111 protein-coding genes, 1 tRNA gene, 1 pseudogene and 1 riboswitch (1 of these 114 cut by a window edge) are annotated in these 109,399 nt (G+C 70.7%); of the genes and pseudogenes, 55 read left to right on the top strand and 58 right to left on the bottom strand.

Features of this window, described 5'->3' with window-relative positions; all coding sequences use genetic code 11:
- Window positions 1–479 precede the first annotated feature (479 nt).
- Window positions 480–1,070 carry a dihydrofolate reductase family protein gene (locus ACZ4UU_RS07260; protein WP_468037290.1) on the bottom strand — a complete coding sequence of 197 codons (591 nt, stop codon included), beginning with the start codon at window positions 1,068–1,070 and terminating at the stop codon, window positions 480–482.
- 91 nt (window positions 1,071–1,161) lie between these two features.
- Window positions 1,162–1,551, bottom strand: coding sequence for a VOC family protein (locus ACZ4UU_RS07255; RefSeq protein ID WP_468037288.1), 390 nt, complete (start codon window positions 1,549–1,551; stop codon window positions 1,162–1,164).
- A gap of 167 nt (window positions 1,552–1,718) precedes the next feature.
- On the opposite strand from ACZ4UU_RS07255, the gene ACZ4UU_RS07250 reads away from it, so the two are divergent.
- The gene (locus tag ACZ4UU_RS07250) at window positions 1,719–2,366 is read left to right on the top strand and encodes a TetR/AcrR family transcriptional regulator (RefSeq protein WP_468037286.1); all 648 of its coding nucleotides are present in this window, start codon (window positions 1,719–1,721) and stop codon (window positions 2,364–2,366) included.
- 620 nt (window positions 2,367–2,986) lie between these two features.
- Here ACZ4UU_RS07250 and phoU read toward each other — a convergent pair.
- Window positions 2,987–3,688, bottom strand: coding sequence for a phosphate signaling complex protein PhoU (phoU, locus tag ACZ4UU_RS07245; RefSeq protein ID WP_468037284.1), 702 nt, complete (start codon window positions 3,686–3,688; stop codon window positions 2,987–2,989).
- Window positions 3,689–4,023: 335 nt separating this feature from the next.
- On the opposite strand from phoU, the gene phoR reads away from it, so the two are divergent.
- Window positions 4,024–5,316, top strand: coding sequence for a two-component system sensor histidine kinase PhoR (phoR, locus tag ACZ4UU_RS07240; RefSeq protein ID WP_468037282.1), 1,293 nt, complete (start codon window positions 4,024–4,026; stop codon window positions 5,314–5,316).
- 5 nt (window positions 5,317–5,321) lie between these two features.
- Window positions 5,322–5,993, top strand: a complete 672-nt coding sequence (phoP, locus tag ACZ4UU_RS07235) for a two-component system response regulator PhoP (RefSeq protein WP_004000192.1) — start codon at window positions 5,322–5,324, stop codon at window positions 5,991–5,993.
- A gap of 119 nt (window positions 5,994–6,112) precedes the next feature.
- Here phoP and ACZ4UU_RS07230 read toward each other — a convergent pair whose 3' ends face one another.
- Window positions 6,113–6,820 (bottom strand): copper chaperone PCu(A)C domain-containing protein, encoded by a 708-nt coding sequence (locus tag ACZ4UU_RS07230; protein ID WP_468037280.1) that lies wholly within the window; start codon window positions 6,818–6,820, stop codon window positions 6,113–6,115.
- Window positions 6,821–7,436: 616 nt separating this feature from the next.
- On the opposite strand from ACZ4UU_RS07230, the gene ACZ4UU_RS07225 reads away from it, so the two are divergent.
- The 6 genes from ACZ4UU_RS07225 (at window position 7,437) to ACZ4UU_RS07200 (ending at window position 13,723) form a co-directional block, all read left to right on the top strand.
- On the top strand, window positions 7,437–7,919 hold the full coding sequence (locus ACZ4UU_RS07225; protein WP_003953493.1) for a CarD family transcriptional regulator: 483 nt from the start codon (window positions 7,437–7,439) through the stop codon (window positions 7,917–7,919).
- Window positions 7,920–8,188: 269 nt separating this feature from the next.
- Window positions 8,189–8,965: a 2-C-methyl-D-erythritol 4-phosphate cytidylyltransferase gene (ispD, locus tag ACZ4UU_RS07220; protein ID WP_217211147.1), complete on the top strand. Its 777-nt coding sequence runs from the start codon at window positions 8,189–8,191 to the stop codon at window positions 8,963–8,965.
- A complete protein-coding gene (ispF, locus tag ACZ4UU_RS07215; RefSeq protein ID WP_468037278.1) occupies window positions 8,955–9,455 on the top strand; it encodes a 2-C-methyl-D-erythritol 2,4-cyclodiphosphate synthase in 501 nt (166 codons plus the stop codon). Before ispD ends, ispF begins: the two co-directional genes overlap by 11 nt.
- Window positions 9,456–9,507: 52 nt before the next feature.
- Complete coding sequence (gene cysS / locus ACZ4UU_RS07210) at window positions 9,508–10,905, top strand: cysteine--tRNA ligase (protein ID WP_468037276.1); 1,398 nt, start codon at window positions 9,508–9,510, stop codon at window positions 10,903–10,905.
- A 98-nt stretch (window positions 10,906–11,003) separates the two neighbouring features.
- Window positions 11,004–11,945 carry a 23S rRNA (guanosine(2251)-2'-O)-methyltransferase RlmB gene (rlmB, locus tag ACZ4UU_RS07205; RefSeq protein WP_468037274.1) on the top strand — a complete coding sequence of 314 codons (942 nt, stop codon included), beginning with the start codon at window positions 11,004–11,006 and terminating at the stop codon, window positions 11,943–11,945.
- 146 nt (window positions 11,946–12,091) lie between these two features.
- Window positions 12,092–13,723, top strand: coding sequence for a DoxX family protein (locus tag ACZ4UU_RS07200; RefSeq protein ID WP_468037272.1), 1,632 nt, complete (start codon window positions 12,092–12,094; stop codon window positions 13,721–13,723).
- 323 nt (window positions 13,724–14,046) lie between these two features.
- Here ACZ4UU_RS07200 and ACZ4UU_RS07195 read toward each other — a convergent pair whose 3' ends face one another.
- The 3 genes from ACZ4UU_RS07195 to ACZ4UU_RS07185 form a co-directional block, all read right to left on the bottom strand.
- Window positions 14,047–14,778: a nucleotidyltransferase family protein gene (locus ACZ4UU_RS07195; RefSeq protein WP_468037270.1), complete on the bottom strand. Its 732-nt coding sequence runs from the start codon at window positions 14,776–14,778 to the stop codon at window positions 14,047–14,049.
- Between the two features lie 77 nt (window positions 14,779–14,855).
- A complete protein-coding gene (locus ACZ4UU_RS07190; protein WP_468037268.1) occupies window positions 14,856–15,314 on the bottom strand; it encodes a hypothetical protein in 459 nt (152 codons plus the stop codon).
- Between the two features lie 209 nt (window positions 15,315–15,523).
- Entirely contained in the window at window positions 15,524–16,615 is a 1,092-nt protein-coding gene (locus ACZ4UU_RS07185; RefSeq protein WP_468037266.1) for an ABC transporter ATP-binding protein, read from the bottom strand.
- Window positions 16,616–16,830: 215 nt separating this feature from the next.
- Between ACZ4UU_RS07185 and ACZ4UU_RS07180 the strand changes: the two genes are divergently transcribed.
- The 5 genes from ACZ4UU_RS07180 (at window position 16,831) to ACZ4UU_RS07160 (ending at window position 19,297) form a co-directional block, all read left to right on the top strand.
- A tRNA-Thr gene (locus ACZ4UU_RS07180) sits at window positions 16,831–16,908 on the top strand.
- A gap of 196 nt (window positions 16,909–17,104) precedes the next feature.
- Window positions 17,105–17,341, top strand: coding sequence for a hypothetical protein (locus ACZ4UU_RS07175; RefSeq protein ID WP_062723761.1), 237 nt, complete (start codon window positions 17,105–17,107; stop codon window positions 17,339–17,341).
- 336 nt (window positions 17,342–17,677) lie between these two features.
- Window positions 17,678–18,043, top strand: a complete 366-nt coding sequence (locus tag ACZ4UU_RS07170; protein WP_468037265.1) for a hypothetical protein — start codon at window positions 17,678–17,680, stop codon at window positions 18,041–18,043.
- A 255-nt stretch (window positions 18,044–18,298) separates the two neighbouring features.
- Window positions 18,299–18,613 carry a hypothetical protein gene (locus ACZ4UU_RS07165; protein ID WP_468037263.1) on the top strand — a complete coding sequence of 105 codons (315 nt, stop codon included), beginning with the start codon at window positions 18,299–18,301 and terminating at the stop codon, window positions 18,611–18,613.
- A 336-nt stretch (window positions 18,614–18,949) separates the two neighbouring features.
- On the top strand, window positions 18,950–19,297 hold the full coding sequence (locus ACZ4UU_RS07160) for a hypothetical protein (protein ID WP_468037261.1): 348 nt from the start codon (window positions 18,950–18,952) through the stop codon (window positions 19,295–19,297).
- A 155-nt stretch (window positions 19,298–19,452) separates the two neighbouring features.
- On the opposite strand, the gene ACZ4UU_RS07155 is transcribed toward ACZ4UU_RS07160, so the two are convergent.
- From ACZ4UU_RS07155 to ACZ4UU_RS07145, 3 genes are all read right to left on the bottom strand, one after another.
- The gene (locus ACZ4UU_RS07155) at window positions 19,453–19,746 is read right to left on the bottom strand and encodes a hypothetical protein (protein ID WP_468037259.1); all 294 of its coding nucleotides are present in this window, start codon (window positions 19,744–19,746) and stop codon (window positions 19,453–19,455) included.
- Between the two features lie 266 nt (window positions 19,747–20,012).
- Window positions 20,013–20,297, bottom strand: coding sequence for a hypothetical protein (locus ACZ4UU_RS07150; RefSeq protein ID WP_062723757.1), 285 nt, complete (start codon window positions 20,295–20,297; stop codon window positions 20,013–20,015).
- A 193-nt stretch (window positions 20,298–20,490) separates the two neighbouring features.
- Window positions 20,491–20,979 carry a hypothetical protein gene (locus ACZ4UU_RS07145; protein WP_468037257.1) on the bottom strand — a complete coding sequence of 163 codons (489 nt, stop codon included), beginning with the start codon at window positions 20,977–20,979 and terminating at the stop codon, window positions 20,491–20,493.
- Between the two features lie 419 nt (window positions 20,980–21,398).
- Between ACZ4UU_RS07145 and ACZ4UU_RS07140 the strand changes: the two genes are divergently transcribed.
- The 6 genes from ACZ4UU_RS07140 (at window position 21,399) to ACZ4UU_RS07115 (ending at window position 26,664) form a co-directional block, all read left to right on the top strand.
- The gene (locus ACZ4UU_RS07140) at window positions 21,399–22,181 is read left to right on the top strand and encodes a hypothetical protein (protein WP_468037255.1); all 783 of its coding nucleotides are present in this window, start codon (window positions 21,399–21,401) and stop codon (window positions 22,179–22,181) included.
- A 75-nt stretch (window positions 22,182–22,256) separates the two neighbouring features.
- Complete coding sequence (locus ACZ4UU_RS07135; RefSeq protein ID WP_468037253.1) at window positions 22,257–22,538, top strand: hypothetical protein; 282 nt, start codon at window positions 22,257–22,259, stop codon at window positions 22,536–22,538.
- Window positions 22,539–22,611: 73 nt separating this feature from the next.
- A complete protein-coding gene (locus ACZ4UU_RS07130) occupies window positions 22,612–23,889 on the top strand; it encodes a wax ester/triacylglycerol synthase domain-containing protein (protein ID WP_468037252.1) in 1,278 nt (425 codons plus the stop codon).
- Between the two features lie 26 nt (window positions 23,890–23,915).
- Entirely contained in the window at window positions 23,916–24,191 is a 276-nt protein-coding gene (locus ACZ4UU_RS07125) for a phosphopantetheine-binding protein (protein ID WP_468037250.1), read from the top strand.
- A complete protein-coding gene (locus ACZ4UU_RS07120) occupies window positions 24,188–25,405 on the top strand; it encodes a beta-ketoacyl-[acyl-carrier-protein] synthase family protein (protein ID WP_468037248.1) in 1,218 nt (405 codons plus the stop codon). Before ACZ4UU_RS07125 ends, ACZ4UU_RS07120 begins: the two co-directional genes overlap by 4 nt.
- Window positions 25,402–26,664 carry a wax ester/triacylglycerol synthase domain-containing protein gene (locus ACZ4UU_RS07115; protein ID WP_468037246.1) on the top strand — a complete coding sequence of 421 codons (1,263 nt, stop codon included), beginning with the start codon at window positions 25,402–25,404 and terminating at the stop codon, window positions 26,662–26,664. Before ACZ4UU_RS07120 ends, ACZ4UU_RS07115 begins: the two co-directional genes overlap by 4 nt.
- Here the strand turns inward: ACZ4UU_RS07115 and ACZ4UU_RS07110 are convergent.
- From ACZ4UU_RS07110 to ACZ4UU_RS07100, 3 genes are all read right to left on the bottom strand, one after another.
- On the bottom strand, window positions 26,661–27,794 hold the full coding sequence (locus ACZ4UU_RS07110; protein WP_468037245.1) for a DUF4037 domain-containing protein: 1,134 nt from the start codon (window positions 27,792–27,794) through the stop codon (window positions 26,661–26,663). The genes ACZ4UU_RS07115 and ACZ4UU_RS07110 overlap by 4 nt on opposite strands.
- A gap of 70 nt (window positions 27,795–27,864) precedes the next feature.
- Complete coding sequence (locus ACZ4UU_RS07105; protein ID WP_468037243.1) at window positions 27,865–28,353, bottom strand: GNAT family N-acetyltransferase; 489 nt, start codon at window positions 28,351–28,353, stop codon at window positions 27,865–27,867.
- Between the two features lie 9 nt (window positions 28,354–28,362).
- Window positions 28,363–29,307, bottom strand: a complete 945-nt coding sequence (locus tag ACZ4UU_RS07100; protein ID WP_468037241.1) for an aminoglycoside phosphotransferase family protein — start codon at window positions 29,305–29,307, stop codon at window positions 28,363–28,365.
- Here ACZ4UU_RS07100 and ACZ4UU_RS07095 point away from each other — a divergent pair.
- Window positions 29,306–30,712 carry an NAD(P)/FAD-dependent oxidoreductase gene (locus tag ACZ4UU_RS07095; RefSeq protein ID WP_468037239.1) on the top strand — a complete coding sequence of 469 codons (1,407 nt, stop codon included), beginning with the start codon at window positions 29,306–29,308 and terminating at the stop codon, window positions 30,710–30,712. The genes ACZ4UU_RS07100 and ACZ4UU_RS07095 overlap by 2 nt on opposite strands.
- A gap of 207 nt (window positions 30,713–30,919) precedes the next feature.
- Here the strand turns inward: ACZ4UU_RS07095 and ACZ4UU_RS07090 are convergent, their stop codons facing one another.
- The 3 genes from ACZ4UU_RS07090 to ACZ4UU_RS07080 form a co-directional block, all read right to left on the bottom strand.
- Window positions 30,920–32,422, bottom strand: a complete 1,503-nt coding sequence (locus tag ACZ4UU_RS07090) for an MFS transporter (protein ID WP_468037883.1) — start codon at window positions 32,420–32,422, stop codon at window positions 30,920–30,922.
- A gap of 113 nt (window positions 32,423–32,535) precedes the next feature.
- On the bottom strand, window positions 32,536–33,516 hold the full coding sequence (locus ACZ4UU_RS07085; RefSeq protein ID WP_468037237.1) for a zinc-binding dehydrogenase: 981 nt from the start codon (window positions 33,514–33,516) through the stop codon (window positions 32,536–32,538).
- 78 nt (window positions 33,517–33,594) lie between these two features.
- Complete coding sequence (locus ACZ4UU_RS07080) at window positions 33,595–34,779, bottom strand: FAD-dependent oxidoreductase (RefSeq protein ID WP_468037235.1); 1,185 nt, start codon at window positions 34,777–34,779, stop codon at window positions 33,595–33,597.
- Between the two features lie 198 nt (window positions 34,780–34,977).
- Here ACZ4UU_RS07080 and ACZ4UU_RS07075 point away from each other — a divergent pair, with 198 nt between their 5' ends.
- On the top strand, window positions 34,978–35,676 hold the full coding sequence (locus tag ACZ4UU_RS07075) for a pentapeptide repeat-containing protein (RefSeq protein ID WP_468037233.1): 699 nt from the start codon (window positions 34,978–34,980) through the stop codon (window positions 35,674–35,676).
- Window positions 35,677–35,908: 232 nt separating this feature from the next.
- On the opposite strand, the gene ACZ4UU_RS07070 is transcribed toward ACZ4UU_RS07075, so the two are convergent.
- Entirely contained in the window at window positions 35,909–36,409 is a 501-nt protein-coding gene (locus ACZ4UU_RS07070) for a hypothetical protein (RefSeq protein ID WP_468037231.1), read from the bottom strand.
- A 40-nt stretch (window positions 36,410–36,449) separates the two neighbouring features.
- On the opposite strand from ACZ4UU_RS07070, the gene ACZ4UU_RS07065 reads away from it, so the two are divergent.
- A complete protein-coding gene (locus tag ACZ4UU_RS07065) occupies window positions 36,450–37,853 on the top strand; it encodes a M1 family metallopeptidase (protein ID WP_468037229.1) in 1,404 nt (467 codons plus the stop codon).
- Window positions 37,854–37,867: 14 nt separating this feature from the next.
- Here the strand turns inward: ACZ4UU_RS07065 and ACZ4UU_RS07060 are convergent, their stop codons facing one another.
- From ACZ4UU_RS07060 to ACZ4UU_RS07050, 3 genes are all read right to left on the bottom strand, one after another.
- Window positions 37,868–38,341, bottom strand: coding sequence for a hypothetical protein (locus ACZ4UU_RS07060; protein WP_468037227.1), 474 nt, complete (start codon window positions 38,339–38,341; stop codon window positions 37,868–37,870).
- 6 nt (window positions 38,342–38,347) lie between these two features.
- The gene (locus tag ACZ4UU_RS07055) at window positions 38,348–38,887 is read right to left on the bottom strand and encodes a GNAT family N-acetyltransferase (protein WP_468037225.1); all 540 of its coding nucleotides are present in this window, start codon (window positions 38,885–38,887) and stop codon (window positions 38,348–38,350) included.
- Window positions 38,888–39,046: 159 nt separating this feature from the next.
- The gene (locus ACZ4UU_RS07050) at window positions 39,047–39,622 is read right to left on the bottom strand and encodes a TerD family protein (protein WP_468037223.1); all 576 of its coding nucleotides are present in this window, start codon (window positions 39,620–39,622) and stop codon (window positions 39,047–39,049) included.
- Window positions 39,623–39,781: 159 nt separating this feature from the next.
- Between ACZ4UU_RS07050 and arfB the strand changes: the two genes are divergently transcribed.
- Complete coding sequence (arfB, locus tag ACZ4UU_RS07045; RefSeq protein ID WP_468037221.1) at window positions 39,782–40,219, top strand: alternative ribosome rescue aminoacyl-tRNA hydrolase ArfB; 438 nt, start codon at window positions 39,782–39,784, stop codon at window positions 40,217–40,219.
- An 89-nt stretch (window positions 40,220–40,308) separates the two neighbouring features.
- Window positions 40,309–41,235 (top strand): sigma-70 family RNA polymerase sigma factor, encoded by a 927-nt coding sequence (locus tag ACZ4UU_RS07040; protein ID WP_468037219.1) that lies wholly within the window; start codon window positions 40,309–40,311, stop codon window positions 41,233–41,235.
- Here the strand turns inward: ACZ4UU_RS07040 and ACZ4UU_RS07035 are convergent.
- Window positions 41,222–41,728: a GNAT family N-acetyltransferase gene (locus tag ACZ4UU_RS07035; RefSeq protein WP_468037217.1), complete on the bottom strand. Its 507-nt coding sequence runs from the start codon at window positions 41,726–41,728 to the stop codon at window positions 41,222–41,224. The genes ACZ4UU_RS07040 and ACZ4UU_RS07035 overlap by 14 nt on opposite strands.
- Before the next feature lie 78 nt (window positions 41,729–41,806).
- Window positions 41,807–42,415: a flavin reductase family protein gene (locus tag ACZ4UU_RS07030; RefSeq protein ID WP_468037215.1), complete on the bottom strand. Its 609-nt coding sequence runs from the start codon at window positions 42,413–42,415 to the stop codon at window positions 41,807–41,809.
- Between the two features lie 338 nt (window positions 42,416–42,753).
- On the opposite strand from ACZ4UU_RS07030, the gene cdgB reads away from it, so the two are divergent.
- Window positions 42,754–44,445, top strand: a complete 1,692-nt coding sequence (cdgB, locus tag ACZ4UU_RS07025) for a diguanylate cyclase CdgB (protein ID WP_468037213.1) — start codon at window positions 42,754–42,756, stop codon at window positions 44,443–44,445.
- 121 nt (window positions 44,446–44,566) lie between these two features.
- Entirely contained in the window at window positions 44,567–45,538 is a 972-nt protein-coding gene (locus ACZ4UU_RS07020; protein WP_468037211.1) for a CBM35 domain-containing protein, read from the top strand.
- A gap of 519 nt (window positions 45,539–46,057) precedes the next feature.
- Here the strand turns inward: ACZ4UU_RS07020 and ACZ4UU_RS07015 are convergent.
- From ACZ4UU_RS07015 to ACZ4UU_RS07005, 3 genes are all read right to left on the bottom strand, one after another.
- The gene (locus ACZ4UU_RS07015) at window positions 46,058–46,987 is read right to left on the bottom strand and encodes a 1-phosphofructokinase family hexose kinase (protein WP_468037210.1); all 930 of its coding nucleotides are present in this window, start codon (window positions 46,985–46,987) and stop codon (window positions 46,058–46,060) included.
- Between the two features lie 154 nt (window positions 46,988–47,141).
- Complete coding sequence (gene nagA / locus ACZ4UU_RS07010; protein ID WP_468037208.1) at window positions 47,142–48,380, bottom strand: N-acetylglucosamine-6-phosphate deacetylase; 1,239 nt, start codon at window positions 48,378–48,380, stop codon at window positions 47,142–47,144.
- Window positions 48,380–49,324 (bottom strand): ROK family protein, encoded by a 945-nt coding sequence (locus ACZ4UU_RS07005; RefSeq protein ID WP_468037206.1) that lies wholly within the window; start codon window positions 49,322–49,324, stop codon window positions 48,380–48,382. The genes nagA and ACZ4UU_RS07005 overlap by 1 nt, the downstream gene beginning before the upstream one ends.
- Window positions 49,325–49,517: 193 nt before the next feature.
- Between ACZ4UU_RS07005 and ACZ4UU_RS07000 the strand changes: the two genes are divergently transcribed.
- The 3 genes from ACZ4UU_RS07000 (at window position 49,518) to otsB (ending at window position 52,053) form a co-directional block, all read left to right on the top strand.
- A complete protein-coding gene (locus tag ACZ4UU_RS07000; RefSeq protein WP_468037204.1) occupies window positions 49,518–50,753 on the top strand; it encodes an extracellular solute-binding protein in 1,236 nt (411 codons plus the stop codon).
- Window positions 50,754–50,783: 30 nt separating this feature from the next.
- The gene (locus ACZ4UU_RS06995) at window positions 50,784–51,032 is read left to right on the top strand and encodes a DUF3263 domain-containing protein (RefSeq protein WP_468037202.1); all 249 of its coding nucleotides are present in this window, start codon (window positions 50,784–50,786) and stop codon (window positions 51,030–51,032) included.
- 178 nt (window positions 51,033–51,210) lie between these two features.
- On the top strand, window positions 51,211–52,053 hold the full coding sequence (gene otsB / locus ACZ4UU_RS06990) for a trehalose-phosphatase (protein WP_468037200.1): 843 nt from the start codon (window positions 51,211–51,213) through the stop codon (window positions 52,051–52,053).
- Between the two features lie 94 nt (window positions 52,054–52,147).
- Here otsB and ACZ4UU_RS06985 read toward each other — a convergent pair whose 3' ends face one another.
- Entirely contained in the window at window positions 52,148–52,726 is a 579-nt protein-coding gene (locus ACZ4UU_RS06985; RefSeq protein ID WP_468037198.1) for a TetR/AcrR family transcriptional regulator, read from the bottom strand.
- A 237-nt stretch (window positions 52,727–52,963) separates the two neighbouring features.
- Here ACZ4UU_RS06985 and ACZ4UU_RS06980 point away from each other — a divergent pair, with 237 nt between their 5' ends.
- On the top strand, window positions 52,964–53,779 hold the full coding sequence (locus tag ACZ4UU_RS06980; protein ID WP_468037196.1) for an oxidoreductase: 816 nt from the start codon (window positions 52,964–52,966) through the stop codon (window positions 53,777–53,779).
- An 8-nt stretch (window positions 53,780–53,787) separates the two neighbouring features.
- Here ACZ4UU_RS06980 and ACZ4UU_RS06975 read toward each other — a convergent pair whose 3' ends face one another.
- Window positions 53,788–55,296, bottom strand: coding sequence for an alpha,alpha-trehalose-phosphate synthase (UDP-forming) (locus ACZ4UU_RS06975; RefSeq protein WP_468037194.1), 1,509 nt, complete (start codon window positions 55,294–55,296; stop codon window positions 53,788–53,790).
- Between the two features lie 95 nt (window positions 55,297–55,391).
- Window positions 55,392–56,336, bottom strand: coding sequence for a glucosyl-3-phosphoglycerate synthase (locus ACZ4UU_RS06970; protein ID WP_468037193.1), 945 nt, complete (start codon window positions 56,334–56,336; stop codon window positions 55,392–55,394).
- Window positions 56,337–56,472: 136 nt separating this feature from the next.
- Window positions 56,473–56,611: riboswitch (SAM riboswitch) on the top strand.
- Window positions 56,612–56,629: 18 nt separating this feature from the next.
- Here ACZ4UU_RS06970 and thrC point away from each other — a divergent pair.
- The 6 genes from thrC to ACZ4UU_RS06940 all read left to right on the top strand — a co-directional run bounded on the left by thrC (window position 56,630) and on the right by ACZ4UU_RS06940 (window position 63,911).
- Window positions 56,630–57,928 carry a threonine synthase gene (thrC, locus tag ACZ4UU_RS06965; RefSeq protein ID WP_468037191.1) on the top strand — a complete coding sequence of 433 codons (1,299 nt, stop codon included), beginning with the start codon at window positions 56,630–56,632 and terminating at the stop codon, window positions 57,926–57,928.
- 122 nt (window positions 57,929–58,050) lie between these two features.
- The gene (locus tag ACZ4UU_RS06960; RefSeq protein WP_055625113.1) at window positions 58,051–58,326 is read left to right on the top strand and encodes a MoaD/ThiS family protein; all 276 of its coding nucleotides are present in this window, start codon (window positions 58,051–58,053) and stop codon (window positions 58,324–58,326) included.
- A 451-nt stretch (window positions 58,327–58,777) separates the two neighbouring features.
- Window positions 58,778–58,984 carry a cold-shock protein gene (locus ACZ4UU_RS06955; RefSeq protein WP_016436693.1) on the top strand — a complete coding sequence of 69 codons (207 nt, stop codon included), beginning with the start codon at window positions 58,778–58,780 and terminating at the stop codon, window positions 58,982–58,984.
- A gap of 357 nt (window positions 58,985–59,341) precedes the next feature.
- On the top strand, window positions 59,342–60,964 hold the full coding sequence (groL, locus tag ACZ4UU_RS06950) for a chaperonin GroEL (protein ID WP_383447156.1): 1,623 nt from the start codon (window positions 59,342–59,344) through the stop codon (window positions 60,962–60,964).
- A gap of 251 nt (window positions 60,965–61,215) precedes the next feature.
- Entirely contained in the window at window positions 61,216–62,343 is a 1,128-nt protein-coding gene (locus ACZ4UU_RS06945) for an NADH:flavin oxidoreductase (RefSeq protein ID WP_468037188.1), read from the top strand.
- A 113-nt stretch (window positions 62,344–62,456) separates the two neighbouring features.
- Window positions 62,457–63,911, top strand: coding sequence for an MFS transporter (locus tag ACZ4UU_RS06940; RefSeq protein WP_468037187.1), 1,455 nt, complete (start codon window positions 62,457–62,459; stop codon window positions 63,909–63,911).
- 9 nt (window positions 63,912–63,920) lie between these two features.
- Here the strand turns inward: ACZ4UU_RS06940 and ACZ4UU_RS06935 are convergent, their stop codons facing one another.
- The 4 genes from ACZ4UU_RS06935 to ACZ4UU_RS06920 form a co-directional block, all read right to left on the bottom strand.
- On the bottom strand, window positions 63,921–64,496 hold the full coding sequence (locus tag ACZ4UU_RS06935) for a hypothetical protein (protein ID WP_468037881.1): 576 nt from the start codon (window positions 64,494–64,496) through the stop codon (window positions 63,921–63,923).
- 226 nt (window positions 64,497–64,722) lie between these two features.
- On the bottom strand, window positions 64,723–65,394 hold the full coding sequence (locus tag ACZ4UU_RS06930) for a Uma2 family endonuclease (RefSeq protein WP_468037186.1): 672 nt from the start codon (window positions 65,392–65,394) through the stop codon (window positions 64,723–64,725).
- Window positions 65,395–65,453: 59 nt separating this feature from the next.
- Complete coding sequence (locus ACZ4UU_RS06925; protein WP_468037185.1) at window positions 65,454–66,341, bottom strand: hypothetical protein; 888 nt, start codon at window positions 66,339–66,341, stop codon at window positions 65,454–65,456.
- Between the two features lie 218 nt (window positions 66,342–66,559).
- Window positions 66,560–67,525, bottom strand: coding sequence for an ankyrin repeat domain-containing protein (locus ACZ4UU_RS06920; protein WP_468037183.1), 966 nt, complete (start codon window positions 67,523–67,525; stop codon window positions 66,560–66,562).
- Window positions 67,526–67,641: 116 nt separating this feature from the next.
- On the opposite strand from ACZ4UU_RS06920, the gene ACZ4UU_RS06915 reads away from it, so the two are divergent.
- Window positions 67,642–68,301: a class I SAM-dependent methyltransferase gene (locus ACZ4UU_RS06915; RefSeq protein WP_468037181.1), complete on the top strand. Its 660-nt coding sequence runs from the start codon at window positions 67,642–67,644 to the stop codon at window positions 68,299–68,301.
- A 3-nt stretch (window positions 68,302–68,304) separates the two neighbouring features.
- Here ACZ4UU_RS06915 and ACZ4UU_RS06910 read toward each other — a convergent pair whose 3' ends face one another.
- The 3 genes from ACZ4UU_RS06910 to ACZ4UU_RS06900 are packed head-to-tail and all read right to left on the bottom strand — an operon-like array spanning window position 68,305 to window position 69,912.
- Window positions 68,305–68,862, bottom strand: coding sequence for a DinB family protein (locus ACZ4UU_RS06910; protein ID WP_468037179.1), 558 nt, complete (start codon window positions 68,860–68,862; stop codon window positions 68,305–68,307).
- Between the two features lie 26 nt (window positions 68,863–68,888).
- Window positions 68,889–69,089 (bottom strand): DUF397 domain-containing protein, encoded by a 201-nt coding sequence (locus tag ACZ4UU_RS06905; protein WP_468037177.1) that lies wholly within the window; start codon window positions 69,087–69,089, stop codon window positions 68,889–68,891.
- Window positions 69,073–69,912 carry a helix-turn-helix domain-containing protein gene (locus ACZ4UU_RS06900; protein WP_468037175.1) on the bottom strand — a complete coding sequence of 280 codons (840 nt, stop codon included), beginning with the start codon at window positions 69,910–69,912 and terminating at the stop codon, window positions 69,073–69,075. The genes ACZ4UU_RS06905 and ACZ4UU_RS06900 overlap by 17 nt, the downstream gene beginning before the upstream one ends.
- A 115-nt stretch (window positions 69,913–70,027) precedes the next feature.
- Here ACZ4UU_RS06900 and ACZ4UU_RS06895 point away from each other — a divergent pair, with 115 nt between their 5' ends.
- Window positions 70,028–70,417: a hypothetical protein gene (locus ACZ4UU_RS06895; protein WP_468037173.1), complete on the top strand. Its 390-nt coding sequence runs from the start codon at window positions 70,028–70,030 to the stop codon at window positions 70,415–70,417.
- Window positions 70,418–70,517: 100 nt separating this feature from the next.
- On the opposite strand, the gene ACZ4UU_RS06890 is transcribed toward ACZ4UU_RS06895, so the two are convergent.
- From ACZ4UU_RS06890 to ACZ4UU_RS06880, 3 genes are all read right to left on the bottom strand, one after another.
- The gene (locus ACZ4UU_RS06890; protein ID WP_468037171.1) at window positions 70,518–71,363 is read right to left on the bottom strand and encodes an aldo/keto reductase; all 846 of its coding nucleotides are present in this window, start codon (window positions 71,361–71,363) and stop codon (window positions 70,518–70,520) included.
- A 40-nt stretch (window positions 71,364–71,403) separates the two neighbouring features.
- A complete protein-coding gene (murQ, locus tag ACZ4UU_RS06885) occupies window positions 71,404–72,336 on the bottom strand; it encodes an N-acetylmuramic acid 6-phosphate etherase (protein ID WP_468037169.1) in 933 nt (310 codons plus the stop codon).
- Window positions 72,337–72,419: 83 nt separating this feature from the next.
- Window positions 72,420–73,334: a MurR/RpiR family transcriptional regulator gene (locus ACZ4UU_RS06880; RefSeq protein ID WP_468037167.1), complete on the bottom strand. Its 915-nt coding sequence runs from the start codon at window positions 73,332–73,334 to the stop codon at window positions 72,420–72,422.
- A 55-nt stretch (window positions 73,335–73,389) separates the two neighbouring features.
- Between ACZ4UU_RS06880 and ACZ4UU_RS06875 the strand changes: the two genes are divergently transcribed.
- Both ACZ4UU_RS06875 and ACZ4UU_RS06870 read left to right on the top strand, forming a co-directional pair.
- A complete protein-coding gene (locus ACZ4UU_RS06875) occupies window positions 73,390–73,797 on the top strand; it encodes a hypothetical protein (RefSeq protein WP_468037165.1) in 408 nt (135 codons plus the stop codon).
- A 4-nt stretch (window positions 73,798–73,801) separates the two neighbouring features.
- A complete protein-coding gene (locus ACZ4UU_RS06870) occupies window positions 73,802–74,071 on the top strand; it encodes a DUF4031 domain-containing protein (RefSeq protein WP_468037163.1) in 270 nt (89 codons plus the stop codon).
- A 74-nt stretch (window positions 74,072–74,145) separates the two neighbouring features.
- Here the strand turns inward: ACZ4UU_RS06870 and ACZ4UU_RS06865 are convergent, their stop codons facing one another.
- The 3 genes from ACZ4UU_RS06865 to ACZ4UU_RS06855 form a co-directional block, all read right to left on the bottom strand.
- Complete coding sequence (locus tag ACZ4UU_RS06865) at window positions 74,146–74,619, bottom strand: carboxymuconolactone decarboxylase family protein (RefSeq protein WP_468037161.1); 474 nt, start codon at window positions 74,617–74,619, stop codon at window positions 74,146–74,148.
- Window positions 74,620–74,704: 85 nt separating this feature from the next.
- A complete protein-coding gene (locus tag ACZ4UU_RS06860; RefSeq protein ID WP_468037159.1) occupies window positions 74,705–75,814 on the bottom strand; it encodes a GNAT family N-acetyltransferase in 1,110 nt (369 codons plus the stop codon).
- Window positions 75,815–75,841: 27 nt separating this feature from the next.
- Complete coding sequence (locus tag ACZ4UU_RS06855; protein ID WP_468037157.1) at window positions 75,842–76,495, bottom strand: HD domain-containing protein; 654 nt, start codon at window positions 76,493–76,495, stop codon at window positions 75,842–75,844.
- Between the two features lie 33 nt (window positions 76,496–76,528).
- Here ACZ4UU_RS06855 and ACZ4UU_RS06850 point away from each other — a divergent pair, with 33 nt between their 5' ends.
- On the top strand, window positions 76,529–76,864 hold the full coding sequence (locus ACZ4UU_RS06850; protein WP_468037155.1) for a hypothetical protein: 336 nt from the start codon (window positions 76,529–76,531) through the stop codon (window positions 76,862–76,864).
- A gap of 31 nt (window positions 76,865–76,895) precedes the next feature.
- On the opposite strand, the gene ACZ4UU_RS06845 is transcribed toward ACZ4UU_RS06850, so the two are convergent.
- The gene (locus tag ACZ4UU_RS06845; RefSeq protein ID WP_468037153.1) at window positions 76,896–78,185 is read right to left on the bottom strand and encodes a serine hydrolase domain-containing protein; all 1,290 of its coding nucleotides are present in this window, start codon (window positions 78,183–78,185) and stop codon (window positions 76,896–76,898) included.
- A gap of 378 nt (window positions 78,186–78,563) precedes the next feature.
- On the opposite strand from ACZ4UU_RS06845, the gene ACZ4UU_RS06840 reads away from it, so the two are divergent.
- Window positions 78,564–79,259: a copper homeostasis protein CutC gene (locus ACZ4UU_RS06840; protein ID WP_468037151.1), complete on the top strand. Its 696-nt coding sequence runs from the start codon at window positions 78,564–78,566 to the stop codon at window positions 79,257–79,259.
- A gap of 438 nt (window positions 79,260–79,697) precedes the next feature.
- Here ACZ4UU_RS06840 and ACZ4UU_RS06835 read toward each other — a convergent pair whose 3' ends face one another.
- Complete coding sequence (locus ACZ4UU_RS06835) at window positions 79,698–81,749, bottom strand: HelD family protein (RefSeq protein WP_468037149.1); 2,052 nt, start codon at window positions 81,747–81,749, stop codon at window positions 79,698–79,700.
- 314 nt (window positions 81,750–82,063) lie between these two features.
- Between ACZ4UU_RS06835 and ACZ4UU_RS06830 the strand changes: the two genes are divergently transcribed.
- Complete coding sequence (locus ACZ4UU_RS06830; protein WP_468037147.1) at window positions 82,064–82,243, top strand: hypothetical protein; 180 nt, start codon at window positions 82,064–82,066, stop codon at window positions 82,241–82,243.
- A 55-nt stretch (window positions 82,244–82,298) separates the two neighbouring features.
- Here the strand turns inward: ACZ4UU_RS06830 and ACZ4UU_RS06825 are convergent, their stop codons facing one another.
- Window positions 82,299–83,942: a DNA repair helicase XPB gene (locus ACZ4UU_RS06825; RefSeq protein ID WP_468037145.1), complete on the bottom strand. Its 1,644-nt coding sequence runs from the start codon at window positions 83,940–83,942 to the stop codon at window positions 82,299–82,301.
- Window positions 83,943–84,091: 149 nt separating this feature from the next.
- Between ACZ4UU_RS06825 and istB the strand changes: the two genes are divergently transcribed.
- On the top strand, window positions 84,092–85,321 hold the full coding sequence (gene istB, locus ACZ4UU_RS06820; protein WP_468037143.1) for an IS21-like element helper ATPase IstB: 1,230 nt from the start codon (window positions 84,092–84,094) through the stop codon (window positions 85,319–85,321).
- Here the strand turns inward: istB and ACZ4UU_RS06815 are convergent.
- The 3 genes from ACZ4UU_RS06815 to ACZ4UU_RS06805 all read right to left on the bottom strand — a co-directional run bounded on the left by ACZ4UU_RS06815 (window position 85,299) and on the right by ACZ4UU_RS06805 (window position 88,434).
- Complete coding sequence (locus tag ACZ4UU_RS06815) at window positions 85,299–85,514, bottom strand: hypothetical protein (protein ID WP_468037141.1); 216 nt, start codon at window positions 85,512–85,514, stop codon at window positions 85,299–85,301. The two genes, istB and ACZ4UU_RS06815, sit on opposite strands and share 23 nt — an antisense overlap.
- An 82-nt stretch (window positions 85,515–85,596) precedes the next feature.
- A complete protein-coding gene (locus tag ACZ4UU_RS06810; RefSeq protein ID WP_468037139.1) occupies window positions 85,597–85,725 on the bottom strand; it encodes a hypothetical protein in 129 nt (42 codons plus the stop codon).
- A gap of 168 nt (window positions 85,726–85,893) precedes the next feature.
- Window positions 85,894–88,434, bottom strand: a complete 2,541-nt coding sequence (locus ACZ4UU_RS06805; RefSeq protein ID WP_468037137.1) for a helicase-associated domain-containing protein — start codon at window positions 88,432–88,434, stop codon at window positions 85,894–85,896.
- 209 nt (window positions 88,435–88,643) lie between these two features.
- Between ACZ4UU_RS06805 and ACZ4UU_RS06800 the strand changes: the two genes are divergently transcribed.
- The 3 genes from ACZ4UU_RS06800 to ACZ4UU_RS06790 all read left to right on the top strand — a co-directional run bounded on the left by ACZ4UU_RS06800 (window position 88,644) and on the right by ACZ4UU_RS06790 (window position 92,278).
- Window positions 88,644–90,284 carry a substrate-binding domain-containing protein gene (locus ACZ4UU_RS06800; RefSeq protein WP_468037135.1) on the top strand — a complete coding sequence of 547 codons (1,641 nt, stop codon included), beginning with the start codon at window positions 88,644–88,646 and terminating at the stop codon, window positions 90,282–90,284.
- Window positions 90,285–90,444: 160 nt separating this feature from the next.
- Window positions 90,445–91,440 carry a hypothetical protein gene (locus ACZ4UU_RS06795; protein ID WP_468037133.1) on the top strand — a complete coding sequence of 332 codons (996 nt, stop codon included), beginning with the start codon at window positions 90,445–90,447 and terminating at the stop codon, window positions 91,438–91,440.
- A gap of 208 nt (window positions 91,441–91,648) precedes the next feature.
- On the top strand, window positions 91,649–92,278 hold the full coding sequence (locus ACZ4UU_RS06790) for an HAD family hydrolase (protein WP_468037131.1): 630 nt from the start codon (window positions 91,649–91,651) through the stop codon (window positions 92,276–92,278).
- Here ACZ4UU_RS06790 and ACZ4UU_RS06785 read toward each other — a convergent pair.
- Window positions 92,254–92,505 (bottom strand): hypothetical protein, encoded by a 252-nt coding sequence (locus tag ACZ4UU_RS06785; protein ID WP_468037129.1) that lies wholly within the window; start codon window positions 92,503–92,505, stop codon window positions 92,254–92,256. The two genes, ACZ4UU_RS06790 and ACZ4UU_RS06785, sit on opposite strands and share 25 nt — an antisense overlap.
- A 165-nt stretch (window positions 92,506–92,670) precedes the next feature.
- On the opposite strand from ACZ4UU_RS06785, the gene ACZ4UU_RS06780 reads away from it, so the two are divergent.
- Window positions 92,671–93,054, top strand: a complete 384-nt coding sequence (locus tag ACZ4UU_RS06780; RefSeq protein ID WP_217206711.1) for a cold-shock protein — start codon at window positions 92,671–92,673, stop codon at window positions 93,052–93,054.
- 16 nt (window positions 93,055–93,070) lie between these two features.
- Here ACZ4UU_RS06780 and ACZ4UU_RS06775 read toward each other — a convergent pair whose 3' ends face one another.
- The 4 genes from ACZ4UU_RS06775 to ACZ4UU_RS06760 form a co-directional block, all read right to left on the bottom strand.
- Window positions 93,071–93,937, bottom strand: a complete 867-nt coding sequence (locus ACZ4UU_RS06775) for a 1,4-dihydroxy-6-naphthoate synthase (RefSeq protein WP_468037126.1) — start codon at window positions 93,935–93,937, stop codon at window positions 93,071–93,073.
- Window positions 93,927–94,628, bottom strand: a complete 702-nt coding sequence (locus ACZ4UU_RS06770) for a futalosine hydrolase (protein WP_468037125.1) — start codon at window positions 94,626–94,628, stop codon at window positions 93,927–93,929. Before ACZ4UU_RS06770 ends, ACZ4UU_RS06775 begins: the two co-directional genes overlap by 11 nt.
- Complete coding sequence (locus ACZ4UU_RS06765; RefSeq protein WP_468037123.1) at window positions 94,598–95,068, bottom strand: DUF2771 domain-containing protein; 471 nt, start codon at window positions 95,066–95,068, stop codon at window positions 94,598–94,600. Before ACZ4UU_RS06765 ends, ACZ4UU_RS06770 begins: the two co-directional genes overlap by 31 nt.
- A gap of 93 nt (window positions 95,069–95,161) precedes the next feature.
- Window positions 95,162–96,589 (bottom strand): MFS transporter, encoded by a 1,428-nt coding sequence (locus ACZ4UU_RS06760; RefSeq protein ID WP_468037121.1) that lies wholly within the window; start codon window positions 96,587–96,589, stop codon window positions 95,162–95,164.
- A gap of 292 nt (window positions 96,590–96,881) precedes the next feature.
- On the opposite strand from ACZ4UU_RS06760, the gene ACZ4UU_RS06755 reads away from it, so the two are divergent.
- Complete coding sequence (locus ACZ4UU_RS06755) at window positions 96,882–97,808, top strand: DUF3027 domain-containing protein (RefSeq protein WP_468037119.1); 927 nt, start codon at window positions 96,882–96,884, stop codon at window positions 97,806–97,808.
- A gap of 3 nt (window positions 97,809–97,811) precedes the next feature.
- On the opposite strand, the pseudogene ACZ4UU_RS06750 reads toward ACZ4UU_RS06755, so the two are convergent.
- From ACZ4UU_RS06750 to ACZ4UU_RS06740, 3 genes and pseudogenes are all read right to left on the bottom strand, one after another.
- Window positions 97,812–98,024 (bottom strand): annotated as a pseudogene (locus ACZ4UU_RS06750) (Uma2 family endonuclease); the annotation flags it as partial.
- A gap of 133 nt (window positions 98,025–98,157) precedes the next feature.
- Window positions 98,158–98,682: an AAA family ATPase gene (locus tag ACZ4UU_RS06745; protein ID WP_468037117.1), complete on the bottom strand. Its 525-nt coding sequence runs from the start codon at window positions 98,680–98,682 to the stop codon at window positions 98,158–98,160.
- A gap of 35 nt (window positions 98,683–98,717) precedes the next feature.
- Window positions 98,718–98,942, bottom strand: coding sequence for a hypothetical protein (locus tag ACZ4UU_RS06740; RefSeq protein WP_468037115.1), 225 nt, complete (start codon window positions 98,940–98,942; stop codon window positions 98,718–98,720).
- Window positions 98,943–99,257: 315 nt separating this feature from the next.
- On the opposite strand from ACZ4UU_RS06740, the gene ACZ4UU_RS06735 reads away from it, so the two are divergent.
- Both ACZ4UU_RS06735 and ACZ4UU_RS06730 read left to right on the top strand, forming a co-directional pair.
- Complete coding sequence (locus tag ACZ4UU_RS06735; protein WP_468037113.1) at window positions 99,258–102,389, top strand: sacsin N-terminal ATP-binding-like domain-containing protein; 3,132 nt, start codon at window positions 99,258–99,260, stop codon at window positions 102,387–102,389.
- 219 nt (window positions 102,390–102,608) lie between these two features.
- On the top strand, window positions 102,609–103,520 hold the full coding sequence (locus ACZ4UU_RS06730) for a hypothetical protein (RefSeq protein ID WP_468037111.1): 912 nt from the start codon (window positions 102,609–102,611) through the stop codon (window positions 103,518–103,520).
- A 15-nt stretch (window positions 103,521–103,535) separates the two neighbouring features.
- Here ACZ4UU_RS06730 and ACZ4UU_RS06725 read toward each other — a convergent pair whose 3' ends face one another.
- Both ACZ4UU_RS06725 and ACZ4UU_RS06720 read right to left on the bottom strand, forming a co-directional pair.
- A complete protein-coding gene (locus ACZ4UU_RS06725; RefSeq protein ID WP_468037110.1) occupies window positions 103,536–105,932 on the bottom strand; it encodes an HAD-IC family P-type ATPase in 2,397 nt (798 codons plus the stop codon).
- Between the two features lie 98 nt (window positions 105,933–106,030).
- Window positions 106,031–106,348 (bottom strand): DUF2530 domain-containing protein, encoded by a 318-nt coding sequence (locus tag ACZ4UU_RS06720; RefSeq protein ID WP_468037108.1) that lies wholly within the window; start codon window positions 106,346–106,348, stop codon window positions 106,031–106,033.
- A 158-nt stretch (window positions 106,349–106,506) separates the two neighbouring features.
- Between ACZ4UU_RS06720 and ACZ4UU_RS06715 the strand changes: the two genes are divergently transcribed.
- Window positions 106,507–107,907 (top strand): NCS2 family permease, encoded by a 1,401-nt coding sequence (locus tag ACZ4UU_RS06715; protein WP_468037106.1) that lies wholly within the window; start codon window positions 106,507–106,509, stop codon window positions 107,905–107,907.
- 24 nt (window positions 107,908–107,931) lie between these two features.
- On the opposite strand, the gene ACZ4UU_RS06710 is transcribed toward ACZ4UU_RS06715, so the two are convergent.
- Window positions 107,932–108,114 carry a ribbon-helix-helix protein, CopG family gene (locus ACZ4UU_RS06710; RefSeq protein ID WP_468037104.1) on the bottom strand — a complete coding sequence of 61 codons (183 nt, stop codon included), beginning with the start codon at window positions 108,112–108,114 and terminating at the stop codon, window positions 107,932–107,934.
- A gap of 165 nt (window positions 108,115–108,279) precedes the next feature.
- On the opposite strand from ACZ4UU_RS06710, the gene ACZ4UU_RS06705 reads away from it, so the two are divergent.
- Window positions 108,280–108,717, top strand: a complete 438-nt coding sequence (locus tag ACZ4UU_RS06705) for a MarR family winged helix-turn-helix transcriptional regulator (RefSeq protein ID WP_468037102.1) — start codon at window positions 108,280–108,282, stop codon at window positions 108,715–108,717.
- A 31-nt stretch (window positions 108,718–108,748) separates the two neighbouring features.
- A protein-coding gene (locus ACZ4UU_RS06700) for an MFS transporter (RefSeq protein WP_468037100.1) crosses the window boundary here: on the top strand, window positions 108,749–109,399 show its 5' portion. The gene runs 705 nt beyond the window's last position; 651 of the gene's 1,356 nt are visible here — the first part of the coding sequence; it begins with the start codon at window positions 108,749–108,751; its stop codon lies beyond the right edge, outside the window.

The raw sequence follows: 109,399 nt of genomic DNA, 5'->3' as shown, positions 1-109,399 counted from the left end.
TTCATGTACCCCATGGCTGGGCCGTCCCTGGGCCGTCCGAGGCCGCTCGACAGTGGCCAATGCCGACCAACACGACCACCAGGCGCACGAGCCCACCGCCCCTGACCAGTAAAAACCCAGCTCACCAAGATCCCTGACAAGACCCGGGCGAAGAAGAAGCAGGCTGCGTGATCATGCCTCCCACCTGCGACTGAGGCGCGGCCCGGAGCCATTTGCGCGGCCTGGAAGACCACTGGGCCAGATGACCGAGCCGCAGCCGTGGGCGCGGACCACCGTGGAGTCCACGCTGACCAGCGACAGGTCGATCCGCCCTCGCCGGTCCGTCTCGGCGATCGTCCCGTCGAGCTGCTGTCTCAGCCGTTCCGGGTGCGGACCGGACCCGCCTTTCGGCTAGAACGGCTCGATCAACTTCCACTCGTCAGCCGTCAGTTCCTCGCGGGCCACGCCGTTGACCACGTGTTGTGGAAACGGTCTTGCCCTCAGCTGCGGGTGTAGGTGAGAAACGCTGCCCCGCTCTCCAGGACGACGTGGTCCGTCAGCTTCCAGGTTCGCGGATCGAAGGCGGCCGTGCGACCGAAGAGGGGGATGCCGGTGCCGATGGTCAATGGGCCCAGTTTGACGATCAGCTGGTCGATCTCGGTGTACAGGGCGCCCGCCAGTCCGCCCCCGCCGATCAGCCAGAGATCCTTGCCGTCCTCCTGCTTCAGTTCCCGTACCTTCGCCACCGGGTCGCTCGTGACCAGTTCCACGGCCGGGTCGGGGCTCTTGGCCAAGGTGGTGGAGAACACCAGGTGCCTCAGGTGCGGGTAAGCGTCGGTGATACCGGCTTGGAGGCCGATCTCATAGGATTTGCGTCCCTCGAGGACGGTGTCGAAGTGTGTGCCCTCTGCGGTGATGGACAGGGCCGCCCTCGCCGGGGCGGGCAGGGTCTCGGGGTACTCCGCGGCCAGGTGCTGCACATAGTCGCCGGGGATCGGCCAGAAGCCGTCAGGTCCTGAGGGGTCGGCGCCGTCGGGGCCGGCGATGAAGCCGTCGAGGGTGGCGGCGATGTAGTACACGAGCTTGCGCACGGAGGATTCCTTGTGGGTCGGTTGTCGGGCAGCGGCTGGTGAACGGGGCGGATCGAGCGACAAGCCCGAGATCCTTTGCGTCGGGACGGGGTCAGCCGTGTTCGGCAGCAGCCCACTCGACAAACTGGATGATCACTCCGTTGGGATCGGTGACCTGGAACAGGCGCTCCCCCCACGGCTCCTGACGCAACGGCATGGTGATCCGGACCCCGGCCTCACGCAGCCGCTCTTCCTGCTCCTGCAGGCCGGAGGCGACGGTGAAGGCCAGGATCAGACCACTGACGCGCTGCTCACGCTGCTCGGGCGGCAACACCTCGATACCGCGGGCAAGCAGGATGACGTCGACCGCGTCATCGTGAGACAGGGACACGAAGCCGTCGGCGGCCTGCCGGACGATGTAGCCCAGGTGGGTGGTGAAGAACTCTTGCGAACGGGTGACGTCGTCAACGGTCAGCGAGACGGTGGAGGCGGTGAACTGCACGGGACTCCCTGGATGCGGTGGGGACGGGCTCAGTGGCCACAAGGCGGGGACCACGCATGGGCGTGCCCGCTCCGCCATCTGATCGACGTAAACTTGCAACGGTCGTAAACTTATCCTGAGCCACCCCTAGTGTCAACATAAAAATGCTACGGGAGTAAGATTGCGCCATGGCTACCCAGATGCCGGCCCCCGGGGCCGGACTTCGCGAGACGAAGAAGCAGGAGACCCGGCAGCTCATCTCCGACCACGCGACACGGCTGTTCATCGACCAGGGCTTCGAGCAGACGACCATCGCCGAGATCGCCGCCGCCGCCCGCGTCGCCAAGAAGACGGTCACCAACTACTTCCCCCGCAAGGAAGACCTGGCACTGGACCATCAGGAGCAGTTCGCCGTCTCGCTGGCCCGAGCCGTAGACGCTCGACACCCGGGGGAACCAGCGCTGGCCGCGCTGCGCCGTGCCTTCGCCGACTCCGTCGCCTCCCAGGACCCGGTCGCCGGGTTCTCCGGCCAGGAGTTCGCCCGCATGATCGCCGACAGCCCCACCTTGAGCACCTGTGTGCGCGGCCTGCACGACCAGCGCGCACACCACCTGGCTCAGGCGCTTGCCGAGGCCACCGGGGCCCAACCCGACGACATCACCGTCCGGGCCGTCGCCGAACTGCTGGGCACCGTTCACCGCATGCTGTTCCAGCGCATCCAGGAGCTCACTCTCGCCGGACACCCCAACAACCGGATCGCCCAGACCATCACCACCGAAGCCGCCCAAGTCTTCGGCCTGCTGGAACCCGCCCTGTCCGACTACGCCACCGCCTAGGACGGCGTAGACGCCTATCACCGCTGGGTGGGTGCGGCTCCCATCCGCGGGCGGGTCCTGACAGTTGCTCTCATACTCGCGGCAACCAGCCAAGGCGAAACCCAGAAGCGCGGCCGACGCTGGCAGGTCTCGCGACCGCGACTCCAGCGGCCGCCACTGACAACGGCCTGTCCATCAGGGCCCAGGGAGCGTCAGCGGACGGCGCCGGACCGTCTTCCGGCTCCTTCCACACGGCGTTGCGCCGACCACAGCAAAGGGCTCCGGTGCATCCACCGCACCGGAGCCCTCACCGTCGAGCCTCACCGTCGTACGAGAGTCCTCACCCGCACTGGCAGGGATTCCCCGACTGGCAACCGCACCCGCACCCCGAGCCGCAGCCGCAGGCGCCGAAGAGCGGGAGGCTCCTGATGTCGGCGGGCTGCTCGGACGGGCGTTCCTGGGTGGGGTCGGGGGTGGTACCGGGGGTGTTGGGGGATTCGGCCATGGATCCTCCTCGAGGCTGGAGCCTGTGCCCATTCCATGCCCGCCCCCCCTGGGCGCATCAACGGCGCACAGAGGCTTGCGCACGCCCCGAACAAGCCCCGACCCGCCGGAGACCTGAGCCCCGACGCGCTCGCGGCCTAGGCCCCTTCCACCCCTGCCGCCGACTGGATCTCCGGCTGGATGTCCGTCTGCAGCTCGTCCGCGTGCTCACCCGTCACCAGGAACACCACACGCTTGGCCACGGCCACCGCGTGGTCGGCGTAGCGCTCGTAGTAGCGGCCGAGCAGCGTCACGTCGACCGCCGTCTCGATGCCGTGCTTCCAGCGCTCGTCCAGCAGGTGCTGGAAGAGGGTGCGGTGCAGCAGGTCCATCGCGTCGTCGTCCTGCTCCAGCTGGAGCGCGAGGTCGACGTCCTTGGTGACGATCACCTCGGCCGCCTTCGCCATCAGACGCTGCGCGAGCTGGCCCATCTCCAGGATGGTGGCGTGCAGGTCCTGGGGGATCGCCCGCGCCGGGTAGCGCAGCCGGGTGAGCTTGGCCACGTGCTGGGCCAGGTCGCCCGAGCGCTCCAGGTCAGCCGACATACGCAGCGACGTGACGACGATACGGAGGTCGGTCGCCACCGGCTGCTGGCGCGCCAGCAGGGCTATGGCCCGGGCCTCCAGGTCGTGCTGGAGGTCGTCGACCTTCTGGTCGGCCTCGATCACGCTTTCGGCCAGCTTCAGGTCGGAGTCGAGGATCGCCGTCGTGGCGCGCCCGATCGCCGACCCGACCAGCCGGGCCATCTCCACCAGACCGTCGCCGATCGAGTCCAGTTCCTCGTGGTACGCGTCCCGCATCAGGGTCCCTCTCTTACGTCTGCCTCGGGGGTTCCGGGCCAGGAGACAGTCCTACCGTCCTACTGTCCGGCCTGCTCCGGAAAGTCTTACCGTCCGGACCTCCGACAGTAAGACCGTCGTGAAAACGACAGTAGGACTGTCGTGAAACCGCCAGTGTGATCCCACGCCAAACCACCCGCGCGAACCCCACACGTCCACTGTTCGGGCTCTACGCGTCCGTTTCCGCCACCCCAAATGAACCACCACTGGCTCCAAGGTGAACTCTGGGCGACGAGTGTTCGAGCTCGCACTCCGACGGCTGTGGCCACTGCCTGCGCCATGCCTAACCTGGGTGCATGGACGTGAACGCGGCGGTCGCCGCAGCGGCAGCGATAGCCGGGGTGCTCACCGGCGTCATCGCCATGCTGGCGTTCCGCTGGAGCGAACGCGACCTGAAGCGACCCACCCGGACCTCCCTGCACACCGACCCCGTCCTGCCGCCCGGCGTGGACACGGTCCTGTCGGTGCTGCGCTCCTCCGCCGTCGTCCTCGACGAGGGGGACGGCGTGGTCAAGGCCAGCTCGGCGGCGTACGCCCTCGGTCTGGTGCGCGGGGGCAAGCTCTCCGTGGAGCCCATGCTCCAGATGGCCCGGGACACGAGACGGGACGGCGAGATAAGGCAGGTCGAGCTGGATCTGCCGCGGCGCGGTACCGGACGCGGCGATGCCCTCGCCGTGTCCGCGCGCGTAGCGCCCCTCGGCTCCCGCCTCGTCCTCCTCCTTGTCGAGGACCTCACCGAGGCCCGGCGCATAGAGGCGGTGCGGCGTGACTTCGTCGCCAACGTCAGCCATGAGCTGAAGACGCCGGTCGGCGCGCTCTCCCTCCTCTCCGAGGCCGTCATGGACGCCTCCGACGACCCGGAGGCCGTACAACGCTTCGCCGGCCGGATGCAGATCGAGGCGACCCGGCTGACCAGCCTGGTGCAGGAGCTCATCGACCTCTCCCGGGTGCAGAACGACGACCCGCTGGAGGACGCCGAGCCCGTCCGGGTCGACGAGCTCGTCGCCGAGGCCATGGACCGCTGCCGGCACGCCGCCGGCACGAAGCAGATCACCATGGCGGCGGGGGGCACCAGCGACGACCTCAGCATCTGGGGCAACCGCGGCCAGCTCGCCGCCGCGCTCGGCAACCTCGTCGAGAACGCCGTCAACTACTCGCCCGCCCGCACCCGCGTCGGCATCGCCGCGCGCCGGGTCAGCGCCCCGGGCGGAGACCTCATCGAGATCGCCGTGACCGACCAGGGCATCGGTATCTCGGACAAGGACAAGGAGCGCATCTTCGAGCGCTTCTACCGCGTCGACCCGGCCCGTTCCCGTGCCACCGGTGGCACGGGCCTCGGTCTCGCGATCGTCAAGCACGTGGCCGCCTCGCACAGCGGGGAGGTCACGGTGTGGAGCTCCGAGGGACAGGGCTCCACGTTCACCCTGCGGCTGCCGGAGGCGGGCGCGGCCCGTGACCGCGCACAGCAGGACCCCGATCTCGACGACGAGGCCGGACGGTCCGCCGCATCGAGTTCCCGCAGATCCCCCGATTCACCCCCTGACTCAACCGCGTACGAAACGCTTTCCGCCCCGGAGGTCCTTCCGTGACCCGTGTGCTCGTCGTCGAGGACGAGGAGTCCTTCTCCGACGCCCTGTCGTACATGCTCCGCAAGGAGGGCTTCGAGGTCGCCGTCGCGACCACCGGGCCCGACGGACTCGACGAGTTCGAGCGCAACGGCGCCGACCTCGTCCTCCTCGACCTGATGCTGCCCGGCCTGCCGGGCACCGAGGTCTGCCGCCAGCTGCGCGGCCGCTCGAACGTCCCGGTGATCATGGTCACCGCCAAGGACAGCGAGATCGACAAGGTGGTCGGCCTGGAAATAGGAGCCGACGACTACGTCACCAAGCCGTTCTCCTCGCGCGAGCTGGTCGCCCGTATCCGGGCCGTCCTGCGCCGCCGCGGCGAGCCGGAGGAGGTGACCCCGGCCGCCCTGGAGGCGGGCCCGGTCCGCATGGACGTCGACCGTCACGTCGTCACGGTCTCCGGCTCCAAGGTGGACCTCCCCCTCAAGGAGTTCGACCTCCTGGAGATGCTCCTGCGCAACGCCGGCCGCGTCCTGACCCGCATGCAGCTCATCGACCGTGTCTGGGGCGCCGACTACGTGGGCGACACCAAGACCCTGGACGTCCACGTCAAGCGCCTGCGCGCCAAGATCGAGCCGGACCCGGGTGCGCCCAGATACCTGGTGACGGTGCGCGGCCTGGGCTACAAGTTCGAGCCGTAAACCGCGGACGCAAGAGGCGAGCCGCAAGGCGCCAGACGTACGGCGTACGAAAGGGCGGGGCCCCGGATCTCCCGGGGCCCCGCCCTTTTCTACGGCTGTGCAGGCGCCGTACGACCGGCTCAGTGACCGGCGGCCGACTGCGAGGCGCTGTCGGACGGGGTCGCCGCGCCCGCGCCCGAGCCGGTACCGGCCTCGGTGCCGGCGCCCGGCGTCTCGCCGGCGGAGGCCGAACCGGTCGGGGTGGCCTCGGTGCCGCCGGCCGGGGTGCCGGTCGGCGAACCGCTCGGGGAGGCCGACGTGCCCGGCGCCGCCGGGACCTCGCTCGGGCCCCAGCTCTCGAAGTAGTGCTCGGCCGGCACGACGAAGGCGCGCAGGCTCACGTCACCGGTCTTGCTGAAGGTGAAGGTGATCTTCTGGGCGTTGCCGTCCTGGATGGCCTCACGGCTGCTGGGCAGCGTCGCGGAGGCGTTGCCCTTGCCGCCGATGATCAGCGAACCGCCGGCCGGGATGGTGAGGCTGCCGCCCTTGGCGGGCTTGAGCTCGGCGCTCTTGTCGGTGCCGTCCACCTTGATCGATTCCAGCGTCTGCGCGGTACGGCCGGAGTTGAACAGGGTCGCGGAGACCGCGGCGGGGCCGGTCGACTCCAGGTCGGGCTGGGTGATGACGATGGCGTTCTGGATCTTGATGTCGCCCACGGTGGTCGCCGCGTTGTCCGGCTTGATCTCCAGCGTCTGGCTGTTGTTGCCGGCGGCGCACGCACCGAGCGACGTGATCGAGAACGCGATGGCGGCCGCGGCGAGGGCGCCGCGTCGAAGGCTGCTGCTCACGGCGGCGGCAACTCCTTGACTCGAACGGGGCGGGCTGCATAAAGCCGCCCTAAGTGTCTGTCAGCGGCCTTAGGTTACCGAGCCGTTCCTGCGCGACCGCACCCGACCCTCCCCTGGGCGCCCAAGTGCCGTCGAAGTACCTCTTCCACCACCCGTCCCTTCACCCACAGGTGGCCTGGGAGTCACATTGCCCGGGGGCTCGTCCGCCATTCACATAAGCCCCCTCGCAACACCCCCCGCAAAATTTCCGTGAAGGAATGCGCGACCTTCCCGAAATTGATCACCGACGGTGCCCCCGACCTGGCTGTGATCAATTCCGGAATCGTCCGGGAGCCGACTCCGGGACGCCGAACGGAGTAGCGAAAGTCGCACACTCGGAACCGGACATATGTGTACGTTCGGCTACTCGGAGGTGCCTCCGGATGCGTGTAACGTACGCGTTTCACCTCGCCCGTAGAGCCGCTCCGACCTGCGAATACCTTCTTCCGCTCGGCCCGCGAAGCACGTCGGTGTTGGACTTGTCAAGCCCCGAGATATGCCCTGACCTGCGAAAACGCCATTCAGAACCCGCAGTTTCCGTGTTACCCTGGATAGCCACGGAAGGGGTACCTGTCACATGACGTTCAAGGTTGGCGACACCGTGGTCTATCCCCATCACGGGGCCGCGCTGATCGAGGCCATCGAAACTCGCCAGATCAAAGGCGTGGACAAGACCTACTTGGTGCTGAAGGTCGCCCAGGGTGACCTGACGGTACGTGTGCCAGCGGACAATGCGGAGTTCGTCGGCGTGCGTGATGTGGTCGGTCAGGACGGGCTGGACCGGGTCTTCGAGGTGCTGCGTGCGCCGTATGCCGAGGAGCCCACGAACTGGTCGCGTCGTTACAAGGCAAATCTGGAGAAGCTCGCCTCCGGCGATGTCATCAAGGTCGCGGAAGTCGTGCGTGACCTGTGGCGTCGTGAGCGGGAGCGTGGACTCTCCGCCGGCGAGAAGCGCATGCTCGCCAAGGCCCGCCAGATTCTGGTGAGCGAGCTCGCCCTCGCGGAGAACACGAACGAGGACAAGGCCGAGGCCCTGCTCGACGAGGTCCTCGCGTCCTGACGCGGTCCGTCCGCCTCAGTTCAGCACACGCTGCTGTGTTGCTTTAAAAAGTGCCGCGGTGCCCGATGACGTTATTGCTGTCGCCGGGCGCTGCGGCATGTTCGTTTGACGACGCAGTGCGGCCATCTCGGGGGCGCCCCCGATACTTGATGTGCCGGGTCCGGGCAGCTGGCTCGACCGTTGTCACGGAAGGGTTCGGTCAAGCCGTCCCGCCCGGCACGCTGAGGCCATACCCACGTAGGCAGAGCACACAAACCTGACAGGAACCGATGTCTGACGTTTCGCGTCCTTCGCCCACGGGTGTCCCCTCCGAAGGTCGTACCGGGGCCCGTACCGCCGTTGTGATTCCGGCCGCCGGACGGGGCGTACGCCTCGGTCCCGGCGCCCCCAAGGCGCTCCGCGCGCTGAACGGCACGCCCATGCTCATCCACGCCGTCCGCGCGATGGCCGCCTCCCGTGCCGTCTCCCTCGTGGTCGTCGTGGCCCCGCCCGACGGCGCCGCCGAGGTCAAGAGCCTGCTCGACGCGCACGCGCTGCCCGAGCGCACCGACTTCCTGGTCGTCCCCGGCGGCGAGACCCGCCAGGAGTCCGTGAAGCTCGGCCTGGACGCGCTGCCGCCGGACCACGACATCGTGCTGGTGCACGACGCGGCGCGCCCCCTGGTCCCGGTGGACACGGTGGACGCGGTGATCGAGGCCGTACGGGATGGAGCGCCGGCCGTGGTGCCCGCGCTGCCGCTCGCCGACACCGTCAAGGAGGTCGAGCCGGCCACCGTCACGGGCGAGCCCGAACCGGTGGTCGCCACGCCGCGGCGCGCCCGCCTCCGCGCCGTTCAGACCCCGCAGGGTTTCGACCGCGCCACGCTGATCCGCGCCCACGAGACGGTGACCGGCGACGTCACCGACGACGCGAGCATGGTCGAGCAGCTCGGCCTGACCGTCGTGGTCGTGCCCGGCCACGAGGAGGCCTTCAAGGTCACCCGCCCGCTGGACCTGGTGCTGGCCGAGGCGGTCCTGGCGCGCCGGAGGCTGAACGATGGCTTCTGAGCAGCTTCCGGTGCTGCCCCAGGTCGGCATCGGCACCGACATCCACGCCTTCGAGGAGGGCCGCGAGCTGTGGTGCGCGGGCCTGAAGTGGGAGGGCGAGGGTCCCGGCCTGGCAGGCCACTCCGACGCGGACGTCGTCGCTCATGCCGCCTGCAACGCGCTCTTCTCGGCCGCCGGCCTCGGCGACCTGGGTCAGCACTTCGGCACGGGACGACCCGAGTGGTCGGGCGCGTCCGGCGTCGCACTCCTCACGGAGGCGGCCCGCATCGTCCGCGAGGCCGGCTTCCGGATCGGCAACATCGCGGTGCAGGTGGTCGGCCCCCGCCCGAAGATCGGCAAACGGCGCGACGAGGCGCAGAAGATCCTGTCGGAGGCGGCGGGAGCACCGGTGTCGGTGTCGGGCGCGACGACGGACGGACTGGGGTTCCCCGGAAGGGATGAAGGTCTGATGGCCGTGGCCACGGCGCTCGTGGTGCGGACCGCGAGCTGACTGTTGTCCACAACCGTCCGAGGCACTGGGCATCGCCGACTACCCTGGACCCGTGACTATTCGCCTGTACGACACCAGCGCCCGGCAGATCCGTGACTTCACCCCGCTCGCGCCGGGCTGTGTCTCGATCTACCTCTGTGGCGCCACCGTGCAGGCCGCGCCGCACATCGGGCACATCCGCTCGGGACTGAACTTCGACATCATGCGCCGCTGGTTCGCGTACCGCGGCTATGACGTGACGTTCATCAGGAACGTCACGGACATCGACGACAAGATCATCGCCAAGTCCGCCGACCAGAACCGCCCCTGGTGGTCGATCGGCTACGAGAACGAGCGTGCCTTCACCGACGGCTACACCGCCCTCGGCTGCCTCCCGCCGACGTACGAGCCCCGCGCCACCGGCCATGTCACCGAGATGGTCGAGATGATGCGCGGCCTCATCGAGCGCGGACATGCCTACGAGGCGGACGGCAGCGTCTACTTCGACGTCCGTTCCTGGCCCTCCTACCTGGAGCTGTCCCGGCAGGACCTCGACGAGATGCGGCAGCCCGCCGAGGAGGGCATCTCCGGCAAGCGGGACCCGCGCGACTTCGCGATGTGGAAGGCCGCGAAGCCGGGTGAGCCCGACTGGGAGACGCCGTGGGGACGCGGGCGCCCCGGCTGGCACCTGGAGTGCTCGGCGATGGCCCACAAGTACCTGGGCTCCGCCTTCGACATCCACGGCGGCGGCCTCGACCTGGTCTTCCCGCACCACGAGAACGAGATCGCCCAGGCCAAGGCCTACGGCGACGAGTTCGCCCGGTACTGGGTGCACAACGCCTGGGTCACCATGAGCGGCGAGAAGATGTCGAAGTCGCTCGGCAACAGCGTGCTCGTGTCCGAGATGGTCAAGCAGTGGCGCCCGATCGTCCTGCGCTACTACCTGGGCACCCCGCACTACCGCTCCACCATCGAGTACAGCGAAGACGCCCTGCGCGAGGCCGAGTCGGCGTTCGCGCGCATCGAGGGCTTCGTACAGCGCGTGGTGGAGAAGGCCGGTGCCGTCGAGCCGTCCGCCGAGGTGCCGCTGGCCTTCGCCGAGGCGATGGACGACGACCTGGGCGTCCCGCAGGCGCTCGCCATCGTGCACACCACGGTCCGCCAGGGCAACTCCGCCCTGGCCGCCGACGACAAGGAGGCCGCCGTGGCCCGCCTCGCCGAGGTGCGCGCCATGCTCGGCGTCCTCGGCCTGGACCCGCTCGACCCGCACTGGGCCGGCGAGACCGACCGCGGCGAGGATCTGCACGGCGTCGTAGACACCCTGGTCCGCATGGTCCTCGACCAGCGCGAGGCGGCGCGCTCCCGCAAGGACTGGGCCACCGCGGACGCGATCCGGGACCAGCTCAACCAGTCCGGCCTGGTCATCGAGGACAGCCCACAGGGCCCGCGCTGGACCCTCGGCCCACGCTGACCGACCCGGCCCTCCGGAAGATCGATTGTGCCGCCCGGCCCTCCGGGCGGCACACTGCATAGACGTACATTCGAACGCTCACGACAGACAGGTAGGTCATGGCCGCGAACAACCGCCGCATGTCCGGCAAGAAGGGCGCGCAGGTCGGCAGTGGCGGCCAGCGACGCAAGGGTCTCGAAGGCAAGGGCCCGACGCCGCCCGCCGAGATGCGCAAGGGACACAAGAAGAACCGCATCGCGGGCGCCAAGGCGAAGCAGGCCGTACGCCGTCCCGCACCGCGCGGCCGCGGCGGCAAGGGCACGTCCGAGCTGGTGGTCGGCCGTAACCCGGTGGTCGAGGCCCTCCGCGAGGGCGTGCCCGCGTCGACGCTGTACGTCCAGCAGTTCATCGACAACGACGAGCGCGTCCGTGAGGCCCTCCAGCTCGCCGCCGACCGCGGCGGCATCAACCTCATGGAGGCTCCGCGCCCCGAGCTGGACCGCATGACCAACGGCCTGAACCACCAGGGCCTGGTCCTCCAGGTCCCGCCCTACGAGTACGCCCACCCCGAGGACCTCGCCGCCGCCGCATACGACGAGGGCACCGACCCGCTGATCGTCGCCCTGGACGGCGTGACCGACCCGCGCAACCTCGGTGCCGTGGTCCGCTCGGTCTCCGCCTTCGGCGGCCACGGCGTCGTCGTCCCGGAGCGGCGCGCGGCGGGCATGACGGCCGGAGCCTGGAAGACGTCCGCCGGTACGGCGGCCCGCACCCCGGTGGCCCGCGCGACGAACCTGACCAGGGCGCTGGAGTCGTACAAGAAGGCGGGCCTCGTGGTCGTCGGCCTGGCCGCCGACGGCGAGGCCGAACTCGGTGACCTTCAGGCCCTGGAGGGCCCGGTGGTGATCGTGGTCGGCAGCGAGGGCAAGGGTCTGTCCCGCCTGGTCGGCGAGACGTGCGACTTCCGCGTACGCATCCCGATGCCGGGCGGCGCGGAGTCGCTCAACGCCGGTGTGGCGGCGGGCATCGTCCTCTACGAGGCGGCCCGCCGACGCGTCTGATCAGCCGCCTGAACAGACATCCGTGGCGTCACCCGTGCGGGTTAATTCTGGTGACAGTGGTGCGACCTGCGCATCCTTGACGCGGTCCGGACAGATCGGACCGGTCAAGGCAGTGTCCAAACCACACGTCACTCGGTTAGTTGAGTGTGGACACCAGAACACCCCGCACACCCACGGGGGACCGCTCGTCGGGATACGACGACGCTCCCGCGCTGAGCATGGTGAAGGTGCCGAGCGATCCGGCGCAGGTCATCGTCAATCACGCGAGTTTCCGCGTGTTGTTGGGCGCGTCGACCGGGCGTAGCAAATCCCCGCGGATCACACGGCACTTGAGCGCCACCGAGGACACCGCCCGTATCCCCGTAGTCAACGCGACCGGCAGAGCGGGGGCGGCCACCGGCGCCCGCCGCCGGGTCGCCGTCTGGAACGGCACGTCCGCGCCCGACGACACGGGCGCCCACCGCCTCCTCCAGGCGGTCCGGGACGGCAGTGTCCGCCACGGCGACGAACCGCTCCCCGGTGGCGGGGGCACCCAGGTCATCCCGCGAGTCGACGTCGGCGGCGGCTACGACGGGGGCTACGACGACGTTCTGGAGCAGACCGTCGAGACGCCGATCGTGGGCGCACAGCGCACCCACGAGTCGCTCGAGGCGCGGCTGCTCCCGAACATGCGCACGGTCGAGAGCGCGTACGACGAGGAACTCACCTACGACGGCGAGGGTTTCGCAGACGAGACCCAGGGCCCGGACGAGCCCGACATCCCGCTCAGGCGATCCGGCGACGACCCGGCGCGGCACGCCTACTACCCGGGCCGCCGCATGAACCTCGGCGTCGTGCTCCTCCCCCTCCGGGTCTTCCTCGGCTTCATCTCCATCTACGCCGGCATGGGCAAGCTGTGCGACCCCGTCTACTTCGACGGCGGCAAGCGCGGCTCGATGGTGAAGTGGCTGAACACGCTGCACCCCTGGGAAGTGGCCGAACCCCTCCGCCAGTTCGCCCTCGAGCACCCGGTCGGATCCGGTCTGGTCATCGCGTTCTTCCAGGTCATCGTCGGCGTTCTGACGGTCCTGGGCTGCTGGCAGCGAGTGGCCGCGGTGGTCGGTGCCCTGCTCTCCGCCGCGCTCCTGGTCACCGTCAGCTGGAAGAGCGTCCCGGTCTACGACGCCCCCGACATCATCTACCTCGCCGCCTGGTCCCCGCTGGTCATCGCCGGCGCGCCCGTCTACTCGATCGACGGCCGCTTGGCGGGCATGGCCTGGCGCCGGCTCGGCCCGCGCTCCGACATCTGGGAGCTGCGTCAGTACGTCCTGCGCCGTGGCGCCCTGGTCACCGCGATCGTCATCGGGCTGACCCTGCTGATCGGTTCACTGCTCGGCGGTGCGGTCCGCGATGCCGACCGCGTGGTCGTGCCCGGACCTGGAGAGGCTCCCCGCAACGAGCTGCCGGGCTCGCCGCTCCCGCAGGAGCCCGGTCAGCGGCACCGGAAGACGCCGTCGGCCTCCAACTCGCCCACGCAGGGTGCCACGTCGGGGGCGGCAACCCCGTCGGGGGCCGCTACGACGCCGGGGGCCACGAGTGAGGCTGGTACCGGGGGTGCCGGTACGCCGAGCCAGACGCAGGGGACGGCCGGGCAGGCTCCGCCCCAGCAGTCGACGCCGGCCGACGAGGTGCCCAGCACCAGTACCGGTCCGACCTCCGGGGGCCCGTCCTCCGGTGGCGGCTCAACGGGCGGCTCGTCCCCCGACGAACCGGGCCTGGTAGGCGGCCTACTGGGCTGACCGCCCCCTGCATCGCCGATGGGCCCCGGAAACCCCCTCCGGGGCCCATCGCCGTACCCTGGCCCTTTCCTCGCCGCCGCCGCCGCCCCTACCCGTCCCATCCCCCAGGGGCTCCGCCCCTTCGACCCCGCCAGGGGGCTGCCGCCCCCTGGACCCCCGCTATCGGCCCTCCGGGCCTCGTCCTCAAACGCCGGACGGGCTGGGGGTGGGTGGGTGGGGGCTGGGGGTGGCCTCGTCCTCGACGGCCCCGGCCCACCAACCCACCGAACCGCGCTGCGCGAACGGCCACCGGACAGCCACCGGCCGCCGCAGGCACCCCCCGCTCACCTACCCAGCGCGGCCAGTTCCTTCGCCGCCTCCGTGAGGTCCTTCGCCGTGTCGATGGCTCGCCAGTACGCGCCCTGGGGGATGGGGAACCCGGCCAGGCGGCGTTCGCGTGCCAGGTGGGGGAACGTGGTGCGTTCGTGGTCGCCCCGGGCGGGGAGCAGGTCCGCGAAGGCGGACGAGAAGACGTAGACACCGGCGTTGATCTCGAACGTCGACGGCGGTGCCTCGATGAAGTCGGTGATGTGCCCGAAGCCGTCGGTTTTCACCGCGCCCCACGGAATGCGCGGCCGCGCAAGCGCGAGCGTGGCGACCGCGTCGCGCTCCGTGTGGAAGTCCGCCATGTCGCGCAGCGAGAAACGGGTCCAGATGTCCCCGTTGGTGGCGTACCAGGGCTGATCCGGATGCGGAAGATGTGCGGCCGCGTACTTCAGGCCACCACCGCGCCCGAGCGGCTCCGCCTCGACGACCGTCGTCACACGGACCGGCAGCTCGGCCGACTTCAGCCAGTCCTGCAGCACCTCGGCGAGATGCCCGCAGCTGACCACGACGTCCGTCACGCCCTCCTCGGCCAGCCAAACGAGCTGGTGGCCGATGATCGGAGTCCCCGTGCCGGGGATCTCGACCATCGGCTTGGGCCGGTCGTCGGTGTACGGGCGGAGTCTGGACCCCTGGCCCCCGGCCAGGACGACGGCTTGAACGGGGCGGGACGCGGCGTTCGGATCAGTCATGACCGAACTGTACGCGGCGCCCCGCTCGCGGCATCGGGCCGACAACCGTTCTGCAAGAGCCCGCCGGTAACCATCCGCTAGCTGTGCGCCGCGGCCACACCCGAGGCGAACGCGGTGTCACAGACGGGTCGGGCGTACGACTGCGCCCGCGTCGGACCGTACACACGGACCGCCGCGCGGCCCAGCGCGCGGGCGATCGAGGCGCAGTGCCTCGCCAGCGACGGGCGCTCGTCGACGGCCTGCTGGAGGTGGGTGAGGGCGACGCCGGGGTTCTTCTCCTGCAACTCGGTCAGGAGCTGGTCGCGCAGCACGTCCTGTGGCGCGCGGGGAGCGGAGTTCTTCCCCTTGCCCGCGCTGGAGACGTCGGTCGCGGTCAGCACCGAGTCCGAGGGGTCCCCCGACCAGTTGACCCGGGTGACCGCGAGCGTCCCGGAGAGCACCAGGAAGACGGGCAGGACGAGAGCGAGGGTGCGGCCGAGCTGGCGGGCGGGGCCCCGGTGGCCGCGTCGTGTCTGTTGGATGGTGGAGTGCTTCACGCGAGTGAGGGTAGCGTTCGGTGCTGACATGGCGACATTTAGTCACCGGTTCGGGGGACGAAGAGGGCCTTGTTTTTGGGTAGCGCGTTGACGCACAGCCCTCGAAATGACCGGTATGCCGGGGTATTTGTCGACAACGAGAAGGGCCCCGCAGCCGTCTGCGGGGCCCTCTTCGTCAACCTGGGTGAATTACCCGGGGTTGTGCTGCCTCAGTCGGACAGCCGCGCACCCGTGGAGGTCGAGAACACGTGGGTCTCGCCCGAACGCGGGACGACATACAGCGTGCTGCCCTTCTCCGGCACGTCACGGCCGCTGACGCGGACGACGAGGTCCTTGGAGTCGTCGCCGCCCACCTTGGCGGTGCCGTAGACGTACGCGTCGGCGCCGAGCTCCTCGACCACGTTGACGGTGACCGCGAGACCCTGGCCCGAGTCGGAGCCGGTCACCTCGAAGTGCTCGGGACGGACACCCACGGTGACGGTCTTGTCGGTGGTGGCGGAGAGCGCGTCACGGTCGACGGGGACGACCGCGTTGCCGAACTTCACACCGCCGTCGGTGATCGGCACCTCGACCAGGTTCATGGCGGGGGAGCCGATGAAGCCGGCGACGAAGAGGTTGGCCGGGCGGTCGTACATGTTGCGCGGGGTGTCGACCTGCTGGAGCAGACCGTCCTTGAGGACCGCCACGCGGTCGCCCATCGTCATGGCCTCGACCTGGTCGTGGGTGACGTAGACGGTGGTGATGCCGAGCCGGCGCTGCAGCGACGCGATCTGCGTACGGGTCGAGACACGGAGCTTGGCGTCCAGGTTGGACAGCGGCTCGTCCATGAGGAAGACCTGCGGCTCACGCACGATGGCGCGACCCATGGCGACACGCTGACGCTGACCACCGGAGAGCGCCTTCGGCTTGCGGCCGAGGTACTCGGTGAGGTCGAGGATCTTCGCGGCGTCCTCGACCTTCTGCTTGATCTCGGCCTTCGGCACGCCGGCGATCTTGAGCGCGAAGCCCATGTTGTCGGCGACGGTCATGTGCGGGTACAGCGCGTAGTTCTGGAACACCATGGCGATGTCCCGGTCCTTCGGCGGCAGGTGCGTGACGTCGCGGTCACCGATGCGGATGGCGCCGGCGTTGACGTCCTCGAGCCCCGCGAGCATGCGGAGCGAGGTGGACTTGCCGCAGCCGGACGGGCCGACCAGAACGAGGAACTCGCCGTCCTCGATCTCGATGTCGAGCGCGTCAACAGCGGGCTTCTCGGAACCCGGGTAGATCCGGGTCGCCTTGTCGAACGAGACAGTGGCCATGGTGAATGGGCCCCCTTCTACCGGCAGGAACGTGCCGGACGATCCGTTGTAGGAAGGTGGTTGGTTTAGTCCACATGTGCGGACTGGATCTGGACGGTACCTGGCGTTCGCCTGTATGTCAGTACCTGGAGGCATGTGAACTTCGCGGAAATTTTCGACGGGGCCCCCTCGGAACCTGGGTACACTGCACGGGCGCGCGCTGACAGCGCGTGCAGGCCTCCTTAGCTCAGCTGGTCCAGAGCGGCTGTCTTGTAAACAGCAGGTCGTCGGTTCGAATCCGACAGGGGGCTCCAAACAGGCGGGGCGGTTGTCGACGACAACCGCCCCGCGGTTCGTTTTTCATTCCTTCTTTTCATTCGCCCGCACCCTCATGTCCCCGTTGGGACACGGGACATGTGCCGGTATGGAATACCGTCGCTACTGCTAGTGTCTGTTCAGTCACAGTAGGCAATCAGCCTCAATGTACATGTAATGAAATCCGAGGGTTCCATGCGCAAGCTTCACCAGGTCATGATCGTCGCGGCGGCGGCCGGCAGCCTGTCCGCCATCGGTGCCGGTACCGGTGTCGCGTACGGGAGCGGGCCGACCGTGTCCGACCTGTACCGCCCGTACCAGGAGTGCAGCCCGCAGACGGTCGGCGAGGCCGACATCCCGATCGCCGTGCTCGGCCTCTCCGAGACCTTCGACACCACCTGCGGCCAGTTCAACAACGCCTTCACCGGCTGAGGTCGGCGGCTTGGTCGTGCGCGACGCCTTCCGCGGGCCCCTTCGGGGTCACCCCCGAGGGGGCCCGTTCATGTGCGGCCGCCCGGAGCGCGAGGCCGCTCCTCCGGCCCGTATGCGTTCGCTGCGCTCCTGAACTCCGGCGCGCCGATGAGCGGTTGGTCCCTCGCGGATCAGTCACCCTCAGGTCGGTCCTTCACTTCGTAAGCGAAAAGGCCCCCGATGCCCCGGACATGGACCGGGTGCAGGGGCCTGTCTCTCCGACACCCCCAGGGCCCGGCGCGGCCGGTTCGCGGTGTATTGCGCCCGGGCAACCCCCCGCAAAAGGAGACGCAACACATGTTCAACGGAAAGAAGATCGCGGCTGTCACCGGGCTTCTCGGCGGCCTTGCCATGACCTGTCTCGGTGCCGGCCAGGCGCATGCCGCCGCGGGTCCGGGCGTCTGCTCGCTCGACGCCCAGGGCAACATCGTCTGCACCCAGACGCTCCAGGGGCAGACGCCCGAAGGTGACGGGTTCACCGTCCGCCGGTCGATGAACTGCCAGCCGACGAAGCCCTTGACGCTGCCCACCCCCGGCCTGCTGGCCAACGGGCAGACGCGGATCGGCCCGCACATCACCTGCTCCGACCTGACGCCCGCGGCCGCGGCCGACAACAACGACACGAGCGATGCCAGCCCGTTGCTGGCCCGCCTCCTGGGCTGAGCCCCTCAAACAGCGGATGGCCGCACCGGGTTGACCGGTGCGGCCATCCGCTGTTTCGCACCCGGACAGCGGCCGAGCGGCAATCGGGTGACCGTGTTCCGTCGCCCGTGACTCGGCCTCGGGGGAACGCCGTTGCCTTATAAGCCGACACGACACAGAGAAGGGTCAAAGATCCCAAATTGCTACGGATTACGTGTATATGCTCACACTAAGTAGTCAACCAGGGCCTCGTGCCCGGGAAGAAAGGGTCAGATTATGCGCAGGTTTCAGCGCGTTGCGGTCGTAGCCGCGGCCGTCGCAGGGCTGTCCGCCTTCGGTGCCGGTGCCGGCACCGCTTTCGCTCACGAGGGCGACTTCGACGGTCAGGTCGTCTCCGCGGTGGCCACCTCGACGGCGAACGCCGTGGCCAACTGGGGTGCGCCGACCGACAAGGCGCACGCGGCTCCGGAGGCGGCTCCCGCCGCTGCTCCGCAGGTCGCGCCGGAGGCCGCTCCGAAGGCCGCCGCGCCGGAGTACGGATACGGCGAGTACAGCGCTCCGTCGTACACCCCGTCGTACACCGCTCAGTAAGCAGAAAGACGCCGAGGGTCCGATGCGCGGGTTTCAGGGCACTGTGATTTCGTCGTGACCGCCGCGGGGCGGGTGGCTTCTGACGCCACGCCACAGCCGGCCCGCTAGGCCATCGCCGCGAAGCGTCACGACAGGCGCATCGATATCCGTCGGAACACCGTTATGCATATCGCGCGGTCTGAACGCCCAGCTCCTGGACCAGACCGAGCTGTTTTCAACGGTGTGCTGGACAACACCCTTAGCAAATGCAGCCCGGCCGCGCAGCAGACCCGTCAGGGAGCGCGGCCGGGCTGCCGCAGTTCCGTCGTACCCGACCTTTGCAAAGGAACGCCGTACATGAACGGTCGACAGAAGATCGCAACCGTCTCGGGGCTCCTGGGAGCTCTCGCCGTGATCTACGGCGGCGCCGCGCCGGCGTACGCCGACGATCCCAAGGGCGCCTGCTCGTTCACCGCCCAGGGAGACATCGTCTGCGTCAAGAAGAGCGAGGTCGTCCACAAGGACAAGCGCAACGGCTACGTCCTCAAGCAGAGCCAGGACTGCTCGACGGTCGAGCGGCCGCGCGTCGTCGGCCCCCGGGACCAGATGCTGAACGGCGGGTCCGTGAAGTCCGGTCCGGTTGTGGAGTGCAACAACACGGCGAAGCTGCCCAAGGGCGTCAAGATCCCCAAGTTCGACTTCTGAGACAGGTCAGCGGCCGATGCCGGACCGGGAGTGATCCTGGTCCGGCATTCGCGTTCTCGGTCTCCGGACGGCGCTCCCTGGGGCGGGACGCGGCCCGCGAAAAGCCCGGTGCCCCGGCCGGAAGGCCGGGGCACCGGGAAAGGAAGCGGTTTACGTCACTTGCCGAAGGCGCTGTTGCTGCAGCCCATCTCCGAGCCGAGCCCGGTCTCCTGCGCGCCCGGGCTGCCCTCGCCGTTCAGCAGGTTGCCGCCGAGGCCGTTGAGGACACCGACCTGGCCGAGCACGTCGACGTTGGCGTCGTGCGACCGGCAGTTGCTGCTCTGGAGGACGTCGACGTTCGTGCCCTTCTGGCCCCAGCCGCCTCCGTCGGCGTGGGCGGCGCCGGAGCTCAGGAGACCGACGCTCCCGAGAGCGGCGACCAGGACGGCGGCCTTGCGGAGCTTGTACATGTTCTTCTCCGGTGGAGTGAAGTGGGTTGCGATCCATTTCGGACCGACTTCGAACAGTTACGGAGGCTAATAGGAAATATTCCGGAGCAATGGGCGGCGCGCCGAATTCAGAAAATTCTCACCATCTTGGCCGATGGCCCGGAAATTACTCCCCTCGCGAGGAATCGCGAGCAAAAGCGTGACACAAAAAGGAGTCCCGGTACCGGGCCTGGGGGCTCGGTACCGGGACTGTTTCCCGCTTCGGCCGGCTGCGCGGCCGTCAGTGCCTAGAAGGCGCTGTTGTTGCAGCCCATCGACGAGCCGAGGTGGGTGTCCTGCGCGCCCGGGTCGCCCTCGCCGTTGAGCGCGCTGCCCAGCAGGCCGTTGAGGACGCCGACCTGGCCGAGGACGTCGACGTTCAGGTCGTGCGACTTGCAGTTGGAGCTCTGGAGGACGCTGAACTTGCCCCCGTCCTTGCCGCCGTGACCGTCGGCGGTGGCGGTGCCGGCGCCCAGCAGTCCGATGGTGCCGACGGCGACGACCATGACGGCAGCCTTGCGAACCTTGTGCATGTTCTTCTCCGGTGGAGTGAGGTGGGTGCGATCTGTAGAAGATCGACTTCGTACAGTTACGGAAGATTAATACGAAGTATCCCGATATGTCCCGGAGGCACGCCGAAGTCCGCGCTTCATGCCGAAAGCACCCAAAAGCCGCATCGAGTAGCCGCGAAGGAGATGAGGTTCGGATCTCCCCGCGGCGTTGCCGTCAGCGCGCGTAGCGGGCGTGAGCGAGGGAGTTCGCCTGGCTGTTGGCCTGGTCGCAGTCGATGCCGCGGGTCTCGGAGGCGGCCAGTACGGCGACCGGGACGGCCGCGTTGACCAGCGACTGAGGGCTGCACTCCTGGTACGGGCGGAACAGGTTGGCCTGCTCGATCGGGCCGGACGGCGCCGCGGCCGGCTGCTGGTTGACCTGCGGGCTGATCTTCGGGCTCAGTTGGGGGCTGACCTGCGGGCTGACGTCGGCGCCGCGCTGCGGGGCCGGGGCCGCCTGGCCGTGCGCGGCCGGCAGGTTGGAGGACTGCGCGGAAGCCTGCGAACTGCCCCACGAGGTGGCCTGGACGTCCGGCTGACCGGCGGGGGCCGGTGCGGTACCGCCGTATCCGACGGGCGCGTCGGCGACGCTGGGTCCGGCGCCGATGGCCGACAGACCACTGGCTGCTGCTACGACGAGCGCGACCTGATGAAGCTTGCGCATGGAACCTCGGCCCTTCATTGACCTGTGCATGGAACATATGGAAATGCGGCTGCGATGCACCATCGCTCTGACCCTGGGGGGAACGAGAGAAGCGCGGGACCGGTCACGTGCGCGCAGAAGTCGTCACTCATTTGCCAGAGGGTGTTAATTAGAGCCTTTTATCCGATCGATGGCAATTGAGTGACGGAAATTTGGATCCCGTGACCTGGTCAGGGAAATGTCGTTGCCAGCTGAGAGAGGGCAGCGATCTGTAATCAGAGAGAGGTGACGGGATCCGCTGCCTGCTCCGGCGTGAAGTCCACATGACAGCTCAGGCATTACCCCTGTAAGGGCGCAGTACGAATATCAGACTGAGCGCACGCAAGACTGACTGAATACAACGGATTTCCCTGTACAGGTAATGAAGGGCCGAGGGTTCCATGCGCAAGCTTCACAAGGCCGCGCTCGTCGTAGCGGCGGCCGGCGGTCTGACCGCCATCGGTGCCGGCGTCAGCGAGGCCGCCGACTATCCCGTCGGGTACAGCGGTGCCGCGCCGGCTCCCGCTCCCGAATATCCGGCACCCCAGTACGCTCCGGCGCCTCCTCCCCAGTACGCGGCGCCCCAGTACGCTCCGGCGCCTCCTCCGCAGTACGCGGCGCCTCAGTACGCTCCGGCGCCTCCTCCGCAGTACGCGGCGCCCCACTACGCCCCGGCGCCCGCTCCCCATTACGCCCCGCCGCAGCCCCAGGTCACGGCTTCGGCCCGTTCGACGGGTGCGGCGCAGGCCACGCGTCCGCAGCCGCGTCCGCAGCCCCAGCCGGCCCCGCACTACGCGCCCCCGGCGCCCGCCCCGCGCCAGGAGAGCGGTTACGCCTCCGCCTCGGCCTCGTCGGGCGGCTACGCGCAGGCCTCCGGTGCGCCGCACTCCGCCCCGGCCGCCGCGCCCCAGCCCGTCGCGCCGCAGGTCGTGCCGCAGGTCACCCCGCAGACGGCGCCGCAGGTGATGCCGCAGGTCGCTCCGCAGGTCTCCGCGCCGCAGGTCTTCAACCCGGAGCCCCCGCCGCGGGTCGCCCCGCAGGTGAACCCGCAGGTGAACCCCGAGGTGAACCCGCTGATCAACCCGCTGATCTCGCCGGCCAGCGCCCCGCAGGTGCCCGGCCTCGGCCTGGGACAGGTCGCGGCGCCGCCCGTGGGCCAGTTGGGTCTGCCCCGACTCGGCTGACGCAGCGGGCCGTACGTGTCCCGCCTCCTCGCTCGATCCCCCGCACACCCCATCTGCTCGACCAACGGAGAAGAAATGCGCAAGCTTCAGAAGGTCGCCCTCGTGGGCGCCGTCCTCGGCAGCGTCGGCTCGTTCGGCGCCGGTACCGCCGCCGCCCACGGTGAGGCGATGGCCCACGACCTCGACATCACGCAGGGCATCGAGTGCCGTTCGCACGACATGAACATCGACATCCTCGGCAGCCTCGGTCTCGTCAACGGCGCGCTGGGCAACGCGCTCAACGGTGAGGGCTCCCCGGGCGCGCAGCCCAGCCACCTCGGCTCGGACATGGGCTGCAACAGCGGAGCGCTCAAGTAGACCGTAGGAAGTGTCGGTTCAACGCCCGCTCCATCACGGGGCGGGCGTTTGGACTGCGAGCCGGAGAGACCGCATGAGACTGTCCTGTGCCGACGAGATGCTGCTGCTCAACGGGTGTCCGGGTGTGATCGGCCTGGCGGTGGTCCTCTCCGGCGAGCAGCCCGACGTGGAGCAGGTGCGGGCGCGTGTCGCCGAGCGGTGGGCGGGCCTGGAGCGGATGAACTGCGTGCTCGACGGCCCTCGCGACGGCCGAACGGCGGTACGGCAGCGGCTGTTCGGGCGGCGGGGACGGATGCGGTGGGCCGTTCCGGGGCCCTTCGATCCCGGCGCTCATGTCGGCGTGGCACCGACCAAGTTGGACGACCTGTGGGCGCGCAGCGTGGGCCGGCCGCTGACCGGCGGGCTGCCGCCCTGGCGGCTCCACGTGGTCCCGGACGCGGCGCACGGCGGTGACTTCGCGCTGGCGCTGGTGGCTCAGCACGCGCTGCTGGACGGGCGGTCACTGGCGATGTTGATGCGCGCGCTGATGGACGGCCCCGCGGCGAGGGAGTCGGTGCGGTCGACACCGCCGCCGCGGGTCGGACTGCGTGCGGCGGGCAGGGAGCTCATGGCGATGTCGGCCGCGGGACAGGCCCTTCCGATGCGGCCGCCCGGGGAGCCGTGCTCCTCGGTCGCGGTGCGCGAACTGCCCGCGCACACGGTCCGATCCGCCCGTCGGCAGCCCGCCGACGGGCGGGGCGCGACGCTGAACGAGCTGCTGGTCGGCGCCGTGGCCGGGGCGCTGCGCGATCGGTACGGGCCGGTGCGGCGGTGGCGCCAGCGCGACGAACCGGTCTACACGGCCGTACCGTGCGATCTGCGCACCGGGGCGACCACGGGCGAACTCGGGAACACCCTCACGGTCGTCCGGGTTCCGTTGCCCGTCGACGTGGACGGTCCCGTGGCGCGGCTACGGGCCGGTCAGGCCGCGATGGCCGGCGTGCCCGAGCGGGCCGCCGCGCACGCCACCGTGCTGTTCCCGGCCGCAGAAGCGGTTCGCCGGGCGGGGCCCTGGGTCACCGGGCTGCTGGCCGACCGCGGGCGTCACAACTGCTTCGCGGCGACCGCGACCACGGCCATGAAGTGGCCCGGCGGGGCCGGCACCTTCCAGGGCCGTCGGCTCGTGCGCACGGTCGGGCTGCCGCCCTTGCAGCACCCGGGCACGGTCAGCTTCGCCCTGGCACAGGCAGGGGACGCGTTCACGCTCACCACGGTGTGCCATCTGCGCCAGAACGACGCGGAGCGGCTCGCCGACGCGGTCGTCACGGAGTTCGAGACATGGGCCCAGATGGCGACGCCGTCAGTGCCCTGACGGCACCAGGAGATGGAGGCAGTTGCATGGAAGCGGAACACGGCGACGTATGGGAAGCGCTGCGCCCGCTGTGCGCGCGGGTGATGTCGGTGCCGCCGGAGGCGGTGGTCCCGCAGGCTCGGCTCGTCGCCGATCTGGGCGCGGACAGCCTGGACATCACCGAACTGGAAGCGGCTTCGGAGGAGTTGTTCGGCGTCTGTCTGAGAGGGACCGACAAGGCCGCCGTGTCCACCGTGGGTGATGTCGCCGACCTCATCGTGCGGCTGCGTACCCCCGGCGCCCACAGCACCCTCGCCCGATGACCGGCCGACCCGCCGTCGCCGTCACCGGCCTCGGAGTTCGCTGCGCGGCCGGAGCGAGTCCGCAGGAGCTCTGGGAGAGTCTCGTACGGTGCCGTTCCGCGACGTCGCTGCACGCCTTCGACGACGAGGGCACGGTCGTGTACCCGGCGTCCGCGATGACGGCGTTCGACCCGTCCGGCTGCCTGGCGCCCAAGGAGGTGCGCCGGATGGACCGTTCGGCGCAGCTGGCCGTGTGCGCGGCCGTGGACGCGGTGGCGGACGCCGGAGGGCTGCACGTCGGTCCCGGCCGGCGGGCGGTGGTCACCGGCACCGGGTACGGCGGGGTGATCAGCCAGGAGAACGGCATCGGGCAGCCCGACGTGCTCTACGCGCCCCGGCTGATGAACAACGCGGGCGCCTACTGGATCAGCGCCAGGCTCGGGATCACCGGGCCCAGCCTGACGGTCTCCACCGCCTGCGCCTCCGGCACGCACGCCGTGGGCGAGGCGATGCAGATGATCAGGGCGGGGTACGCGGACGTGGTGGTGGCCGGAGGCCATGACAGCCCGCTGACTCCGACGACCGCGCTGGCGTTCGGGCGGGCCGGGGCGATGGTCACCGAGTGCGAGGATCCCGCCTCCGCGTCACGGCCGTTCGACGTCGGGCGACGCGGGTTCGTCCTCGCCGAAGGGGCGGCGTTCCTGGTGCTGGAGCGGCTGGACCTCGCCCGCGAGCGGGGCGCCCGCGTCTACGCCACGCTGACCGGGTACGGGCGTACGTCCGACGCCTTCCACCTGACGGCACCGCACCCTGACGGGACGGGCGCCCGGGCGTGCATGGAGCAGGCGCTCGTCGACGCCGGTACGACCGCGGACGCCGTCACCCATGTCAACGCGCACGGCACCGGGACCGAGCTGAACGACCTCGCCGAAGCGCGGGCCATCAGCGCCGTGTTCGGCCCGCGCGCGGTGCCCGTCACCGCGCCCAAGGCCGTGACCGGGCACGGGCTGGGGCTGGCGGGAGCGCTGGAGGCCGTGGTCACCGCGTTGTCCGTGCGGGAGGGGCTCGCGCCGCCGACCGCGCATCTCACGCGGCTGGATCCCCGGTGCGAGCTGGACATGGTCGTCGGGGAGCCGCGCAAGATCCCGGACGGTCCGGTGATCAGCAACAGCTTCGCCTTCGGCGGCCACAACGCGTGTGTGGTGTTCGACTCGCCCCACGGCTGTGGCACATGAGGCTGACGGCCATCGACGAAGGGCATCTGCGCAACGGGCTGCCGGGGACGATCGGTATCGCCGGGGTGTTCCCCGGCGAGCCGTTCGACCTGGAGCGGGTGCGGGCCCGGGTCCGTGAACGGTGGGGCGGGCTGGAACGGATGAGCCTGGTCCTGCGGCCGCCCGCCGGGTCGGGGGCGCTGTCGTGCCACCGCTGGGAGACCGCCGGGCCGTTCGATCCCGGCGCGCACATCACCACAACGGACCAGGAACTGCGGTCCCTGCTCGCCGACGGTGTGAGCCGGCTGCTGCCGGCCGAACGGCCGCTGTGGCGGCTGCTGGTCGGGCGGAACGCCCTCGTGCTGTTCGCGCATCACGCGCTGCTGGACGGCAGATCGCTGGAGACGGTCTTCCGGCTGCTGATGGACGACGCCGTACCGCCGCTGCCGCCGCGCGTGCCGGCCGCGGCGGACCCGACCGCGACGGTACGGCGGCGTCCGGCCGTCAGCGCGGCCGTCGTGGGCAGGGAGTTGCGCCGGATCGGGGCGCTCGGGCGGCCCCTGCCCACGGCTTCGCCCGGCGAGGCGCGGCCGTCGGTGGCGGTGGTGGAGCTCGATCCGCAGGTGATGCGCACGGCTCGCCGGCAGCCGGCCGACGGGCGGGGGGCGACCCTCAACGAGCTGCTGCTGAGTGCGTACGCCGGTGCCCTGCGGGTGTGCCACGGGCCGCTGCGGGCCTGGCCGAAGGGATCGAACCCCTTCTACGCCACGGTCCCGGTCGACCTGCGGACCCGTCGCAGCGCGCAGCAGCTCGGCAACGGCGTCACCGTGCTGCGGATGCCGCTGCCCGTCGACCTGGAGTCCCCCCTGGCGCGCCTCGCGGCCTGCCAGGACCAGGTCGCGGGGTTCGACCGGCGCTGCGACGCCCACCGCGCGATCCTTCCCGCGCTTCAGGGGGCCGCGCGTGCCGTGCCGTGGCTGGCCGGGGTGATGGCCCGGCGACTGGCCCGACCCGAACTCACCACCAGCCTGTGCACCGCCTTCAAGTGGCGGGACCACCCCAGTCATCTGCACGGCCGCCCCCTGGACCGTGTCGTCCCCCTGCCGCAGCTGTCCCCTCCCGGTACGGCGAACCTCTGCCTCGTCCACACCGCCGACGCCTACACGCTCACGGTCGTCAGTCACACGCGGGCCGGTGACGCCGAGCTGATCGGCGCGGCGGTCGCCCGGGAGCTGGAGGCGCTCGCGGCGTGCGACGTGTCGGCCGTGCGGGCCGGTTAGGGCTTGCGTACGTCGTGGCTCAGGGTGCGGGCCGACTCGGGGCGGGTCAGGACGTCCGTACTGTCGACGAACTGGTCCACCGCGCCGAAGAGCGGCAGGTCCTTGAGGGCCGGGTCGGTGATGCGGGCGGTCAGGGCCGCGGCGAAGCGGTCGGCGCGCAGGACCTGGAAGGGTCTGGAGTGGTACGGGCGCGTGGCGGGGTCGACGCGGTCGGTCAGACGGAGCTGGTTGTGCTGGTGCGCGACGATCTCGTACGCGTGGACCAGGTGACGTTCGCGGGTGTGCCAGTCCGTGGCGGCGAGCGCGGCCGTGAGCACGGGGGAGAGGCGGGGGCCGGCGGCGGTGCGGGCGAAGGCGCTGCCGAGCCATTTGCCGTACGGCGGGTAGCGGCGGTCCATCAGGAGGCACAGCCGCATCAGGTCGCGGGCCAGGCGGGCGGCGGTGACGGCGGAGCCCAGCTCGTCGCCGACCTCACCCGAGCGGCCCACGAAGGCCTCCTCCTGCGCGATGCGCTGCCACTGGCAGGCCAGGACGTACAGCCAGACGTCGTGGGGGTACCAGCGCAGCGCGCGGCGTAACGGGGTCAGGGTGTGCAGACCGTCGTGGAACACGGCGCCCGCGGTGACCTCGGCGAGCAGCTGGCCGGGTACGGCCAGCCAGTCGGCCGGGGTGATGCCCTGCGCCGGGTCGAAGCCGAGGGTGTCGGTGAACCAGGTGGCGGTGCCGGTCACTTCCACGCGGTGGTGGACGGGGCCGTCCGTGCGCCGCATGACGCGGATGTCGCGGCTCTCTCCGGTGGGGGCGAAGTTGGTCGGGTGGCCCAGGAACGTCTTCGGGAGGTGCTCGGCGAGTATGTGTCTGATCCGGGCCGCGTGCCGGGGCACGTCGTGGCGGTGCAGGAAGACCTGGAGCCGCGGGCCCCACTCGTGGTCGGCCGAGCGAGGGGTGTCGTAGCCGAGGACCTCGGATCCGCTGCCGATACGGGCGGCCGAGTGGGGGACGCCCGGGGCGGCCTCCTCCAGCAGGGGGCGTACGGCGTCAGTGTAGAAGCGGCGGGAGAGTTCGAGGCCGGGGACGAAGGGGGGCTCAGCCGCGGGTGTGTGTGGGGGGCGCATATTCGTGGGGCTCATGCCAGGGAGCCGTGCCCATTCGGTGAGGGGTCATGCGAACTTCGGTCACGCCGTTGCGAGTTGGGGACAGTCAGGCCTCCGGAGGGCCGCCGCCCAGCTCCGTGAGCGCCTCGTCCGTAAGGCGGTACACCGTCCATTCGTCCTGGGGGCGGGCGCCGAGGGCCTCGTAGAAGGCGATGGAGGGGGCGTTCCAGTTCAGCACGGACCACTCCAGGCGCTGGTAGCCGCGCTCCACGCACAGCCGCGCCAGCTCGGTGAGCAGGGCCTTGCCGTGGCCGGCGCCCCGGGCGGTGGGGCGGACGTAGAGGTCCTCCAGGTAGATGCCGTGGACGCCGCGCCAGGTGGAGAAGTTCAGGAACCAGATCGCACAGCCGACGGTCTCGCCGGTCGTGTCGTCGGCCGCGATGTGCGCGTAGGCGGCCGGGTGGTCGCCGAAGAGGGCCGCGTGGAGCTGCTCCTCGGTCGCCCTGGCCTCCTCCAACGCCTTCTCGTACTCGGCGAGTTCTCGGACGAGGGTGTGGATGGCGGGGACATCGGCGGGCGTGGCGGGTCGGATCATGGGCGCAGGCTAGCTGGCGCGGTCACGAAGCCGCCTGGCGATTTCCAGTTGCTCCTCGTCCAGGGGGCGGCCGTCCTCGATGTCCCAGAGGCAGTTCTGGAGGAGTCGGCCGTAGGTCCAGGCTCGGGCGCGTGCACGGTCCAGGGCCAGTACGTCGGTCATGGCGTCGAAGCGCCAGAGGATGTCGGCGGGGTCGAAGCGGTTGGCCAGGGCCGGCCAGAGTTCGAAGCCGGGGTCGCCGGTCAGGGGCTTGGGGTCGATGGCGAGCCAGGGGGCGCGTTCGCAGGCGAGGACGTTCTCGTCGTGGAGGTCCCAGTGGAGGAGGCGGTCGCCGGGGTCGTCGATGACCTCGCGTACGGCGGCGGCGCAGTCGGCGAGGGTCCGGCGGGCCGCCGGGTCTGGGATGAGCTTCAGGGCCTCGGGGGTCTGCTCCAGCATGTCCCGGGCGATGTCGCCGAGGTGGCGCAGGCCGGTGGGGGCGGGGAAGGACGTGAGGTGGGCCAGCAGGTGGGCGATGACCAGGACGGACTCGTGGATGTCCGGGTGGTGGGCGAGCATGCGGGCGGAGTCGAGGCGTTCCAGGAGCATGGTGCCGGTGGCCTCGTCGTGGTCGAGGAGCCGGACCGCCCCGTCGCCGTCCCACGCGCGCAGGGCCACCGGCTCGCCCGCGCTCTCCTCGTCGAGGAGTTGCAGCTTCAGCACGGCGGGGACGCCGTCGCGGCGCAGGACCGGGAGGACCAGGGCGCTGACCCCGTGCATCGGGCGGCCGTCGACCCGCAGTTCCCAGCGGTCGAGGAATCCGGCGGTCAGGGCGGGAAGTCCGGCGATGAACGCGCGGCCCGCCTCCCCGTTGTACTGCTGTTGTGATGCGGCGAGCTCCTGCGGAATGTCGATCACCTTTCGCAGGCTACTGGGCTCCCGGAAACGGCTCACGCGAATTACCTTCTCTCCCATGAGCAGCTCGGTCAGCGGTGCCGTGAACGGCGCCATCTCCTTCTGGTACGCGGACGACGGCCTCCCCGCGGTCCGCGAACCGCTCGCGGGGGACACCTCGGCGGACGTGGTGATCGTGGGCGGCGGCTACACGGGACTGTGGACCGCGTACTACCTGAAGAAGGCCGTCCCCTTCCTGCGGATCACCGTCCTGGAGCAGAAGTTCTGCGGCTACGGGGCCTTGGGACGCAACGGCGGCTGGCTGTACAACGGCATCGCGGGCCGCGACCGGTACGCCGAACTGCACGGCCACGAGGCGGCCGTACGGCTCCAGCAGGCCATGAACGACACCGTCGACGAGGTCGTCCGGGCCGCCGAGGCGGAGGGTATCGACGCCGACGTCCATCAGGGCGGGGTTCTCGAAGTCGCCCGTACGCCCGCTCAGTTGGCCCGGCTGAAGGCCTTCCACGAGCACGAGCTGTCGTACGGCGAGAAGGACCGCGAGCTGTACGGCGCCCGGGAGACCGCCGAGCGGATCCGGGTGGCGGACGCGGTCGGTGCGAGTTGGACGCCGCACGGCGCGCGGCTGCACCCGGTGAAGCTGGTCAAGGGGCTCGCGGCGGCCGTCGAGGCGCTGGGCGTGACGATCCACGAGCTGACGCCGGTCACGGAGATCCGGCCCAAGCACGCGGTCACCCCGTACGGCACGGTCCGCGCGCCCTACGTCCTGCGCTGCACCGAGGGCTTCACGGCGAGCCTCAAGGGCCAGAAGCGGACCTGGCTGCCCATGAACTCCTCGATGATCGCCACCGAGCCGCTCACCGCAAAGCAGTGGGCGTCGGTCGGCTGGGACGGGCGCGAGACGCTGGGCGACATGGCGCACGCCTACATGTACGCGCAGCGCACGGCCGACGGGCGGATCGCGCTGGGCGGGCGCGGGGTGCCGTACCGGTTCGGGTCGAGGACGGACAACGACGGCCGGACGCAGCCGGCGACCGTCGAGGCGCTGCGGGAGATCCTCGTCGGGTTCTTCCCGGCGCTGGCCGGGGTGCGGATCGAGCACGCCTGGTCGGGTGTGCTGGGCGTGCCGCGCGACTGGTGCGCGACCGTCACGCTGGACCGCTCGACGGGCATCGGCTGGGCGGGCGGCTACGTCGGCTCGGGCGTGGCCACCGCCAACCTCGCCGCCCGCACCCTGCGGGACCTCGTCCAGCAGGACTCGGGACAGGGCGGGCGCACCGAACTCCTCGATCTGCCCTGGGTCGGGCACAAGGTGCGCAAGTGGGAGCCGGAGCCCTTCCGCTGGCTCGGTGTGCAGGGGCTGTACGCCACCTACCGGGCCGCCGACCGCAGGGAGCAGGGCAGCGGGGCGGCGCAGGCGTCGCGGCTGGCGCGGGTGGCGGACAAGGTGGCCGGGCGCGACTGAGAATGGCCGTCGGCTGAGTGTCGTGGCGAGGGGCGGGGGCGGCCCTTCGTGAGGGCGTGACGACGTTGGCGAACGTGCCGGTGACAGGTCACCTGCGCGTGGAGTGCGACAGTTTTCCGGAAACCGTCGCACTCCACGCCCACCACACCGCAGGCCCGCGGCCCTCAGCGGTCCGTCCGCGTCGCCCTCGGAATTCGGGGCCGTCTCTCAGTTCACCGACTCCGGGACCCGCGTGTCCTGCGGGGCGCCGTGTTTCGGGGGCTTCGCCGTGACCATCAGGGCGGCGACCAGGCCGGCCAGCAGCATGATGGCGGCGGCCCACCAGATGGCGACCGTGTAGCCGTGGACCACGCCCTCCCTGGTGACCAGGGCCCGCTGGGCCGGGTCGGTGAGATGGGCGGTGATGTAGGCGGCGCCGCTGGTGGTGGCGACGGTGTTCAGCAGGGCCGTACCGATCGAACCGCCCACCTGCTGCGAGGTGTTGATGGTCGCCGAGATCACCCCGGAGTCCTGCGGCGCCACGCCCGCCGTCGCCGTGGCGAACACCGGCATGAAGATCAGGCCCATGCCGAGGCCCATCAGGATCAGGGCGGGCAGGATGTCGCTCGCGTAGGACGAGTGCACCGTCAGCCGGGTCAGAAGCACCATGCCGACCGTCGCCAGCAGGGCACCCGGGGCCATGAGCAGACGGGGCGCCACATGGTCCAGCAGCCGGGCGGCGATCTGGGTGGAGCCGATGATGATCGCGGCCGTCAGGGGCAGGAAGGCGAGGCCGGTCATCACCGGCGAGTAGTCGAGGATGACCTGGAGGTAGTAGGTCATGAACAGGAACAGCCCGAACATGCCGATCACGGCCAGCGCCATGGTCAGGAAGCAGCCGGCGCGGCTGCGGTCCTTGATGATGTGCAGCGGCAGCAGGGGCACGGGGGCCCGGGTCTGCCACCAGACGAAGGCCGCGAGGAGCACGACGCCCGCCGCGAAGAGCCCGAGGACCAGCGGGTCGGTCCAGCCGCGCGGCTCGGCCTCGGCGAACCCGTAGACGATCGCGACCAGGCCGCCGCAGCCGAGCAGGACGCCGGGCACGTCGAGGCGGGCGCCCGCGTGGCGGGGGCTGTCGTGGAGCAGGGCGAGGGCGCCGATCACCGCGACGACGGCGATGGGCACGTTGACGTACAGGCACCAGCGCCAGTCCAGGTACTCGGTGAGCAGCCCGCCGACGATGAACCCGATCGCGCTGCCGCTGCCGGCCAGGGCGCCGTAGATGCCGAAGGCCTTGCCGCGCTCCTTGGGGTCGGTGAAGGTCGTCGTCAGCAACGACAGGGCCGATGGGGCCAGTACGGCGGCGAAGACGCCCTGGAGGGCGCGGGCGCCGAAGAGCATGCCGGACGAGGTGGCCGCGCCGCCCAGCGCGGAGGCGGCGGCGAAGCCGACCAGGCCGATGACGAAGGTGCGCTTGCGGCCCACCAGGTCGGCTATGCGGCCGCCGAGCAGCAGCAGTCCGCCGAAGGCCAGGGTATAGGCGGTGATCACCCATTGCCGGTTGCCGTCGGTCATGCTGAGGTCGCTCTGGGCGGAGGGCAGCGCGATGTTCACGATGGTCGCGTCGAGGACGACCATGAGCTGCGCGAGCGCGATGATCACCAGGCCCCACCAGCGGCGGGGGTCGGGGCCGGCGGCCTGGGCGGATTCACCCGTTCGGGTGACGTTCACCTGGCCAGAAGACCATGGTTCGGGGCGTGTCGCATCTGGGGAGGAGTGCTTGGAGTGCGATCCCCCGTCGCGGGACTGCGGCGGTACGCGGTCCCGCGCGGGCTTGCGGTCGGTCATGGTTCCAGTACCACCTTTCCGGTGGTTCCGCGCGTTTCGAGGGCGCGATGGGCGGCCGCCGCCTCGGCCAGCGGGAAGCGCTGCACGGCCGGGGTGAGGCGGCCCTCGGCGGCCTCGGCGAGAGCGCGCAGTTCGAGGGTCTGTACCGGGTTGGGGCCGCCGGCCCGCCGCATCATCGGCGGGCCGAGGACCTGCTGGGAGACGCCTTCGACGAAGTAGGGCGTGCCGTCGTGCAGGCCCGCGCCGGACCAGCCGAAGACCAGGTGCCGGCCGCCGGGGCCGAGCAGCGCGACCGCCTCGCGGGCCACGTCGCCGCCGACGCCGTCGAAGACGACGGTCGCGGGCCGCCCGCCGAGGAACGCGCGGACCTTCTCCGGCCACACCGGGTCCTTGTAGTCGACGGCCAGGTCGGCGCCGTTCTCCCGCACGCGCGCGACCTTCTCCGGGCCGCCCGCGAGGCCGATGACGACGGCGCCGGCGTTCTTGGCGTACTGCACGAGCAGCGTGCCGATGCCGCCCGCGGCCGCCGGGATCACGGCCACCGCGTCCGGGTCGAGCTCGGCGAACTGGAGGATCCCCATCGTCGTACGGCCCGTGCCGATCATGGCGACGGCCTGGGCGGGGTCGAGGTTGGCCGGGATCTCGTGGACGCGGTCGACATCGGCTACGGCGAGTTCGGCGTAGCCGCCCGGCGCGAAGCCGAGGTGGGCGACGACGCGCTTGCCGAGCCAGAGCTCCGCGACGCCCTCGCCGAGGGACTCGACGACGCCGGCGACCTCGCGGCCGGGGATCGTGGGCAGAGTGGGCGGCTGCGGCGCCGGGCCCTGGATGCCCTCGCGCAGGGCCGTGTCGAGGAGGTGGACCCCGGCGGCCGCCACGGCGATCCGGACCTGGCCGGGGCCGGGCGTGGGGTCGTCGGTCTCCTCGTAGGTGAGGTTCTCTGCCGGGCCGAAGGCATGCAGGCGGATGGCGTGCATCGGGGTCCCCCATCGTCGGAAACTCGGTGTGTCAGGGCGCCCGCCCCGTCACGGGGCCGGCTGATCGATGCTGCAACCTCAAGCTCCCTTGAGGTCAAGGGAGTGCCGGGCGGGCCGCAGGGCCAGGGACACGGCGGTGAGGGCGCTGTTGAAGGAGACCTCGGACAGGACTCCGGGGGCGGCGACCTGGTCGCCCGCCAGATAGACCCCGGCGCCGCGGTCCACGGCCGGGCGGTCCCGCCAGCTGGTGCCGGGCAGGTCGACGGCGCCGGTACGGCCGTTCGCCGTGGACTCGCGCCGCCAGGTGACGCGTTCGCGCCAGCCGGGGAAGCCGAGGTCGAGGAGCTGTTCGGCACGGGCGATGCCGTCGGCCCTGGTCTCGTGCGGGGCGATCGGGATCTGGCCCTGGATCAGCTGTTCGCCGGTCGGCGCGAGGGACCGGTCCTGTGCCGTGAACCGCTCCAGCCAGCCGGGCGCGTCGAGGTCGGAGACGACGAAGGCGTCCCCGCGCCGGGTCCGCACCGCGAGGTCGAGGAGCGCCGTACGGCCGCTGGTCCAGGTCAGCGAGTCGTCCTTGAGGAGACGGCGGGCGGCGTCGAGGGAGGTGGCGACGACGACGGGCGCGCCGGCCGTCCGGCTGTCGAGGTCGTCGAGGCTGTCGACGCGGGACAGGGTCTCCATCCGGACCCCCAGGTTCCAGGCTCGCGCCGCCATCCGGTCGATCATGGTCGCCCAGCCGCCCCGGGGGTAGTGCGCCTCCGGCGGCAGCTTGGTGGCCCGGCGCAGCCGCTCCTGTACGAACGCGGCGGACACGGCGCCGGGGTCGTGGTGGAACAGGGCGACGGCCGAGTAGTGCGCGGCGGCGCGGGCGCCCTCCTCGCCCGCGATGCCGGTGGCCCAGGTCAGGAAGTCGACGTCGACGGGCGCCTGCGGCAGGCCCCGCCGCAACAGCTTGAGCAGGGCGAACGGCGGGGTGCGGCGCAGGACGCCCCGGTACCGCAGCCGCAGCCGCGCGGCCTCCAGGGGCGGGATCGGCGCGAGCGGCCCGATGAGGTCGCGCTGCCTGAGCCAGGCCCAGTGCGGACCGCCGTTGTACAGGGCGTGCGGTCCGTCGTTCGTCCGGTACGGCCCCTCGGCGGTGCGCGCCCGCCCGCCGAGCGTGTGGTGGGCCTCGTACACGGTGACCTTGGCGCCCGCCTCGGCGGCGGTGATGGCGGCGGTGAGTCCGGCGAAGCCGCCGCCGATGACGGTGATGCGGTGCATGGCTGGGGGTCTCCCTCGTGCTCGGGGTCGCCTTTCTGGCCTTCTCTGTGACTACGACGACGCAGGGCACCCGGAATGTGACATCGGGGGCGGCGGCCGGGTCGGCGACCAAGGTGGGCGGTGGGTGTCGCAGTGGCTGCCGCGGCCGTGTCGTCGCAGGTCAGGGGAATTGTCAGTGGGCGGGTGCAGCATGGGGGCATGGCGAGGAGAGCGATGGGTGCGGGCGGTCCGGGCAGGGGCGGCGTGAAGGGGGCGCGGCGGCCCGAGGTGCGGTTGCCGCCGCTGGAGCCCTTCCGGGACGGGGAGTTGGAGCCGGACGGGGACTACGACGGGCTGGAGTTCCGGGAGAAGGACCTCACCGGGCAGGACGGCGCGGGCGCCCGCTTCATGGACTGCGCGCTGACCGGGTGCGCGCTGGACGAGACGAGACTTCACCACGCCCGGATCCTCGACTCGGTCCTCACCGGGCTACGGGGTGTCGGCACCGACCTCGCCGAGTCGACCCTGCGGGACGTGGAGCTGGTCGACGCCCGGCTGGGCGGGGTGCAACTGCACGGGGCCGCGCTGGAGCGGGTCGTGATCCGGGGCGGCAAGATCGACTACCTGAACCTGCGCAAGGCCAGGCTCAAGGACGTCGTCTTCGAGGGCTGCGTCCTGGTCGAGCCGGACTTCGGGGGCGCACGGCTGGAGCGGGTGGAGTTCGTGGACTGCGCGCTGAAGGGGGTCGACCTCACCGGGGTGACGCTGGCCGAGGTGGACCTGCGCCGGGCGGCCGAGCTGGACATCGCGCGCGGGGTGGACCGGTTGTCGGGGGCGGTGATCAGTTCGGGGCAACTGCTGGATCTGGCTCCGGTGTTGGCGGCGCAGTTGGGCATCAGGGTGGAGGCCGGGGCCTGACGCGAGGGCGCCGGTCCGGGGGTGCGGGGCACTGGAATGGATCCGGTATGATTGATCTTGAGCTGCTCGCCGGAACTCCCGGTGGTCGGTGCTGCGTTGGTGGTCCAAGGAAAGACGCCCCGCTTCCTGCGGGGAAATGCAGGTGCAAGGCCTGCCCGGCGCTCGGATCAGGAGCCCTGCCCCGCGTTCGCGGGACAGGGCTCCTTCGCTTGTCAGGCCCTGCCTGCGACGTCTACGACACCCGGGGGAACCGGGCCTGGAGCGTCCAGATCGCCGGGTTCTCGCCCAGGTCCTCGTGCAGGTCGATCAGGTCGGCGAGCAGGTCGTGCAGGAAGTCGCGGGCCTCACGGCGCAGTTCGGAGTGCGAGAAGGTCAGCGGGGCCTCCTCCGCAGGCATCCAGTCCGCCTCGATGTCCACCCAGCCGAAGCGGCGCTCGAAGAGCATGCGGTCCGTGGACTCGGTGAAGTCCAGTTCCGCGTGCTGGGGGCGGGAGGCGCGGGAGCCGGCCGGGTCCCGGTCCAGCCGCTCGGCGATGTCGCACAGGGCCCAGGCGAAGTCGAGCACCGGCACCCATCCCCAGGCTGTGGACAGCTCCCGGTCCGCCTTGGTGTCGGCGAGGTAGACGTCGCCGCAGAACAGGTCGTGCCGCAGGGCGCGGACGTCCGCGCGGCGGTAGTCCGTCTGCGGGGGGTCCGGGAAGCGGTTGGAGAGGGCGTAGCCGATGTCGAGCACGGAGGTGATGGTGTCACGCCCGACCTCATAGGATCACCGGGTGTCCCGTTTCGCGCCCGTTGCCCTGACTGTCACCTCGGCCCTCCTCGTCCTCACCGCGTGCGGAGGCGGCGTCCAGGGCACCCCCGGCGGTTCCGGCGTACGCGACCCGTACTTCCCCAAGGCCGGCAACGGCGGCTACGACGTCACCCACTACGCCCTCGACCTCGCCTACGACCCCGACGACCGCCGCCTCAGCGGCACCGCCGAGATCACCGCACGCGCCGCCAAGGACCTCTCCGCCTTCGACCTCGACCTCAAGGTCATGGACGTCGAGCGGGTCACCGTGGAGGGCGAGCGGGCCCGCTGGAGCCGCAACGGCCAGGAACTCGTCGTCCGCCCGCACGACGACCTCGACGAGGGCGAGACCTTCCGCCTCACCGTCAGCTACTCCGGCACCCCGCAGACCGTCACCGACCCCGACGGCTCCGAGGAGGGCTGGCTGCCCACCGCCGACGGCGCGCTCGCCCTCGGGGAGCCGACCGGTTCCATGGCGTGGTTCCCCGGCAACCACCACCCGTCCGACAAGGCGTCGTACGACATCTCGGTCACCGTCCCGGACGACCTCCAGGTCGTCTCCAACGGCGAGCTGGCCGACCGGACCAGCGACGACGGCCGTACGACCTTCCACTGGCGCACCGCCGAACCCATGGCGAGTCATGTCGCCGCGCTCGCTATCGGCGACTACGAAATCCGCCGCTCCACCGTCTCCGCCACCGGCAACAGCGAGCTGCCCGTCTACACCGCCGTGACCCCCGCCCAGGACGAGTCCAGCCGTGACGTCCTCGGCCGGCTACCCGAGATCATCGAGTGGGCCGAGACCAACTTCGGCCCCTACCCCTTCGCCTCCACCGGCGCGATCATCGCCGACGAGGGCGACGCCGGTTACGCCCTGGAGACCCAGAACCGGCCCGTCTTCCCCGGCGCCCCCGGCACCGAACTGCTCGTCCACGAGCTCGCCCACCAGTGGTTCGGCAATTCGGTCACGCCGAAGAGCTGGCGGGACATGTGGCTGAACGAGGGCTTCGCCACGTACGCGGAGTGGCTGTGGGAGGAGGACGACGGCGGCGACAGCGCGCAGGAGACCTTCGACGCCCTGTACGACCACGGCGAGGACGACCACGAGGACCTCTGGGCCTTCCCGCCCGCCAAGCCCACGAGCGCCGCGCACATCTCCGACGACCCCGTGTACCAGCGCGGCGCGATGGTCATCCACAAGATTCGCCAGACCGTCGGCGACGACACCTTCTACGACATCGTCCAGGGTTGGACGGCCGCCCACCGGCACGGCAACGCGGACACCGACGACTTCACCTCGTACGTGGAGGAGAAGGCGCCGGACGAGGACTTCAGCTCCGTCTGGGAGGACTGGTTGTACGGGGAGGGCAAGCCCGACCACCCGTGACGGCGGTTCGCCCGTCAGGCCGACCGATCGAGATCCCGTCGCATCGCCGCCCGCGCCGCCCATATCGCCTCGGCGTGCTTGAGCCGCCGCTCCTGCAACTGCGGTGAGTCCAGCGGCGGATCACCGGCGGCGAACGCCTCCTGGAGGTCGCGCAGGGTCGCGTAGACGTCCTCCAGCAGGTCGGCCATCTCCTGCGGGGCGCAGATCAGGGCGGTCTCCCGCGCCTCGTCGCAGCCCGACGCCCGAAAGGCCTCCCGTACGGCCGCCTCCCGCACCGCGTCGGGCTGGTCGCGTCCGGTGAGGGCGGCGGCGTGCATGGCCTCGTACGCCAGCCGGTACTTCGTCACGACCGTCACATAGATGTCCCGGCGCTCCTGCCGGGTGCGGTCGGCCTTGTCGCGGCGCCAGCGGGCCCGGTCCGCGAGCAGGGTCGAGCCGACGCCGACGAGTGCGCCGAGGGCGGTGCCGGCCAGGGGCGTCCAGTCCATGCCGGGTCAGGCCTCGTCGGCGTCGGGGGAGGGGGCGAGCTCTTTGCGCAGGACCGTGCAGGGGCGGTCGAGTTGGCGGTCGCGTCCGTAGCCGAGGGTCTCGTAGCCGAGGGCCGTCCAGAAGGCGAGGGCGGCGGGGTTGTTGTCGAGGACGGCCAGGCGGACGGCCGTGCGGTCGGCGGTGCGGAAGCGGTCCTCGACGAGGGCGGCCAACCGGCTGCCGTGCCCCTGGCGTTGCGCCTCCGCGTCCACCATCAGCAGGCCGATCCAGGGGTCCGGGTCGGACGGGTCCGGGTGCCGGGTCAGCGTGACCACGACCCCGACCAGCCGTCCGGCGCTGCGCGCGAGCAGCACCTCCGCCCCGGGCACCCGCAACTCCTCGGCCAGCGCGGCCGCCACCTGCTCCGGCCGGATGTCGTCCGGGTCCGGGAAGTCGCCGCTGAGCGCGTGGAAGTCGCGGTTGGAGGCGTAGAGGGCGGTGAGTTCGGTGAGGAGGGGGGCCGGGATGTCGTGGTCGGGGGTGAGGGGGAGGGGGTCGAGGATCATGGGGGGCAACCTAATCGAAGCCCTCGACCGACGGGCCGGGGACCCCGGAACGCCGGGATGCCGGAACTCCGGAATGTCCGAACTCCGGAACCCGGGAACGCCGGGAGCCCCCGGCCACGGCGTACCGCGGCAAGGGGCTCCGGCTCAGCTCAGCGTCCGTCAGACGTTCACGCCGAAGTCCTGCGCGATGCCCACGAGGCCCGAGGCGTAGCCCTGGCCGACGGCGCGGAACTTCCACTCGGCGCCGTTGCGGTAGAGCTCGCCGAAGACCATGGCGGTCTCGGTGGCCGCGTCCTCGGAGAGGTCGTAGCGGGCGATCTCGGCGCCGCCGGCCTGGTTGATGATGCGGATGTAGGCGTTGCGGACCTGGCCGAAGTTCTGCGAGCGGTTCTCCGCGTCGTAGATCGAGACCGGGAAGACGATCTTGTCGACGTCGGCCGGGAGGCCGGCCAGGTTGACGTTGATCGCCTCGTCGTCGCCGGCGCCCTCGCCGGTGCGGTTGTCACCGGTGTGGACGATGGTGCTGTCCGGGGTCTGCTTGTTGTTGAAGAAGACGAAGTGGGCGTCCGAGTAGACCTTGCCCGTGGGGTTGACCGCGATGGCGGAGGCGTCGAGGTCGAAGTCCGTGCCGGTGGTGGTGCGGACGTCCCAGCCGAGGCCCACGGTGACGGCGGTCAGGCCCGGAGCCTCCTTGGTGAGCGAGACGTTGCCACCCTTGGACAGGCTTACAGCCATTGTTGGGAGTCCCTTCCCTCGTTGCGGTACGGCTAGAAGCTACAGCTACCCCTATGAACGCGACGAGGGGTACCCAAGGTTCCAGGTGTCTTTACTTTCTTTGCCAAAGAGCACCCGTAGGAGATATTCGGGTGACGTGGACCGGACAGGACAGGGAACATGTACGGCATGTCTGGTCCCTACGTCATCCGTGGCTCCGTCTCCCTCCCGGAGGCCGAGCTCATGTGGCGTTTCTCGCGGTCGAGCGGCCCGGGCGGCCAGCACGTCAACACCAGTGACTCCCAGGTCGAGCTGCGTTTCGACCTCGCGGGCACGGAGTCGCTGCCCGAGGTGTGGAAGCAGCGGGCGCTCCAGAAGCTGGCGTCCCGACTGGTCGACGGCGTCGTCTCCGTCCGCGCCTCCGAGCACCGCTCCCAGTGGCGCAACCGCGAGACCGCCGCCGTACGCCTCGCGGCGCTCCTCGCCGAGGCGACGGCCCCGCCGCCGAAGCCGCGCAAGCCGACCCGTATCCCTCGGGGGATCAACGAGCGCCGTCTGCGGGAGAAGAAACAGCGCTCGGACACCAAGCGGGGTCGGTCCGGCCAGGGCTGGACGTAGGGCCGCCGCTGTCCGCTGTCACATCTCCGTCGCCCCGTCCGTCAAGCCACTGACGACGGATCGCGGATGGCGACGAGAGGGTGCGAGAGATGACCGCCGATGACAGTGGCTTCCGGGACGCGGACGCGGACGCGGAGGCGGAGGCTGATTTCCTTGCCCAGCGGTTCGAGGAGCACCGGGCTCGGCTGCGTGCCGTGGCCCATCGCATGCTCGGGTCTTCCGGTGAGGCGGAGGACGCGGTGCAGGAGGCCTGGTTCCGGGTGAGCCGGGCCGACACCACCCGGGTCGACAATCTCGGCGGCTGGCTGACGACCGTGGTCGGGCGGGTCTGCCTGGACATGCTCCGTGCGCGCAAGTCCCGCGCGGAGCAGCCCCTGGACACCACCGCCACCGCCACCGCCAACTCCGCCACCGTCCCTGCCCCAGTCCCCGCGATCCCCTCCGACCCCGAGCAGGACGCCCTCCTCGCCGACTCCGTGGGCGTCGCCCTGCTCGTCGTACTGGACACGCTGACCCCCGCCGAGCGGCTGGCCTTCGTGCTGCACGATCTCTTCGGAGTGCCGTACGAGGAGGTCGGCGCCGTCGTGGACCGCACCCCGGCCGCCGCGCGGCAGCTGGCGAGCCGTGCCCGGCGCCGGGTGCAGGGCGCCGACGCGCCGGAGGGCGGCCCGGCGAGGCAGCGCAGGCAGCGGCAGGTCGTCGACGCGTTCCTCGCCGCCGCCCGGGACGGCGACTTCGACGGCCTCCTCGACGTCCTGGACCCGGACGTCATCGCCCGCAGCGAGGCCGGGGTGGCCACGGGCGCGGCGGCCGTGGCCCGGGGTGCTTCGGCCTTCGGACCGCTCGCCGGAGTCGCACGCCCCGCGCTCGTCGACGGGGCCACGGGGGTCCTGGTACTGGTCGGGGGCCGGCCCGAACGGGCCCTGAAGTTTGCGTTCGTACGGGATCGGATCACCGTGATCGACATCGTGACGGACCCCGCACGACTGTCCCGGCTCGACGTCAGGCCGGTGTAGGCCGGTCCAGTTCCAATACCCCCACCGTCTCGCCCTCGCTCGTCTCCCCGTCGGGGCGGAAACCGAGACGGTGGTAGAAGGCCTCGGGGCCGTTCGGGCCGGGATGCCAGGTGACGTGGAGTTCGTGGCCGCCGCGGCGGCGGATCTCGGTGGCCACGGACTCGACCGCGAAACGGCCGTAGCCGCGGCCCTGTTCCCCGGCGGCGATGTTCAGGCGCCACAGGCCCGAGCGGAACAGGGTGCCGTCGCCGCGCCAGTCGATGTCGAAGAAGGCCATCAGGAACCCGACCGGGCGGTCGCCGTCGACGATCAGACGCGGCCAGGCGACACCGTCGGGATGGACGTATGCCTCCGCGAGGGACTGCATCACGGAGGAGACCGCGAATTCCTGCTCGGGGCGGACGCGTATGCCGGTTGCCGCTTCGAAGTTTCCGGGTGTGATCTTTTCGAGGCGCGGGGCGGGAGGCGTCCGAGGCGTCGGAGTGGATGTCATCCGGCGAACCTATGACGGGTGATCATCCGCGGCCACGGATTTTCGTCCCGGCCTTCCGGCGCGCCTCATCCGCGATCTTCAGCCCAACTGCCGGTACCGTCCCCGGAAATACGTCAACGGCCCCCCGTCCGAGCTCGGCAGTGAGGCCGACAGGACGCGGCCGATCACCAGGGTGTGGTCCCCGGCGGTGACGCGTTGTTCGGTGCGGCACTCCAGGGTGGCCAGGGCGCCGCCGACCAGCGGAGCACCGGTCTCCAGGCCGCGGACGTACGGGATGTCGGCGAACAGCAGCCGGTCGCTGACGCGGCCCTTCATGGCGAAGCGGCCGGCGATGTGGCGCTGGCTCTCGGTGAGGACCGACACCGCCCACAAGGGCTGCTCGGCGAGCAGGTCGTCCATCCGGGACCCCTCACGCAGGCTGACCAGCACCAATGGCGGGTCCAGGGACACCGACATGAACGCGGTGGCGGTCATGCCGACGTCCTCGCCGGCCGGCGCGTGCGGGTCGTCCGGGTCCAGCGGTGGCTCCAGCGCGGTCACCAGGACCACACCCGCGGCCAACCGCGACATGGCGGCACGGAACTCGTCGTTGCTCACTCCCTCAGCATGCCCAAAGGCGCCGCGGGCGGCGGGGAGGACGGCGGTCACGGGCGGCGCGGGCGACGCGGGCGGGGAAGTGTTCGGCACGCGGAAAACGCTAATGTCGGTCCCCCGTACCCGACATCGGGCCTTCGCCCGAGAAGGGTCCTAGGACTACGGACGGACAGCGGCCGAGCGCCGTTCAGAACCGTTTGCGCCATCTCCACACGCGCACAGAGTTCGCGTTCAGTAAACGCACAGGAAAAACGCAGAAACACCGCTCAATTGTTCACGTTTACCTGTGACTTGAGTCACAAGGGCCATTAATTGTTGACCCTGTGTACCGAGTGAGCAGCGCGCTGTGATTCAGTGGCGGTGAACCGAGCAAGGAAGATACGCCGAAGAGCACCCTTGATTCGCTGCGAGGTCTCGGGGGGAGGGCGAGCATGGAGACCGAGTCGGAGCCGTATGTCCGCCTTGCGACCCTGCGGCAACTGCACCAGGTCATGGCTGACATGAACACGGCCCGCAGCCTGGCGGACACGCTGCAGACGGTCGCCGACGGCGTCGTCACCGGCCTCGGCTATGAGCTCGCCTGCGTCAACCTCGTACGCCCCGACGGCGATCTCGTCGTCGCCGCCTTCGCCGGCAACCCCGCGGCCGAGGCCCTCATCACCGGCCGCGTCGGCTCGCGCGACTCGTGGGAGCGCCGGCTGGGCATGGGCCGGCGCTGGGGCGACCTGGTCTTCATCCCGCACACCGAGGGCTGGGTCCTCGACGACGACGACGTCCCGCAGTGGTACACCGACGGCCCCGCCCCCCGCTTCGAGGACGAGTGGCACCCGAGCGACCGGCTCTTCGCGCCGATGTACACGCCGGGCGTGCAGGGCGGCGCGTGCGGCGAGCTGATCGGGGTCCTCTCCGTGGACCGGCCGCGCAACGGGCGACTGCCGGGCGCATGGGGGCGCGAGGCGCTCCAGATGTACGCGTTCCAGGCCGCCATCGCGATCAGCAACGCACGTCTACGCGCGAATATGCAGCGGGCACTGGTCAGGCTCGAACGCGAGCAGCAGGCCCTGCGCGCCAGTGAGGAAAGCTTCAGGCAGGCCTTCGAGTACGCCCCGTCCGGCATGGCCATCGCCGAGATGGGCGGCGACCAGCACGGCCGGATCCTGCGCACCAACGACGCCCTGTGCCGCCTCCTCGGCCGCCCCGCCTCCGCGATGCGCCGCTACGCCTTCTCCGACCTCGTCCACCCCGAGGACATCGGCACCCTGCTGCGGACGTCCGCCGAGGGCGGGCGCGCGGAGCTCCGGCTCGGCCGCCGGGACGGTACGTACGTCTGGGTCAGCCTGCGCAACAGCGTGGTCGCCGACGCCGCCGACGGCCCCCGCTTCCTGCTCACCCACGTCGAGGACATCGAGGAGCGCAAGCGCCGCGAGCTCCAGCTCGCCCACCGCGCCTCGCACGACTCGCTCACCGGCCTGCCGAACTCCGCCGAGCTGCGCGCCCGCCTCTCCTCCCGGCTCTGCCAGCGCTCCTCGATCCCCCAGTCGCTCGACTCCGTCCGCGGCGCGACCCAGCTCGGCGCCCTGGAGCCGGTCGACGCGGCGTACGGCCACCCCGCCTACGACGCCAACGGCCACGGCTTCGACTTCCGGCCCGGCGCGGCGGCGTTCGACGCCTTCGACCACCACGTCCACACCGTGGCCCCGGTCGAGGGCGAGCGGGACGACGGCGCCAAGGGGCTCGCGGTGCTCTTCTGCGACCTCGACGGCTTCAAGTCGATCAACGACCGGTTCGGGCACAACGCGGGTGACGCGGTTCTCATCGAGGTCGCGCGCCGTCTCTCCCGCGGCGTCCGCGACGGCGACACCGTCGCCCGGCTCGGCGGCGACGAGTTCGTGATCCTCGCCGACGGGCTCGGCCGGGCCGACGCCCAGGACCTCGCCGTACGTCTGCGCAACGAGATCATCCAGCCCATCCGGGCCGAAGGGCGGGCCGTACGGGTCGGCGCCAGCTTCGGTATCGGGTGGGCACACTGCGGGATGACCGCGGACGAAGTGTTGAAGTCCGCTGACGAGCGGATGTACGTAGAGAAACGATCTCGTCCCAAACAGCACAGACGCGCTGGGTAACCCCCAGGTCAGCGAGCCGATGCGATCCGAGTCACCCGTTTGGGCCATCAGGAGCGGGTAGGCTCGCCATTCTGACCCCACGTATCGCATCCGCCCGCACCTGGTGAGGAGTACCCAAGGGATGACGTCCGGTAACAACGGCGCGCCTACGCCCGAGGACGACGACCCGTTCGGCTACCTCTACGCCGACGGGCAGGCCAACGGCGCCCAGCCGCCCTCCGGGGGCGGTGGCTACGGCTACCCGGGCTCGGTCAATCGGGTGCGCGCGGTCGGCCAGCGCCAGTACGGCCAGCAGCAGCCGACATCGGCCTACGGCCAGATACCACAGCAGCAGGGCGGCGCGTACGGCCAGCCGAACGCGCACTACGCGGCGCCGGAGACGCATCCCGGCGGGGCGCAGACGGTCCAGCAGCAGCCGGCTTACAGCGGCGGCAGCGGCTCCGGGAGCGGGCGCGGCGGGGGCCCCAACACCAAGGGCCTGCTGATCGGCGCGGTCGCCGTGGTCGCGGCGGTCGTGATCGGGATCAGCGTCGCGATGCTGGGCGGCGACGAGGACCCGGGTGACAAGGGGAACGAGGCCGGCTCGACCCCGACACAGTCCCAGCAGAGCAGCGCGCCCAGCCCGTCGAACAGCAACAGCCAGGCGGCCGAGGACGACCTGCCGACGATCGACGCCAAGGCCCTGGCTCTCGCGGGCAGCGCCACCACCGCGTCCGACATCAAGGGCGCCCAGGCGGACGGCGGCGTCTATGTCACCGGCTTCAACCAGGTCGGCTCGTCGGTCACCTGGTCCGTGAACGGGATCCCGAAGTCCGGCAAGTACACCGTCTTCGTCGGCTACAGCGTCCCCGGCAAGGACCAGAACGCCACCCTCACGGTCAACGGCACGGCCTCCGACTCCCCGATCGACCTGAAGAACTGGACGGGCGCCGCCGAGGGTGACTACGAGAAGAGCTGGACGAAGACCTACAACTACGTCCAGCTCAACAAGGGCACGAACACGATCAAGGTGTCATGCGAGCAGGGCAACCAGTGCGACGCGCTCATTGACCAGATGTGGCTGGTCAGGGGCTGGGTCAAATCCAATGGCTGAGCGCGTCGGGGGTGCCGGATGGCCGGGAGGAGGCAACGCCGTTGCTCATCCCCTTGGGGCGAGCAACGGCCTTCACGCGCCTATCGTCACTTAAAGCGCCCGAACGTTACACACTTCGCAGCCACGTAACCCAAGCGGCCGTTCTTGGTGAGGACGGCAACCCACGTCTTGCCGCTTGGGCCGCCGCTCCAGCAGGTGTAAGAGCCGCCGGTCTTGGTCGCGCACGTGTTGCTCACGCACTGTCTTCCCTGGAGATCAGGAATCGTGTCGAGCTTGGCGGAGCCAGTGTTCGTGGCGGCTCTGACGGTAGCTGTGTGCCCGCGGTAGGGAAAGGCACCGGGCCATGAGTCTTCGGCGCTGGCGGGGGTGGACGTGACAATCAGTGATGCGCTGGCTATAGCTGCTACAGCTGTAAGTGGGCGAGCGAAACGCAGCATCGTTTCTCCGTATCTCCTGTGGGAGAAGCGATCTTAAAACGATTGTGATCAGTGCATGACAGTAATGCGCCGCTCGGGCGCGTCATGCCGTGGTGACCATCCTGGACACCGCCACCCGCCCCAGCACCTCCTCGTAGGTCCCCCGGTCGAACTCCCCTGCCGCCGGTGCCACGACGCTCGCCGTCGACAGCGCCGTCGCGCGGGTCAGGCGGTCCGGCCAGGGGAGCTTCTCCACCAGGCCCGACAGCAGGCCCGCGACCGCGGCGTCGCCCGCCCCCGTCGGGTTGCCGCGCAGGGACGCGGGCGGCGTGGCGCGCCAGCGGCCCTCGGGGGTCACGGCCAGCAGACCCGATGTGCCCAGGGAGGCGACCACGGCGCGGGCGCCCCTCCTTCTGGCGTCCTGAGTGGCGCGCAACGGCTCATGGGACCCGGTGAGTTCGGCGAGTTCGTCGGCGTTGGGCTTGATGAGATCCGGGCGGGCGGCGACGCCCCGGCGCAGGGCCTCTCCGCTGGTGTCCAGCAGGACCGGTACCTCGGCGGCCTTCGCGGCCCGCACGAGACCGGCGTACGCGCCCACCGGCACCCCCGGTGGCAGGCTGCCGCACAGGGCCACCGCCGCGGCCGACGTGAGCAGGTCCTCGTAGGCCTCCTGGAAGGCGGACCACTCGGCGGCGGTGACCGTCGGGCCGGGCTCGTTGAGCTGGGTCGTGTCGCCGGAGTGGTCGTCGACCACGGCGATCGTGCGCCGGGTCGCGCCCGCCACCGGGACCAGGGCGTCCACCACACCTGGCGTCGCCGTGAGCCGCTCCTGTACGACACGGCCGGTCGCGCCGCCCGCGAAGCCGGTGACCGTCACCTGGTGTCCGAGGGCCGCCAGCACCCGGGCCACGTTCAGACCCTTGCCGCCGGGGCGTTCGGTCACCTCGGAGACCCGGTGGGAGGAGTGGGGCCGCAGCGCCCGTACGCGATAGGTGATGTCGAGAGCGGTGTTCAGCGTGACCGTGAGGATCACCTGGGCCGACCTCCCCCGAAGAAGTTCAGAATGTGTGCGCCGTCCGTTTGCCCGGAAGCTCCGTCAGCTCCGTCCGGAGGCTCACGATCATGCCAAAAGGACGGCGGCCGTCCCAGTCTCGCAGGACAACCGCCGCCCTCAACAGCAGGACAGATCACCCCAGTTGCGGATCGACCACCCATTCGCCGCGGCGCATCACGCCCTTGAGGTCGAAGTCGGCGTCCAGCACCAGCAGGTCGGCGTCCTTGCCGGGTTCCAGGGAGCCGATGCGGTCGTAGCGGCCGAGGAGCTTGGCCGGGTTGACGGACAGGGCCGCCACCGCGTCCTCGACGGGCAGCCGGTCGATGGTCACCGCCCGTTTGAAGGCGCGGTCGAGGGTGAGCGTGGACCCGGCGATCGAGCCGCCCTCCACTAGGCGGGCCACGCCGTCGGCGACCTCCACCTCCAGCGGGCCGAGCATGTAGCGGCCGTCGCCGAAGCCGGCCGCGTCCATGGCGTCCGTGATGAACGCGACCCGTCCCGCACCCGCGTGACGGAAGGCCAGCTCCAGTGCCGCCGGGTGCAGATGCGTGCCGTCGTTGATCAGCTCCACGGTCACCCGCTCGTCCTCCAGCAGGGCCGCGATCGGGCCCGGCTCGCGGTGGCCCAGCGGCGGCATCGCGTTGAACAGGTGCGTGGCGACGGTCGCGCCCGCCTCGATCGCCTCCACCGTCTGCTCGTACGTCGCGTCCGTGTGGCCGATCGCGGCGATGACGCCGTGTTCGGCGAGGAGGCGTACGGAGTCGAGGCCGCCCGGCAGTTCGGTGGCGAGGGTGACCATCGTCGCGTGCCCGCGCGCCGCGTCGATCAGCTTGCGGACCTCCGCCGGGTCGGGGTCGCGCAGCAGTGCCTCGGAGTGCGCGCCCTTGCGGCACGGGGAGATGAACGGCCCCTCGAAGTGGATGCCGGCGATGTCGCCCTGTTCGGCGAGTTCGCTGAGCAGGCCCGCGCGGCGGGCGAGGAAGTCCATCTCGCCGGTGACGGTGGAGGCGACGAGGGTGGTGGTGCCGTGGAGGCGGTGGGTGTGGATGCCCTTGAGCACGTCGTCGGGGGTGCCCGAGGTGAAGGAGGCTCCTCCGCCGCCGTGGTTGTGGATGTCGACGAAGCCCGGGATCACGTAGTGGCCGTTGAGGTCGATCACCTGGGCGTTGGGCGGAGCTGTGGCGGTGACTCGGGTGCCCTCGACGATCACCTGGGCGTCTTTGACGCTTCCGGTGGGCATCACCGCGGTGGCGCCGGACAGGATCAGGGGCGCCTTGCCGGACGCGGGCCGCGGGTTGTGTGGGGCTGGTCGCGCCCACGCGGCGGTAGCCGCAGATTCAGCGCTGTCCCGCGCCCCTGGGTGGGTTGCCATCAGGCCGATTCCTCCGTGCGGTCGGTGGATGTGAGGAGATCCCAGGCCAGGAGCCCGGCGCCGAGGCAGCCGGCCGTGTCGCCCAGGGCCGCGGGGACGATGGACGGCAGCTTCTGGAAGGTCACCCGTTGCCGGACGGCGTCCCGCAGGGGTGTGAACAAGGTTTCCCCCGCCTCCGCCAGGCCGCCACCGATGATCAGGGTGCGCGGGTCCAGCAGGGTGAGGGCGGTGACCAGGCCGTCGGCGAGGGCGTCCACGGCCTGCTGCCAGACGCGTACGGCGTTCGGGTCACCGGACGCGACGGCCTTCGCGCAGTCGGCCGCGTCCGCTTCCGGGTCCCCGCAGGCGGCGGCCCACGCCTCGCTCACCGCCGCCGCGGACGCGAACCGTTCCAGGCAGCCGCGCTGCCCGCACGGGCAGGGGGTGCCGCCGGGGCGTACGACGATGTGGCCGATCTCGCCCGCGAAGCCGTGCGCGCCCGACTCCACCCGGCCGTCGATGCCGATGGCGCCGGCGATCCCGGTGCCGAGCGGCACGAAGAGGAAGCGGTCGGCGCCCTGGCCCGCGCCGATCCGGCCCTCCGCGAGACCGCCGGTGCGCACGTCGTGGCCGAGGGCGACGGGGACGCCGCCGAGCCGGTCGGCCAGCAGCCGGCGCAGGGGTACGTCCCGCCAGCCGAGGTTGGCCGCGTAGGCGGCGATGCCTTCCGTCTCGTCGACGATGCCGGGGACGGCGACGCCGACGGCGGCCGCGGGCTCGCCGAAGCGCTGTTCGCCGTACGCGCGCAACTCGGCGGCGAAGTCGAGGATGCCCTCGACGACCGCGTCCGGCCCGCGCTCGCGCCCGGTCGGGCGGCGGACCTGATGGAGGAGCTCGCCGCTCGCCCCTGCCAGGGCGGCCTTCATCCCGGTGCCGCCCACATCGAGGGCGATGACATGTCTCACGGGGGACAGTGTGGCTTGCGTACCCGCGAGAGGTCTAGTCCACTTGCGTGGTGTAGACCTTATGGGGGCAATATGTATGACGTTTCGAAAGTTTCGAATGATGGGTGTGGGGCGGTTCTGCGTGCAGCGGCGTAGGCGTACGGAGCGTACGGGTCACAGGGGGCGTACAGGGCGTACGGGAACGGTCGCGGCGGTGTCCGTGCTGGGCCTGGTGGCGACTCTGGGCGGCTGTGGGCTGACCGGTGGTTCGGGCGAGGTGACGCTGAAACTGGTCGCCGCCGACTACGGCGACAGCCCGGCGAACAGCTCCCAGAAGTACTGGGACAAGCTCGTCGAGGCATACGAGGAGGAGCACGCCGGCGTGCACGTCGACGTCACCGTGTACTCCTGGAACGACGTCGACGCCAAGGTCAAGGAGATGGTCGACGCCGGGAACCCGCCGGACATGGCGCAGATCGGCGCGTACGCCGACTACGCCGCCAAGGACCTCCTCTACGAGGCCGACGACCTCCTCTCCATCCCCGTCCAGGCCGACCTCGTCGCGCAGCTCGCGGACGCGGGGCAGGTGAACGGGGTGCAGTACGGCATCCCCTTCGCCTCCTCCACGCGTCTGCTCTTCTACAACAAGACCCTCTTCCAGAAGGCCGGCCTCACCCCGCCGACCACCTGGCAGGAGCTGGCCGCCGACGCCGAGGCGCTCAAGGCGGAGGGCGTGAAGTACCCGTACGCGCTGCCGCTCGGGGCCGAGGAGGCGCAGGCGGAGACCATGCAGTGGCTGCTCAGCGGTGGGGGCGGGTACACCGATGCCGAGCTCGGCTCGTACAGCATCGACTCCACGGAGAACGTCGCCACCTTCAACTGGCTGAAGAACAACCTCGTCGGCAAGGGACTCACCGGACCGGTCGCGCCCGGTCGGCTCAACCGGGCCGACGCGTTCTCCGCCTTCGCGGCGGGCGATGTCGGCATGCTCAACGGTCACCCTTCGCTGATGCAGATGGCCGCGAAGAAGGGCGTGAAGTTCGGCATGGTGCCGATGCCCGGGCGGGAGGGACCGACCAAGGTCTCCATGGGTGTGGCCGACTGGATGACGGCCTTCAAGCAGAACGGTCACGCCGAGCAGGTCGGCGACTTCCTCGACTTCGTCTACGACAAGGAGAACGTCCTCGACTTCTCCCGGGAGTACGACCTGCTGCCCGTCACGAACTCCGCGTCCACCGTGATGAGCGGGGCTCCTCAGGACGCCGATCTCAAGCCGTTCCTGGAGCAGCTGTCGCTTTCCGAGCTGTATCCGGTGGGGCGGACCTCCTGGGCTGCCGTCAGTGCGGGGGTCAAGAAGCGGATCGGTGGGGCGGTGGCCTCCGGGGGTAGCCCGTCGGCGATTCTTGGGCAGCTCCAGGCGACTGCGTCGCGGGCGGAGAGCGCGGAGTAGGTGTCGGTGGCGGGGGCTAGGGTGCGGGGCATGAGTGAGGATCCGCGTGAGCCCGACGGCCTCGGCGAGCGTGAGCGGACCGTTCTCGCGCTGGAGCGCCGGGGGTTCTCGGGGCCCGGCGCGAAGGAGCGGGCGATCCGTGAGGAGCTGGGGTTGGCGCCGGTGCGCTACTACCAGCTGCTGAACGCTCTGCTGGACGACCCGCGGGCGTTGGCCCACGACCCGGTGACGGTGAACCGCCTGCGGAGACTGAGAGAACAGCACCGCGCCGAACGCTGAACTTTCCTCGCCCCCGCCGCCCCTACCCGTCCCATCCTTCTGGGGCTCCGCCCCAGGCTGGATCTTTCAGCCCGTCCGGCGTTGAGGACGAGGCCCGAAGGGCCGACAGCGGGGGTCTGGGGGCGCAGCCCCCAGGGATGGGACGGGAAGGGGCGGCGGGGGCGGATAAAGTCTGGGCATGGGTAGTCATACGGAAGCTCTCCCGACCCCCACCACCCAGCCCGGCCGTGCCGGACTCGACGCGCTTCTCAGGCGCCCCGCCCGCGCACTGATCGCCCTCGACTTCGACGGCACCCTCGCCCCGATCGTCCCCGACCCGGAGCAGGCAAGGCCCCACCCCGACGCGATCCCCGCCCTCGCGGCCCTCGCTCCCAAGGTCGCGGCCGTGGCAGTGATCACCGGCCGCCCGGCCGAAACCGCGGTGCGCTACGGCGGCTTCGCCGACACCCCCGGCCTGGAGCACCTGGTCGTACTCGGCCACTACGGCGCCGAACGCTGGGACGCCGCGACCGGCAAGGTCACCGCGCCCGAACCCCACCCCGGCATCGCGGCCGTCCGCGCGGAGCTGCCGGGCCTCCTCGACGGCCTCGGCACCACCGGCACCTGGACCGAGGACAAGGGACACGCCCTCGCCGTACACACCCGCCGCGCACCCGACCCCCAGGGCGCCTTCGACACCCTCCGCGCCCCCCTGACCGACCTCGCCACCCGCAACGGCCTCATCGTCGAACCGGGACGCATGGTCCTCGAACTCCGCCCACCCGGCATGGACAAGGGTGTGGCGCTCCTGGACTACGTCCGCGACCTCGGCGCCGAGTCCGTCCTCTACGCCGGGGACGACCTCGGCGACCTCCCGGCCTACGCCGCCGTTGACGAACTCCGTTCCGACGGCACTCCCGGCCTCCTGGTGTGCAGCGGCAGCGACGAGGTCACGGAGTTGTCGGAGAAGGCGGATGTCGTGGTCGACGGCCCTGAGGGGGTCGTACGGCTGTTGGCGGCCATCGCCGATCAGGCGGGCTGACCCCGGCGGGCTGACCCCGGCGGGCTGACCCCGGCGGGACGATCCCGGCGGGACGATCCCGCATTCGGGCTCTGCCGGCCCCGCCGCCGGCGGCTCAGCCGCGTCGTCCCGCACCGTGCAGCAGCGTGTCGACGATGCGCGTGGCCAGCGCGTCCGGATTCTGTGCGTCCGGGTCTTCGTCAGCACCGGGCCCGTGCAGGGCCTCGCCGATGAGGGCGTAGTAGACCCGCCGTGTCCACTCCAGATCTGCCGTGGGGTCGAGGAGCCCCTCACGCTGCGCCCGGGCGAGAAAGGCGAGGGACCGGGCGTTGATCTCGGCCCAGACCTCCTTGGCGACGTCGTTCTGCGCCAAGGGGTTGCCGAGCGTGAACCGCCAGGCGCCTTTGACCCGCAGCGTGTTCGCGGTAGCGCGGTGCAGCGCGACCAGCGGGGGTGCGGTGTCCAGGTGGGCGTCGTCGATGGCGTCGGTGAGCTGCTGCTTCGCGGAAGCGGCCAGCGCCTCGACGAGGGCCTGCCGGTTCGCGAACCGCCGGTGCACCGTCGTCCTGGCCAGGCCCGCGGCCTCGGCGATCTGCTCCATCGGCGCGCCGGGATCCTCGGCGAGGACCTTCTCGGCCGCCTCCAGAATCGCGCGCACGCTGCGTTCGGCATCAGCCCGCAGGGCTCGCCCCATCGTGTCTCCCTTCCCGTGATCGGCTCCTGTCCCCAAAGAAGATACTCCTCAGCTGCACCTTCTCAAGAAACTGCAACACTTGAGTTGCAGATACTTGAAGAACGGTTACTCTTGAGGTGCGGTTATTGGCCGAGGGTCGAGAGCCGAGGGCTGGGAGCCGACGGCAGGCGCAAGGCGACCAGGTTCCGCGGAAGCCGCAGATTGCTCTGAACATGATCAACATCTCGGGAGTTCATGATGGCCACGAAACGACCTGTAGCACTGGTGACAGGCGCGTCCTCCGGCATCGGGGAGGCCACGGCCCTCGCCCTCGTCGAAGCGGGTTTCGAAGTGATCGGAACCAGCCGGAACGCCGCGAGGGCCGCCTCCCGCGAGGGCGTGACCTTCCTCGACCTCGACGTGAGCAGTGACGCCTCGGTCGCCACGCTGGTCCAGCAGGTCATCGATCGGTTCGGCCGGATCGACGTCCTGGTCAACAACGCCGGCATCGGCTCGTCGGGCGCCACCGAGGAAAGCTCCCTGGCGCAGCACCAGCATGTCTTCGACATCAACGTCTTCGGCGTCATCCGCATGACGAAGGCCGTCCTGCCCCACATGCGCGCCCAGGGCCGGGGCCGCATCGTCAACCTGTCGTCGATCTACGGGTTGATCCCCCAGCCGTACATGGCCGCCTACATCGCGTCCAAGCACGCGGTCGAGGGGTACTCCGAGTCCGTGGACCACGAGGTCCGTGAGTTCGGCGTGCGGGTCATGCTCGTCGAGCCCGGCGGGACCAACACCGCCTTCGAGGGCAACCTGGTGGAGCCCGACACGCCGCTGCCGGTCTACGCGAAACAGCGGCGCATCGTCGACCAAGTGGTCGCCAAGGCGGTCACGGGTGGCGACGCCCCCACCGTCGTCGCCCGGGCCGTCATCACGGCGGCCACCGCACGCAAGCCGCGGCTGCGCTCCACCGCCGGCCCGTTCGCCCGGCGCATCAGCCTGCTGCGCCGCGTCGCCCCCGCCCGGGTTTTCGACCAGCAGATCCGCAAGTTCAACCAGCTGGCCGGCTGACGGATCCGCTACTCGGCGTAGCCGTCACGGATGGCGGCCAGAGCCTCCAACTGGTCCAGGAACCACTGAGCCGGCGGAAGCGCCGTCGCGGCCGCAGCCAGCCGCTTCGACCGCTCCGCCCGTTCCTCCGGCCCCATGGACAACGCCTCGTGCAGCGCCCGCGCCGTGTCGATCACGTCGTACGGGTTCACGGTGACGGAGTCGTCGCCCAGCTCCTCGAAGGCCCCGGCCTCCCGGGACAGCACCAGCGCGCACCCCGCGTCGGAGACGACCGGCACCTCCTTGGCGACGAGGTTCATGCCGTCCCGGATGGGGTTGACCAGGGCCACGTCGGCCAGCCGGTACGCGGCGAGCGACCGGGCGAAGTCGTCCTTGACGTGGAGCACGACCGGGGTCCAGGTCGAGGTCCCGTAGCCGGAGTTGATCTCGTCCGCCAGCCGCTGCACCTCCGCCGTGTAGTCGCGGTACACCGCGAGGTCCTGGCGTGACGGATACGCGAACGCCACGTGCACCACCCGCTCGCGCCACTCGGGGTGGTCGTCGAGCAGCTGCCGGTAGGCGAGCAGTCCGCGCGCGATGTTCTTGGACAGTTCGGTGCGGTCGACCCGCACGATCGTCCTGCGGGCGGAGCCGTCCGGTGCGGTGCCGATCTCGTCCCGCAGTGCCGTCATCCGCTCCTCGACGTCCGGCTGACGGGAGCGGTCGCGCAGGAACTCCGCGTCGGCGCCCAGGCCGTGTACGCCGATCCACGTGGTACGCAGCGGCGGACGCCCCGTGATGGTGTGCTCGATCGAGCGCGGGGCGCCGCTCGGCCACGACGGGGTGATCCGCTCGGGGTCGGTGCCCCCGGCGCAGCCCATGAACGCCTGCGCCCAGCGCCAGGTGAGGAACCCGAGCCGGTCGGCGCCGAGCATGCCCCACACCAGCTGCGAACGGATGTCGTCCGGCAGCATCCGGAAGTACTCCGCCGGTGCCCACGGCGTGTGCGAGAAGTGGCCGATCCGGACGTCCGGACGCAGCTCGCGCAGCATCCCCGGCACCAGGCACAGGTGGTAGTCCTGCACCAGCACCGCCGCCCCCGGCGCCGCCTGCCGCGCCAGTTCCTCCGCGAAGGCCCGGTTGTACGTCTCGTACGACGCCCACTGGCGCCGGAACTCCGCGTCGAAGACGGGCTCCAGCGGCGTCTGGTACAGCATGTGGTGGACGAACCAGAGGACCGAGTTCGCGATGCCGTTGTAGGCGTCCGCGTGCACGTCGGCCGGGATGGCCAGCATGTGCACGCCCTCCTCGCCGACCCCGCGCCGCACCGCCTCACGGTCGCCGTCGGACAGTGCCGAGCACACCCACAGGGCGCCCGCGTCCGGCCCGATCGCCGACAGCCCGGAGACGACTCCGCCGCCGCCCCGCTTGGAGCGCAGCGAGCCGTCGCCCAGCACCTCGTACGAGACCGGGCCGCGGTTCGACGCGACCAGCACCTTGGCAGCACCCTGCTCGGCAGCACCTTGCGTGGAAGCCATACGCGTCAACCTAGCCCGGCTCGGAAACGCTCAAACGTGCGGTTCAGCTCAGTGGCGCATCATCGCCCGACCCGTATACGGCCGGTGCCCCTCGTTCACGCGACCTTCCGCGTCGCGTACTCCGCGATCTCCACCATCGGCGGCCGTTCCTCCGTGTCCACGGAGTACGTACGCGGCTCGAAACCGTCCTCGCCCCGCTCGAACTGGGTGAGGGACGGGCGGACCAGATGGCCCCGGGCCAGCCTCAGCTGGGCCGTGCGGTAGATCGCGGCGGACATCCGGCCCAGGGCCTGGCCGTCCTGGTGGCGGTGCTTGCGGACGCCCACATCCACCTGGGCCAGCGCGTCGAGGCCCACCAGGTGCAGGGCGTCGACCAGCATGCCCAGCTCCACGCCGTATCCGACGGGGAACGGGAGCTGTTCCAGCAGGGAGCGGCGGGCAGCGTACTCGCCGCCGAGCGGCTGCACGAAGCCGGCCAGCTGGGGCCAGTGCATGTTCAGCAGCGGGCGGGCCATCAGTTCGGTGACCCGGCCGCCCTGGCCGGCCGCGCCGCCGAGGGGACGGTCGTACATACCCTTGACCAGATCGATCCCGGGGTCGGTGAGCAGCGGGCCGACGATGCCGGAGACGAAGTCGGAGGAGAAGTCCTTCAGGTCGGCGTCGATGAAGCAGACGATGTCCCCGGTCGTGACCAGCAGGGAGCGCCACAGCACCTCGCCCTTGCCGGGCACGGCCGGGATGCGCGGCAGGATCGCGTCCCGGTGCACCACGGTCGCGCCCGCCGCCGCGGCCACCTCGGAGGTGCGGTCGGTGGAGCCCGAGTCGACGACGACGATCTCGTCGACCAGCGGCACCTGCCGCATCAGGTCGTGACGGATGACCGCGACGATGTCGCCGACCGTCTCCTCCTCGTCGAGCGCGGGCAGGACGACGGAGACCGACCGGCCCGTACGCTGTTTGGCGGCCAGAATCCGGTGGAGCGGACGATCGCTCGCGGACCAGGAGCGGGTGCTCAGCCAGCGCTCGACTTCTTCCAGCACGTAAGCGGCTCCTTCGCGTGTGATCCATCTCGCGGTTCGGACGACTATCTCAACTGTCCTGGTTGTCGGTTACAGTCTTGAACAACGCGGGTGACCATCGCATGTCCTGGCCGGCCCGCCGACCACAACTTCATACCGCTCATCCAGAGGGGCAGAGGGATACGGCCCGATGAAGCCCCGGCAACCCTCCAGCCGGTCTCGTTCACGCGAGGCTCCCGGCTAGGGAAGGTGCCAAATCCGTCTCACGGCGAGATGCGTCGTGAGGAAGATGAGGAGAAAGGGCCTCGCCTCACATGGCTGCGCAGACTGTCGCAAGCACCACCGACTCCACCACCGCTTCCACGGTAGACCTCGGCCCCGCCGCAGCGCTCTCCTGTCGCGAGTGCGGTCACCGGGTACCCCTCGGACCGGTCTTCGCGTGCGAGGAGTGTTTCGGCCCGCTGGAGATCGCCTACGACTTCTCGGCCTACGACACCGAGGAGCTCCGCAAGCGGATCGAGGCGGGCCCCGCGAACATCTGGCGCTACGCGCCGCTCCTTCCCGTCCCGGCCGACGTGGCCACCAAGCCGAACATCAACCCCGGCTGGACCCAGCTCGTCAAGGCCGACAACCTCGCGCGTGAGCTGGGCGTGGACGCCGGCAAGCTGTTCATCAAGGACGACTCCGGCAACCCGACGCACTCCTTCAAGGACCGCGTCGTGGCCCAGGCCCTGGAGGCCGCCCGCGCCTTCGGCTTCACCACCCTCTCCTGCTCCTCCACCGGCAACCTGGCCGGCGCGGTGGGTGCCGCGGCCGCCCGCGCCGGCTTCCGCTCCTGCGTCTTCATCCCGCACGACCTGGAGCAGGGCAAGGTCGTCATGGCCGCCGTCTACGGCGGCGAGCTCGTCGGCATCGAGGGCAACTACGACGACGTGAACCGTTTCTGTTCCGAGCTGATCGGCGACCCGGCCGGCGAGGGCTGGGGCTTCGTCAACGTCAACCTGCGGCCGTACTACGCCGAGGGCTCCAAGACCCTGGCGTACGAGATCTGCGAGCAGCTCGGCTGGCAGCTGCCGGACCAGCTGGTCGTGCCGATCGCCTCCGGCTCGCAGCTCACGAAGATCGACAAGGGTCTGCAGGAGCTGATCAAGCTCGGGCTCGTCGAGGACAAGCCGTACAAGATCTTCGGTGCGCAGGCCGAGGGGTGCTCGCCGGTGTCGGCGGCCTTCAAGGCGGGGCACGACGTCGTACGGCCGCAGAAGCCCAACACCATCGCCAAGTCGCTGGCCATCGGCAACCCGGCGGACGGTCCGTACGTGCTGGACATCGCCCGTCGTACCGGGGGTGCGGTGGAGGATGTGACCGATGAGCAGGTCGTCGACGCGATCAAGGTGCTCGCGCGGACCGAGGGCATCTTCGCGGAGACCGCGGGTGGTGTGACGGTGGGCGTCACGAAGAAGCTGATCGAGGACGGGGTCCTCGACCCCACCAAGACGACCGTCGTCCTGAACACCGGCGATGGGCTCAAGACGCTGGATGCGGTGGCTGGTACTGGCCTGACTGCGACCATTCGTCCCAACCTTGAGTCGTTCCGTGAGGCGGGTCTCGTCTAGGGCCCGTCCCCACGATTTCGTCTGCGGGCCGGTGGGGGCTGGTCGCGCCCACGCGGCGGTAGCCGCAAATTCAACACAGCCCCGCGCCCCTTAAAGGCGACTACCTGACCGGAGGTCACAAAGTGAGCGTCACCGTCCGCATCCCCACCATCCTGCGTACCTACACCGGCGGGCAGGCCGAGGTCGCCGCCGAAGGCGCCACCCTCGCCGAGGTCATCAGCGACCTGGAGAAGAACCACACCGGGATCGCCGCCCGGGTGCTGGACGACCAGGGCAAGCTGCGTCGGTTCGTCAATGTGTACGTCAATGACGACGACGTGCGTTTCGAGCAGGGGCTGGAGACGGCCACCCCCGACGGTGCCGGTGTCTCCATCATTCCGGCCGTCGCCGGCGGCTGACCGGGCTGACCGAATGACCGATCATTACCTTCGGTAACACCGGTCACCGAGAGTTCATCGAATTGCCCCCTCCGTGAGAGAAGCGGAGGGGGCAATTCTGTGTGGTTGAGCGAGGTACAGTTGGGGAACGCGTCGCTGATCCAAGGGTCGGCACCCCTTTATTTCCACCGCGAGCCCGACAAGAAGTAGCCAAAGTGTGCGGGTTTTTTGCGGCTTTTGTTCCGTTTGTCGGGTCCGACTTGACCTGAAGTCAGCGGAATTGTCCCCACATTCCCGACCGGTCGTGCCCGGATTTCTCGTCCGATTGACCTGTTGCAGACGGCAGTTGGGCAGATACATTCAGCCGCGGTCGACGCGTTCCGGCGCACGCCCCCGACCGATGGGGGGTGAGGTCTGACCCGGATCCGCGAAGTGTGGATCTGTGCAAGGGCCAGTAATAGGGGAGTTAGGCATGGCTCAGGGCACCGTCAAGTGGTTCAACGCGGAGAAGGGGTACGGCTTCATCGCGGTCGACGGTGGTGCGGATGTTTTCGTCCACTACAGCGCGATCCAGATGGACGGGTACCGCACCCTGGAAGAGGGCCAGCGGGTCGATTTCGAGATCTCGCAGGGTCAGAAGGGGCCGCAGGCGGACATGGTCCGGCTGGCGGCCGGCTGAAGCACGCGTCGACTTAACAGCAGCGACGTTCTTCTTCGAAGGGCCCGCACCTCCCGGGGTGCGGGCCCTTCGCCGTGCCCGGCATCAGAGGGCTCGATCCCCGAGAGCCGCTTGCTCCCCGCCACCCGACCGCCACCCCTCATCGAGCGCTCGCTTCGCGAGCGCGCCTTGCACTCTCTGGGGTCGAGTGCTAATCATTGGCGTTAGCACTCTGAAGGTGAGAGTGACAAAGAAGGACCGGGTCGGTGAGGCCCGCAGGCCGGGTGGGGCAAGGAACCACGAGGCAGGCGAGCCGTCCGTCGCGGGCGCGGGCGCGGTCCGAAGGAATCACCCCCAGTCCTGGAGGGACCACTTCACATGGCCAAGATCATCGCGTTCGACGAGGAGGCGCGGCGCGGCCTCGAGCGCGGCATGAACCAGCTCGCGGACGCCGTGAAGGTGACGCTCGGCCCCAAGGGTCGCAACGTCGTCCTCGAGAAGAAGTGGGGCGCCCCCACGATCACCAACGATGGTGTGTCCATCGCCAAGGAGATCGAGCTCGAGGACCCGTACGAGAAGATCGGCGCCGAGCTGGTCAAGGAAGTCGCCAAGAAGACGGACGACGTCGCCGGTGACGGTACGACCACCGCGACCGTTCTCGCCCAGGCCCTGGTCAAGGAAGGCCTGCGCAACGTAGCCGCCGGCGCCAACCCGATGGCCCTCAAGCGCGGCATCGAGCGTGCCGTCGAGGCCGTCTCCGCCGCTCTGCTGGAGCAGGCGAAGGACGTCGAGACCAAGGAGCAGATCGCCTCCACGGCCTCCATCTCCGCCGCCGACACCCAGATCGGCGAGCTCATCGCCGAGGCGATGGACAAGGTCGGCAAGGAAGGCGTCATCACCGTCGAGGAGTCCCAGACCTTCGGTCTGGAGCTGGAACTCACCGAGGGTATGCGCTTCGACAAGGGCTACATCTCGGCGTACTTCGCCACCGACATGGAGCGTATGGAGGCCGTCCTCGACGACCCGTACATCCTGATCGCCAACTCCAAGATCTCCGCGGTCAAGGACCTGCTCCCGCTGCTGGAGAAGGTCATGCAGTCGGGCAAGCCGCTGCTGATCATCGCCGAGGACGTCGAGGGCGAGGCCCTGTCGACCCTGGTCGTCAACAAGATCCGCGGCACCTTCAAGTCCGTCGCCGTCAAGGCCCCGGGCTTCGGTGACCGCCGCAAGGCGATGCTGAACGACATCGCCATCCTCACCGGTGGCGAGGTCATCTCCGAGGAGGTCGGTCTCAAGCTCGAGAACACCTCCCTGGACCTCCTGGGCAAGGCCCGCAAGGTCGTCATCACCAAGGACGAGACCACCATCGTCGACGGTGCCGGCTCCTCGGACCAGGTCGCGGGCCGTGTGAACCAGATCCGCGCCGAGATCGAGAACAGCGACTCGGACTACGACCGCGAGAAGCTCCAGGAGCGCCTGGCGAAGCTCGCCGGTGGCGTCGCCGTCATCAAGGCCGGTGCCGCGACCGAGGTCGAGCTCAAGGAGCGCAAGCACCGCATCGAGGACGCCGTGCGCAACGCCAAGGCGGCCGTCGAGGAGGGCATCGTCGCCGGTGGTGGCGTGGCCCTGCTGCAGGCCTCCGGTGTCTTCGAGAAGCTGGAGCTGGAGGGTGACGAGGCGACCGGCGCGGCCGCCGTCAAGCTCGCCCTTGAGGCCCCGCTGAAGCAGATCGCCGTGAACGCCGGTCTTGAGGGCGGCGTCGTGGTGGAGAAGGTCCGCAACCTCACCCCGGGTCACGGCCTCAACGCCGCGACCGGTGAGTACGTCGACCTGGTCGCCGAGGGCATCATCGACCCGGCGAAGGTGACGCGGTCCGCGCTGCAGAACGCCGCGTCGATCGCCGCGCTGTTCCTGACCACCGAGGCCGTCATCGCCGACAAGCCGGAGAAGGCCGCCGCGCCTGCCGGTGGCGGTATGCCGGGCGGTGACATGGACTTCTGATCGACCTCGGGGCTTTGACCTCCGGTTGATCAACGTCCTTGCCGAGGGCGGCACTTCCTGTTGCGACAGGGGGTGCCGCCCTCGGTGTTTCGGCGTCCGCGAGCAACCACCGCGTAGTCGCGGTCGCCACGAAACCTGTCCCCCTCCTTGGGAATGCGCGGCATCACATCCTCCGTTGCTTAATGTGGTGCAACAATGCGTGTGCACATACTGACCGGTATAAGCAGCCCCCGTTCCAAGGAGCCCTCCACGTGACCGTCACCCAGCCCGCCGCCATCCGGGCGGCTCAGATTCTGTCCCGGCCGACCGTGATCAATGGCCTGACCGTGCCGAACCGCATAGTGATGGCGCCGATGACGCGGATGTTCTCGCCGGGCGGCGTCCCCGGCGAGGACGTGCTGTCGTACTACGCGCGCCGCGCCGCGGCCGGCGTCGGACTGATCGTCACCGAGGGGACGTACGTCGGTCACGACTCGGCCGGGCAGAGCGACCGGGTCCCGCGGTTCCACGGGGAGGAGCAGCTGGCGGGCTGGGCGAAGGTCGCCGACGCGGTGCACGCGGCCGGCGGCACGATCGTGCCGCAGCTGTGGCACATCGGCATGGTGCGTGAGCAGGGCGAGCCGCCGTTCGCCGAGGCCCCCGCCGTCGGCCCCTCCGGGCTGCGGATCGGCGCCGACGAGGCCACCGGCAAGGCGATGACCCAGAGCGACCTCGACGACGTCATCGGCGCCTTCGCCCAGGCCGCCGCGGACGCGGAGCGCATCGGCTTCGACGGCGTGGAGATCCACGGCGCCCACGGCTACCTCGTCGACCAGTTCCTGTGGGCGGGGACGAACCGTCGCACGGACGCGTACGGCGGCGACCCCGTCGCCCGTACGAAGTTCGCGGCGGAGATCGTGGCCGCCGTACGTGAGCGGGTCTCCGCGGACTTCCCCGTCATATTCCGCTACTCGCAGTGGAAGCAGGAGGCCTACGACGCCCGCCTCGCCGAGAGCCCCGAGGAGCTGGACGCCCTGCTCACTCCGCTCGCCGCGGCCGGTGTCGACGCCTTCCACGCCTCCACCCGCCGCTACTGGATCCCCGAGTTCGAGGGCTCGGACCTCAACCTGGCCGGCTGGACGAAGAAGCTCACCGGCAAGCCCGCCATCACCGTCGGCTCGGTCGGCCTCGACGGCGAGTTCCTGGGCGCCTTCGTCGGCAAGGGTTCCGAGGTCAAGGGCATCGACGACCTCCTGGACCGGCTGGAGGCCGAGGAGTTCGACTTCGTCGCCGTCGGTCGCGCGCTGCTCCAGGACCCGCAGTGGGCGGCGAAGGTGCTGGAGGGCCGCTTCGGCGAGCTGGCGGCGTACGACGCGGCCTCGCTGAAGACCCTGAGCTGACGTCGGTCCGGTCATCCCTCCCTGTGAGGGGTGACCTGTCCCGCTTGAGTAAGTCAATCAACTGACTTAAGGTTGCCTCGGTCAATCACGCACGTGTCGACGGAGGCCCCGAAATGTCCCACCCCCCATCGCCGAGAACGAATGCCGTGGTGGCGGTGCTGGCCTTCGCCGGGATCGTCGTGTCGCTGATGCAGACCCTGGTCATCCCGATCGTCCCGGAGCTGCCGCGACTGCTGGACGCCCCCGCGTCGGACGCGGCCTGGGCGGTCACGGCGACGCTGCTCGCGGCCGCCGTCGCCACGCCGGTGATGGGGCGGCTCGGCGACATGTACGGCAAGCGGCGGATGCTGCTGGTCAGCATCGTGCTGCTGGTGGCCGGCTCGGTGGTCTGCGCACTGAGCGACTCGCTGGTCCCGATGATCGTCGGGCGGGTGCTCCAGGGGCTGGCCTCCGGTGTCATCCCGCTCGGCATCAGCATCATGCGGGACGAACTCCCCGCCGAACGCCTCGGCTCCGCCACCGCCCTGATGAGCGCCTCCCTCGGCATCGGCGGTGCGCTCGGTCTGCCCGCCGCCGCGCTGATCGCGGACTACTTCAACTGGCACGTGCTGTTCTGGACGTCGGCCGGCATGGGCGTCGCGGCGCTGGTGTGCGTGCTGCTGTTCGTGCCCGAGTCGAAGGTGCGCACCGGCGGCCGGTTCGACCTGGTCGGCGGCGCGGGCCTGGCGGCCGGGCTGGTGTGTCTGCTGCTGGCCATCTCCAAGGGGGCCGACTGGGGCTGGGGCAGTGGCACGACGCTGGGGCTGTTCGCCGCGGCCGGGGTCGTCCTGTCGGCGTGGGGTTGGTGGGAGCTGCGGACCGAGCAGCCGCTGGTCGACCTGCGGACCACGGCCCGCCGTCAGGTACTGGTCACCAACCTGGCCTCGATCGCCGTGGGCTTCGCGATGTTCGCCATGAGCCTGGTCATCCCGCAGATCCTCCAGCTCCCCGCGCAGACTGGCTACGGCCTCGGCAAGTCGATGCTGGTCGCGGGCCTGTGCATGGCACCGTCCGGGCTGGTGATGATGGCGACGGCACCGGTGTCGGCCGCGATCTCCCGGGCCAAGGGGCCGAAGGTCACGCTGATGGTGGGTGTCCTGATCGTCGCCGTCGGATACGGCCTCAACATCGTCCTGATGTCCGAGGTCTGGCACTTCGTCCTGGTGGCCTGTGTGATCGGCGCCGGCGTCGGCTTCGGCTACGGCTCGATGCCCGCCCTGATCATGAGCGCCGTACCGGCGTCGGAGACGGCCGCGGCGAACAGTCTCAACACGCTGATGCGCTCGCTCGGTACGTCCAGCGCGAGTGCGGTCGCCGGTGTGATCCTCGCCCAGATGACGACGGGCTTCGGCGGTTACGCGCTGCCGTCCGAGAACGGCTTCAAGGTGGTCCTCGCGGTGGGTGCGGGAGCCGCGCTGCTCGCGTTCGTGGTGGCGTCGTTCATCCCTCGACAGGGGATCGCTGCCGCCGACGGGGAGCCGGTGAGGTCGGAGGGCTCGGCGGAACCGGCGGGGGCGGCCAAGCAGTGACCGGCGGAACTACAGGTTGCCGAGGGGCTCGATGTCGACCTTCACCGGGGTGCCCCAGACGCGCAGCACCTCGTAGTCCGTGAACTCGTGCACCAGCCGGTACGCCATCGCCGGGCGCGGGCCGCGGCGCGCGGCGGCGAGGTAGAGCTCGGCCTCGCGGCGGTCGCGGCGCGGGGTGCCGCACAGCTGCCACTCCTGCCCGTTCCACAGCTCCGGCAGCCAGCGCTGCTGGGGCTGCGGGCGGTCGCCCCGGACGCCGTAGCGGGAAGGTACCGGGTGCTCGGGGGCGTAGGGCGCGGCCGGGCCGGAGCCGTTGAACTCGGCCCGGCGCGCCGCGCGGCGACGGGTCTCGCAGAGCAGGCAGAGGTCGGGGGCGGCGGTGTCGACCGGGCCGTTCGGGTGCTCCGGGCAGCGGGTCGCGGGGGCGGCGCCGGTGACGCTCTCGTCGAGGAGGTCGAGGGCGCGGCGGAGGTCGGCCTTGACCTCGTGGAGTTTGGCGTCCGGGGTGTCGGTGGTGAGGGACTCGCCGTGTTCGCCCACGAGGCGGAGGGCTCGGCCGAGGGCGGTTAGTTGGGCGTGGTTCATGGGGGGCTCCGGGGCTTGCGGGGGCCTGGTCAGGTGGTGCGGCAGACCTTCAGCATGCACATGGAGATCCTCTGCCTCCAATTGGGCCATGAATTCGTCGTGGGACAGGGATGGACCGGACGGAGCCGCCACACGAGCGCGCGCTTCGGCGATGTCGGCTTCGTCGAGCAGGCGCTGCTGCTCTTCCAGCGGGTTCATGGGGCTGCTCGTCCGGTCCGTGTACGTGTCAGTCCGCGTAGTCCTTGAGTTCTTCGGTGTCGAGCGTGAAGCCGAGTGGGTCGGGGAGTTCCACCGGGGTTCCCCAGGGGTGGGAGACGATCTGCTGGTAGCGGCCGTCCTTCGGCTCGCTGTACACCACGACGGTGTTGTTGTCGCGGTCGAAGAGCAGGTAGATCGGGATGTCTACTGCCGCATAGCCGACGGGCTTGTCGATGCGGTCTCGTTGATTGGTGTCGCGGTCGTGGGAGGTGATCTCAAGGACCATCAGGATGCCGTTGGACGCGGACCACTCGCCGTGCCCTTTGAAATGACCCCGTGGTACGAGCGCTCCGTCCGTGCGGGCTCGTCCTTTGCGGTAGGCCTCCGCCTTGACGCCGCGTTCGTGGTGGAGACGCAGGTCGGGGCGATGCTGTAGGCACTGCTCCAGCAGCCACATGTGGATCTCGCTGTGGTTGCCGTCGGGCATTGCCTTGACCTCTAGTTTTCCGTTGATGTACTCAAGCCGGACGGTCTCCGGCGCCCGGCGCTCCAATTCCTCGAAGTCTTCGACGCTGAGTGGATCCTTGGTCCGGACCCGTCCGTTGACGAATTCGAGCCGCACATGCTCCGGGGCGGCTGCGGCGAGGTCCTCGAAGTCCTCGATGGGCATCTGCGGGCGTTCGGCGGTGCTGGGGGTCATGGCTTCGCCTCCTCCCCTCCATCGTGCCCCGGGGTGGTGTCGGCGGACCGTAGGAGCTGTCATGCCGGTGCCCTTTCTTGTCGTCGTTGGGACATAGCGGCACGGATCTCTGCCGCATGGGCATGGATTGCGGGGGCTTGCAGGGGCGTGAGGTAGCGGTCGGCAGCGCGTTCGCCACGGCACGCACCGCAGATGCCGCCCGGTAGCGCCTCGGGGCGGCCGGGCACCCCGCACTTCGCGCACTCCAGGATGCGGAGGGGGCGGCGCGGGGGCTCGGGGACGGGCTCAGGCGGGAGCTTGGTTGTCAGGCGAGTGCGGAGCAGAGCCGCCGGGCTGTGGACCGGTGTGGGCAGGCCGGATGTCAGGGCGTGGAGTACGGCCTCGTCGGTGGCTCCCCGGGCGAACCAGGGCGTCAGCAGCGGGGCGAGCCGCGCGCACTCGGCCTCGGAGAGAGACAGGGCGGGGGCCGTACGGCCGAGGGCGGCCAGGAGGATGTGGGCGCGGGAGCGGGTCTGGCGGGGTGGACCGTCCGGTGCGGGTTCCCGCGGTACGTCGCCCCTTGTGAACGCCGCCCACCACACGTCGTCGCGTGCGGTACGGGAGAACCACGATCGAGTGATCCAGCGGGCGCTGCCCGACGCGGAGGTCAGGTGCTCGCGGCCTCGGCGCAAGTGGCCTGCCCGCTGGAGGTTGTTGAGGGCCGTGCGGAGCGCGCACTGTCCGTACGGGAGCTGCTTGGCCAGCGTTTTTACGGAGATGTCGGCGCCGTCGGGGAGGCGGTCGACGTAGGCGGCGATGGCGGCTTCGCGGGGTGGGAGGGCGGCGAAGTCGTGGTTCGTGCGGGGGTGTTGGTCGGGAGCTGACCGTTTCCCGTAACCCGGATTGGCCATGGGGTGCGGGGACGGGTGCGCGGGCAGGGAGGCAGCACTAAGCTGGGCATCAGCCATGGGATCGAACTATTCCTTCGATCTCGTAGGTCAAGCCCCCGCAGGTGTTGCGAGCACCTGGCGGGGGCTGTTCGTTATTCGGGCACGCTAGACGACCATCACTGTGCGTGGCAAGCCGAACGCTCCAAGTCAACTCGCGGGGTGGGAAGGTGGGTTGAGCCCTCCAACCATTCCTTGCAAAGAGGGCTCGGGGCTGGCCGCTTGAGCCTCGGGGCCGTTCAGGTCGCCCAGTAATCGCGGTCCGGCAGTTCGACCCAGTGGTCCGGTGGGCCGAGGATCGCTCGGGCGTCGGTGGGGCGCAGACCGGCGTATGCGAGCGAGTAGGCCACCGCCTGGTAGCAGTAGACGTACGAGAACAGGACATCCGCCGGACCGTCCTCCGCGTCCGGGCCGCCGCCCGGGTGGAGGTCCCAGCCCTCGCAGACGCCGTCGCGGTGGATGCTGCCCTGGTTGCCGCTCTTGGGGTTGGCGTACAGACCGTAGGAGACGGTGCCTGCGGAGAGGCGGGTGTGTACGCCGGGCATCGAAGGGCCGTATCCCCACGGCTGGGTGACGACGCAGCCGCCCGGCACGGTCGTCACGCCGACCACCCGAAGGCTCGCGTCCAGGTCGTATGGGTCCTCCTGCAGCTCGGCCATCAGCTCACCGTCGGCCGGTGTCGCCTCCAGGCGGCGTATCGCCTCCTCGGCGCCGATCCCTGCCACACAGGCCAGCCCCAGGCCGTCGTAGTAGATGTCCCCGAGGGCCGCTTTGAGCCGGCGGCCTTCCTCCGCCACCGCGCGCTCCGCCTCCGTCAGACCCGGCTGAGCCTCGGGCTCTGTGAACAGGCCGGGCTCCGGCCCGGCGAGGCTCAGCCGCCCCGGCGTCCAGCCGCCGTACCCGATCCACCCCGGGTCGGCTCCGGCGGCGGCCAGTGCGCGCGCGTTCTCGAAACAGCCCGCCACCACCGCCTCCCACAGTGCCGTGGCCCCGTTCTCCAGCGCGTCCACGTCCGCCACGCGCCGGGCCAGTTCCGCGACGACCTCGGGGGAGCCGAAGACCGCAGCCCGGTGCAGGGGCCGCAACCCCCCGGCACCCCACCTCTCCGGATCGGCTCCCGCATCGAGACGCCGCGTCACGTCCTCGTGGTCATTCCAGTCCCAATGGTCCATGCCCGCCCAGCCGTCGGCGTCCCTGCCCGTCATCCGTACCCCCAGTCCACCGCTCTCCCGTGCTCACACCATCGCAGACGCCACTGACAACGGGCGGTGCACCCTCCGCTCGGACCACGGCCGGAATCCACCTCTGGTGGACTGACGCCATGACGATCCTGCCGCAGCGCCTGCTCAAGGCGCTCGAACAGTTCAATGCCGCCCATCCCTGGGACCACAACGCCCACTATCACCGTTGGATCCTTCGGCAGTTGCCCCGCCGGTTCGGGACCGCGCTGGATGTCGGTTGCGGCACGGGGGATCTTGTGCGGCGGCTGGCCGCCAGAGCGGACAAGGGGGTTGTCGGTCTCGATTCCGATGCCGGGATCGTCGGGCGGGCGCGGGAGTTGACCCCGCCCGGCGCTCCCGCCACTTTCACTGTCGCCGACGCTCCGAGCGGGATTCCGGAGGGGCCGTACGACGTCATCGTCTGCGTTGCCGTACTCCATCACCTGCCGCTCGGCGAGACCCTGGCCCGCCTACGACAGCAACTCGCCCCCGGCGGAACCCTGGTGGTGGTCGGGCTGGCCCGTGACGAGAAGTTCGTCGACCATATGCTCGGCTTCGTCTCCATCCCGCTCAACCTGCTCATGGGGCTCGTCAAGAACCGGGGGCGGCGCACGGTGGTCCGGCCCGTCTCCATGACCGCGGTGACCCGACCCGCGGACCTCCCGTTCGGTGACATCGCCGGTGAAGCCCGGCGCGTCCTTCCCGGCGTACGGCTCCGGCGGCGGTTGTTCTGGCGGTACACGCTCGTCTGGCGTGGCTGACGCTCAGCCCATGCTCTTCGCGCCGTCCAAGGCCTCCCGGATGATGTCGGCGTGGCCGGAGTGCTGGGCCGTCTCGGCGATGATGTGCAGCAGCGTCCTGCGGGCCGACCATCGAGCCTCGGGCTCGAACCACGGGGCCTCGGGCAGCGGGTGGGCTGCGTTCAGGTCGGGCAGGGTGGTGACCAACTCGTCGGTTTCGCGGGCCACTTCCTCGTACGCCGCCAGGACGCCGGCCAGCGTCTCGCCCGGCAGCATCCGGAACTCGTCGGCCCACTCGGCGAAGTCGGCCTCGGTCATGGCGGTGAAGTCGGGCATCGCCGACGGGCCGTGCTGGATGAACTCGACCCAGTGCCGCTCCACCGACGTGACGTGTTTGATCAGGCCGCCCAGACACAGCTCACTGGCCGTGGTCCGCTGCCCTGCCTGCTCGTCGGTCAGGTCCCGCGTGGTGAAGCGCAGGAAGTGCCGCTGCTTGGCGAGTGCTTCGAGGAGGTCGGCGCGCTCGCCGGTGGCAGGGACGGTGGCGGTGGTGGCGGCGGTGTTGTGCGTGGTCTCAGTCATGACGGCCACGCTAGGGGGCAACTAGGTCAGATCCTGACCGCTTCGACGAAGGCCGACCAACTGGATGCGCGGAGTATGAGCTTCGGGCCGTGGGGGGCCTTGGAGTCACGGACGGGGACGACGGTGGGGAAGTCGTGGGTGACTTCGAGGCAGTCACTGCCGCCTTGGCTGTAGCTCGACTTGTGCCAGGTGGCTGTGGCCAGGTCGTGCTCAGGGATGTTCCTCATGGGCGTAATCCTGCGCCAACGCCTCGATCAGGGCCAGGGACTTCTCCCGCGAGTGCGCGGAGGCGACGAGAAAGTCGAACCTGAACCTCTGTTGGGCGACCGTGGCAGGGTCGTCCTCCAGTCGCCCCGTGCTGACCCCCTCGTAGAAGACCAGCGGAGGGGCGTCCTCGAACTCCATCAGCTTCAGGGAGCCCTGCATCGCCGCGTGTGCTCCCGCACTGAACGGCAGTACCTGCACGACGACCCGGTTTCGGCGAGCCAGGCTCACGATGTGACGCAGGGCGTCCGCCATCACCGCTCGACCACCCGTCACCCGGCGCAGCGCAGCCTCATCAAGCACTGCCCACAACAAAGGCTTTGTTGGATCGTCGAGCAGGCGGACCCGCTCCATCCGGCCTTCGGTCCATTCCTCGATGGTCTCTTCCGTCGCCGTCGGGTCGTACGCGCGGTTCACAGCCTGTGCGTACGTGCGTGTCTGCAACAGCCCGGGGATCAGGAGCGCTGCGTATTGCCTGATCAGCGTGGCTTGCGCCTCAGCCTCGGCTGCCTCGGCGAAATGGTCCTCATACTTCGACTTGGCCGCTGCGGAGCAGTTCCGCTCGAAGAACCCGTTCGTGCCCAGGACCTCGTCCACCAGCGGCGCCATGTCCGGCCGCAACCGCCGCGTACCCGCCTCCAGTTGCCCCACGAACGTGCCGCTGACGAACAGCCTCAGGCCCAGGGCCTCCTGGCTGAGGCCCTTTCTTTCGCGGGCGTGACGTAATTCCGCGCCCAGCAGCGCGCGGGGCGATGACGACGGGTCGAGGTCCTTGGGTCCCGGCATGGCAGCTCCAGGTCGAACAGCGGAGATGTTGGTGTCTCCCGTATGGCCAGGCTAGAGCCGTGCTCGCCACGCTGTGTTGTGAATCGCAAACTCTGTGTGGACGTGGGAGGCAAGTGTGCCGTCGACCGAAGAAGTGGTGGCGTCGTTGCGGGAGGCCCTCGTGGGTGCCGGTGTCGTGCTGCCGTCGCTGTGTGTGGATCCGGTGACCGGCGCCAGTGGCGAGCCGTTCCCGCTCGTGGACCTCGGGCGCTGCAATGTCCGTGTCGCCGAGAAGCTGGCCTCGGTGGTGCGGGGGGAGCAGCCGGCCGTGGGCAGTCATGCCGTGGATGTGCGGGACGGGCGTATCGGCGAGGTCAGGGGGCACGTGGGCGGCAGGGTGCAGTTGCGGCCCGTGGAGGGTGGGCGGGAGTGGGACTGTCCGCGGGACGCGGTGGAGGTGGCGCCGCGCGGGGAGGTGTTGCGGGCGCAGGTTCGGGGCGTCAACCGGGAGGGGCAGCTGCGTTGAGCCAACCGCCGGGCGGGAAGGGCGAGTTGGAACCAGGCCCCTCCCGCCCGGTTGAAGGACGGGAAGCCCCGAAGTGTGGGGGCCGTTGCGCACCGCCGCGTCAGGTCGGCTCGGAGACGCGGTCCAGGCGGTCGTACTGCTCCTTGGACAGCCGTACCGCGGCCGCCCCGACGTTCTCCTCCAGATGCGCGATGCTCGTCGTGCCGGGGATCGGGACGATCACCGGGGAGTGGGCGAGCAGCCAGGCCAGGACGACCTGGGTCGGGGTCGCGTCGACCTCCTTCGCCACCGCGGCGATCTCGGCCCGCGCCCCCGACTGCCCCGCCGCCACCGGCCGCCACGGAAGGAACGCGACCCCCGCCGCCTCGCACGCCTTCAGCACGGGTTCGTACTCGCGGTCGAGGAGGTTGTAGCGGTTCTGGACGCTCGCGATCTCGACCACGGCCTGCGCCTCGGCGAGCTCGGCGACCGTCACCTCGGAGAGGCCGATCCGGCCCACCTTGCCCTCGTCGCGCAGGTCACGGAGGGCACCGACCTGGTCGGGGATCGGGACGGCCGGGTCGAGACGGTGGAGTTGGAGCAGTTCGACGCGGTCGAGGCGGAGCCTTCGCAGGGCCTCGTCGACCTGGACGCGGAGGTCGGCCGGCTCGCCCGCGTGCCGCCAGCCCTCACCGGTGCTGGTGTGGCGGATGCCGACCTTCGTGGCGATCACGAGGTCGTCGGGGTACGGGTGCAGGGCCTCGGCGAGGAGGTCCTCGTTGGCGCCCCAGCCGTACAGATGGGCCGTGTCGATCAGGGTGACGCCGAGTTCCACGGCCCGTCGGGCGACCGCGAGTTGGGCGGCGTGGGCCGCCTCGTCGGGGTCGGGCCTCAGCCGCATGGCCCCGAATCCGAGCCGTCGTACTTCCAGGTCGCCGCCGATGCGGAAGGTCGTCGGTGCCGTCATGTGGTCACGCTAACAGGGGAGTTGGCCGGACAGGGCGGAGTCAGGTGGCCGACGTCAGCGCGGCCCGCAGGTGACCGCCCGACTCCTCCAGGAGCCGGGCGGCCGTGGCTCCGTCCACGTCCGCCAGCAGGACCAGGATCGCCGTCTTCACCTCGCCGCCCGCCTCGGTCAGGGCCCGCTCGATGTCCGTGTCCCGCGCGCCCGTGGCCAGCGCGACGATACGGCGGGAGCGGGCCCGCAGCTTGTCGTTGGAGGCGCGGACGTCGACCATCAGGTTCCCGTAGGTCTTGCCCAGCCGGATCATCGTGATCGTCGACAGCATGTTGAGGACCAGCTTCTGCGCGGTGCCGGCCTTGAGGCGGGTCGAGCCGGTCAGCAGCTCCGGACCGACGACGACCTCGATCCCGTGGTCCGCCGCCGCCGCGAGGGCACTGCCCGGATTGCAGGCCAGGCCGACCGTCAACGCGCCCCGCGCACGGGCACGTTCGACCGCCCCGAGCGCGTACGGCGTCCGCCCGGAGGCCGAGATGCCGACCACCGTGTCGGTGGAGCCGAGCGCGAGGGCGTCCAGGTCGGCGCGGGCCAGCTCCTTGGAGTCCTCGGCGCCCTCCACCGAGGTGACCATGGCTTTTGGCCCTCCCGCGATCAGCCCGACGACCTGCGAGGGAGCGGTGTTGAAAGTAGGCGGGCACTCGGAGGCGTCGAGCACACCGAGGCGCCCCGCGGTGCCGGCCCCCGCGTACACGAGACGCCCGCCCCGCGCCATCCGCTCGGCGATGGCGTCGATGGCGGCGGCGATCTCGGGGATCCGAGCCGCGACGGCCGCGGCCACGGAGGCGTCCTCGCCGTTCATGAGCCGCGCGATGTCGAGGGTGGGGAGTTGGTCGATCTCGGCGAGCTCGGGCCGAAAGGCCTCGGTGGTGAGGGAGTCCAACTCGGAGCGGAGATCGCGGGGGTTGGAGGTGGAGGTCATGAGAGACGGCTCTTTCTGAGGTACGGCGTGCTGTCTAACCTCTGGGGGCGCCGCAGACGACCCACGACGGTCGGGCCTACGGGCTACCGACGGTGCCGATGCGCCAGCGCCTCGTAGGACGCCGCCAGCGCGGGCCCCGCCGTGTCATACGTCCGCTGAGCCACCCCCACGAACAGACAGTCCACCACGAGCAACTGACTGGTCCGGGACGACATGGCCGCAGGCCGCAGTTCACTCTCCCGAGCCGTGGACGTCGTAAGAATGTGATCGGCGTACTGAGCGACGGCCCCGTCCGGCCGCCCCGTGATGGCGACCGTCGTGGCCCCCCGCTCGAACGCGACCCGCAACGGCTCGATGACATCACCCGTGGACCCGGAGTGCGTGATGGCGATGGCGACGTCACCCGCCCGCAACTGCACCGCGTTCGTCACGGCGAGATGCGGATCGCTGTGCGCGTGGGCTATGAGCCCTATCCGCAGCAGCTTCTGCGCGAGGTCCTGCGCGACCAGCCCGCTCGCGCCGACGCCGTACACGTCGATACGGCGGGCCGCCGCGGCGGCCGAGACGGCCGCTCCGAGCTGGGCGGTGTCGAGGCCGGCGGCCGTGTCGGCGAGGGTCTGCTGTTCGTCGTAGGCGAGCTTGGCGACCACGTCGGCGATCGGGTCGTCCACGGCGATGTCGGTCGTGATGGCGGGGGCGCGGCCCGACTGCTGCTGGGCGGCGAGGCCGGCGAGGGCTAGGCGCAGATCGCGGTAGCCGGGGTAGCCGAGGAGGCGGGCGGTGCGGACGACGGTGGCCTCGCTGGTGCCGGTGAGCTCGGCGAGGCCGGTGACCGTGAGGGCCGCGCAGCCCGCCGGGTCGTGCGCGACCGCTTCGGCGACGCGCTGCATGGAGCGGGTCATCGACGGGGCGAGCGTGCGCACCTTGGCGGCGAGGGCGGCGGGTGCGGGGGCCGCGCCGACGCGCGCTCCGAAAGTTTCCTTCACATCACGGGTCACCGTTGAAAGGTATTTTCAATACCGAGGCGTGGTCAAGAGTGCGCACAATGGGTGCATGGAACCCATCAGTCCGCTGGAGCAGGCGCTGCACACGGCCCGCGCCCTCGTGCTCGCCGACCTGGTCGCGGGCGAGGTCGCCGAGGCGGACGTGGTGTCGCTGGTCGAGGAGTCGGTCGTACAGCGGCGCTGGTGGGTGGAGCAGTGGCCGGACGGTGTGGAGTACGTGGCCGGGCTGGTCGCCCAGGACGTACAGGACGCGCTGCTCGACCGGTACGGGCGCTGGCCGCTGTGCCCGGTGTGCGGCTCCGGTGATCCGCATGCGCTGGAGGTCGAGCCGGAGCTGGGGCCGGACCCGCACTGGGTGTGCCACCAGGCGGGGGTGAAGGTCGCGGCGGTGGGGGCGCTCGGGTCGGCGGGATCCCCGGGGCCGACTGGGCCGACGGGGCCGACGGGAAACGCGTGACGTCGTGGCGATCTACATAGACCCCCCGACCTGGCCGGGGCACGGCCGGATGTGGTCCCACCTGGTGAGCGACGTGTCGTACGACGAACTGCATGTGTTCGCCGACGAGTTGGGCGTGCCGCGACGGGCCTTCGAGCGGGACCACTACGACATCCCGTCCCATCGTTACGCCGACGCGGTGCGGGCGGGGGCGATGGAGGTCAGCAGCCGTGAGGTGGTGCGGTTGTTGCAGGGGGCGGGGTTGCGGAGGCCGAAGGGGCGGGCGAATGGTTAGGGCCCGCGTCCCTCGGCCTCGGGTGCGGCGGCCTGCTCGCCACAGGTCCCAGGTGTAGGTCCTGGGCACAGGTCCTAGGCGAACTGGCCCGGCTGGTAGCTGCCCGCGGGCTGCTGGATCATGACGTTCAGCCGGTTGTAGGTGTTGATCATCGCGATAAGGATCACCAGCGCGGCGAGCTGTTCCTCGTCGTAGTGCTTTGCGGCGTTCTCCCAGATCTCGTCAGGGACTCCACCGGCGCCGTCCGCGATGCGGGTGCCCTGCTCGGTGAGCTCCAGGGCGGCGCGCTCGGCCTCGGTGAAGCAGGTGGCCTCCCGCCAGGCGGCGACCAGGTTGAGCCGCAGCCAGTCCTCGCCGGCGGCCACCGCGTCCTTGCTGTGCATGTCGGTGCAGAAGCCGCAGCCGTTGATCTGGCTGGCCCGGAGCGTCACAAGGTGCTGCGTGCCGACCGGCAGCGGCGAGTCGTGCACCGCCTTGCCGGCCGCGGCGAAGTGCTTGATGACCTTGCCGGCGATGGGGTTCTCGAAGAGGTTCAGACGGGCGTTCATGGCCAACTCCCTTGCCGTTGTCGTCGGGTACACAGCTATGACGGAACGGCTCGGCGGGATGTGACATGGGGAGGTGTGACGTGGGTCACCTTCGAATGTAGAGCTGGAGAGCCCCGCCCGTGTCCGGTTCGTCCATGCCCTGTTCTTCCAGGTCCTGTTCTCCCTGGGGCGCCCGTACGTACCCGGCGCGGGTGGCCACCGCCTGTGACGGGAGGTTGGCGGCCTCGACGACGGCGCGGAGGGTGTGGACGTCGTCCCTGGCCAGGGCCCAGTCCGACAGGGCGGTCAGGGCCTCGCTCGCGTAGCCGCGGCCGCGGGCGCCCTCGACCAGGTCGTAGCCGACCTCCGCCCGGCCCTCCTCGTCGGGGACGCCGTGGAAGCCCATGCCGCCGACCGCGAGGCCGTCCTCCTTGCGTACGAGGACGAACAGGCCGAACTCCGGCCGGTGCACGCCCGCCTCGCGGGCCTTCAGCACCATGCCGGCCGCCTCCCGCGTCCCCTCGTAGGGGCCGCCCACGACCCAGGTGAACCCGCCGTCGCCGCCCACGCTCAGATCGGCGGCGGACGCGGGGGTGACGCCCTGGAGGGTGAGGCGCTCGGTGGAGAGGACGAGATTGTTGTGCCAGCGCCACTCGGTGACCGGCTCCCGGCCGGGCAGGTCGCCGCGGCCGGTGGCCCAGAGCAGGGTGCGCCAGTGGTCGGGGCCGGGCTGGACGTCGGGAAAGATCCGGGTGAGGACGAACTCGGGGAGTGCGGAGGGGGGTTCGTACGCGACACCGAGTCCCTCGGCGATGTCGTGCGTGTGGAGGATGACCTCGGCGACGCCCATCGCGGCGAACCCCTCGCGGTTCGCGCTGCGGAACGGGTACGGGTGGAAGGCCCGTACCTCGGGGGGTGTGGTGCGGATGGTGGCGGTGAGGATGGCGCCGGTGGTCTCGATGACGTGGATCAGGTCCGCGTTGTCGGCGTCGTCGTGCAGGGTGAGGTCGAACGGTACGTACTTCTCCCGCGCACGTCCGGCCAGGTTGCCGGCGTAGGCGATGAGGTCGTCGGCGACATGGACCGCGGTGGCGTGGCAGTCCCACTCCATCCGCCCGGCCCTGACGGCCGTCCAGTCCCGGTCCGCCACCGTGCGCAGCAGCGCCGCGCAGCTTTCGACGGCCTGTTCGACCCGTTGCCCGCTTATGTCTCGCATGCCGTGCAGGCTACGGCGGTCGGCTGGTCAGAGCGACAGCATTTCCAGCTCGGAGGAGAGGTTGTAGCGGGCCGTGGCCTCCCATTTCTCCTTGCCGTACGGCGTGCTGAACAGGCTTGGCAGGTCGAGGAGTTGACGCAGGATCGCGGCCCTTCCCTCGCGGAAGGCGTCGTTCGGCACGAAGTGGTACTCCTCGCGGACGGCGGCCGTGTACGCGGCGTACGCGGAGGGCGGCGCGGCGAGGATCGCGAGGTCGGCGTCGCAGAGGACCTGGCCGTCGCGGTCGTCGGGGGCGGGGGCGTGGGTGGTGGTGAGGCGGACCAGGCGGGCCACCTCGGCGGTGCGGTCGGCGGGGACGCCGGCTTCGGGGAGGGCGCGTTCGGCGAGGCGGGCGGAGCGTTCCTCGTTCTCTGAGCGGTCGGGGAGGTAGACGGCGTCGTGGAACCAGGCGGCGAGGCGTACGACGTCCGGGTCGTCGGCATGCTCGGCCAACTCGTCGATGCGGTCCAGGACCGCGGTGAGGTGGGTGAGCGTGTGGTAGTGGCGCTGGGGCTCCTGCCAGCGGGCGAGGAGGTTGTCGGCGTACGGGGTCGGGTCGGGGGTGGTGGAGGGGGAGCGGGCTGCGTCGAGGGCCTGGGCGAAGCGGGTGCGGAGGGTGTCGGGGGTGGTGAGGTCGGTCATGGGGTCATTGTCCGGGGTGCGGAGGGCTAGGAGATGTATTCAATCGAGAAGGCCGACATCGGCTGCTGGGCGGACAGCGGCGAGGTCTCGGGGTACGCCGGCCGGACGTACGCCTTCCCCGGCACGCAGGCTGAAGTGGCCGCACATTGCCGGAGGGTGGCGGCACGGGACGGATCGAATCAGCGTTCCGAGGCCTCCTCCGGCGACCTGTGCTTCGCCGCAGAGGAGAGGGCCCTGCGGATCGTCTTCCTCACCGCCGAGGGCCTCGCGGAGGACGGCCACGGAAGGCGCCCCGGCCTCACCACCGGGGCCGGCTACTCGGTCAACATCGACTCGTTCATGCACAGCGGGACCGAGTCGGGCTGCTGAGCGGCACCCTCAAATGATCCCGAGTGGTGGATCACGGCCGGCGAGCCGTCGGCATGAACTGTCCGACGCCGAGTGGGAGTGCGTCCGGGCGCCGTCTGGTCTCACAGAACTCCGCCTCGACGGCGGCGTCCTCCAGGAACTGCTCGCCCCAGTCGCCGTTGCGGTTCATGGTCATGACCTGCAGGCCGTCCGACGAGGCCAGGGCCCGGGTCGCGGAGCCTGGGATCATGCCGCCGTGGCCCCAGGCCCAGCAGCCCTCGGCGAGCTTGAAGTGCCGCAGGCCCAGGCCGTAGACGTCCTGCGGACCGCCGTGCCCCTTGTCACCGTCGACGGGGACGGCGTCGAGCAACTGCCGTTGCTGGGCGGGTGGCAGCAGCTCTCCGGCGAGCAGCTTGGACAGGAACGTGTTCACGTCGTCGACGGTCGAGATCATCTGCCCCGCGGAGAAGGCGACCGTCGGGCTGAACTCGGTGACATCGCGCACCTTGGCCGGCGGCCCGTCCTCGAACAGCGTGGAGTAGTGCCTCGCGTGCGGTGCGGGCAGCCAGGGCGAGGTGCCCGGCACACTCGTGCCGCGCAGACCGAGGGGCCGGATGACGAGGCGCTCGACCTCGTGCGCGTAGCTGCGGGCGGTGGCCTTCTCGACGATCATGCCGGCGACGACGTAGTTGGTGTCCGAGTAGTCCCACTTGCCGGGGCGGCCGGGCCTGCTGCCCTGCTCCGGCTGGAAGTTCGGCGGGTGGGCGAGGGCGATGTCCACCAGCTCCCGAGGTGACCACTTGAGGTGGCGGTTTCGGTCGAACTCGTCCCCCGCGTACCGGGCGCGGAAGCTCTCGTCCATGTTGTAGTCGAAGATCCCGCTCGTATGGTTGAGCAGGTGCCGCACGGTGATGTGCCCGGGCCGGTACCCCTTGCCGTGCACCACTCCCGGCAGCCACTTGGCCACGCTGTCGTCCAGCGACAGCTTCCCCTCGGCTTCGAGCTTCAGGAGCACGGTGGCCGTGAAGGTCTTGGTCACGCTGGCGATACGGAACCTCTCGTGAGTGCTTCGCGGCCTCTCCACGTCGAGCCCGCGGACACCGGCCCGCCCCTCCCAGATCCCGTGCCGGTCGCGTACCTGGGCGATGACACCGGGGGTGCCCTGCGCGACGGTCTCGTTCAGGACGGCCTGGGTCTTCGCGTGCGGGGCATGGTGCTTCAGGGGTAATCGGGGCGGAGAGTGGTTGGGATCGGCCGAGGCGGCAGTGATCGTCCCCAGGACGGCGGCGGCGACGGCGATGGCGGCGACGGGCAGACGGCGAGGCGGCTGAAGTTGGCTCATGGGATCAGCTCACCAAGTGGCCAACGCTCACACCATCGGGAACCACCCGGAAAGGGATCAGGGACACGACCTAGGGGGCGCAGGCGGCGTTCGTTGGACGAGGGGCGGGGTTCTCTCTCCCTCCCGGGGGCGGTGCGCGCCTAGCGTGGGGCTTATGACTTCGGGTGATGGGCTTGGTGTGCGGGACCCCGGGTCGGCGGGGCGGTTGTTGGTTGTCGAGCGGGATGTGCTGGCGCACTGTTCGGCCGCGTTGATGCGGGTGGTGGTCGCGGCTCGGGGCGGGCCGCCGCCTGGCTCATACAGCAGGCGTACCCTGGATTGGACTAGACCTGTAGTCGCCGTTCAGTAGTCGCCTCGAATGCCGAGAAATGGGGTCCCATGAGCAAGCGTGCAGTCCTGGAGGTGATCGCCCTCGGGGTCGAGGACGCCGTCGCCGCCCAGGCCGGGGGTGCGGACCGGCTCGAACTGGTCGCCGACATGGCGGCCGACGGGCTCACCCCGCCGGTGGAGACCTTCGCCGGGATCCGTGCCGCCGTCGACATCGACCTGCGCGTGATGCTCAGGCCGGCGAAGGGGTTCGCGGTAGGGGACGTGGAGCCGGTGGTGCGGGCGGCTCGGGCGATGCGGGACGCGGGGGCCGAGGAGTTCGTGCTCGGGTTTCTCGATGCCGACGGTGGGGTGGATCTCGGGGCCGTGGAGCGGGTGGTGGGTGCGCTGGACGGGTGCCGGTGGACCTTCCATCGCGCGATCGACCGGGCTGCCGACCGGGATGCGCTGCGGAAGCAGTTGGACGGGACGCCGGGGCTGGACACGTACCTCACCGCCGGGTCTGGGGCCGGGGTGGACGACGGGCTTGCCACGCTGCTCGCGGAGGCGGCGCGGGGTGGGGAGCCGGGGTACGAGCAGCGGCTTCTGGTGGGGGGCGGGTTGCGGCTCGACCATGTGCCGACGCTGGTGAGGGCCGGCATCGACGCCTTCCACATCGGCGGGGCGGCCCGGCCCGGAGGGTGGGACGAGCCGGTGTCCACCGCCGCCGTCGCCGAGTGGCGGGCCGTACTGGACGGCGCTTCCTAGCCACCGGCGTGCCTGCTCGGGCGGGGATGGGTCGCGCACCCTGGTGTTGACGGGGCGCTGCGGGCTGCTGTCGCGGAGTGGGGCGCTGTACTGGTCGGCGTTTCCTGGCCACCGGCGTGGCTGCTCGGGCGGGGAGGTTGCGCACCCTGGTGTTGACGGGGCGCTGCGGGCTGCTGTCGTGGAGTGGGGGCGCTGTACTGGTCGGCGTTTCCTGGCCACCGGCGTGGCTGCCCGGGCGGGGATGGTCGCGCAGCCGGCGCTGACGGGGCGCCGCCGCGCCCACCCGTGCCGCCCAGCGGCACGACTGCCCGCGGTTGGGCGAGCAGCGGCGCGACGCCATACCGGCAGCTGCAACCCCCTAAGGGGCGCGGGGAACTGCGCGACCAGCCACCGTCGGCCCGCAGTCGGACAAGAGACCTCACCCCGCCCAAACACCCGTCACCCCAACTGCGCCGGCACCCCCGCCGCATGCACCACGATCAACCCCGACACCGCTCGCGTCAGCGCGACATACAACCGCCGCAACCCCGTCCGTTCGTCCGGCTCACCGTCCACCACCGCCTGGGGCTCGTCCAGGACGACGTAGTCGTACTCCAGACCCTTGGCGAGGGACGCGGGGACCAGCGTCAGGCGGGTCTGTCGGGTCGTCTCCTCGCCGGGGGCGAGATAGGCGACCCCAGCCGAGGCCAACGCCTCCGCCAGCACCGCAACCCTCGCGTCCGCGGCGATCAACCCCACCGACCCCTCGTTGCGCAACAGCTCCTCGCACGCGGCGACGACATCACCGGTGGCAGAGGAAGCCGGACGGACCTCGAAGAACCCGGGGTTCTCACGGATCGACGCCACCGGCGTCAGACCGGGCGCGATGGAAGGGAGGAGGCGAGAGGCGTACGTGATGACGTCGGTCGGGACTCGGAAGCCGGCCGTGAGTTCCTCGATGACGCCGTCCGACTTGCCGAGGTGGGCCAGCGCCTCGTCCCAACTGCGCGTAGACCAGGGAGTCGTACCCTGCGCCAGGTCACCGAGGACCGTCGCCGAACCGGTCGTGCAGCGGCGGCCCACCGCCCGGTACTGCATCGGAGAGAGGTCCTGCGCCTCGTCCAGGACCACATGGCCAAGAGACGGCGTACGCGCCACGATGTCGTGCGCCTCGTCGATCAACACCGCATCCGCCGCCGACCACTTGGCCGACTTCACACTCCGCGCCGGCTTCGTCCAGAGAATCGTCTTCTGCTCGTCCTCGCTGAGCACCCCCTGCGCGTGGACGGCGAGGAAGTCGGCGTCCGCGAGCAGCCGCAGCACGAGCTTCGCCGGGTCGACGGGCGGCCAGATCGCCTTCACCGCCGCCTTCACCGCACTGTTGCGGGCCACCGCGTCCTGCACCCGGTCGTCCGGCGCCTCCCCCGACCGCTCCATCTGGACCAGCACGGCATGCGCGATCCGCTGCGGAAGCGCCTCACGGGCGGCACCGTAACGGATGTCCCGGGAGAGCAACTCCCGTACGGTCTCCTCGATTTCGTATGCGGGGACTCGCCACCGCCGCGACCCGCGTACGACGACCACCTGCTCCGTCGGCATGCTCACATGCGAGTACACCGCCCGCCGCAGCACCTCCGCCATCCTCGCGTCGCCCTTGACGACCGCCGCCGCCGCGTCGTCGGTGCCGCGCACCTCGACGTGCGCGACGAGGTCGTCCACCGTGGCCTGACGGACCGACAACTCGCCCAGCGCCGGCAGGACCTGCTCGATGTAGTGCAGGAAGGACTTGTTCGGCCCGATGACGAGCGTGCCGGTGCGCGCGAGCCGCTCGCGGTGGGCGTAGAGGAGGTAGGCGACCCGGTGCAGACCCACCGCCGTCTTCCCGGTACCCGGGCCTCCCTGTACGCAGACCGTCCCACCGAGTCCGGACCGTACGATCTCGTCCTGCTCTGGCTGGATCGTCGCCACGATGTCCCGCATCGGGCCGACACGCGGACGCTCGATCTCCTGCTGGAGCAGCTTGCTGGTCCGGGCCGCCTCGGCCGGGTCGGAGAGGTGCTCGTCCTCGTACGCCGTGAGGTCGCCGCCCGTGTAGCCGAAGCGGCGGCGCAGCGCGATGTCCATCGGGTCCTTCTTGGACGCCCGGTAGAACGGCTGGGACACCGGCGCACGCCAGTCGATGACCATCGGGTCGCCCTCGGCGTCGTGCACATGCCGGCGCCCGATGTAGAAGCGCTCGCCCTGCGCCCCCTCCGCCTCCTCGGCGCCCGGAGGATGCAGATAGTCGAGGCGGCCGAAGAACAGCGGAGTGTCGCTGAGGTCGGCCAGCGCCTTGATGCGTTCGTCGATCTGGTGGGCGAGGACTTCGGCGTTGACCCAGTTCGCGGTGACGTCGCTGATGTCGAGGGACTCGACGTCCTCACGCATGGACCGCAGGGCGGCGCGGGAGGACGCGAGGTGGCCGCGCTCTCGGGACAGTGGGTCGTGCGGGTCGTCGACGGGCGTGGACAAGGGGGTGCCTCCGGAGGACCAGGACCTACCTGTAGGTGAGTGAGAGAGCCGACCGGTTTCCGTCCGGACGGCGGCACTCCGTGAACGGAGGCGGGCAAGAGCGGAGATTTTAGGTGAGGGCGGATGCCGTATGCCAATGAGTTTCCACGCCCATGAGCTTCCGGTTCCGTCCGTCCGGCGGTGAGCACTTCCCCTAGGGGACACCGCCCTCCTCCCTGAGGGTGTGCGGTCCGTCCGGAGGCGTACGCGGGATGTAGTCGGCTTCGGTCCGCAGGCCGATGCGGTCTTTATGGTCGCGAATCCATCATGGAGACATGAGCGCAGCAACCATCCACCCAGCCCCCGTGGGCCCCCGCGGAGCGACCGCGCTCCAGGGGCACCACCGTCATCGCCTCGGTGAAGCCCTGCGTGCCGTCAAGGTGTTCGCAGGTGCGGCCTTCGACGTGATCATCCTCGGTGAGTACGGCGAGGAGGCGGGCGTCCGCCGCAAGTGACCGCCGGCCCCACGGCCGCACGGTCACGGAGCGGCACCCACCCGTCGCCGTACGCCTACCCCTCCGCGAGGATCTCGTCCGCGTCCACGATCCGGTACGCGTAACCCTGTTCCGCCAGGAAGCGCTGGCGGTGGGCGGCGAAGTCCTGGTCGATGGTGTCGCGGGCGACGACCGAGTAGAAGTGGGCCTGGTGGCCGTCGGACTTGGGGCGCAGGACGCGGCCGAGGCGCTGGGCCTCCTCCTGGCGGGAGCCGAAGGTGCCCGAGACCTGGATGGCGACCGTGGCCTCCGGCAGGTCGATCGAGAAGTTCGCGACCTTGGACACGACAAGGACGCTGATCTCGCCCTCCCGGAACGCGTCGAAGAGCTTCTCGCGCTGGGCGTTGGACGTCTCGCCCTTGATCACGGGGGCGTTCAGATGCTCGCCCAGTTCGTCGAGCTGGTCGATGTACTGGCCGATGACCAGGATCTGCTGGCCTGCGAAACGCCTGACGATCGCCTCCGTCACCTTGCGCTTGGTGTCGGTCGTCGCGCAGTAGCGGTACTTCTCCTCCTGCTCGGCGGTGGCGTACGCGAGCCGCTCGGAGTCGGTGAGGTTGACGCGGACCTCGACGCAGTCGGCGGGCGCGATGTAGCCCTGCGCCTCGATCTCCTTCCACGGCGCGTCGAACCGCTTGGGGCCGATGAGCGAGAAGACGTCCGACTCGCGGCCGTCCTCACGGACCAGGGTCGCGGTCAGCCCGAGCCGGCGGCGGGCCTGGAGGTCGGCGGTGAACTTGAAGACCGGTGCGGGCAGCAGGTGCACCTCGTCGTAGAGGATCAGACCCCAGTCGCGGGAGTCGAAGAGTTCGAGGTGCGGATACACACCCTTCCGCTTGGTGGTGAGCACCTGGTACGTGGCGATGGTGACGGGCCGGATCTCCTTGCGCGTCCCGCTGTACTCGCCGATCTCGTCCTCCGTCAGCGACGTCCGCTTCACCAGCTCGTGCTTCCACTGCCGGGCCGAGACGGTGTTCGTGACGAGGATCAGCGTGGTCGACTTCGCCTGGGCCATCGACCCCGCGCCGACGAGGGTCTTCCCGGCGCCGCACGGCAGCACCACGACGCCGCTCCCGCCGTGCCAGAAGTTCTCCACCGCCTGCCTCTGGTACGGCCGCAGCGCCCAGCCGTCCTCGTGCAGCTCGATCGGGTGCGCCTCACCGTCGACGTACCCGGCGAGGTCCTCGGCCGGCCAGCCCAGCTTCAGCAGCGTCTGCTTGATCTGCCCGCGCTCGGAGGGGTGCACGGCCACGGTGTCCGGGTCGATGCGGGCGCCGACGAGCGGCGCGATCCGCTTCGAGCGGAGCACCTCCTCCAGGACCGGGCGGTCGGTGGTGGTGAGGACGAGGCCGTGCGTGGGGTGCTTGGAGAGCGTGAGGCGGCCGTAGCGGTCCATCGTGTCGGCGATGTCGACGAGCAGCGCGTGCGGGACCGGGTACCGGCTGTACGTCACCAGCGCGTCGACGACCTGCTCGGCGTCGTGCCCGGCCGCGCGCGCGTTCCACAGGCCGAGCGGGGTCACCCGGTAGGTGTGGATGTGCTCCGGCGCGCGCTCCAGTTCCGCGAACGCCGCGATCGCCCGACGGCACGCGTCCGCCTGCTCGTGATCGACTTCCAGGAGCAGGGTCTTGTCCGACTGGACGATCAGTGGTCCGTTCACGTACGTGCGTCCTTCCGCTCGGCCACTCGACCAAACGTCCAGTGTGCCTGATCGATTCCTGATCGAATCCGGAGTCGTACAGGATGTCTTTTCATTCCTGTGAGTGGTGTGGTTTCACCTGGACGGCGCAGGCTGCGAAGAATGCGACCGTGCAGGCCATCTCTCGTGATCCGTCCCCGCCGTCCACGACCCTCGGGTACGCCCTGTTCGCCACGCGCTGGCTGCAGGCCCCGCTCTACTTCGGCCTGGTCGCCGCGCAGGGGGTGTACGTCTACAAGTTCTTCAACGAGCTGTGGGCGTTAGTGCTCCGGTGTGTGACGGGCCGGGCGACCGAGACGTACGTCATGCTCGCCGTGCTGAAGCTGGTCGACGTCGTGATGATCGCCAACCTGCTGATCATGGTGATCGTCGGCGGCTACGAGACGTTCGTCTCCCGCATCGGCCTCCAGGGCCACCGGGACCAGCCGGAGTGGCTCTCGCACGTGAACTCCAACGTGCTGAAGGTCAAGCTCGCCACCGCCATCGTGGGCATCTCCTCCGTCCACCTGCTCCAGATGTTCGTGGACGTCCACCACACCTCGCGGCACGCGCTGCTGTGGGGCACGGTGATCCACATGGCGTTCATCGCGTCGGCGGCGATCCTCGCGTACATGTCGGGGCCGATGGCCGCGCAGAGCGAGCGGGGGCATCAGCAGGCGCCGCACGGGGCCGCCTCCGCTCCGGCCGCCGCCCAGGAGCCCGCCTCGAAGGTCTTCGTCCCGGCCCAGGCCGCCGCTCCCCGGCACGACGACGCGCCCAGCACCGAGGAACGGCTGCGCGCCGCCGGGTTCCCGGCCCGCAAGCTGCTGGAGGAGTTCGACTCCGAGCACCCGCACTCCTTCGACCGCGAGACCGTGGCCCGGCTCGGCAAGCTGGACTTCGTCGCCGCCCACCGCAACGTCGTCTTCGTCGGCCCGCCCGGCACCGGCAAGACCCACCTGGCCGTCGGCCTCGGCGTGCGGGCCTGCCAGGCCGGGCACTCGGTGCTGTTCGCGACGGCCGAGGAGTGGGCGGCGCGGCTGGCCGGCGCACGGGACGCCGGCCGTCTCGCCGACGAGCTCTCCGCGCTGGACGACCACCCCGTTCTGATCGTCGACGAGGTCGGCTACACCCCCTTCGACGCGGGCACCGCCGGGCTCTTCTTCCAGCTGATCGCCCACCGCTACGAGCGTTCCTCCCTGATCGTCACCACCGACCGCCCCCTCGGCCGCTGGGACGAGATCTTCGGCGGCCCCTCGGCCCTGGCGATGGTGGACCGCCTGGCCCACCACGCCGATCTGGTACGGATCGACGGGGAGAGCTATCGGATGCGGCGGGCTACTTCAGCGTGGGCAGACTGACGTTGTTGACCAGGGGGCCCTCGACGGTGAGGCCCTCGGTGATCAGGGACTCCGAGCCGGCCGCGGGGAGCGGCAAGGGGAGGGCTGAGGGGTTCGCGGCGGCCTCGGGGGCGAGGACGGTGACCAGCGCGGCTGCCGAGACGGCGACGGTGACGGCGGTGGAGCGGGTGCGGGCGGGGCGCTTGGGACGCATGGCAGGGCCTTTCACGTGCGGAGAGGGGCGCCGGGCCGGCCCAGGGATGCCGGACCGGCCCGAAGGGTGCGCTGCGGTCGCGTCAGACCTGCGGGGTCTCGACGACCAGTCCGGCGACGTCGACGCTCACCGCCGCCGCCTGGGCGGTGAAGGCGCCCATCATCAGGGCTGCGGCGGCCAGGACGGTGGCAAGGCGACGAGCTGTGCGCATGGGACAACTACCTCTCTGTTGCGCTCACTTGAGCGTGATCAGGACACCCGGTGGCTGCCCTGCCCCGCGAGAGGCGATGCCGAAAGATCCCAAAGGTCCCTCATGAGTTGGAAAGGCCCGGCGTGGCGTGCATGACGCGCCGCGTACACCCGAACGAGTGGGGAGTTCTCAGATCTGGTCGTCCGCCAGCTCCGCCACTCCCGTGATCCGGTGCAGGGGATACGTCCGTACCTCGTCCGCGGTGTGGTCGTACGCGGTCACGAACCCGCCTTCGACCCGCACCGGCGCGATCACCCGCTGACTCGCGGCGCCCTCGGCGTTGACGTACCCGATCCACAGCGCCTCGCCGGTCAGGACGGCGGCCTGCATGGTGGCGAGGGTCTCGGCGGAGGTCGTGCGGGGCAGCTCGCCGCCGGTCACCGCGGGCGCGGTCCCGCTGGGCTTACGGGGGGTCGTGGAGGCGAGGTCGCCCGCGCGGATGGCGCGGATCGCGGCCGCCAGCAGCGTGGCGTCCGGCGTCGGCGGGCCGTCCGGGACCGGCTCGGGGGCCGTGCGCGGCGGCGTGCGGTGGGCGTCGGCGCGGGTGATCAGGACGTCGCCCTCGGCCGACTCGGCGGCCGGCGCGAAGCCCATCGCGCGCAGGCCCTCCAGCAGCGCGGCCGGGTCCGCCTGGGTGGCGAGGACCGTCGGCGCCAGTCGGCGCAGGCGCAGACCGGCGGCCCGCTTGTCGGCGAGGATCTCGTTCAGCACGGCGTCGTCGTCGCAGCGGACGTACGCCGAGGCCGCGCCCACCCGTAGATGCCCGTGCTTACGGGCGACGTCGTCGATGAGGTACGCGAGCGGCTGCGGCACCGGCGTACGGGAGTGCTCGGCGAGGAAGGCGTGCAGGTCGGAGGCGGTGCGGCCGGCGTCGAGGGCGCGGCGGACCGAGCCGGGCGTGAAGCGGTACACCGTCGCGCCGCCCTTCGACTCGACGTCCGCGAGCACGCCCAGCATGTCGGCGAGCGGGCGGCGCAGCGGGCCCGGTGCCACGGCCGTCAGGTCGGCCTGGAGGAGGACGTGGTCCAGCGGGTCGGGGAGGAGCGGGGCGAGGAGCCGGGCGGCCGTGGCGGAGGCGGTGGCCTGCTCGGTGGGGGAGAGGAGCTCCGGGGGCGGGGTCGGGCGGTGGTGCACGGGCAGCTTGTCGCCGGGGCCGGCCGGCTGCTCCTCGGCCTCGGCCGCCGGTTCCGGCTGCGGTGCCCCCAGCAGCGCCCGCCCGTGCGCCGACAACGCGCCCCGGCCCGTCACCCCCAGCATCTCCGCCTCGCTCAGCGTCCACCGGGCGAGGCGGCCGCGCAGGTCGTCGTCGCGCTGGGGACCTCGCAGCGGACGCTCCCAGCGCAGGCGGGCCAGGACCGACTCGGGGGACGGCGACGTCCCCTCCGGTAGGCCGGCCAGCAGGGTCAGTACCCGGTGCCGTACCTCCGGGGCCGCCGAGCGGTCCAGGCCGGGGCCCAGCGCCGACAACGTACGGTCCTTCGCGTCCCGTCCGCCGACCACGCCCGCCGTGCGCGTCGCCGTCAGCCACGCGTGCGCCAGCAGGGCCCAGCGCTGTGCGGGGGGCTGCTCCAGCCACTCGTCGTAGGCGGGGGTCGCCGCGTACCGCTCGTCGGCCTCGCCGTCGGGGGCCAGCAGTCCGGCGGCGTAGGCGAGCTCGACCCAGAAGGCGGCCAGCGGTTCGGAGACGTCGAGGGCGACGGCGGTGCGCTTGAGGTCGCGCACGCTCAGGCCGCCCGCCCGCAGCACGGCCGGCCCGCCCTCGTGCCAGTCCTTCAGCAGCTCCTCGACCGTCGCCAGCGCGGTGTAGGCCTGTCCGGCCGCGGTGGCGTCCACAACCTGTGGACGGTGCGCCGCGGCCGCCTCGACGGGCGGCGGCAGCGGCTCGGTGGTGCGGTGCGCGCGGCCGGCCCGCAGATGCAGGGCGACCTCGCGGGGGAGTACGACCGTGCCGGGCGCCGTGGGGAGGAGCAGGCCGCGGTCCAGCAGCCAGCGCAGTCGCGCCGCCGGGTCGGCGGTGACCTGGCCGTACGGCGGCCCCCAGACCAGGCGGGAGAGGACCTCCCGGGACTCCCGCGGGGCGTCGGCGAGCAGCGCGGCCATCCGTCGCCGGTCGGCGAACAGCGCGGTGAGCGACGCCACGGCGGACACCGCGTCGTGCGTCGAGGGCAGCCCGGCCGTCGTGACGATCTCCTGGATCCGGCCCGGCGACATGCCCGCGGTGGCCTCCTGCACGGTCGGGCCGAGGCCCGTCGGGGACGGGTGCTGCGGCGAGGGCGCCAGCAGCTCGCGGGCCGTGCGGACGAGCCGCAGCCGGTCGTCGCCGCCCCACACCAGGGCCTGTTCGCGCAGGGTCCCCAGGGCGTGCGGCAGCGCCGCGACGACCGCCGGGTCGCCCTCGTCGCCGGCCATCAGCGCTTGCAGTTCGTCGTACGTCGCCGGGTCGGCCGCCACGGCCAGCGCCTCCGCCGTCTGCAACGTGCACCGGTCCAGCCGCTCCAGGGCCCGCACGACGGAGGCCCGCGTGCCGGCCCGGGTCGCCAGCTGCGTGAGGTCCGTCGGGACGGGGGTGATGAGGTCGGGGCGGCTGCGCAGGAGTACGGCCAGGGAGGCGTCGTCCCGCGCGCGGAGCGCTTCCGCGAGGGAACGGGGCGGTGTAGCCGGGTCGCTCATCCTGCCCACGTTAGCGGGTGGGGCGCGGGCGCAGGGGGTGTGCCGGGTGCCCGGAACGGGCCCCGGCGGGCGAACAGAACGTTTCGCAGATGACCCCCGGATGAACATCACCCGGAGGATTCCAGCACCTCTGGCAACACCGTGCACCCACTCGTCACCCTGGGCTCCCTGTCAACTACTTCACGGCTCAAGGGGATTGGGGGGAAGCGGTGAGCGAGCGGGCGGAGCAGTGGATCGCGATCCTGAGTCTTACGTTTCCCGTCGCGGCGTTCCTGTGGGAGTTCGCCATCGTCGGCCGCAAGCGGCTCGGCTACCGGGTGCAGATGGACACCCTCGCCGCGGACGCCGCCGACAAGCCGTACGCCGACGTGCTGGGCGACATGCGGCACGACGGCCACCAGCTCAAGGACCCGTCCTTCGTCCTGCTGCGCATCGAGAACGCCGGCTCGGCCAAGATCGTGTCCGACGACTACCTCGCCGACCCCGCCGATCCCTATGGGATCAAGGTCACCTTCCGCAACCGCCGGGTCGCGGCCGTGGTCCTCACCGACCCGAGCCAGGACGAACTGCGTGACTTCTTCTTCGAGGAGGTCACGGAGGGCACCGGCGTCCGTATCGGCGCGAAACCCGGCTTCCGTCGCACCAACAACGAGGGCGAGCGCACGGGCATCATCCGGCTGCCGAAGGTGACGCTGCCCCGGGGCTCCGAGTACAAGGTGCTCGTCGTGCTGGAACGCTGGCCCGAGGACAACGGCACCGACCCCTTCCCGGACCCGGTCGTCCGCGGCGCCGGCGGGCACGGCCGCTGGTACGACCCGCTGGTGCGGTTCTTCCGGCTGAAGGCGACCCGGACCGAAAGCCATGTCTTCGCCTCCCGGCCCGCCTGGTGGGCCATCTGGATCCTGATCGCGGCCGTCGTCGTCCAGGCCTCCTACACGCTCTTCCTGCGCGACGACCGGCGTCCCCCGCTGGACTGCGTCGGCGGCGCCCTGTACCTGCACGGCTCCACCGCCTTCGCGCCCGCCGTCCGGGCCGCCGCCGAGGACTACCTCACCAGGTGCGAGGGCGCCGGGGTGTCCATCCCGCTGGAGAGCGACACCTTCAAGGGCAGCACCGACGGTGTCACCGACCTGGACAAGGCCGGTCTGGACGCCGACGTCCCGGTCGGCGAGGGCCTCGGCGACCACCTCGCCTTCACCGACGGCCTCGCCTCCGACGGCCACCCCCGGCTGATCCCGAGGCCCGTCGCCTTCTCGGTGTTCACCCTCGTCGTCAACAAGGACGCGGGCGTGGAGAACCTGAAACTGGACCAGATTCGCAGGGTCTTCGCCGGGCAGGTCCAGAACTGGTCCGAGCTCGGCGGCAACGACGTGCCGGTCCATCTGATCAACCGCGACCCCGGCTCGGGCACCCGCAGCACCCTCGTCGCCAAGGTCCTGAACGGCAAGGAACCGCCGCAGTTCACCGTGACCGACTGCGCGGCCCTCAATCCGAGGCGGTACGGCCGCTGCGAGGTCACCAGCACGGACACGATGCTGAACACCACCGCCGCGGTCCCCGGCGCCATCGGCTACAGCGAGGCCGCCGGAGTCGCCGGCCACAAGGCCGCCGCCGGAATCGTCAAGCTGACCATCGATGGCAGGAAGCCGACGGCGGAAGGCGTCGAGGACACCAACTACCCGTACTGGCAGACCGAGTTCGCCTACACCTACGGCGAGCCCCCGGCCGGCTCCGTCGCCGCGGCCTTCCTCAACTTCCTCACCCAGCAGAGCGGTCGCGACATCCTGCACGAACACGGCCACGGGCTCTGCTCCGACGCGCACGACTCGGGCGAGTGCCGGCCGGTCTGACCCGCACCGCACACCTGGGGCCTGTCGTTTGGATCATGCCGACGTGGGGCGGCTGAAAGGCGCTGTCTCTCTCAGCCAGCCTGATCCAAACGACAGGCCCTGGTCCTGCGCTAACGTCGTCCCCGCGGGGTTTCGGCACACCCACCCCGGAGGGGACTTCGTGGGGATCGAGAGCGACCAGGTCGTCTACGAGTATCTGAGCCGCGTCGGCGACGTGGCCCAGCAGCGGCAGCTGCCGTCGAGCGCCCGTATGCGCCTGGTGAACGAGCTACGGGGCGAGATCGACCGGCGCCGCGCCAAGGCGCCCGTCGACAGTCCCGCCGCCGTCCGCCGCATCATCGCCCGGCTCGGCAGCCCGGACGAGGTCGTCGCGGCCGCCGGAGGCTCCGCCGCCCCCGCGCCGCAGACACCGGTCACGTCCGTGCCCGTACAGCCGGACAGCGGGGCCGACGAGCAGCGCCCCAAGGGCCTGCGCCGGCTCGTGCCCCGCCCGCGCCCCGCCGAGGCCCCGGCCGTCCCCGACGACGCGCCCCCGCCGCCGCACCTCGCCGGCACGGCGGACCTCGGCGGCAGCGCGGTCCAGCCGGACTGGTGGCGGGCGGACAGCAGCCCGTTCGGGCCGGGCGAGGACGTGCCGGGGTTCGTCGGGGGCGTCGAGATCCCGGAGATGCTCAGGCGCCCGCCCGCGCCCGGGAAGACGCGGCTGGAGAAGAAGGGCCTCGCCGAGGAACCGGAGGACCCGGCCGCGGTGGAGGTGGCCGAGGAGGAAGCGCCGAAGGCCCGCCGCCGCCTCATCCGCCGCCCGGCCCTCCCCAACGGCCGCTGGAGCAACCCCCTCCTCCTGCTCGCCGCCGCCCTCCTCGTCGCCGGCGCCGTCCTCGGCCAGCTGATCGCCCTGCTCCTCGGCTGGCTCATCGCCTGGGGCTCCCGCCGCCTGAGCGACGCCGAGACCAAGTGGGCGGTCATCGTCCTGCCCGGCCTCTCCCTCACCGCGGGCGTCGTCTGGCTGTGGGGCCGCACGAACGGCCGCTGGGGCGACCCCATCGCCGAGGGCCACATGAACGCGGCGCTGAGCGAGACCTGGCCCTGGGTGCTGCGGGGGGCGGCGGTGGCGTCGGCGCTGTTCATCGTCTGGCGCTCACAGAAACAGACGTGAGTGGTTTGCTGGGTTGTCGTTCGTCTGCGGCGCCGTCGTGGCTGGTCGCGCAGTTCCCCGCGCCCCTAGGGAACTGCGCTCGCCCTTGGTCCGTGTGCTGAGCGCGGTTCGGCAGCGCCCTAAGGGGCGCGGGGAACTGCGCGATCAACCCTCACCCACCCGCAGCCGCCACACGACGGACACACCCGAGCTACTGGGCGACGGCACAATGAACCCCATGGCTGCTGCAACCGTCGGCTTCGACCTCGACATGACCCTCATAGACTCCCGCCCCGGCATCCACGCCTGCTACACGGCGCTGGCCGAGCGCACGGGGACGTTCATCGACGCCGACCTGGCGATCACCCGGCTGGGACCGCCCCTCGCCGACGAGCTGATCAACTGGTTCCCGGCGGACCAGGTCGAGGCCATGGCCGACCTGTACCGCGAGATGTACCCGGCGATAGCCATCACCGCGACGCCCGCGCTCCCCGGCGCCCGCGAGGCGATCACCGCCGTACGGGAGGCCGGCGGCCGCGCGATCGTCGTCACCGCCAAGTACGAGCCGAACGCCAAGCTGCACCTGGCACACCTCGGCATCGAACCGGACGCCGTCATCGGCGACCTGTGGGCCGAGCAGAAGGCGGAGGCGCTGCGCGAGTACGCGGCGAGCGTCTACGTCGGCGACCACCAGGGCGACATCCGCGCCGCCCGCGCGGCCGACGCGCTGTCCGTCACCGTGGCGACCGGGCCGTACACCGCGGAGGAACTCGGCGAACTCGGCGCGGACGTCGTCCTCACCGACCTGACGAAGTTCCCGGACTGGCTCGCCGGCTACCTGGCCGCGCCGCGCGCCTGACGCCGCCCCGCCGCGATCGAGCGGAGCACTCCCGCGCCGGCGACGAGGAATCCGACGCCCATCAGCATGCTCAGTCCGAACATGTATGTGGGAAATGGCGTCGTTCCGAGCAGGAACGGGGTCACGGTGACCAGAGTGGCCAGGGCACCGATGAAGAACACGACCGCACCGGCACGGATCAGTCGGTCACCGGGAGCGGCGGAATTCGTTTGGGTTTTGTCACGCACCGGACCAGGGTAGTTCCCTGCGCGAAGGAACAACCGGGCGACGTCTTGTCACCGGCCCCGGGAGCATTAGCCTTGGTAGCGGCGGGTCATGGTCGACCCGCTGTAGTGCTATCAAGAGCCGTTTTCAGAAGCAGTTTTCCGACGAGTACGAGGACGAGGACAGACGTGCCTACCGGCAAGGTCAAGTGGTTCAACAGCGAGAAGGGCTTCGGCTTTCTCTCCCGCGACGACGGCGGTGACGTCTTCGTTCATTCCTCGGTCCTCCCCGCCGGAGTAGACACACTCAAGCCGGGACAGCGAGTGGAGTTCGGGGTGGTCGCCGGTCAGCGCGGTGACCAGGCACTTTCGGTCACCCTGCTCGACCCGACCCCCTCGGTCGCGGCCGCCCAGCGCAAGAAGCCGGACGAACTGGCCTCCATCGTCCAGGACCTGACGACACTCCTGGAGAACATCACGCCGATGCTGGAGCGAGGCCGCTACCCGGAGAAGACCGCCGGCAAGAAGATCGCGGGGCTGCTGCGCGCGGTCGCCGACCAGCTCGACGTATAGCCGTAGTCGTAAAGATTCAGGGGAAATCCAGCACACCCGGGCCGAGGGGCGGCACCAGCCCCTCGGCCGCCGCACGAGTCAGCAGCCCCCGCACCGCCGCATAGCCGTCCACGCCCAGGTCGTGGGTGAACTCGTTGACGTAGAGGCCGATGTGCTGGTCGGCGACGGACGGGTCCATCTCCTGGGCGTGTGCCATGACGTACGGGCGGGAGGCCTCGGGGTCGTCCCAGGCGGCGCGTACGGAGGTGCGGATCGCGTCGGCCAGGAGCGTCAGGCGGTCGGCGCCCAGTGAGCGCTTGGCGATGATCGCGCCGAGCGGGATGGGCAGTCCGGTCGTGTCCTCCCAGTGCTCGCCCATGTCGGCGAGCTTGTGCAGGCCGTAGTTCCGGTACGTGAAACGCGCCTCGTGGATGACGAGTCCCGCGTCGACCTTCCCGTCCCGCACGGCGGGCATGATCTCGTGGAACGGCATCACCACGATCTCGCCGACGCCGCCGGGGAGGGTGTCAGCCGCCCAGAGGCGGAAGAGCAGATACGCCGTCGACTTCTCGCTCGGCACCGCGACCGTACGGCTGGTGAGGTCCGTGCCCGCCTCGCGCGTCAGCACCAACGGTCCGCAACCCCGGCCCAGCGCGCCGCCGCACGGCAGCAGCGCGTACTCGTCGAGGACGTACGGCAGCACCGCGTACGACACCTTCAGCACGTCGAACTCGCCGCGCTCGGCCATGCCGTTGGTGATGTCGATGTCCGCGAAGGTCACGTCGAGGGCGGGCGCGCCGGGGACCCGGTCGTGGGCGAGGGCGTCGAAGACGAACGTGTCGTTCGGGCAGGGGGAGTAGGCGATCTGCCAGGGCTGTCGCTGCTGTTGCTGCTCACCGGTCATACGGGTGCCAACCTTCCAGGACGGGTGCGAGCTTCCCGAAGCCCTCGGTCAGGGCGGCCAGCGCGTCGCCGATGCGCCAGGCTGCGCGGTCGCGCGGGCCGACGGGGTTGGAGACCGCGCGCAACTCCAGCACGGGCGTGCCGTGCACGGCGGCGGCCTCGGCGACACCGAAGCCCTCCATGGCCTCGGCGAGGGCGGTGGGGTGCCGCTCGCGCAGCCGCGCAGCGCGGACGGCGGTGCCGGTCACGGTGGAGACGGTGAGGACCGCACCCGGGCGGGCGCCGGTGGCCGACACGACTTCTCGTACGAGTGTTTCCGGCGGACGGTGGGTGACGGTGCCGAAGCCCAGTTCGGTGACGGGCAGGAAGCCGTCGGGGGTATCCGCGCCCAGGTCGGCTGCCGTGATCTCGTCGGCGACGACGAGGGAGCCGACGGGGGCGTGCGGGGCGAAGCCGCCCGCGATGCCGGTGGAGACGGCCAGGCCGTAGGGAGCGCCTTCCAGCGCGGCCCGGGTGAGGGCCGTGGCGGTCGAGGCGGCCGCGAGGGCGGGACCGACGCCCGCGGCGATCACGTCGACGCCGGGCAGATCGAGCGCCCGGGCCACCGCGTCCCGCTCGGCGGGGACGGCGGTGGCCACCAGGACACGCAGGGCGGACGTGGTCAGCTGTCCTTCTTGAGCTTGAAGGACCACAGGCCCGTCACGTCCTTCTCGCCCTCCTTGATGGAGACGAGCGTGGAGTCGCCGCTCGCGCCGTACTGGGCGTTGAAGAACACGCTGCCCGGGACGGTGCGGTAGGTCTTCGTGCTGGAGTCGGTGAGGGGCTGGCCGTTCATGAGGATGGTCCAGCCCTCCTCCGCGATCTCCGGGTCGACGCCGAAGCGGACGGTGTCGTCCGGGTCCACCTTGATGGACTCGATGCCCTTGTCCTTCAGGCAGCCGGCCAGGTCCTTGGTCTCCACGGCCTTGCCCTCGCCACCGCAGGTCGCCTCGGAGTGGACGGAGGAGGTGCCGACGGTGACCGTGGCCAGCGGGGTCGGCTTGTCGCAGGCCGACAGGGCGAGCAGTCCGGCGGAAACGGCGCCGGCGGCGGCGAGCGCGCGGCGGCGTCGCGATACGGAGTGCGTGGTCATGGGCGAAGGCTATCGGGCGGGTGTGACGCTCTCTCCATGTGGGGGGCGGCGTGCCGTGGGCCATGTGGGGCCACCGCGTGCGTCGCGTCGCCGTCAGGTCACCCGGGGCTGGCTGTGTCCGCCGTGCCGGGCGGAACCGATCAGACCCTTGACGGTGGTCAGCCAGCCGACGGCGACGATCGCCGCGCCCACCAGCAGCCCGAACGAGCCCTTCAGCGGCAGCACGATGCCGACCGCGCCGCCGAGCACCCAGGACATCTGCAGCAGCGTCTCGGAGCGCGCGAACGCCGACGTACGGACCAGCTCGGGCACGTCCCGCTGGATCAGCGCGTCCAGCGACAGCTTGGCCAGCGCCTGCGCGAACCCGGCGGTCGCGGCGAGGAACGCCACCAGGACCGCGCCGAAGAAGATCGCGGCCGTGAGCGCCGCGAGCAGCACGAAGCCCACCACGGTCACGATGATGATCTCGGGCGCCCGGGAACGCAGCCACGCCCCGACCGCCGTACCGCAGGCGTTCCCGACGCCGGCCGAGACGGCCACTATGCCCAGGGACACGGCCGCGCTCTGGCCGGACATCGGGTGCTCGCGCAGCAGGAACGCGAGGAAGAAGATCAGGAAGCCGGACAGGCAGCGCAGGGCGGCGTTGGCGCCCAGGGCGTGGGTGACGGCGATGCCGACCGTGCGCAGCCCGGGGCGCTTGACCGGCTTGAGGTGCGGCCCGTGCAGATGCTGCTCGTCGGCCGCCAGCAGCGCTGTGTCCTCGCCCTTGGCCGAGTCGACCTTCGGCGGCAACGTGAACGACAGGAACGTACCGGCCACGAAGATCAGGAAGGCGCCGTACAGCGGATAGCGCGGTCCGAGGGCCTGCAGGCCCGCGCCGATGGGAGCGGCGACGCCGGTGGCGAGGAGGCCGCCGAGGGTGACTCTGGAATTGGCCTTCACCAGGGAGAAGCGCGGTGGCAGCAGCCGGGGCACCACGGCGCTTCTGACGACGCCGTAGGCCTTCGAGGCGACCAGCACCCCGAGGGCGGCCGGATAGAGCTCGATGCTGCCGGTGACCACGGCCCCGGACAGGACCAGCGCGAGCATGGCGCGGGCGAACATGGCTCCGGCCATGGCGGCGCGTCGTCCATGGGGAACCCGGTCGAGGAGCGGGCCGATCACCGGCGCGAGGACGGTGAACGGGGCCATGGTGATGCCGAGGTAGAGCGCGACCCGGCCGCGGGCCTCGTCGGTGGGGACGGAGAAGAAGACGGTGGAGGCGAGGGCGACGGTGATCATCATGTCCCCGGCGCCGTTCACCCCGTGCAGCTCGATCAGCTTGCCGAGGCCGGACTCGCCCGCCCCGTGCGCGTGCGTGGCCTTGCGGATGCCGCGGGCGGCGCCGGTGAACGGGAAGTGCAGGGCACGGCCGACCGCACGGAAGGGACCGCGCCCGCGGCCCGTTCCGTCACCTCGATTGCGGCCGCCCTTGGCCCCACCGATACCGGTGGCTCCTTCGGGCTGCCTCGCGGTTGCCACGACGCAATAGTGCCCCGAAGTGGGGGCGGGTAGTGCGGTTACGGCGCGTATGGAGGGCAAGGTCCCGGATCCGCGGAGGGCGCGGCGCGGCGGTGAATGGGCCGTCGGTGTAGGCCCAGCGCCCGCGAGCAGGTAGCGTGCGTATCTCAGCCATCCCGCACAATGGATGACGTAGGTGCGCCCGAGCGCGATTCGGGTGCGGACGTCGACGCGGCCCACAGGTCCGCTCCGTCTGCTCCATCGCCTCACGGCGACCGCACCCGAGAGACGGCGTAGGAGAGAAGCGATACCTGTGAGCGCAGCGACAACGCGAAGCCGCACCCCCGACCGTCTGTGCGCCGAGGCGGTGGACCTCGCCCGCGGTGCCGCCGAGGAGGCCGCCGCGCCAGGCGTGGTGGGTGAGCACGCGGGCCTGCTCTCCGAGGGCGACCGCGTAGTCACGCACTACTTCGAGTGCAAGGAACTCGGGTACCGCGGCTGGCGCTGGGCGGTGACGGTGGCGCGGGCGTCCCGAGCCAAGATCGTGACCCTGGACGAGGTGGTCCTGCTCCCCGGCCCGGACGCCCTCCTCGCCCCCGAGTGGGTGCCCTGGAGCGAGCGGCTGCGCCCCGGCGACATGGGCCCCGGCGACCTGCTTCCCACGGACGCCGAGGACCTCCGTCTGGAGCCCGGTTTCTCCGGCGAGGACGAGCCGCTGCCGGACTCGGCCGTCTCGCACGAGATGGCGGAGCTGGTGGAGGCGGAGGACGCCGAAGTCACGGCCGGCGTCCCCGCGAACCTCGTCGTCGCGCCCTCCCGCGGCTCGATCGCCTCCGTCGCGGAGGAACTGGGCATGCGCCGCGCCCGCGTCCTGTCCCGCTACGGCCTCCATGTCGCCGCGGACCGCTGGGAGGAGTCGTACGGCGCCAAGACCCCCATGGCCCAGGCCGCCCCCGCCTCCTGCGTCACCTGCGGCTTCCTGGCCCCCATCGGCGGCTCCCTCGGCCAGGCCTTCGGCGTCTGCGCGAACGAGTTCTCCCCGGCCGACGGCCGGGTCGTGTCCCTGACGTACGGCTGCGGCGGCCACTCCGAGGCCGCGGTCATGCCCAAGCCGCCGCGTCCGGCTCCGCCGGTGATCGACGAGACCCGGGTGGACCCGTTCCCGCTGCGGCCGGCGGCGGATTCGGGGTCGGTGTCGGTTACGGGGGACGAGGACTCGGCGGAGTTGGGGCACTCCTAGGGTTCAGGAGGTCGGCTGCGTGCCGACCTCGTCCGTGCCCTCGGCCTTGTACCGGGGCAGGTTCTCGGTTGAGATCGTCCAGTCTGCGATGGTGACGTCCTCGCCGTACACGGAGTCCTTGCGGGTCGCGTAGCGGGGCCCGTGGGGGGTGGAGTGGATGTCCGTGAGGACGGCGCCGGTGCCGGTGCGGGGGGCGAAGAGCGCGTAGACGGGGATTGCAGGAGACCGTGCGGGTGACGATGCGGCGGGACCTCGAGCGGTACCGACGGCGAGTCCTGCGCCGAGATCGCGGCAGCGCGCCACACCATCCACGTCCGTGACTCCCAGTACCGCGACACCAGCCCACGCCTCAGTTCTTGACGGCCTCCGCGATCTGCCGTGCTGCCTCGGCAGGCGTGAGGTGGGTGGTGTCGACGACCTCGGCCTCGGCGTGCAGCCATGTGCGGGCCGCCTCGGCGTAGGGCTCAAGATATTTGAGGCGGAACGGGGAGTTGGGGCCGAGTACGGTGTCGCCCGCGATGCGCCCCCGGAGGGTTTCCTGATCGGCGTGGAGGACGAAGTGCCGGACAGGAATGGCGTGCTGGGCCAGGCCCGTGCTGATCTCGCGCCAGTACTGCTCGACCAGGACGGTCATGGGCATCACCAGGGTGCCGCCGGTGTAGTCGAGTACGCGGTGGGCGGTCTCGACGACGAGCTGTCGCCACGGCGGCCAGTGCTGGAAGTTGTCCGTGCCGGGCAGCCCCGGCGTGATGTCCATCAGCGTCTCGCCGACCTTCTCGGCGTCGAGCACACGTGAATCCGGGATCAGCTGCTGCACGAGTGCACTGGTCGTGGTCTTGCCCGCGCCGTGGGTGCCGTTGAGCCATACGATCATGCGACCCACGCTAGCGCCGCGCGGGCCGGGGGGAATCAAGAACGCCGGGCGCGAACCGCGCGGCGGATCAGCCGGGACGCGATGAGGTACAGCGCGGTGACGCCGGCCCAGAGGGCCAGGAACTGGAGCGCGAGGGTCTTGTCGCCCGAGCTCCAGACGATGGCGGTCACCCCCGGGCCGCCGAGCCACCAGGCGAACAGGAAGAGTCCGACGACCAGGGTGGCCAGTTGGCCGAGGGCCTCCTCGATCAGGTCCCGCATTGTGGGTCACTCCCGGCTGGATGAGACGTGTGCATGATCGACCGGCTCAGCCTAAGTACTGCTGAAGTCGACCGCGGACGCGACCCTGCAAACGTTCGAGGTTCACCCCAGAGCCCCCTCCTGGTGGTGGGGCCATGGCCCCAGCGCGGGTTCCACGACTTTCAGCACGCCCTGGAGGGTCGCGAACGACACCGCCGTCGTGCTCTCCAGGATGTAGGCACCGCGTATCCGTATCGGTCCGTGTAGAAGGCCTCACGTTCCTGCTGCGCGCCCGCCAGGCGGTACCTTCATCGTCAGCCGATGAGGAGAGTCAACGTGAGCAAGTTCGTGCGGCCCGCGGCCGAAGGCGCCGACCCCTTCGGTACGGCCCGTCTGCGGCGCGGAGTGGTGGGGGCCTGGGCCACCAGCCCGGCTCGTTTCCGGGAGGACGCCAACGCCGAGGAGGACCTCGTCCTCGGCGGGTACCGGGACCGGCTCGTGGTCGAGCTCGCTCAGAACGCCGCCGACGCCGCCGCCAGGGCAGGAGTGGCCGGACGCCTTCGGCTCACCCTCCGTGAGGGTGTTCTCGTCGCCGCCAACACCGGCGCGCCGCTGGACGCGGCCGGAGTCGAGTCGCTGTCCACGCTGCGCGCCTCCGCCAAGCGGGACACGGCCACCGTCGGCCGCTTCGGCGTCGGGTTCGCCGCCGTCCTCTCCGTCACCGACGAGCCCGCCGTCGTCGGCCGGCACGGCGGTGTGCGGTGGTCCCTGGCCGAGGCCCGGGACCTGGCCCAGGAGACCGCGCGGCACAGCCCGGGGCTGGGTGACGAGATCCGGCGCCGGGACGGACACGTGCCCGTGCTCCGGCTGCCCTTCGCCGCCGAGGGCACCGCCCCGGACCCGTACGACACCGCCGTCATCCTCCCGCTGCGCGACACCGCGGCCGCCGACCTCGCCGAGCGGCTGCTGCACACCGTCGACGACGCCCTGCTCCTCGCCCTGCCCGGGCTCGAAGAGGTCGTCATCGAGGTCGGCGACGACGAGCCGCGCACGCTGCGGCGCCGGACCGACGGGCCCTTCACGGTCGTGGAGGACTCCCGCGACGGCGTCGACGGCGTCACCCACTGGCGTACGGCCGCCGCCTCCGGCCCGCTCAGCCCCGAGCTTCTCGCCGACCGGCCGGTGGAGGAGCGGTTGCGGCCCCACTGGTCGCTCACCTGGGCCGTGCCCGTCGACGCCGCCGACAGCTCCCCGGCCCGCCCCCGCACCGCCCCCGTCGTCCACGCGCCCACCCCGAGTGACGAACCCCTCGGCGTGCCTGCCCTCCTCATCGCCTCCTTCCCTCTCGACACCACCCGCCGCCACGCCGCCCCCGGCCCGCTCACCGACTTCCTCGTGCAGCGCGCGGCGGACGCGTACGCCGACCTGCTCGCCGACTGGCGCCCGGTGAGCGAGGGCATCATCGGCCTCGTGCCCGGGCCGCTGGGGAAGGGGGAGCTGGACGGGGCCCTGCGGCAGGCGATCCTGGAGCGGCTGCCGCGCACCTCGTTCCTGCCGCCCGCGGTGGAGCCGCCCGAGCACGACTCCGAACTGCCCGAGTCGCTGCGGCCGCGCGACGCCGAGGTCGTCGAGGGCGCGGGCGCCGACACCGTGCGGGTGCTGGCCGAGGTGCTGCCGACGCTGCTGCCCGCCGGGCTCGAACGGCGCGTGGAGCTGCGGACGCTGGGCGTCGCCCGGGTCCCGCTCACCGACGCGGTCGACCGTCTCGCCGGGCTGGAGAAGGAGCCGGACTGGTGGCGGCGGCTCTACGACAGCCTCGCCGGGGTCGACCCGGACCGGCTGTCCGGGCTGCCGGTGCCGCTGGCCGACGGGCGGACCACCATCGGGCCCCGGCAGGTCCTGCTCCCCACCTCCGACGGCGCCCCCGTCGACCCGGAGATCCTCACCCGCCTCGGCCTCAAGGTCGCCCACCCGGACGCCGCGCACCCGCTCCTGGAGAAGCTGGGCGCCCTGCCGGCCACGCCCCGCGCGGTCCTCACCACGCCCCAGGTGCGGGCCGCCGTCGCCGCATCCCTCGATGACGACGGTGGGGTGAACTGGGAGGAGGACGCGCCGGACGCCGAGGAACTGGCCGACACCGTGCTCGCGCTGGTGCGGGACGCGGGCCTGGAGCCCGGTGACGAGCCGTGGCTCGGCGCGCTCGCGCTGCCCGACGAGGAGGGGGAGCTCGGGCCGGCCGGTGAGCTGGTCCTGCCCGGCAGCCCCTTCGCGCAGGTCATGCGGGAGGACGAACTCGCCACCGTCGACGCCGAACTGGCCGACAAGTGGGGCGAGCAGCCGCTCGCCGCCTGTGGTGTGCTGGCCAACTTCGCGCTCGTCCGGGCCACGGACGTCGTTCTCGACCCGGACGAACTGGAGCCTCGCGAAGGGGACTTCGCCGAGCCCGACGACGCCGGTCTGCTGGATGCCGTGGACGTGTGGTGCGAGGACATCCTCGACCGGTTCCCGGACACGCCCGTACCGCCCGTCGCCACCGAGCTCATCGCCGTACGCGATCTGGACCTGGTCGACGACGACAAGTGGCCGCAGGCCCTCGCCCTGCTCGCCCAGCCGCCCCTACGGGACGCGCTCACCCAGCAGGTGCGGATCCTGCTGCCCGACGGCACGCACGAGGTCGTACGGCCTTACACGGCCTGGTGGCTGCGCGGCAACCCGGTGCTGGACGGCCGCCGCCCGGCCGGTCTCCTCGCCTCCGGCGGCGACCCGCTCCTGCGCGGCCTGTACGACGAGGCCGACGCCACCGGCTTCGACGACGAGCAGGTGCTGCGGGCCCTCGGCGTGCGCACCTCCGTCGCCGCGCTGCTCGACGAGCCAGGCGGCGCCGCTGAGCTGCTGGACCGCCTCGCCGACCCCGACCGTCCCGTCACCGCCGCCCAACTGCACGCCCTGTACGGGTCCTTGGCCGACCTGGACCCCGAGCAGGTGACTCTGCCGGACGAGCTGCGGGCCGTCGTCGACGGGCGGGTCGAGGTCGTGGACGCGGCCGACGCGGTGGTCGTCGACTCGCCCGATCTGCTGCCCTTCACCGAGGGCGTGGCCCTGCTTCCGGTACGGCCTGCCCGGGCGGCCGAGCTGGCCGAGCTGTTCCAGGTACGGCGGCTGAGCGAGTCCGTCACCGGCGAGGTGACCAGCGAGGGCACCGAGCACGACGTACCGGAGCCGGTGCGGGTGCTGCTCGGGGCGCGGACCCCGCAGTCGTACGTCGAGCACGAGGAGCTCGTCGTCGACGGCGTGGAGATCGACTGGCGGCTGACCGACGACGGCGCCCTGCACGCCGCCACGCTGGAGGGTGTCGCGGCCGGGCTCGCCTGGGCGGCGGGGCAGTGGCCGCGGCGCTTCGAGGTGGCGGCACTGCTGGAGGATCCGTCGCGCACGGGGGAGCTGGCGCGGGACCGCTGGTTCGACTGACGGCAACGGACGGACCGGGCACACGTCACGAACTCCCCACGACAGATGGGGGGTTCGTGACGAAGCTCACGAAGATTCCGCACGCGCCGCACAACCGGCAACGCGCGGTGCCTATCTGATCACATGGACCAACAGGTCCCACGATCACCCGGGCCCCGATGTGACCAGCAGTGCAGGGAACGACGACCAGCGGGGCCCCTTTCCGTACCAGGGGAACGCATGCGCATCAGAGCCACCGTGGCCGCCGTCTCCGGCGCCCTGGCCCTCTCCGCCCTCGCCGTGCCGGCCGCCCAGGCCGACGACACCGCCGCCTCCTACCGCGCGGCCGTCGCGAAGGTCCGCCAGGCCGCGCTCGCCGCGTCCGACAGGGCCCCGGCCGCTGAGGGCAAGCCGTACGCCCTGAACGTCTCCTTCTCCAACTTCAAGATCGCCAAGGCGGTCAAGGTCGGCACGACCAACCACATCTCCACCACGGTGACGTACACGCTGACCCACGGCGCGAACGTCAAGATCACCGCCGCCGACTTCGTCACCGACCCCGTCATCTACCGGGGTTCCGCCACCAGGCCGGACAACATGCTCTACGGCAACAAGCCGGCCAAGTGCACCGCGACCTCGGCGACCACCGCCAAATGCAAGGGCACCATCGACGTCTACCCGGGCGCCCACGAGCTGATCAACACCGACGCCGGGACGTGGCGGGCCGCCGCAGAGGCCACCGCCTTCAACGGCCAGGACCCCGACGGCGAGACCTTCGACAACACCAAGGTCGGCTACAAGCGCCAGAGCGGTCTCGGCACCACGCTCATGCAGCGCTTCTCCAAGCTGACGGTCAACGCCTCCCCGGAGCCGGTGAAGAAGGGCAAGACCATCACCGTCACCGGCAAGCTCTCCCGCGCCAACTGGGACCGCGGCACGTACGACGGCTACTCCACCCAGCCGGTGAAGCTCCAGTTCCGCAAGAAGAACAGCAACACCTACACCACGGTCAAGACCATCAAGACCAACGCCACGGGCAACCTCAAGACCACGGTCAAGGCCACCCAGGACGGCTACTTCCGCTACACCTTCGCGGGCACGACGACGACCCCGGCGGCCACGGCCGCGGGCGACTTCGTCGACGTGAGGTAACTGCTGCCGTAACGGCTACGCCGGGAAGCGGCGGTCGACCCACTTCCACGTGAACTCCAGGGCGGCCGCCGCCACCCCCGCGATCCCCACCGCGATCCACGGCATCGTCACCCCGACGAGCCGCAGCGCGAAGAACTCCTGGAGCCACGGCACCACCAGCACCAGCAGGAACCCGAACCCCATCGCGGCCACCAGGGCGATCCGCCACCAGGTGTAGGGGCGGGCGATGATGGCCAGCACCCACATCGAGATCAGGAAGAGGGTCAGCGTGGCGACACTGGTCTCCGCGTCCAACGCGCCCTCGCCGGTGTAGTGGTGACGGGCGATCAGATACGTCACGAACGTCGCGACGGCCGCCACCAGCCCGCCCGGGATCGCGTACCGCATGACCCGCCGTACGAAGTGCGGTTTCGCGCGTTCCTTGTTGGGGGCGAGGGCCAGGAAGAAGGCCGGGACGCCGATGGTGAGGGTGGAGAGCAGGGTCAGATGGCGCGGCAGGAAGGGGTACTCCACCTGCCAGAACACCACCATCAGCGCCAGCAGGACCGAGTACACGGTCTTCACCAGGAACAGCGTCGCCACCCGCGTGATGTTCCCGATCACCCGCCGCCCCTCCGCGACCACCGACGGCAGCGTCGCGAAGCTGTTGTTGAGCAGCACGATCTGCGCGACCGCCCGGGTCGCCTCCGAGCCCGAGCCCATCGCCACGCCGATGTCGGCGTCCTTCAGCGCGAGGACGTCGTTCACGCCGTCCCCGGTCATGGCCACGGTGTGCCCGTGGGACTGGAGCGCGCCGACCATGTCCCGCTTCTGCTGCGGGGTGACCCGCCCGAACACCGTGCCGTCGTCGAGAGCCGTCGCCATCCCGTCCTGGTCCTGCGGGATCCGGCGCGCGTCGACCGTCGTCCCGGTCAGCCCGAGCTTGGTCGCGACCGCGCCCACGGACACGGCGTTGTCGCCGGAGATCACCTTGGCGCGGACGTTCTGTTCGGCGAAGTAGCGCAGGGTGTCGGCGGCGTCGGGGCGCAGCCGTTGCTCCAGTACGACGAGGGCGGCCGGCTTGGCGTCCTCCGCGACGTCGGGATCGTCGAGGTCGCGGCCGGCGCGGGCGAGCAGCAGGACGCGCAGACCTTGTTCGTTCAGCCGATCGGTTTCGGCCAGGGCAGGGTCGTCGGCGGGCAGGAGTACGTCGGGGGCGCCCAGCAGCCAGGTGCCGGCCTCGCCGTTGCCCTCGCTGAAGGTGGCGCCGCTGTACTTGCGGGCGGAGGAGAAGGGCAGGGACTCGGTGCAGCGCCAGTCCTCGGCGTCGGGGTAGGCGTCGATGATGGCCTGCAGGGAGGCGTTAGGGCGGGGGTCGGACTCGCCGAGGGCGCCGAGCACCTTGCGTACGTAGTCCTCGTCGCTGCCGCCCAGCGGCCGCAGCTCGGTGACGTCCATGCCGCCCTCGGTGAGCGTGCCGGTCTTGTCCAGGCAGACGGTGTCGACGCGGGCGAGCCCCTCGATGGCGGGGAGTTCCTGCACCAGGCACTGCTGGCGGCCGAGCCGGATGACGCCGATCGCGAAGGCGACGGAGGTGAGGAGCACGAGGCCCTCCGGGACCATGGGCACGATGCCGCCGACGGTCCGGGCGATCGAGTCGTCGAGCTCGTTGTCCTTGGCGACGAGCTGGGTGATGATCAGGCCCGTCGCGGCCGGGATCATCATCCACGTCACGTACTTGAGGATGGTGGAGATGCCGGAGCGCAGCTCGGAGTGGACGAGGGTGAAGCGGGAGGCCTCCTCGGCGAGCTGGGCGGCGTAGGCCTCGCGGCCGACCTTCGTGGCCTGGAAGGCACCGCCTCCGGCGACCACGAAACTGCCGGACAACACCTGGTCCCCGGGCCGTTTGACGACCGGATCGGCCTCCCCGGTGAGCAGCGACTCGTCGATCTCCAGCCCGTCGGCCTCGACGCACACCCCGTCCACGACGGCCTTGTCCCCGGGCCCGATCTCTATCAGGTCGTCCAGCACGATCTCGGACGTACTGACCTCGGCGGCGACCCCGTCCCGCCGCACCGTGGGCCGGGCCTCGCCGATCACCGCGAGCGAGTCGAGGGTCTTCTTCGCCCGCCACTCCTGGATGATCCCGATGCCGGTGTTGGCGAGGATCACGAACCCGAACAGGCTGTCCTGGATGGGCGCGACGAACAGCATGATCACCCAGAGCACGCCGATGATCGCGTTGAACCGGGTGAAGACGTTGGCGCGGACGATGTCCGCCATCGACCGGCTGCTGCGCACCGGTACGTCGTTGACCTCCCCCCGCGCGACCCGCTCGGCCACCTCGGCGGCGGTCAGCCCGCCCGTGGCCACCGGGGCGGTGGCGGGGCGTACGGGGTTGTCCACTTCGGTGCCCGCGTCGGCATGCGTCATGCATTCGACGGTACGTGCGGATTTACGGCTTCACCCGCCGAGTGCACGGAAGTTCCGACCGGGGGAGGACGGGTGTCGTACCGGGGTTGTACGGCGGGCTATTCGGCGGACGGTGCCGGTGACTGCTCCGTCTTCGCGCCCGTGTCCGCCCCCGCCTCCGGCTCTGCCGCCGTGCCCGCCGCCCTCTTGAGCGCGGCGTCGCGTCGGCGGACATACCAGATGCCGATGAGTCCCAGCCCGCCGCCGGCCAGGCAGGTCCACACCCACCAGGTGAGGTCGCGGTCGTCGAACCAGCCGTAGAAGGGGAGCTGGACGACGAAGAGGACGAACCACAGGATCGTGCCGCCGATGATGGTGGCGACCACGGGGCCCTCCAGGGGCTCCGGCGCCTCGTGCTTGGGGGTCCACTTCGCCATGGAGGACAGCTTACGAGGCGATCGGATCCACTTACGAGGCGACCGGATCCACGCGGATTCACACGGATCTACGCGCGGAGATCGCCGTTCTCGGCTTTATATGTTCATACTGAAACGGTTTATGCCTGACCACTTCTCTTCGTAGGAACAGCCAAAGCATGCCCGCATACGGCGCACTCGACCGCTACTTCAAGATCTCGGAGCGGGGCAGCACCCTGCCCCGGGAAATCCGCGGCGGTTTCGCCACCTTCTTCGCGATGGCCTACATCATCGTGCTGAACCCGATCATCCTCGGCAGCGCGAAGGACATGTACGGCCACCAGCTGGACAACGGACAGCTGGTGACGGCGACGGCCGTGACGGCGGCGTTCACCACGCTCCTCATGGGCGTCATCGGCAACGTACCGATCGCGCTCGCCGCCGGACTCGGCGTGAACTCGGTCGTCGCGCTCCAGCTGGCCCCCCGTATGTCCTGGCCGGACGCCATGGGCATGGTGGTCCTGGCCGGCTTCGTGGTCATGCTGCTCGTCGCCACCGGGCTGCGCGAGCGCGTCATGAACGCCGTGCCCTACAGCCTGCGCAAGGCCATCTCCATCGGTATCGGCCTGTTCATCATGCTGATCGGCCTCGTCGACTCCGGCTTCGTCTCCCGCATCCCGGACGTCGCCCAGACGACCGTGCCCCTCCAGCTAGGCGGCGACGGTCACCTCAACGGCTGGCCGGTCCTGGTCTTCGTCCTGGGCGCGCTGCTCACCCTCGCGCTCATCGTCCGCAAGGTCTCCGGCGCGATCCTGATCTCGATCGTCGCGATGACCGTGCTCGCGGTGATCATCGAGGCCGTCGCGAACGTGCCGTCCTGGGGCCTGACGACCCCGAAGTGGCCCGGCAACCCCGTCGCCAGCCCCGACTTCGGCCTGATCGGAGAGGTCAGCCTGTTCGGCGGCTTCGACAAGGTCGGCGCGCTGACCGGCACCCTCTTCGTCTTCACGGTCCTCCTCTCCTGCTTCTTCGACGCCATGGGCACGATCATGGGCGTCAGCGACGAGGCGAAGCTGACCGACGCCCAGGGGCAGATGCCGGGCATCAACAAGGTGCTGTTCGTGGACGGCCTCGCCGTCGCCACGGGCGGCGCCAGCTCCTCCTCGGCCACCACCGCCTTCGTGGAGTCCACGGCCGGCGTCGGCGAGGGAGCCCGTACGGGCTTCGCGAACGTGATCACCGGTGCCCTGTTCGGTGTGGCGCTGTTCCTGACGCCGGTCGCCACGATGGTCCCGTCCCAGGCGGCCACCCCCGCCCTGCTCGCGGTCGGCTTCCTGATCATGGCGAACTCCGTCAAGGAGATCGACTGGGCCGACTACACGGTCGCGATCCCGGCCTTCGTGACGATGGTGATGATGCCGTTCACCTACTCGATCACCAACGGCATCGGCATGGGCTTCATCACCTTCGCGGTGCTGCGCCTGGCAGCCGGGCGGGGGCGTGAGGTGCCGGTGGCGATGTACGTCGTGGCGGCGGTCTTCGCCTTCTACTACCTGATGCCGGCGCTGGGACTGACGTAGCGCCTGCACCGCCCGTGTGGCGGCTCATGTGAGGCCGTAGAACTTCTCGGTCTCCTCGACCGCGCACTGGAACCGCTCGTCGAAGTCATCGCGGATGAGCGTCCGGACGACATAGTCCTGGACGCTCATTCCTCTTCTCGCCGCATGCTCCTTGAGTCGTTCGAGCAGCTCGTGGTCTATCCGCAGGCTGAGCACGCTGGTCCCCATGGACACGAGGGTCGCGGCACTCTTCGGTGCGGTGTGTCACGTTCCGCTGCTGGATCACCCATATGAGTGATGCCGTGCTTCAGTGGCGAGCGTCACGGGCATCGTTGCGGGCCCTCGGCGTTTCCGGGTGGTCTTTAGCGAGAGTAATGAGTTACTCTAAAGAACATGTCGGACCTTACGCATGGCGACGACGTAGCCGCCGTGAACTCCCTGCGCTCCGCCGTGATGCGACTGTCGCGTCGGCTCAAGCACCAGCGGGTCGACGAGTCGCTGAGCCCCACCGAGATGTCGGTGCTGGGCACCCTCTCCCTCTGCGGCAAGGCCACCCCCGGTGAGCTCGCCCGCAAGGAGCACGTCCAGCCGCCGTCGATGACCCGCATCGTCGCCCTGCTGGAGTCCAAGGGACTGGTCCGGCTGGAGCCGCACCCCGAGGACCGGCGCCAGAAGGTCGTCACGAAGACGGAGCAGGCCGAGGCGATGCTCAAGGAGAGCCGCCGCAAGCGCAACGCCTTCCTGGCCACCCTGGTCGAGGGCCTGGACGAGGACGAGTGGGCGAAACTGCGCGCCGCCGCCCCCGTGCTGGAGAAGCTCGCACATCTGTAAGCAGCAGTCGGCAGCAAGGAGGCGAACCCCTTTGAGTACGGGACCCGGAACACCTTCCGCACCCGCACCGGACACCCACAACACCTCACCCGCCCTCAAGCCCCGTAAGTCCTCGATGTTCAGCTCGCTGAAGGTCAGGAACTACCGCCTCTTCTTCCTCGGCCAGGTCGTCTCCAACACCGGCACCTGGATGCAGCGCATCGCCCAGGACTGGCTGGTGCTCAGCCTCACCGGCTCCGCCACCGCCGTCGGCATCACGACGGCCCTGCAGTTCCTGCCGATGCTGCTCTTCGGTCTCTACGGCGGCGTCCTCGTCGACCGGCTGCCCAAGCGCCGCACACTGCTGTTCACCCAGTCCTCGATGGCCCTCGCCGGCATCGCCCTGGCCGTCCTCACCCTCACCGGTCATGTCGAGGTCTGGCATGTCTACCTGGCCGCCTTCGCGGTCGGCCTCGCCACGGTCGTCGACAACCCGGCCCGCCAGTCCTTCGTCAGCGAGATGGTCGGCCCGGACCAGCTCCAGAACGCGGTCAGCCTGAACTCCGCGAACTTCCAGTCGGCCCGGCTGATCGGCCCCGCCGTGGCCGGCCTGATGATCACCGGTGTCGGCACGGGCTGGGCGTTCCTCGCCAACGGCCTGTCCTTCGTCGCGCCCATCGCCGGTCTGCTGCTGATGCGGGCA

It is taken from the genome of Streptomyces sp. NPDC028907, assembly GCF_055564995.1.
The sequence above is the reverse complement of the archived record's forward strand: the minus strand, read 5'-3'. Positions and strand labels throughout refer to the sequence as shown.

Coding starts and splice junctions, on each gene's coding strand:
- ACZ4UU_RS07035 (WP_468037217.1), bottom strand. CDS start 41,728: ATGACATCCACTCCGACGCCTCGGACGCCTCCCGCCCCGCGCCTCGAA.
- ACZ4UU_RS06840 (WP_468037151.1), top strand. CDS start 78,564: ATGAGCAAGCGTGCAGTCCTGGAGGTGATCGCCCTCGGGGTCGAGGAC.
- ACZ4UU_RS07115 (WP_468037246.1), top strand. CDS start 25,402: ATGAGGCTGACGGCCATCGACGAAGGGCATCTGCGCAACGGGCTGCCG.
- ACZ4UU_RS07085 (WP_468037237.1), bottom strand. CDS start 33,516: ATGCACGCCATCCGCCTGCATGCCTTCGGCCCGGCAGAGAACCTCACC.
- ACZ4UU_RS06815 (WP_468037141.1), bottom strand. CDS start 85,514: ATGCGTCCCAAGCGCCCCGCCCGCACCCGCTCCACCGCCGTCACCGTC.
- ACZ4UU_RS06925 (WP_468037185.1), bottom strand. CDS start 66,341: ATGGCTGATGCCCAGCTTAGTGCTGCCTCCCTGCCCGCGCACCCGTCC.
- ACZ4UU_RS06720 (WP_468037108.1), bottom strand. CDS start 106,348: ATGGCGAAGTGGACCCCCAAGCACGAGGCGCCGGAGCCCCTGGAGGGC.
- ACZ4UU_RS07140 (WP_468037255.1), top strand. CDS start 21,399: ATGCGCAAGCTTCACAAGGCCGCGCTCGTCGTAGCGGCGGCCGGCGGT.
- ACZ4UU_RS07120 (WP_468037248.1), top strand. CDS start 24,188: ATGACCGGCCGACCCGCCGTCGCCGTCACCGGCCTCGGAGTTCGCTGC.
- groL (WP_383447156.1), top strand. CDS start 59,342: ATGGCCAAGATCATCGCGTTCGACGAGGAGGCGCGGCGCGGCCTCGAG.
- murQ (WP_468037169.1), bottom strand. CDS start 72,336: ATGACCTCCACCTCCAACCCCCGCGATCTCCGCTCCGAGTTGGACTCC.
- ACZ4UU_RS06765 (WP_468037123.1), bottom strand. CDS start 95,068: ATGACCACGCACTCCGTATCGCGACGCCGCCGCGCGCTCGCCGCCGCC.
- phoU (WP_468037284.1), bottom strand. CDS start 3,688: ATGCGGGACGCGTACCACGAGGAACTGGACTCGATCGGCGACGGTCTG.
- phoR (WP_468037282.1), top strand. CDS start 4,024: ATGGACGTGAACGCGGCGGTCGCCGCAGCGGCAGCGATAGCCGGGGTG.
- ACZ4UU_RS06940 (WP_468037187.1), top strand. CDS start 62,457: ATGTCCCACCCCCCATCGCCGAGAACGAATGCCGTGGTGGCGGTGCTG.
- ACZ4UU_RS07055 (WP_468037225.1), bottom strand. CDS start 38,887: ATGATCCTCGACCCCCTCCCCCTCACCCCCGACCACGACATCCCGGCC.
- ACZ4UU_RS06855 (WP_468037157.1), bottom strand. CDS start 76,495: ATGACCGACCTCACCACCCCCGACACCCTCCGCACCCGCTTCGCCCAG.
- ACZ4UU_RS07130 (WP_468037252.1), top strand. CDS start 22,612: ATGAGACTGTCCTGTGCCGACGAGATGCTGCTGCTCAACGGGTGTCCG.
- ACZ4UU_RS06805 (WP_468037137.1), bottom strand. CDS start 88,434: ATGAGCGACCCGGCTACACCGCCCCGTTCCCTCGCGGAAGCGCTCCGC.
- ACZ4UU_RS06935 (WP_468037881.1), bottom strand. CDS start 64,496: ATGAACCACGCCCAACTAACCGCCCTCGGCCGAGCCCTCCGCCTCGTG.
- ACZ4UU_RS07150 (WP_062723757.1), bottom strand. CDS start 20,297: ATGCACAAGGTTCGCAAGGCTGCCGTCATGGTCGTCGCCGTCGGCACC.
- ACZ4UU_RS06865 (WP_468037161.1), bottom strand. CDS start 74,619: ATGAACGCCCGTCTGAACCTCTTCGAGAACCCCATCGCCGGCAAGGTC.
- ACZ4UU_RS06905 (WP_468037177.1), bottom strand. CDS start 69,089: ATGAGGAACATCCCTGAGCACGACCTGGCCACAGCCACCTGGCACAAG.
- ACZ4UU_RS07225 (WP_003953493.1), top strand. CDS start 7,437: ATGACGTTCAAGGTTGGCGACACCGTGGTCTATCCCCATCACGGGGCC.
- ACZ4UU_RS07185 (WP_468037266.1), bottom strand. CDS start 16,615: ATGGCCACTGTCTCGTTCGACAAGGCGACCCGGATCTACCCGGGTTCC.
- ACZ4UU_RS06995 (WP_468037202.1), top strand. CDS start 50,784: ATGAGTGAGGATCCGCGTGAGCCCGACGGCCTCGGCGAGCGTGAGCGG.
- ACZ4UU_RS06775 (WP_468037126.1), bottom strand. CDS start 93,937: ATGACCGGTGAGCAGCAACAGCAGCGACAGCCCTGGCAGATCGCCTAC.
- ACZ4UU_RS07170 (WP_468037265.1), top strand. CDS start 17,678: ATGTTCAACGGAAAGAAGATCGCGGCTGTCACCGGGCTTCTCGGCGGC.
- ACZ4UU_RS07125 (WP_468037250.1), top strand. CDS start 23,916: ATGGAAGCGGAACACGGCGACGTATGGGAAGCGCTGCGCCCGCTGTGC.
- thrC (WP_468037191.1), top strand. CDS start 56,630: ATGGCTGCGCAGACTGTCGCAAGCACCACCGACTCCACCACCGCTTCC.
- ACZ4UU_RS07050 (WP_468037223.1), bottom strand. CDS start 39,622: ATGGCTGTAAGCCTGTCCAAGGGTGGCAACGTCTCGCTCACCAAGGAG.
- otsB (WP_468037200.1), top strand. CDS start 51,211: ATGGGTAGTCATACGGAAGCTCTCCCGACCCCCACCACCCAGCCCGGC.
- ACZ4UU_RS07160 (WP_468037261.1), top strand. CDS start 18,950: ATGAACGGTCGACAGAAGATCGCAACCGTCTCGGGGCTCCTGGGAGCT.
- ACZ4UU_RS06745 (WP_468037117.1), bottom strand. CDS start 98,682: ATGATCGTATGGCTCAACGGCACCCACGGCGCGGGCAAGACCACGACC.
- ACZ4UU_RS07100 (WP_468037241.1), bottom strand. CDS start 29,307: ATGGGAGAGAAGGTAATTCGCGTGAGCCGTTTCCGGGAGCCCAGTAGC.
- ACZ4UU_RS06790 (WP_468037131.1), top strand. CDS start 91,649: ATGAACCCCATGGCTGCTGCAACCGTCGGCTTCGACCTCGACATGACC.
- ACZ4UU_RS07110 (WP_468037245.1), bottom strand. CDS start 27,794: ATGAGCCCCACGAATATGCGCCCCCCACACACACCCGCGGCTGAGCCC.
- ispD (WP_217211147.1), top strand. CDS start 8,189: ATGTCTGACGTTTCGCGTCCTTCGCCCACGGGTGTCCCCTCCGAAGGT.
- ACZ4UU_RS07155 (WP_468037259.1), bottom strand. CDS start 19,746: ATGTACAAGCTCCGCAAGGCCGCCGTCCTGGTCGCCGCTCTCGGGAGC.
- ACZ4UU_RS06900 (WP_468037175.1), bottom strand. CDS start 69,912: ATGCCGGGACCCAAGGACCTCGACCCGTCGTCATCGCCCCGCGCGCTG.
- ACZ4UU_RS06850 (WP_468037155.1), top strand. CDS start 76,529: ATGTATTCAATCGAGAAGGCCGACATCGGCTGCTGGGCGGACAGCGGC.
- ACZ4UU_RS06975 (WP_468037194.1), bottom strand. CDS start 55,296: ATGGCTTCCACGCAAGGTGCTGCCGAGCAGGGTGCTGCCAAGGTGCTG.
- ACZ4UU_RS06930 (WP_468037186.1), bottom strand. CDS start 65,394: ATGACCCCCAGCACCGCCGAACGCCCGCAGATGCCCATCGAGGACTTC.
- ACZ4UU_RS07175 (WP_062723761.1), top strand. CDS start 17,105: ATGCGCAAGCTTCACCAGGTCATGATCGTCGCGGCGGCGGCCGGCAGC.
- ACZ4UU_RS07165 (WP_468037263.1), top strand. CDS start 18,299: ATGCGCAGGTTTCAGCGCGTTGCGGTCGTAGCCGCGGCCGTCGCAGGG.
- ACZ4UU_RS06890 (WP_468037171.1), bottom strand. CDS start 71,363: ATGACGGCACCGACGACCTTCCGCATCGGCGGCGACCTGGAAGTACGA.
- nagA (WP_468037208.1), bottom strand. CDS start 48,380: ATGGCAACCCACCCAGGGGCGCGGGACAGCGCTGAATCTGCGGCTACC.
- ACZ4UU_RS07040 (WP_468037219.1), top strand. CDS start 40,309: ATGACCGCCGATGACAGTGGCTTCCGGGACGCGGACGCGGACGCGGAG.
- cdgB (WP_468037213.1), top strand. CDS start 42,754: ATGGAGACCGAGTCGGAGCCGTATGTCCGCCTTGCGACCCTGCGGCAA.
- ACZ4UU_RS07080 (WP_468037235.1), bottom strand. CDS start 34,779: ATGCACCGCATCACCGTCATCGGCGGCGGCTTCGCCGGACTCACCGCC.
- ACZ4UU_RS07135 (WP_468037253.1), top strand. CDS start 22,257: ATGCGCAAGCTTCAGAAGGTCGCCCTCGTGGGCGCCGTCCTCGGCAGC.
- ACZ4UU_RS06730 (WP_468037111.1), top strand. CDS start 102,609: ATGCGCATCAGAGCCACCGTGGCCGCCGTCTCCGGCGCCCTGGCCCTC.
- ACZ4UU_RS06915 (WP_468037181.1), top strand. CDS start 67,642: ATGACGATCCTGCCGCAGCGCCTGCTCAAGGCGCTCGAACAGTTCAAT.
- ACZ4UU_RS06845 (WP_468037153.1), bottom strand. CDS start 78,185: ATGAGCCAACTTCAGCCGCCTCGCCGTCTGCCCGTCGCCGCCATCGCC.
- ACZ4UU_RS06715 (WP_468037106.1), top strand. CDS start 106,507: ATGCCCGCATACGGCGCACTCGACCGCTACTTCAAGATCTCGGAGCGG.
- ACZ4UU_RS06725 (WP_468037110.1), bottom strand. CDS start 105,932: ATGACGCATGCCGACGCGGGCACCGAAGTGGACAACCCCGTACGCCCC.
- rlmB (WP_468037274.1), top strand. CDS start 11,004: ATGGCCGCGAACAACCGCCGCATGTCCGGCAAGAAGGGCGCGCAGGTC.
- ACZ4UU_RS06710 (WP_468037104.1), bottom strand. CDS start 108,114: ATGGGGACCAGCGTGCTCAGCCTGCGGATAGACCACGAGCTGCTCGAA.
- ACZ4UU_RS06860 (WP_468037159.1), bottom strand. CDS start 75,814: ATGCGAGACATAAGCGGGCAACGGGTCGAACAGGCCGTCGAAAGCTGC.
- ACZ4UU_RS06920 (WP_468037183.1), bottom strand. CDS start 67,525: ATGACGGGCAGGGACGCCGACGGCTGGGCGGGCATGGACCATTGGGAC.
- ispF (WP_468037278.1), top strand. CDS start 8,955: ATGGCTTCTGAGCAGCTTCCGGTGCTGCCCCAGGTCGGCATCGGCACC.
- ACZ4UU_RS06705 (WP_468037102.1), top strand. CDS start 108,280: ATGTCGGACCTTACGCATGGCGACGACGTAGCCGCCGTGAACTCCCTG.
- ACZ4UU_RS07195 (WP_468037270.1), bottom strand. CDS start 14,778: ATGACTGATCCGAACGCCGCGTCCCGCCCCGTTCAAGCCGTCGTCCTG.
- ACZ4UU_RS06810 (WP_468037139.1), bottom strand. CDS start 85,725: ATGCGCACAGCTCGTCGCCTTGCCACCGTCCTGGCCGCCGCAGCCCTG.
- ACZ4UU_RS07075 (WP_468037233.1), top strand. CDS start 34,978: ATGGCGAGGAGAGCGATGGGTGCGGGCGGTCCGGGCAGGGGCGGCGTG.
- ACZ4UU_RS07060 (WP_468037227.1), bottom strand. CDS start 38,341: ATGGACTGGACGCCCCTGGCCGGCACCGCCCTCGGCGCACTCGTCGGC.
- ACZ4UU_RS06985 (WP_468037198.1), bottom strand. CDS start 52,726: ATGGGGCGAGCCCTGCGGGCTGATGCCGAACGCAGCGTGCGCGCGATT.
- ACZ4UU_RS07095 (WP_468037239.1), top strand. CDS start 29,306: ATGAGCAGCTCGGTCAGCGGTGCCGTGAACGGCGCCATCTCCTTCTGG.
- ACZ4UU_RS06980 (WP_468037196.1), top strand. CDS start 52,964: ATGGCCACGAAACGACCTGTAGCACTGGTGACAGGCGCGTCCTCCGGC.
- ACZ4UU_RS06955 (WP_016436693.1), top strand. CDS start 58,778: ATGGCTCAGGGCACCGTCAAGTGGTTCAACGCGGAGAAGGGGTACGGC.
- ACZ4UU_RS07020 (WP_468037211.1), top strand. CDS start 44,567: ATGACGTCCGGTAACAACGGCGCGCCTACGCCCGAGGACGACGACCCG.
- ACZ4UU_RS06740 (WP_468037115.1), bottom strand. CDS start 98,942: ATGCGGGACCTGATCGAGGAGGCCCTCGGCCAACTGGCCACCCTGGTC.
- ACZ4UU_RS06830 (WP_468037147.1), top strand. CDS start 82,064: ATGAGCGCAGCAACCATCCACCCAGCCCCCGTGGGCCCCCGCGGAGCG.
- ACZ4UU_RS07145 (WP_468037257.1), bottom strand. CDS start 20,979: ATGCGCAAGCTTCATCAGGTCGCGCTCGTCGTAGCAGCAGCCAGTGGT.
- arfB (WP_468037221.1), top strand. CDS start 39,782: ATGTACGGCATGTCTGGTCCCTACGTCATCCGTGGCTCCGTCTCCCTC.
- ACZ4UU_RS06875 (WP_468037165.1), top strand. CDS start 73,390: ATGGAACCCATCAGTCCGCTGGAGCAGGCGCTGCACACGGCCCGCGCC.
- ACZ4UU_RS07105 (WP_468037243.1), bottom strand. CDS start 28,353: ATGATCCGACCCGCCACGCCCGCCGATGTCCCCGCCATCCACACCCTC.
- ACZ4UU_RS06910 (WP_468037179.1), bottom strand. CDS start 68,862: ATGACTGAGACCACGCACAACACCGCCGCCACCACCGCCACCGTCCCT.
- ACZ4UU_RS07250 (WP_468037286.1), top strand. CDS start 1,719: ATGGCTACCCAGATGCCGGCCCCCGGGGCCGGACTTCGCGAGACGAAG.